Consider the following 115,343-nt stretch of genomic DNA (forward strand, 5'->3'; position numbering starts at 1 on the left):
CTCTTACATTCCTAGCCCAGGTAAGAGCGTTCTAAAAGCATTAAGTGGTGCTCTTAAAGAAGGATTTAAAGGTAAGAGCTTCCTAGAGCGTGGATGTACGCCAATTGAAGAGCGTTACTATGGAAACGCGAAAATCTTCCGTGAAGAAGAGAAAGTTGAATTAATGAAGTATTACAATGAAAGTGTTAACTATATGGATATCACGAAACCATTGTATAACGAGATTAAAGATTATGATGATGTAAGCAAAATGCAGTACATTGACATGTTCACATGGTTACGTGGTGACATTTTATTAAAAGCTGATAAAATGACAATGGCAAACTCATTAGAACTTCGTGTACCGTTCTTAGATAAAGAAGTATTCGATGTTGCATCTAAAATTCCAACTGAATTTAAGATTGCTAACGGAACTACGAAAGCTATTTTACGTGAAGCAGCACGCGGAATCGTTCCAGATCACGTATTAGATCGTAAAAAACTTGGATTCCCAGTACCAATTCGTCACTGGTTAAAAGACGAAATGCATGATTGGGCTATCAATATTATAAACGAGAGTAAAACAGAGCATTTAATCGACAAACAGTATGTATTAAACTTACTGGAAGCACATTGTGCAGATAAAGGCGATTATAGCCGTAAAATTTGGACTGTCCTTGCGTTTATGGTATGGCACCAAATTTATGTTGAGCATAAATACGATACGAATAAGTTCCATGAAGAAACAAAACGTGCGTATAGCTTAGTTTAATTAGAAAAACCTTAAGATCGCATACGGTCTTAAGGTTTTTTTCATAAATAGGAAATATTATTGATACAATAATAGTAAAAGGATGGACGACATATGATTACGTTTGAGAAAGTTACTGTAGAAAATGAAAGCGTTGTTAAAGAAATGTTTAAATCGCATAGTTTAGGTGAGAAAAAGGTACAGTACTGTGTGAAAGTTGATGATACATATATTGGTGTAATAGATTATAGTGTTCAAGAGGAACGAGCTGTTTTATCACAGCTAATTATTCATTTTGATTACCAAGGTTACGGTTATGGTGCAAATACGTATTTTACATTTGAAGAAATGATGAAACAAAGAAATGTGAAAGAAATAAAAGTGCTACAAGAGGAATTAACAGAAAAGGCGAAGTCTTTCATAGAGAGTTTTGGTTTTACTTCAGAAGATGAAGAGTATGTAAAGAAAATATAACGATGATTACTTATGCGATAAAATAAATATAAGGCAGGTGGATGTATGACGATGACTTCTGGTCTTGTATTAATTGGAGGGTGCTTTATAGTAGCAGAATTATGTCATATACTCATTCGGAAAAGAATGAGTAAGAAAAAAAAGCCGTATGAATTACAATACGTCCCTGTCTTTTTCATTATGTTTTGTATGCTTAGTACATTACAAAATCTAATGAACTTTCCACCACTTGTGAATGTTTTTTTAAAGTTCGGTTTACTTTATAGTGGTGCTGGAATAACACTTTTATTTATTTTATTTTGCATACGTTATGTTCACTATCAATCGTATATATTTATTTTAAATTGGTTAAAGCAAGATGATAGAAAACGCCTTACATAAGGCGTTTTTTTTATTTGAAATTGTAACAGAACTTGTACATTTCACATAAAATAGGACGAGTAGCAATGCAAACATATTACAAGAAAGGGGCGGGGCAATAAAATGAAACTTGTTATAGACGCAGGGCACGGTGGATATGATTCTGGTGCTGTTGGTAATGGTTTAGTAGAAAAAAACTTAACACTTCAAATTGCTAGACGCGTTCGAGACATTTTAACGGTAAATTACCCAATTACAATTAAAATGACACGTGATAGTGATGTGTTTATTTCTTTATCGGAACGTGCTAATATTGCCAATGCTTTTGGTGCGGATTATTTTATTTCATTTCATATTAATAGCGGCGGGGGTACAGGTTTTGAAAGCTATATTTATAATGCGTTATCCAACAGCAGCACTGCATATGCAAAGCAACAAAAGATGCATACAGCAGTAAATCCTGTATTAACAAAATACGGTCTTCGTGATCGAGGAGCAAAAAAAGAAAATTATGCGGTATTAAGAGAAACCGCAATGGATGCAATTTTAACTGAGACTGCCTTTATTGATACAACGTTTGATGCAAATTTATTAAAAAATCCACAATTTATTGAAGATCTAAGTCAAGCGTATGCGAATGGAATAGCGGCTATTTTTGGAGTAGCTCCAAATCCACAACCTCCTAACCCACAACCGACACCTCAAACGAAGGGAATCGCTTATATCCTTGGGAAAAATGTAAATTTAAGAAATGGTCCATCAACTTCTTCCTCAGTTATTCGTCAATTAAATTCTCCAGAATCTTACGTTGTATATCAGGAAAGTAACGGATGGTTAGATTTGGGGAATGGACAATGGGTGTATAATGATCCTTCTTACATTAATTTTGTAAAGACAAGTAATAGTGATGGAAGTCCGATTGGGGTTGCATATATACAAGGGATGAATGTAAATTTAAGAAGTGGTCCATCAACTACATCTGCAGTTATCCGCCAATTAAATTCTCCAGAATCTTATTTAGTATATATAAATGAAAATGGTTGGTTAAACCTTGGTGGAAATCAGTGGGTATATAATGATCCATCGTATATTAAGTATACTCAATATTAGCAATTAAAATGATAATGCAATATGGATGCGTATCTTTGTTATGTATAACAAGGGTACGCATTTTAATAACAACATTTATTTTCATACTTATGCACTATGTTTTAAAAAGAAACATTAGAAAAGCGGATAGAATCTAAATAGTATATATTAAAAAAGTTTTCTGATATACATTGACAATGTATGTAGGATACATTAATCTTTAATTGTTAATGATAATCGATTTCATCTAGGGAGGACATATGATACATACTAAAAAACTAATTATGTTCTGCATTATGACACTCATGGTTGTAATTGCAGGATGTAGTAAAGAAGAGAAAAAGGAAAATGATATATCAGCGAAAGCAAAAGATTCATATACGGTAAAGCATGCAATGGGCGAAACGACAGTAAATGGTACACCTAAAAAAGTTGTTGTTTTAACAAATGAAGGTGCAGAGGCTCTTCTAGCTGTGGGCGTAACGCCAGTGGGGACTACGAAACCACGTGCTGGTGATGAATGGTATCCTCATGTAGCGAAAGAGTTAAAAAATACGGAAGTTGTAGGAACTGAACGTGATATTAATTTAGAAGCAGTAATGAAGCTTAAGCCAGATTTAATTATCGGAAATAAAATGCGTCACGAAAAAATATATAATCAGCTAAAAGAAATCGCACCAACTGTTTATGCAGAAACATTACGCGGTGATTGGAAAGAAAACTTTACGCTTTATACAAAAGCTGTAAATAAAGAAAAAGAAGGGCAAAAAGCTCTTGATGATTATAAAAAACGTATTGAAGGAATGAAAGAGAAGTTAGGCGATAAATTGAATTCTAAAGTTTCTATTATTCGTTTCGTGCCAGGTGATGTTCGTATTTATCAAAAAAACTCATTCTCGGGAGTTGTTTTAAATGATATTGGATTTAAACGACCACCATTACAAGATAAAGATGATTTTGCGATAAAAGGAATTACAAAAGAGCAAATTCCAAATATGGACGGAGACTACTTATTCTATTTCACGTCTGATAAAGATGCAGATAAGAATAATGAAGGAAATTCGTTAGCAAAGGAATGGACAGAAGATCCACTCTTTAAGCAACTACAGGCTTCTAAAAATAATAAAGTATTCCAAGTAGATGAGGTAATCTGGAATACAGCAGGCGGTATTAAAGCTGCGAACCTTATGTTAGATGATATTGAAAAATATTTCCTTAAATAAATGATAAAATACATCACTTTTACGAAGTGATGTATTTTTTGTTTGTGAAAATACAGAAAATTCCTTCTTTCGGGGTGACATAAGTTGTACAATAAAATCAATCATGTGATAAAGGAGTGGGGAAGAATGAAAGCTACTCATAAAGATTGGATCTTGTTTAATGGGAGAATGATTAATACGAAGGAAGAACAGCCGATGGTCGCATTAGAAGAGCGCGGTTTCCAATTTGGTGATGGTATTTATGAAGTATTTAGACTATACGATGGCAAGCCTCATTTATTAGATTTACATTTAGAACGATTCTTTAACTCTATGGCAGAAATAAAACTAATTCCACCATTTACGAAGGAAGAATTAGTAGAAGAGTTATATCAAATGATTGAAAAAAATCAATTTCAAGAAGATGGGAATGTATATTTACAAATATCAAGAGGTGCACAACCGCGCAATCATGTATATGAATCAGATTTACAACCGACATATTTTGCAAATCTTGTTTCGTTCCCAAGACCAGTTGCTTCAATGGAGGCAGGGATTAAGGTAACAGTAGAAGAGGACATCAGGTGGAAGTTTTGCCATATAAAATCTTTAAATTTACTTCCTAATATTATGATCAAAAACAAAATAAATGAACAAGGATATCAAGAAGCAATATTAGTACGGGATGGCATTGTGACTGAAGGGTGTCATTCCAATTTCTTTATTGTGAAAAATAATAAGTTAATTACACATCCAGCGGATCATTTCATTTTACATGGTATTACACGTCACTACGTGATTACATTAGCGAAAGAGTTACATATCGAAGTAGAAGAACGAGAGTTTTCGTTACAAGAAGTATATGAAGCTGATGAGTGCTTCTTTACAGCGACGCCACTTGAAATATTCCCAGTCATTCAGATTGGTGATGAACAGTTTGGAGCTGGTGAAAGAGGACCAATTACGAAAAAATTACAAGCTGCATATGAAGAGAGTATTCGTTTGTTTAAAGTGACAAATTAATCATGAAGAAAAAAGCTGGTATTCTTCCGGCTTTTTTTCATGATATAATTCAAGCATAGGACAAGTTTTGAAAACGCTGTAAAAAGGGGATTTAATATATGAATTATGAAGATTTTAAAGAAGTAATTCACGGAAGACGAAGTGTTAGAAAGTTTAAAGATCAAGAAGTATCTACTAATGATATAAAAGAAATAATTGATTGTGCGCGTTACGCACCGAGTGATACGAATTCACAAACGTGGGAATTCTTAGTTATCATGAATCGAGAGAAGATTAAAGAAATTGAACAAATGACATGGGATGCATTACATAAACTTGCGGCAAAAGCAGCAGAAAATGGAGAAGAGAAAGCAGGGAAATTACTTACACGTTCTTTCGGACCATATGCAACAGCTTTCTCGGAGGCACCAGTATTAATCGTATGTTTGGCAACACCATATGAATCAAAGTTCCGTGAAAAGATATTTGATCCAATTGCTTTTGTTCCAGATTCAGTTTGGGAAGAAGAAGGCATTAAGAGTAGCTGTTTAGCGGCACAAAACTTAATGTTAGCTGCACATGCAAAGGGACTTGGTACTTGTCCAATGACAGGGCCAGTATTGCTAGCTCAAGATGAACTGCGCCAATATTTACAAATTGAGCCTGAAAAACAAATAAATATGGTTATTTCACTAGGATTTCCGAAAGATAAGCCAAAAAAACTTCCAAGAAAAGAAGTAGAAGAAATCACAACATTTGTTTTTTAAAGTGCTACATAGAAAAGACATTGGACATATCAATGTCTTTTTATTTTTGAGGGGGTATTATATCGATTTGTTGGGCTAAAATGATAAATAAGAAGGAATTACTATTTATTTCATAAAAAAAATTAATGTTCTATTAAGGAAAGTATGATACATTAATCGTGAGCAAGCTTCTATATGTTCATAAAAGTTTTAAAAGTTGTCTTAAAATTTAAAAGTTATTTTTGTATAATAAATTATAATCAAATGACAGGGGGGATGAATTTTGAAAAAATTCATAATCACTGGATTGTCTGTATTGTTATTAGTAGGTTGCGGTGCTCCACAGGAAAAAGAGGACGCGCAATCAAAACAGGAAGAACAAGTTGTAAACGCAAGTGATGAGAATATGGTTGTATTTCCTGAAGGTGCAATGTCAATTGGAGAAGGGAAAGTAAAAGTTATTACTCCAGATGGTACTTCTGAAAATGGCAATATACCGACTGTATTCATTAAAAAGGATACTTTAATTCAGCAAGTTGAATTAGAACTTTCTAATTTTCAAAGTGATAAAGAAACCTTCATATTTGTAGATCAAATGTATACAGATAGACATCAAGTAACTAGTACAACGCAGACAACAGTACAATTAAAAGAAAAGACGCTTGAAACAGGTAGTCATACGATTACTGCAGTTCAGTATGAAAACAATGACCCGAAAGGAAAGGTTATTAGTTTTAATCAAGCAACATTTGAGACAAAGCCTGCGTCTTAATAAGAATAAAAAGTACATTACTTAAAAAAGTAGTGTGCTTTTTTATTTGGACTAGAGTGTGCAAGAGTAAATAACTTGTTTCGTTTTCTAATACGATTAAATAGGAAGAAATCACTTGCTACTACTATGACAGAGAAAGAGGTTGAAGATGTAAATCGGTGTATTCGTATCGTCTTGATTAGTATAATGATGGCAGTAATTTGGTTTACGATACAAGAGGTGATTCAAATTACGTTTAATTACCAAATTCATGACTTAGTAATAGGAGCTAGTTGTTTTACCATAGTGTATCTATTATATCCCGCATTAATGGGCAGTAAGACCTCGCCTTAAAAATCGGTATATGTGAGGAGATTAGGTGGGAGATCAACTGTCCGATTGGTTTAACTAATAATCATTGGAGATGAACAAACTCTCCAATGATTAAAGTTTCACTTTACGATAAACTCGAATTAAGGTAAGTTTTACAAGAAAAATGTAGGTATTTCATTTGAAATGTCGAATAGTACATACGATGTCGTAATAACAAATTTTCTATTGTTTACTGTGAAACAGAAGAAGGAGAGATAGTAGTTATGAAACGAGCTCTTATTAATATTGATTATACATATGATTTTGTAGCGGAAAAAGGTGCTTTAACTTGCGGAAAACCAGGTCAAGAAATTGAGAAGGAAATTGTACATATAACGACGCAATATATTGAAAATGGAGATTACGTTGTCTTTGCGATTGATAAACATGAAAAAAATGATGTATATCATCCAGAATCAAAATTATTCCCACCCCATAATATAGCTGGTACAAGTGGAAGAGATTTGTTTGGGGAATTACAAGATGTATACGAAACATATAAAAATGCTGAAAATGTATATTACATGGATAAAACACGATATAGTGCATTTGCAGGAACCGACTTAGAAATGAAGTTAAGAGAAAGAGGAATAGAAGAAGTTCATCTTGTAGGTGTTTGTACTGATATTTGTGTTCTTCACACAGCAGTAGACGCTTATAATAAAGGATTTAAAATTGTTGTTTATGAAAAGGCAGTTGCATCTTTTAATGCGCAAGGGCATGAATTTGCACTTGGACATTTTAAATCTTGTTTACATGCAGAAGTGAAATGAAAAAGAGGCCTTTAAAAAGGTCTCTTTTTTGCGTTTAAACTGAGACGACATTTTGTTCAATTAATTTTTTTATGAATGGGCTAATATTTTGTGGTAGCTCATTTAAATTAAAAAATTGTACATGTAATGATTCGACTCCATCAGCTTTTAGCAAGCCACCTGTAATATCTTTGCAAAGGTAAGCAATTGTTATAAGGTAAAATTCATCTCCGTTCGTTAATTTCACAAAAAATTATTTACCTGAAAATACAGTTGCTAGCTGAAGTGTACCAATTTCGATTCCGGTTTCTTCAAGTACTTCTCGTTTTCCAGCTGCTTCTATAGATTCACCAAGTTCTACAAAACCTCCTGGAACGCCCCACATGCCATTTCGCCTTTGTTGTAGTAGTATTTGTCCTTGTTCATTGAAAACAGCTACCGCAACGCCTGCTAAATTAAGCGGTCTTGATCCAACAACGTCTCTTAGTTCTTCAATATATCCCATTGCTTGCAACCTCCGTGAGTAATAATATTTTCAAATGAACTATTCGATATTATGTAAATCTTTTCCTTTTATTTGGATGGGTAGTGTAGTCTTAAAGTAAAGTCATAAAAAAATTCAATTGTCAGCTCCCTTTAGGTTATGAAAAAGGGTATATTTATAGAAGAATGTCTAATGAATTTTAAAAATATAGCAGCTTTGTATAGAATTTTTATTAGTTAAGGAAGTGGATGGATGAGTTTATTAACGTATACTGAAGAATTTTTTAATTATGTAAGGGAGTTTTTACTTTTAAGATTTTTACTATTTGCTTTAGTTTTAATCATTATTTCGTTTGTAATAAACCGTATTATTGATTGGTTTTTTAGGAAATCAAGCTTTTTTGATGAAGAGGTAGAGCAGACGATTCAAAGTGTAATTCGATCTATTTTTAGATATATCATTATCATCAGTCTTATCATATATTTAATTAGCCAATTTGTAGATATAAAAAGTATTATTGCAGGTGCAGGGATAGCTGGAGTTGTCATCGGTTTTGCAGCACAACAGATGCTAAAAGATGTTATATTAGGCTTTGCAAGATTAGCGGACAAAGAGTTTCGAGTTGGTGATTTTGTAACTTTTAACGGAACAAATTCAGGAACTATTGAAGAGATTAGTATTCGTTTTATGCAAATACGTGAATGGTCAGGAAAACTACTTACCATCCCGCACGGAGAGATTAGAACGATACAAAATTTTAATAAAGGATGGATGCGTGTAATTGAACGCATCACGGTAAGTTATCAGGAAGATCCAACAAGAGTGAAGGGATTGTTAGAAGAAGTATGTGTTATATGCAATGAAAAATTGAATCAAACTCTTTATAGAGTAGAGGATGACGCTGTTGAACCATTTAAATACGTCGGTGTTACAGACTTAAATCCTAACTTGAAATATGTTGGCTATGAATTTTGTATTACAGGTTTAATAAAGCCAGAAGATTATTTTGAAACTTCTAGACAGGTAAGATTTGAATTAATGTCTATGTTTCATAAGAATCAAGTGCAAATGCCAGCAGCGAATATGGTTGTTACTACTGAAGGTTTACAGCATATCCATGGTGGAAAATCTTTATCGGACAGCTAAAGTAGAATCGTTTGTTAACAAAAATTCTGATTCCAACATTGGATAGAATAACAATAATAAAATGATTGATATAAAGAAAGGGCTGAAGAGATTCGGTTCTTTTTTTATTTATAGAATTTAGAAATTTCTTAATGTTATAATTGTAGTTGGTGATGAGAATGAACTTTGAAGAAAAAGAGATGCATCGTTTAGAAGCATTAAAAGAAATTGCTGAATTATTAAATGAAGCAACAAACTTACAGGATATGTTAGAAAAAGTGTTGCATACATTGTTACAAGTAATGAATTTACAAACAGGGTGGATATTCTTTATTGATGAAAGTGGAAAGCATAGCATGCTTGTAGACGAAAATTTACCAGAGGCTCTTACGTGGCAAGAGAAGAAGCCGATGTGTGAAGGAAACTGTTGGTGTGTAGAACGTTTTGTGAATGGGAGATTAGAAAAAGCGACTAATATTATTGAATGTAAGCGAATAGAAGATGCAATTGAATGTAATTGGGGAGAGACAGAAGATGTTACACATCATGCGACAATTCCGCTTAGGTCTGGATCAGAAAAATTTGGTCTACTAAATGTGGCTGCGCCTCATAAGACTCATTTTTCAGAGGAAGAGTTAGCATTATTAGAATCAATTGCATTTCAAATTGGAACGACAATACAACGTATTCAGTTAGTTGAGAAAGAACGTAAATATGTAGTGGTAGCGGAAAGAAATCGACTTGCACGTGATTTACATGATTCAGTAAAACAATTGTTATTTTCTATTATGCTAACAGCGAAAGGTACTCTGAATATGACGCAAGATAGAGAATTGCAAGAGATGTTAAGTTATATTGGAGAATTATCACAAGAAGCATTACAAGAGATGACTCTATTAATTTGGCAATTAAGACCTGAAGGATTAGAGAAAGGGTTAGCAGAAGCAATTCAAAATTACGGGAAGTTATTAGGAGTTCAAGTGGAAGTTCGAATTGATGGGATGGTTTCAATTGGGGATGAAATAGAAGAAGTTTTATGGCGTATTAGCCAAGAGGCGCTACATAATTGTAAAAAGCATGCTTCGTGTGAAAAGGTACATGTTCTTTTGAAAATAGAAAATAACCAGTTACATTTTTACATAGAAGATAATGGAATAGGATTTATTCAAGAGCAAGTAAGGGAGTCAGCACCTGGCCTGAAAAGTATGAAGGAACGTATTCAGTTAATGAAGGGGTCGTTTCAAATTATAACAGAGCTGAGAAAGGGTACAAAAATAGAAATTCAATTGCCGATTTGAAGGGGAGAATAAGATTGAAGATTAAATTGCTACTAGTTGAGGATCATCATATCGTTCGAAGAGGACTTGTATTCTTTTTGAAAACGAGAGAAGAATTTGAAATTATTGGGGAAGCAGAAAATGGCGAAGAGGCATTACATTTCGTGCAAAAAGAAAGACCGGATGTCGTACTAATGGATGTATCGATGCCGAAAATGGATGGAATTGAGGCAACAAAACGTCTAAAGCAATACGATGAGACGATAAAGGTACTTATATTAAGTAGTTTTTCAGAGCAAGATTATGTTATACCAGCACTTGAAGCTGGAGCAGATGGTTATCAATTAAAAGAAGTACAACCTGAGCAACTTGTCGCTTCTATTATTGCAGTACATCAAGGAAATGCGAATTTTCACCCGAAAGTAACACCTGCATTAATGGGGCGTACCGCAGTAAAGAAGGAAATAGAAAATCCTTTTTCAATGTTAACGAAAAGAGAGCAAGAGGTACTTCGCGAAATTGCGAAAGGAAGAAGCAACAAGGAGATTGCAGCAGAACTTCATATTACAGAACAAACTGTGAAAACACACGTTTCAAACGTTTTAGCTAAATTGGAAGTGGATGATCGTACGCAAGCCGCATTATACGCAGTGAAACATGGGGAGGATTATTCATAAGCATGAATAATTCTGTTATATCGTATGACAGAATACATAGGAGCAATTAAAATTTATAGTAATCCCTAATATAGGTTTTTCTTCTTTCAATAATTAGGTACAATAAAGTTAAACTAATCGGTTTTTACAGGATAAAGCTACGATAGAAGAGGAGGATATGCTATGCCTGGTACAAGGAGTGGGATTGGAAAGATTCAGGCTTCGTTAAATGGTTTATCACCGAAATTGCGAAGTATTGCCGAACATATTTTGAAACATCCACAAGATGTTGTACATAAATCTATTACAGAATTAGCTGAAGTTACGAGTAGTTCCGAAGCGACGATATTCCGCTTATGTAAACACCTTGGTTTGCAAGGTTTTCAAGATTTAAAGATTACATTAGCTCGTGAAATTGTACATACACCGATGCAAAATATTCATGAAGAGGTATCAGCAGAAGATAGTATGGTAACTGTTGCTAAAAAAGTTTTTCATTCGCATATTACAGGACTGCAAGATACTTTACATTTGCTAAATGAAACAGCACTTGAGCAGGCTGTACGAGCTTTGCAAGAAGCAAGTCGAATTGAGTTTTATGGAAATGGTGGCTCTGGTATTATTGCGATGGATGCGTATCATAAGTTTATGAGAACGGGTATTTCTTGTATCGCTCATACTGATTCGCATTTTCAAATTATGGGAGCAGGTTTACTCTCGGAAAATTCAGTTGTTATTGGCATTTCTCATTCTGGTAGCAATAAAGGATTACTTGAAGCGTTAGAAGTAGCGAAAGCAAGAGGGGCCAAAATTATTGCGATTACGAGCTATAAGAAATCAGCATTAAGTCAACTTGCTGATATTACGTTATATACATCAACACGTGAGACTGAGTTCCGCACAGAAGCAAGTTCATCACGATTAGCACAGTTAAGCTTATTAGATACTTTGTATGTAGGGTTGTCGTTGCAGCGACAAGAGGAAACGCTAAAAAATTTACAAAGTATACGTGAAACGATTTCGATGAAACGAATATAAAAAAAGCTCTTCAAATGAAGAGCTTGTAGACTGTAGACAAACTATTTTTGGAGAGTTCAAATGCTAAAAAAAATAGTTTGTCTCTTGTTTTATTGATAATTTATCCGATTATATTTATATATATTGATTATTATATTGGAATTTACTATAGGCGAGGAAGGTGTCTTATGAAAATATCTGTTTATGTTGCAAGTGCATTTAGCAAGGATCATAAAGGCGGAAATAAAGCAGGAGTGGTATTTATTGAGAATACAAATACATTGACCACTACTCAAAAAATGACAATAGCGAAACAACTGGGTTATGCGGAAACCGCATTTATATCAGAATCTGAAATTGCTGATTATAAATTTGAGTATTTTACTCCAAAAGAAGAAGTTGATTTATGTGGTCATGCCACAATTGGCTCTTTCGCGATACTGATGCATTTAAATAAAATTTTCAAGAATCGCTATACGATTGAAACGAACAGCGGTGTTCTTACTATTACCATAACAGATGACATCATATTCATGGAACAAAATAAGCCGATATTCTATGATGTTGTATCTCCAAATGAGTTCACCGACTGTTTTGACATTAAAGATATAGACAATAAATACCCAATCCAAATTGTCTCTACGGGCTTAAAAGATATTTTAATTCCTATAAAAAGCGAAACACAATTACATGCACTGCAACCTAATTTTGAAAAAATTAAAGAAATCAGCAAGTATTATAATGTTGTCGGGATGCATCTATATACTTTTAATGACAATCGAATTATATGCAGAAATTTTGCTCCACTATACGACATTAATGAAGAAGCAGCGACTGGAACTTCAAACGGTGCATTAGCTTGCTACCTTTATGAACAGCAGTATTTGCAAAAAGAAGTCTATGTATTTGAACAAGGTTATTCTTTATACTCGCCTTCTGAAATATTAGTTAAATTAGCAACCAATAGCAAAAATAAAATAGAAAAAGTTTATGTTGGCGGTAAAGGCTATTACTGTGAAACTAAGTGTTTAAATATAGAAAATATTGAGTGAAGAGCTTTTTATCGATGAGAAGTTTGTTACTTTATTTTCTTTTAGAAATGTATGACTTACTTATAGTCAGTGATAAACTCTCATTTTTAAAAATTTAAAATAAAGACCGATTTGTGTAATGATTCAAATATTGTTCATAATTTCACAATTTGTTTATGAAGTGTCATGTTATGATGAAGATGTAATGATGATTGAACACTTAAATTTGGTACAATAACTAGCCAAAGTAGTGAGGAAAGTAGTTGTGAGATAAACTCATTAAAACGCTAATACACTAAAGGGGAGATCACATATGAAAGCAGTAGTGGTTAATAAAAACAGCAAAGCAAACATCGAAGTGATTGAAAAAGAATTACGTCCGTTACGCTCAGGCGAAGCGTTAGTAGATGTAGAGTATTGTGGAGTTTGCCACACTGATTTACACGTTGCGAATCATGATTTTGGTAACACTGATGGCCGTATTCTTGGTCATGAGGGTGTAGGTATTGTTACGAAAATAGCTGATGATGTTAATTCGCTAAAGATAGGTGACCGTGTAAGTATTGCATGGATGTTCCAATCTTGTGGACGTTGTGAATATTGCGTAACTGGTAGAGAAACATTTTGCCGTGAAGTTAAAAACGCAGGTTATTCAGTAGATGGTGGTATGGCTGAACAATGTATCGTTACAGCTGATTATGCGGTAAAAGTACCAGAAGGATTAGATCCTGCTCAAGCATCATCAATTACATGTGCTGGTGTAACTACATATAAAGCTATTAAAGTATCAGATATTAAACCTGGTCAACCTATTGTAATCTATGGCTGCGGTGGATTAGGTAACTTAGCTATCCAATATGCTAAAAATGTATTTGGTGCAAAGGTAATCGCAGTAGACATTAATGACGACAAATTAGCCTTAGCGAAAGAAGTTGGTGCTGATATGACTATCAATCCAATTTCTCAAGGTCCTGCTGATAAAATTGTTCAAGAGGAGCTTGGTGGCGCTTATGCTGCGGTAGTAACAGCAGTCTCTAAAGTAGCCTTTAACTCAGCAGTTGATGCAGTACGTGCTTGCGGTAAAGTAGTTGCAGTAGGGCTACCAGTAGAAACAATGGACTTAAACATCCCGCGACTTGTACTGGATGGAATTGAAGTAGTTGGTTCTCTAGTGGGTACTCGTAAAGATTTGGAAGAGGCGTTTATGTTTGGGGCAGAAGGAAAAGTAGTGCCGGTTGTTCAAACTTGTTCGCTAGATAAAGTACAAAATGTATTCGAAGAAATGGAACAAGGTAGAATTCAAGGGCGTATGGTAATTGATTTTAAAAAACATAATTGTGATTGCAAATAATTCACTTTAAATATAAAAAGCATGAGTCTAGCAAAGGACATGTAAAAAAGTTAGACAGCATAAGAAGATGATCCCTGTATTTAATAGGGATCATCTTCTTTATTTTCTACTAATATCGATGCCAATTAATACTTGATTAATGAGAAATGATTAAAGGTTTACTTTATTTGCAAACGAAAAGGAATCTTTATGTTTAACAAATTTTTTATGATCTGGAACGTTTTGAATTGCTACAATTTGCGAATCTCTTGCTTTCAGTGCATCTTGAATCCCGATGGTCATAAGCTTAATAAATAGAATCGTAATAAAGAATGAAGCGAGAGTATAAAAAATAATCCACCATGAAAGATTCATTTCATTACGATTTAATCCAATAAGACCTGCCCAATCATTAGATAGAGAAACAGGTTTGAGCACTCCGTCATAGAGTTCACGCATTTGTATGCCGCCAATTACAATGTTAAGCAATGCTAAATGGATAACGAGTATGAGTGTTTGGACGATATGTTCCATAAATAATACAAATAAGCGGTCAAGTAATAAGACTCGTAAGTGTTTTTTAATAATATGAAAACGACTAGCCCCCAGTAATTGTGAACTTAAGATGTAATCTTGTTTCATAAATTCATCAACCTCTGAGGATATGTATAAAGAAAGTGTAGGCAGAGCGACGAAAATAAGTACGAGTACTTGATAAAACGTAAATGAAATATTTGGATCTACCCCATCAGCATTTGATGTGATTATAATATTAACGGGCGTGATGAGTATGAATGCGATAAATAGAGTTGGAATATAATAAAAAACTTCTGAGCATGACTGGAAAAATCTCTTGAGTTTTGGAGCAAATAAACTTAAGAGGATTCCTATACATGTTCCGCATAAAATTCGAAAGAAGCTAATTGCCACGGCTAATAAAATAGTGAATTTTGCTCCTTCTACAATTTGTAAGAAAACAGACTCTCCAAAACGATCAGATCCAAAAGGTGGAATTAACGAAGGCGGAAAGGGGGCCTTTCCAAGTAATTCGTTATTGTCATTGTAAAGTAACTGAGGAGGTTTTGGGATGTTATCTTTAAAGAACCAACTATAAATAAAACTAGCTGAAATAAGTATGAATAGATAAGTAAAGCCGATTAAAAATCGTTTTGATTTCCAAATAGATTTCATAATGATACTCCTTTCAATTGCTTTTTCCATCTATTCATCATGAATGAGACTATGTGGAAAAGGGCATAAAACGGTAAAATAATCATAACAAGTATGATAAATGCAGCGGGAGGTGAAACAAACGCCTTATTAAATAGAAATTGAATAATGCCTTCCATATTAAAAACAAATTCTAAAATGAATAAATTAGAAAGTAAGAAAACAAAAATCGTTTTTAAATGGTGAAAGAAGTGGATAGATATATTTTTGAATAAATGAATGCAGAGTATATAACTTGATGAAAGGCCTTTTCCATATGCAACCTCTACGTAATGTTTTCCTTCTTCTTCTTTTATGTATAACACCATCATCCGAAACATTTGTAATGTAGGTAAGACAGCTAATGATAAAATAGGGAGTAAATAAGCTCGATTTTCATTAAAAGAAATAATAGTGACAGGAGATTCCCCGAATTTTTGAAGTACCCATATGAAGAATATTTGCAAACAAATCATCATCATCATATCAGGGACAGCTTCTAATATGAACACAATTCGGTTTATCCATTTTTTTATATAATCTTTCGCTAAAAAATAAAAAAATGCCATGCTAGATGATAGAAAGAGAGCAAGAAAAAAGGCTAAAAATAATATAGTAAATGAATATAGGTAAGGTTCTAAAACAGTTGGAAATAATGGTGTTTTTTTGAAATGGCCAAACTTCGGGTCTGATCCTATAATCACTAATGATTCAGGGGAGAAGACCTGTTTTAACATGGTAACGATCTGATTAAAAAAATAAATTGGTTGAAAGGTAAACCCTTGTTGAGTGATAAATAAATAAGGTAAATTTAATAATAGTAAGAGTGATAAAAGAATTGATGAAAGCTTAATTGTGAATTGAGATATTTTATTTAACATTAAATCCCTCCGACATCTTTTTACAACATTATACAATAAATTCTATATTATTGTTTTATTTTTCTGAAAAATAAAAATACTATTAAATTTTATAGTATGTAAGATATATTTACAAGATAAAAAAGTGATAGCAGGGGGGCCGCGCTCTATGTTTATCAAGATAAAAGGACTAGTGAATCTAAAACAATAAACAAGAGCAAAATGCACAGAATTCTCATTCTGCGGGTAGTTACTTTTCTTGGCTTGATGGTTATGTAACGTGATCCCTAAAAATGAATATTGCTTTTCAACGCTTTTTCATGCAAATGAGTAGAACGTATGGAGGACTATGTATGTGTTGTTAATGAGAGGAAAGAGTGTATTGCGTAAAGAAGATAACGTAATTTTACCGCACGGAAAAGCTAAATTTAGTATATAAGTGAAATGGAATGAGGGGATTTACTTTTTGTTGTGAAAAAAATTTTCTTTTTATAACTTGATAAATGAAAAAATATTTTATATACTAATTCATGTAAACGGTTTACTAAATCGTATTTTGCTAGAAATGAAGGGAAGATTCGCATGGAAACAAGGGGGAGAGTAATCGGGATTGATATCGGTACCACAAGTACAAAAACGGTTGTGTTCACAGAAAAAGGAAAAGTCATTGCATCACATGCAATCGATTACCCAATTATTCAACCGAATGTAGGATGGGCTGAGCAAGATCCTGATGTAATATGTGCCGCTGTATACAAAAGTGTAAGCGTTGCCATTGAAAAAGGTAATGTATTACCAGAAGATATTTCTTCAATCGGTATTAGTACAGCTATGCACGCATTAATTGCAGTAGATGAAAATGGTGCGCCATTAACGCGTTCTATCATTTGGGCAGATAATCGAAGTACGAAGCAATCAGAAAAATTATTACAACAAATGAATGGGCATGAAATTTATAGACGTACAGGTACACCGATTCATCCGATGTCACCACTTTCTAAATTGTTATGGATGAAAGAAGAGGAACCAGAGTTATATACAAGTGCCTATAAATTTATTTCCATTAAAGAGTATGTGATTTACCAATTATTTTCACGCTACGTAGTTGATTATTCGATTGCTTCTGCTACAGGGTTATTTAATTTAGAAACATTAAACTGGGATGAAGATGTTTTGACTATGTTACATATGTCACCAGAACAATTATCAACCCCTGTACCCACTACATATATTTTATCAGGTATGAAGCCAGAATTAGCACAGAAGATGGGGATAAGTGCAGAAACACCAATTGTCATCGGAGCAAGTGATGGGGTTCTTGCAAATGTAGGAGTTGGTGCGATATCACCGGGTGCGGCTGCAATTACGATTGGAACGAGTGGTGCGGTTCGAACAATCTCATCAAATATAAATACAGATGAGAAAGGGAGAACGTTTTGTTACGCATTAACAGATGAGCACTGGGTAATCGGTGGTCCAACGAATAACGGCGGAATATTACTGAGATGGTTACGTGATGAATTTGGTAGTCCAGAGCAAGAAGTAGCAAGAAAGCTCGGCATTGATCCTTATGATTTATTAATTAAATATGCAGAAAGCGTACCAGCTGGAGCGGATGGGCTATTGTTTTTACCTTTCTTATCTGGAGAACGCGCACCTTACTGGAATGCCAACGCTCGTGGTACATTCTTTGGAATCAATCTTCAACATAAACGAGAACATTTTATACGTGCAGTGATGGAAGGTGTTTGTATGAGTGTATATTCAGTAGCACTCGCAATCAGGGATTGTACAGGGCCACTTACTGAAATACGAGTTTCAGGAGGGTTTGCAAAATCTTCATTTTGGAGACAAATGTTGTCCGATATGATGGGAAAAGAATTGTTTGTACCTGAAAGTCATGAAGCATCTGCGCTTGGGGCAGCGGCAGTTGCTTTATATGCTGTAGGAAAAATTGATTCTCTTGAAGAGGTAAAGGATTGGATTGATATTGTCCATCATCATGTACCGAATAAAGAAAATACGGCTATATATTTAGAAATGTTTTATATGTATGAACGACTTTACAATCGCTTGAAAGAAGAATTTGATTGTATAGCTGCTTTCCAACGTAAACAATAGGGGGATTGGGAGAAATGGTAGTTGGGATCGTACTAGCGGCAGTTGTCATACTACTTTTACTTATTACGGTAGTAAAATGGCATCCATTTGTCGCATTAATTTTAACAGCAATTGGTGTAGGTTTAGCAATGGGAATGCCTTTAATTGGAACTTCACCAAAAGATCCAGGGATTATTGATTCTATTAAACTAGGGCTTGGTAATACGTTAGGCTTTTTAGCGATAGTTTTAGCACTAGGAACGATGCTTGGAAAAATGATGGCCGAATCTGGCGGTGCTGAACGTATCGCTAACACATTAATTAATCGTTTTGGGAAGAAACGAGTTCACTGGGCGATGATGTTCGTTGCATTTTTAGTAGGGATTCCGGTATTTTTCCAAGTTGGATTTGTCCTATTAATTCCGTTAGTATTTACAATTGCGTTAGAAACTGGGGTATCACTTATTACAATCGGTATTCCGCTAGTAGCAGGACTGTCAGTCGTACACGGACTTGTTCCACCGCATCCAGCGGCAATGGCGGCAGTTGGTATTTTTAAAGCAGATGTAGGGAAGACAATTTTATATGCGTTAATTGTCGGACTTCCAACTGCAATTATTTCAGGTCCACTTTACGGGAAATGGATTGGTGCTCGTATACATAAGGAAGTACCATTAGATATAGCGGAGCAATTTGTTGAAAAAGATAAGAAGAAAGAACTTCCTAGCTTCGGAAATACATTGTTTACTATTTTACTTCCAGTATTTCTTATGCTTGGTGCATCCATTGCTGAAGTAGCATTAAATAAAACGAGTCAACTTGCACAAGTGTTACACTTTATTGGAGATCCAATAGTCGCTTTATTAATTGCAACGATTTATTCTTTCTTTAGCCTTGGTTATGCAAAAGGATTTTCTAAAGATAAAGTATTACAATTTACAAATGATTGCCTTGGACCAATTGCAAACATATTGTTAGTAATTGGTGCAGGTGGCGCATTTAATAAAGTATTATTAGATTCTGGAATTGGTACTACAATTGCTGAAATGGCGAAAGAATCACATATTTCACCAATATTACTTGGATGGGGAATTGCTGCACTTATCCGAGTTGCGACAGGATCGGCAACTGTTTCTATGATGACAGCAGCTGGTATTGTTGCGCCGATTGCAGCAAGTACACCAGGTGTAAATGTTGAATTATTAGCACTTGCAACAGGTGCAGGGTCATTAATTTTATCACACGTGAATGATTCAGGATTTTGGATGATTAAAGAGTATTTCGGAATGACTGTGAAAGAAACGTTATTAACATGGACTGCAATGGAGACTATATTATCTGTAGTAGCACTTGGGCTAATTTCGATATTAAATATATTTGTATAGAATAGGAGATTGATTAATATGAAACTAGGATTAATTGGATTAGGAAAAATGGGATTCCCATTAGCTGAACACTTACATGAAGACAAGCATGAAGTAGTTGTATACGATGTAAATAAAGAGCTTGTAGAAAAGGCAGGAAAACTAGGAATTACTGCACGTCATACATTAAAAGAAATGATCGCTGAATTAGAAGCTCCTCGTACGATCTGGGTAATGGTGCCTGCAGGAGAAGTTGTAGAGTCAGTATTAAAAGATGTGTATCCGTTATTAGATGAAGGTGATATCGTTATTGAAGGTGGAAATTCATTCTATAAAGATACGTTACGCCGTGCTGAAGAAGCAAAAAGCTTCGGATTACATTATGTAGATATCGGTACATCTGGCGGTGTAGAAGGAGCTAGATACGGTGCTTGTTTAATGGTTGGTGGAGAAAAAGAAATTTACGACCAATTAGAACCTTTATTTAAAGATTTAGCAGTAGAAAATGGCTATTCTTATGCTGGCCGCGTTGGTAGTGGTCATTTCTTAAAAATGGTTCATAACGGTATTGAATACGGCATGATGCAAGCAATTGCTGAAGGATTTGAAGTACTAGATAAGAGTGACTTTGATTTCAATTATGAAGATGTTGCAAAAGTATGGGCGAACGGATCAGTAATCCGCGGTTGGTTAATGGACTTAACTGAAAAAGCATTTGCAGATGATCCTAAACTTGATGGCATTAAAGGTGTAATGAACTCTTCAGGAGAAGGGAAATGGACTGTTGAAACTGCGCTTGAGTTACAAGCAGCGGCACCAGTAATCGCGATGTCATTATTTATGCGCTATCGTTCTCAGGAAGATGATACATTCCATGGAAAAGTAGTTTCAGCACTACGTAATCAGTTCGGTGGACATGAAGTTGTAAAAAAATAAGGATGTTTTTGAAAAGAAACTTGTGCATAAGCGCAAGTTTCTTTTTTATAGTTTAAGAAATTACTAATTTAAAAATACCAATCAATCATCGTTTTTTTGTCACAAATGACAGCTTCAACATTCATTGATTGAACAATATATTCTATATTTTCTTCTTTAGCTAATAATAAGGTTGTAAAGGAATCGTATATACTCATAAACGCATACTCATTGTCTTCCCCAGTAATAATTAACTCATTATTGCTAATGTCCCAAATATCTAATGGAGTAGTATTATTTACCTGTAATAATCCGTTTGTATCAAGAATTGGTTCAGAGAAATATAGATTTTTTGCACCTTTAGAACCGAGGAGTTTAAGTAATTTGTGTAATAAAAATATAGACGTATAATCTTCTGTTGGATAATAAAGATCTTTTTTTAAGTTTGAATGTAGCTTTTCAGCTAAATCCTCTCTTTTATATTCTTCTGAAAAGGCACTAATGGAAGTCAACATGGCCATTGCTAGGTCTGCGTATGAATGTAATCCACTACAAGACATCATTTCCTTCCAAGAAACGGATTTCCCATTGTGAATGATTTCTTCAGCGCTAGGATAGATGTGCTCATATGGTCTTTTTCTCACAGACTTTTCCCATCCTAAAGGCATTTGGACAAATGGATGTAGCAATATAGCTGCAGATTTAAAATTACTTGGTAGTTGTTCTAAAATTGGTGATTTGTCATCTAGCCAAATGTAATCCAACAAAACATAACCTCCTCTTAGACTTTGAAATGTACGGATTCCCGTATTATGTTTTTTTGTATTGATTGTATCAAATATAAAGCGAAGCATGAAATATGTCCCAACATAAAAGTAAGAATAAATAAAATGAAGTTTTCATAAATAGTAAAAGGGTGCTTATGTCATCAGTATAGCTAAAAAATGTTGTTACATATGAGAAGAGCGTGTTAATAAAATATGAGGTGGTTAAATGGGAAATGAGCAAGTGAAGTCTGTAAAGGAAGAAAAAAAGTTATGTCTTTGTATGATTGTCAAAAATGAGTCTAGAATTATGGAAAGATGTTTAAATGCAACAAAATCAATTGTAGATTATGTTTCTATTTGTGATACTGGATCGACGGATAATACGCCTGAAATTATAGAAAATTGGTGTAAGGAAAATGAGATACCTGGGACAGTTCATCATGAGCCGTTTAAAAACTTTGGTTATAACAGAAGCTTAGCAGTTTCATTAGCGCAAAAAACATATCCAGAAGCGGATTATTTATTAATATTAGATGCGGATATGATTTTAGAGGTTGATCCGAATTTCGATAAAACGAGCTTAACGGAAGATCATTATCTTACATTGCAATATGATGTTCATATTAAATATTGGCTTACACGTCTATTAAAAGCTTCTTTACCATGGAAATCTGTCGGTGTTACTCATGAGTATTGGGATATAGATCGCTCAAAAGTTGGAGCGAATTACAATACGAGGGTAGATCGGTTAGAGACTCTTGTCGTGAATGATCCCGGAGATGGCGGGAGTAAAGCTGATAAATTTGAAAGAGATGAGAGGTTGTTGTTACAAGGAATAAACGACCCAGAAACAACGCCAGATTTGCATATAAGATATTTATTTTATTTAGCCCAAACTTATTTTCATTTAAGTCAATTTGAAGATTCGATTAAATGGTATAAAAAACGAGTGGAAGCAGGGGGGTGGGTTGAAGAGGTATTCTATTCGTTATTGCGAATAGGATTTTGTTATGAGCAGTTAGCAAATCGTTCAGCAAATAAACAAAATGAAGTGACAGATGCTGATGAAAAAGAAACTGTTAAAGGGCAAGAAGAGAAATATTTAGCATTAGCTGTTTTTTATTTTCAAAAAGCGTGGGAATATAGACCAACTCGGGCTGAACCATTATACCAACTTGCAAGGTTGTATCGATTACGATCTCAAAACAATATTGCTTTGATGTATGCTCTGCAAGGCAAGGAAATTCCTTTTCCAAAGGATGATCTTTTATTTGTAGATTATCATGTGTATGATTACTTATTTGACTATGAAATTTCTATTAGTGCTTTCTATATACCTCATAAAAAACATTTAGGGGCCGTGTCGCAAAAGTATTTGGAATCGATTAAAGAAGAGATTCCATTTCATATAGCAAATGTAGTAGAGAATAATGCGAAATTTTATTAAATACATTTTCGGTTAAAGGAGTAGTGGAGTAATCATGGAATTAATGCGATGGGCGATTGAACTAGGAGAATCGGTGCATGGAAATACGTATGAAGAATTGATGCCACTACTAGACTATTATTATGACCGTGATCATTTAAAAGCGTATTGTATCGCAAATCTTCTTTTAAACATGGATGTATTAGATGAACATCGTGAAAGAATCGAATTAAGAAGATGCATCGCTGCTTATTATGCTGGATTATATAAAGTAGCAAGAAAACATGCAAATGAGTTAGTGCTTAAACATCCGGATGTAGATTTATATAAAAATAATTTAAAATTAATGGAAGCTTATTTGAATAAAGAATATGATTATTGTCTTTTTATATGCCCAAAGACATACGGTAGTTTCATAGATGTTGCGCGAGCTTTAAAGTGGCGGTTGGAGCAGGAGGGAAATACAGTAATTATATCAGAAACAATACTAGAAAATGTAAAGAATACAGTTGTTTTTGGAGCACATACATACGCATATAACCCGAATCTTCTTCCGAAAGATGCAATTATTTATAATTTAGAACAGCTATACGAAGGAAGTCCATATGCGCACCCCCTTTATTTAATATTATTAAAAGATAGAGTGATTTGGGATTATAGTAAACAAAATATAGAATGGCTAAAACAAAAAGGGGTAGGAAAAGAAATAAAACATGTAAAAATGAACTATGCTCCAACTTTGGAAATAAAAAAAGATGCATTTGAAGATGACATTACTGAAGATATTGATATTCTGTTTATAGGTGCTCTTAATCCGAGGCGGCAAGCTATTTTTGATCATCTAAAAGCGATTGTCCCAAATTTAAATATAGTTTTTAAAAATAATGCGTGGGGAATTGTTAGAAATGAATTGATTGCTAGAGCTAAAATTATATTAAATATTCATTTTTACTTATCAGGAATTCTTGAAACACCTCGCGTGTCTTATGCAGTCGCAAATAAGAAATTTATTATTTCTGAAAATAGTAATCCAGAAGATGAGGTAGAGTGGCCGGGAATTGTATTTACTCCGTACGAAAAAATAATTGAAAACGTAATGAAATATATAGAATTACCAGAAGAACGGAAAAAATTAGCGGGAAAAGCATATAATCATTTTGAAGCAAATGAAAGTTTAGGTACATTGAGTCTCAGAGATGAAACGAAGTAATTGTGCGAAACTCATACGAAAGTATGAGTTCTTTTTTGTTTATCATACTATTTTATGAAACAAGTTAACTCTTTATATTGTGTTTTGTATAGAAATTTCTGATAATATATAAGTAGAACTTGAAAACAAAGGGGAGAAATAATCATGAAACTAGTCGTTATTAACGGTACACCAAGAAAATTTGGTAGAACTCGCGTGGTGGCAAAATATATTGCGGATCAATTTGAAGGGGAATTATATGATTTAGCAATTGAGGAGTTACCTTTATACAATGGAGAAGAGTCACAACGTGATTTAGAGGCAGTAAAAAAATTGAAAACGTTAGTGAAAGCTGCGGATGGGGTTGTATTATGTACACCAGAATATCATAATGCGATGAGCGGTGCGCTGAAAAACTCTTTAGATTACTTAAGTAGTAGTGAATTTATTCATAAACCAGTTGCGTTGTTAGCGGTTGCTGGTGGAGGTAAAGGTGGAATAAATGCATTAAACAGCATGCGAACGGTCGCTAGAGGTGTTTATGCAAATGCCATTCCAAAACAAGTTGTGCTTGATGGATTACATGTGCAAGATGGTGAACTTGGGGAAGATGCCAAACCATTAATTCATGATGTAGTTAAAGAATTAAAAGCATATATGAGCGTATATAAAGAGGTGAAAAAGCAACTAGGAGTGGAGTGATATGTCCTCACTTTATCATGATTCTCGCTTGTATTACATTCTAGGGGCCAATAGTCTATCTGCTATTGGTTCCGGAATTGTTATGATAACGATTCCGTGGCTGTTAATTAAAGAGAGTGGAGGAGAGACAACATTTGGTTATGTTTCTATCATTGCAACCCTCATTATGTTTTTATTAACACCATTCATTGGGCAAAGTATTGATCGTTTTTCAAGAAAATCTTTATTGCTATGTAACGAAGGAATCGGAATTGCCGTAATTGGAATAATGGTTATATGGGGATTTGCGGGGCAACCTTATCATTCTATTCACTATATTCTTATTTATATAGCCGGATCATTCTACTATTTATTATTTTATCCTACAATATTTGCGTTCAACCAAGAGATATTTCAAGCGGAACATTATAAAAGTTTAAGTGGAACGATGGAAATACAAGGACAGTTAACACAAGTTATTTCTGGAGCGGCCGCGAGCTTCTTAATTGAAATTGTATCTTTGAAGTGGATTTTGTTAGTAGACATGTTAACTTTTGCTGGAGCATTTTTTCTTTTCTTATGTATACCGTACGTAAAGAAAAAAGAAGTGAAAAGAAAAATAACATTTAAGAAGCAATTGTTTGAAGGAATTCACTTTATGAAAAAACGTCCTAAGCTCTTTTGGTTCTTACTGGCTACTTATATGCCGTTTATAGGTGTCATGATGGCAAATTATTTAATACCCGTGTATATTTCGGATATACTCAAAGCCAATGCCTCTGTATACGCAATAGAGGGCACGATGTACGGTGTCGGAGCGGTTGTTGCAGGAATCTGTATTCCACTCATAATGAAATATGTCAAAACAGAAGTTTCAATCGTTATGACGATGTTCATTTATGTAATTTCAATTACCGCAATGAGTATTGAACCTTCCGTAATTTTCTTATATGGACTTGCAATTTTTCATGCAGTTGGAAATGCGGGTACAAGAGTGGCGAGAAATGTATTGATGATGGAGGAAATTCCAAATGAAGTAATGGGACGTGTAGACAGCTTATTTCGCCTAATTGGTACTGGAATACGAATTTTATTATTAATGTTGTTTACAGCGGGTGTATCTAAAGTCGGAGTCATGCTGCCGTTTTACGTATTAAGCTGCATATTGATCTTCTCATTAGGAATCGCTATTTATTATGTACTATCACAACGTAAAGTAGCGGCGCATGTTTCTAATAAATCAATCGTTTGAAAAAACACTTCTGCCTCCCTTTCTTTTTCTATATAATAACAAGAAAGGGAGTGAATACTTATTTATGAACAAATGGATCTTTCTTATGATTTTATTATTACCGCCACTATACATCATTTATATGACGTTTCGAATGAACAAAGTTGCTCGTGAAAAGTTGAGCTATCACTCTCCGTACGTTCTTATACTGGGTGCAAAGTTATTTGGGGATAGACCGTCTTTATCTCTTCAAAATCGTTTGGATGTAGCGTTGGAGTATTTATTTTCCCATCCTGAAGCGAAAGTAATTGTTTCAGGTGGTCAAGGAGAAGATGAAGATATACCGGAAGCTCATAGCATGAGAAATTATTTAATGGTACACGGTATAGATGAGAGTCGTATTTTAATAGAAGATCAATCTACAAATACGTATGAAAACTTAAAATTTAGTATGGATTTATATAATGTGAAACATGCGGTAGTTGTAAGTAATACATATCATTTATATCGAACGAAAATAATTGCAAAGCGTTTAGGTATGAAGATGGAGGCGCTAGCTGCTGAAACACCAATTCGTTCTAAGAGAAAAATGTATGTTCGCGAATATGCTGCTATTATGAAAACAATATTGTTCGACCGTTAGAGCTCAAATGCGAGCTCTTTTTTAATTTAAAAGCGTATCATTTGAAATGAATGCCATCTTCCATCAAAATAAAGGAAACAACAGTAAAGGAGTTGTGTTTGTGATTCAATTTAATCATGTGTCAAAATCGTATGAAGATGGCACGAAAGCAGTGGATTCATTGCATTTAGAAATTAAAAAGGGAGAATTTTTCGTTCTCATCGGTCCGAGTGGTTGCGGGAAAACAACGACAATGAAGATGATTAATCGTTTAATCGAAACGACTGAAGGATCGATTTTAATCGATGGAAAAGATATTCAACAATATAATATAAACGAATTACGTTGGGATATAGGATACGTGTTGCAGCAAATCGCTTTGTTTCCTCATATGACAATCGCTGAAAATATTGCAGTTGTTCCAGAAATGAGGCAATGGAGCAAAAAGGAAATAAAAGCACGCGTCGATGACTTGTTACATATGGTTGGATTAGATCCGGATATATATCGAGATCGTATGCCTGATGAATTGTCAGGAGGACAAAAACAACGTGTCGGTGTCGTGCGAGCATTAGCCGCAAACCCGAAAATCGTTCTTATGGATGAACCATTTAGTGCGTTAGATCCATTAAGTAGGGAACAGCTTCAGAAGGATATTGTACAGTTGCAAAAAAAGATTCAAAAAACAATCGTGTTCGTAACACATGATATGCAAGAAGCATTATCACTTGGAGATCGCATTTGTATTATGAAAGAAGGAAAAGTTGTTCAACTAGATACACCAGAAGGAATTATACATAATCCGAAAAATGAATTTGTAGAGGAGTTCATTGGAAATCGTGGACGAACTTGGTATGAGGAGAAAAGTGTAGCAGATGTATTGCCACTTGATCAAAGTGTGCAATTAGAAGGGCAGGCACTATCATTACATTCTTCTTTACAAGAAGCGTTAGTTCGTGTGCGTGATGAGGAAATCGTTCCAGTTGAAGAAAACGGTCAATATATTGGAGCGTTAACAAGTCGTCATATCGTCAATTACATTGTTGAACAAATGAAGGAAAGAGGCTAAACAGTGACTAATTTTATACAAACGTTCCAAGAACGAAAAATAGAATTACTAACTGCATTAAGTGAGCATTTACAAATATCGCTTATTTCATTATTTTTTGCAGTAATTATAGCGGTGCCACTTGGCATTTTATTAACAAGAAAAGAACGAATGGCTGAATTTATAATAGGAACTTCTGCAGTAATGCAGACAGTGCCATCACTTGCATTACTCGGACTATTAATTCCGTTAGTAGGAATCGGAAAACTTCCAGCGATTATTGCATTAGTTGTGTATGCACTATTACCTATTTTACGAAATACATATACAGGAATAAGGGAATTAGATGAATCACTAATAGAAGCCGCGAGAGCTATGGGGATGAATAGTTGGAGAAGGCTGTGGAAGGTAGAGCTTCCTCTTGCATTGCCTATCATTATGGCAGGTATTCGTACAGCGATGGTATTAATTGTTGGAACGGCTACATTAGCAGCTCTCATTGGTGCTGGTGGGCTCGGTAAGCTTATATTATTAGGCATAGATCGAAATGATCATGCACTTATCATTTTAGGGGCCGTACCAGCCGCGTTACTCGCTTTATTCTTTGATATAGTACTTCGCATACTTGAACGACCGAAACGCTCTTCTAAGCGTGTTATATTGACGATATGTATAGTTGTAGTAATGATTGCTTCTCCATTTCTTTGGAGTACAGAAAAGAAAGATATTGTTATTGCGGGCAAACTTGGATCAGAACCTGAAATTTTAATTCAAATGTATAAGCAGCTTATTGAACAAGATACCGATTTAAACGTACAATTAAAACCAGGTCTTGGAAAAACAGTATTTGTATTTGAAGCGTTGAAATCCGGGGAAGTAGATATATACCCAGAATTTTCAGGAACAGCTTTATCTACTTTCGTGAAAGAAGAACCAAAGAGCACAAATCGTGATGAAGTATATGATCAGGCTCGCATTGGAATGGAAAAGAAATATAATATGGTTATGTTGAAGCCAATGGAGTATAACAATACATATGCACTAGCCATGCCGAAAAAAATAGCAGATCAAAAGAATATAAATACAATTTCTGATTTAGGGAATGTTGCGCAGGAAGCCAAAGTAGGGTTTACATTGGAATTTGCTGATCGTGAAGATGGTTATAAAGGAATGCAAAAATTATATAACTATAAGTTCTCGAATGTTAAAACGATGGAGCCGAAGCTGCGTTATAGCGCAATTCAATCTGGAGATGTTAACGTAATTGATGCATATTCAACAGATAGTGAATTGGAGCAATACGGACTGAAAGTGCTAAAAGATGATAAAGGGTTATTCCCACCTTATCAAGGAGCACCATTATTAAGAAAAGAAACGTTACAGAAATATCCTGAACTTGAAAAGGTATTAAATAAATTATCTGGAAAGATTACAGATGGAGAAATGCGAAAAATGAATTATGAAGTTAACGTAAATGGTAAAAGTAGTGAAGAAGTCGCAAAACAATTTTTAGAAAAAGAGAATTTACTTCGTTAAATTTACAAGAAATATACAAATTTATATGTTTGAAATGACCGTTCATTACAAAATGAGCGGTTTTTTTGTGCATACTTATACATTTTTTCAAAAAAGTATTCCATTTTTGTTCATTTTCTTTTAGAATAAGTAATGTTTTCCTGAAAAAATATAAGAGAAACGTCTATTAGAGAAAAAGGTGACTTTAATAGTTGAACGAACATAACACCTAGAATGACAGATGGGGTGGTACAAATAGAAAAGAAGTTAGGATTTTTTCCGTTAATCGCATTAGTAGTTGGAACAATGGTTGGTGGCGGTGTTTTTAGTTTACCGCATGATTTAGCAGTAGGAGCAAACAGTGGTGCAATAATAATTGGCTGGTGTATTACAGCGATGGGAATGATTCCACTTGCGCTCGTATATCAAACGTTAGCAAGACAAAAACCGGAACTTGAAGGTGGAATTTATAGTTATGCACGTGCTGGTTTCGGTGAATATATTGGATTTAATAGTGCTTGGGGATATTGGCTAGCAGGAATCTTAGGTAATGTCGCAACAATTATGTTACTGTTTAGTACATTAGGTTATTTCTTTCCAATTTTCAAAGGAGGAAATAATGTTGCATCTATCGTTGGGGCATCACTTTTATTATGGACACTTCATTTTCTAATTTTATTTGGAATCCGTGAAGCTTCTATTATGAATGTTATCGCAACAATAGGGAAGTTAGTTCCAATCGTTTTATTTATTGTTGTAATGGTAACAGCCTTTCGCTGGGACACATTTACACATGACTTTTGGGGAGAAGGAACCTTCTCACTTTCCGCTATACTTGGTCAAGTGAAAAATACAATGCTTGTAACACTTTGGGTTTTCATTGGAGTTGAAGGAGCGGTTGTATTATCCGGAAGAGCGAAGAATAGCCGAGATGTTGGTAAGGCAACAGTAATGGGACTTATTTTAGTAATGTCCATATATATTTTAATTTCTGTTCTGTCAATGGGAGCGATGACAAGAAGCGAACTTTCTGTGCTAGAAACTCCGTCAATGGGACATGTATTAGAGCATGTTGTTGGTCCATGGGGTGCAGTTGCGATTAACATTGGGTTAGTTGCTTCACTTGTCGGTACATTAATTGGCTGGTTTTTACTTGTTTCTGAAATTTCTCATGTAGCCGGAAAAGATGGCGTATTTCCGAAAGTCTTTACGAAAACAAATAAAAAGCAAACACCGCACATGGCATTATGGATTTCAAATGGTGTTGCCCAAATTATATTTATCATCGTTCTGTTTTCAGAATCAACATATCAAATTATGTATTTCATTGCATCAACATCAATTTTATTACCATATTTATTATCAGCGTTATTCCAATTTAAATTAGTCATTACAAACGAGCTAAAAGACGCTAAATTAAAAAATGGAGCGTTAGCTTTAATTGCTTCTATTTACTCTGTATGGCTTCTTTATGCAGCTGGTTTAAAGAATTTACTACTCGTTTCAATTGTATATGGAATTGGAATTATTGTTTACACGTTTGCAAGAAAAGAACAAGGGAACCGTTGCTTTGCAGGTGCAGAGAAATATGTGATGTGGGCAATTATTATTGCGGCTATCACATCACTGTATATGTTATTAACTGGAAATATAAAAATGTAAAAAGTCCTTTTCATTTAAAGGGCTTTTTTCTTTGTTTAGAGAATATTTACTACATAAGATATTCAGGAGGGATGAGAATGGAAGAAAAAGAACAGTTGTCTAGAATAATTGATTTAGCTAGTGAGTTAAGGAAAGTATTAGTGCAAGAATCTTTTTTTAATCATCATCCTGAGCTGAGAGGAGTCATTGAGAATTTAGCAAGTTCTGTTGAAAATTTGGCGGAATTGCAAAAAAGTAAAGATGAAAACGCTGAAGATCGATTACGTTACGTACTTGCTAAAATGAAAATTGCTCATAATGCAATTTTACAAGAGAAAAAAGCATTTCCTTCTCATTAATATACGTTTTAATTTTGAACCTGGCGGATAACGTCAGGTTTTTTATTTCTAGTTTTTCGTTTCTTTCATACACTAAGAATAGTATGAAAAAAGAAGGTGACTAAGGTGAAATTACATAAAGCTCTTCAGCCAAGTTTTATAAAACGAATGTACTATATGAGATTTTTAGGGAAATTTACAAAAGCTGAAAAAGAGAAGAGTGGAGAGAATTTCTTTGTACAATGCTTATCGCCAATACCATTCACTTTACAGGAACAATTTGCAAATGAACCATATGTATTTGAGGGGTTATGTAGTAATAAAAAGAATGAAAAAATCTTTTTGGAATTAAAGAAAAGAAAACTAGAAAAGCAATTAGTGATGTTTCGTCTTTATTATGAAAGAGGAAATGTATACGTGGAGTTAATATGTACAGAAGAACCGAAAGAAATAGCAAGCAGCTATAAAATGATTCCGGCACCTAAAGTTACAAATAATAAAAAAAGAGAATCTTTAGAACGAAAACTTAGCAACGGTTATTTATCATTCCTAATGCCTAAATTTCCGAAGGACTTTGAGCCTCCCGAATTATTGTGGCACGATGGAAGACTGTATGGAAACATATCCTTAAAGTCATCAATTAGCTCAATCGCATATTTTGAACAGAAACGTGAATGTAAATATATAAACTGCAGTGACTGGACGAAGTATGTAGAAATAGCGGTAGAAGATCAATTATATTTTGTAAGTGATCATGTGTATGAGCAATTAAAAAAACGAATGCATGAAGAAGGTAAGCTAGTTGAAGTAGAGGATATAAAAGTGCAAAAAGATGAATGGGAATGGGATGAGCGTGAATCGTCCTTTTTACAGTATGTACAAAGTATGGTGCATAATAAAGGGCTATATTTGGATGCAACGGATATTTATAATTTCCATATAAGTGTAAAAACAAATATGTTAACGATTCTTGGTGGTATACCGGGCGTTGGGAAATCACGTTTTGTGCAAACTTATGCAGAAGCATTAGGATTACAGTATGGGGAAGAATTGGTTTGGATTCCAATTTCACCATCGTATCAAGAACCACATGATTTACTTGGTTACCTTCATCCAAATGGTACTTTTATTGAAAGTGAAACGAAGTTAGTTAGGACGTTAATGAAGGCGAAAGAAAATCCCAATCAACTGTATATTATCGTTTTTGATGAAATGAACATGTCACATATTGAGCATTGGTTTACTCCATTTTTATCTGTTCTTCAACTTGAAACAAAAAATCGTATTTTAAACTTGTATGAGGGTGTTCAGGACATTGAGAATTCAATTCCATCAACAATTGAAATTGGAGAAAATATTATATTTGTAGGTACTGTGAATTTTGATGAAACAACGAAAGAGCTCTCCGATCGATTATTAGACCGAACGAACTTAATAACGTTACAAAAAATTCCGTTTTGTGAGATGGGCATGGAACTGGGGAAAGTCGTATTACACCCACCTTTGAAAGTAACAGCGGGAGAATTTCGGATAAATTGGATGAGAAATAAAGCGATGATTGAAGTGTTTTCTGAAGAAGAATTAGAGCTATTAGATAAGTTGCATGTCGTATTGTCATCACATGATGCGTCTAAGGGAATTTCTTTCCGATGTGCAAACGCAATTGCGACTTATTTGCAAAATATACCGTTCCAAAATAACCATACCTATATGATCAGTAGAGAAGAAGGGTTTGATTTACAAATAAAGCAGCGTGTATTGACGAAAATCAGAGGGACCGAAATGATGGTTGGTTCTTTACTTTCTGAAGAAGCAAAAAGGGGAGCGACCTTAGTACCTCTTTTGCAATCTGCACTTGCAAACAGAGTATCTACATTTGAACACTCTTTATCATATATACGAGAAAAACGTAGGGAACTGGAGCTGTATGGATATGCAAAATGAAGGGCGTTACGAAACAAAAATCGTTGATACGAATGAAACGCTCCCTTTTGTATTAAAGTTAATCATTGGAAATGAGGGAAAAGGAGATTATATTTTATTAAATCGTCTTTGTACATCTACTACAGCATTAGTTCAATGCATTTATAAAGTACAAGAATTAAAACCGATTAGATTGCAGTACAATTATGAAATCCCAATGAATATTACTTTTATATGGAATAAAGTATATGAGGGACAGAAAAATATAAAAGAGGCTCAATATGAAATAAATGAAAAAAAACAAAGAGTATTAATATATGAACATGGGAAAACAGAATTCTTTTATCCATGGCGCTGTGGTTTATACCATTTTGAAGTGCGTATAGAAGATACAACGTATTATGGTGCTTTTCAAATCGTACCGAAAAACTTTTTTGATGATCAATTTGAAATGATTCAAGACTATGTGAAGTCAATTTTAAATGAGTTGATTTTGGATAGAGGTTATTATAAAAAGACTTTCTCTGCACTTAGCGATATTGAGGATTCTTCTTATTTAGTGTTGCTTAGAAAGTTACCCCAAAAAATGAAGATGATAAAGCAAATCTTTAAGAAAATAGAATCAAGCTCAAAATTTATAAATGCATATAAATGGGAAGGAAAAGAGAGAAAGCCAACAAGAAAAGGAACCATAGTGGCAGAAAGAAAACCTTATGCAAAACATTATAATCGTAAGTTTATGGAACAAAAAAATAGTAAGGAAAATGCATTTCTTAAATATAAATCGATGCAATTTTATCATTATTTAATTGAAGCTAAAAGTTTTTTACGTCAAACAATTGAAATATTAGAAAGAGAAAAAAAGAAAAAATCAGAAGAGTTTCAAGCCGTAAAAACAATTATACAAACAATTGAGCGTAATGGATCAGTAACCGATAGAGAGAAGCAAAAATATAAAAATATACATTTACTAAAAGAAGCCGATTTACGAAAGAGCTCAATGAAAATACAAGAATATAAAATATTGGCGCACATTGTTCATGAAAATGTACAATACTTTCAAATGTTAATGCACTCCTCGTTTTGGAGGGAAGTTACTGAAACAAGTAACATGAACTTACATGATTTACCGATACCACATCAACAATTACTACATCATTTAGAAGTACTCCCGCAATATACGGATCAATCTCCATCGTTATTATTTGTTTATAAGCCAACGTTTTTAGTGTATGAATATTACGCTTTTTTTATCGTTATTTCAATTTTAGAGCAAATTGGTTTTGAGGCTAGAAATTCCATTCGTGAACAAATACAAGAACATTTTTATGTAGATGGATTACAAGATGGAACGACAGTAGTTTTACGACGAGATGATTTAAAGGTGCATGTCGCATTTAATGACTTAATTGAAACACATCCCCTTATTGCATTAAGTAAAGGGAGTAATTTTTACAATGGTGAGGATACGAAGAAGCCAGATATTCGCTTAGACTGTTTTGTAAAAGAAGATGGGAAATACGTATATAAATCTTCTATTATTATTGAAGTGAAGTATAGTCCAATGTACAATATTTTTCAGCACGTCGGAAATACGAAAGCAACTGAGCAAATGTATAAGTATTGGTCTATAAAGTATGTAGAAGAACAGGATGGAAAGCGAGTCTATTATCGAAGGTCAATTTATGAAGTCATTTGTGTATATCCAGGAAGCCATATGCATAGTAAAAAAATTGAGTCTGGATGCGGTGTTTTCTTGCAGTTATATCCATATAAGACGAAACAAGGGGAAGAGAAATTAGCTGGAAAACATGGGATGGTACAAATTTTTGAAAAGTGGTTAAAAAGCATTGAGAAGTAAAAGAAATCCTTTTTCATAAAGGATTTTTTTAGATTAAGAAGAATTATATGCTGTATGGAAAGAAACATATTGTAAGTTAGATTTGAAAAGTGATACAAATGTGTTATTAAAAGGAATGTGAGCGCGGGATAAAAGTCGATTAAATTGGAATCTAATTCATTTTGCAGAATATAATAAGTAATAAATATTTTTAGTTGCATACGAAGATTTGTTCTTATATGATAGATAGTGAAAGCGTTATCAAAAACAGAGCGACGATGGGAAAGGCGGTTAAATATGTTCCAGCGTGTTCAAACAAAGGAAGAACATTTTGGGTTCGAGCAACTATGGGGAGATTTTTGTGAAGAAAGAAACTTAATGTTCGTAGAACGTAATTTAAATCCATCACGATTTTTATTAATAGAAGATGAACATCCTATTGGTACAGTAGAATGTATTAAGTATACGGTACCTGAACAATCAAATTCTGAGTTTTTCTATCCGTTTTCTAAAAATGATTTAGTAAAAGATTTGAAGAATGTGTATGAAATAGGCAAGTTAAGTATTTCGAAAACGTCTCGTGGGAGAGGACATTTCAAAAGGCTAACAGCTATTTTATTTATACATGCGTTAGAAACAAAAGCTGAATGGTACATTGCAGCAGTAACAAAAAGAATGTATATGTATTTACTTACACTCGGTTTTCCAATTGAACCGATAGATAATCCATTTCAGTTTCATGATACTTTACAAGGTGTACCAGTAAGAATTCATGCTCGAAAAGGGGTTACGCATTTGTATTCTTTAAAAGAATTTCGCGATGTGATTCAAGGGAATGCTCATGCACAGGCATTAATTGCAGAATACAGTAAAAATATTATGTTAACGAAATAAAACGAAGTGAATATGTATAATAAAGAGAATAATATTTTTATAAGATATAACTCTTCATAAAAAAAGACCCTTATTATTTTAATAAGGGTCTAAAAATTATAATCCAAATATACTAAAAATCATTTTGCGGCGCTTCGGTTTCTTTTCTCGTTCGTATGTTGGTTTTGAATCAGGAGTAATATAAATGGGTTCTTCTTTCGTTAGGGCAGCTTCTAACTTTTGAATTCGTTCTAACATTTCCTCCATTTCACGACGGTGTTGTAAAAGTTGGTACGTGACGACATCATTTGCCTTATCTTGCATTTGTTCTTCCATTCGATCGAGTCTTCTCGTAATAGTGTTTAATTGATCAGCTAATTGTTCAAAATCATTCGATGATATGTTTTGAACAATTGTATTGACTTGAGTTTTTAATTCTTCAACCTCATTTGAGGAAGTCTTTTGAGTAGGTTGAGGATTTTGAGACTGCTCTATTTGAAATAGATGGTGTTCTAACATTTGATCGACATCATCTTGTGTAAAAATAAAGTGGCCATATTTGTTTTTTTCTATCGTAAGATTTAATTGTTGCGCGATCCGGACAACAGCCTTTGGGCTAACACCTAATTTTTTTGCGATAAATGGTGTTTTATATTCCAAAATAATCCCTCCTATATATATCCTGTTAAATGATTTCGAGCTATGAAGTAAGTTCCCTTCTAGTGCGACAAAAGAAGTGTGGAATCGGCAAAGAAAGTGTTTTTTCACGAAATTGAGTTGAGAAGAATAGTTAGTTTAAATAAAAATGTTTTATCGTAACATTTAGAATAATTTGACGAGTGTAAATGAATTAGATTATCATAATGATAAATATCTTTTTTATGTATGCATATAATATATAAAAAGGTGGTTGCTAATGTAGAATTTTGTTAGAGTATTAGAATGCTTACTTCACTTGAATAAAATTAAGTAGGAGGTGGCTTCCTTGCTTACAATGTAAGTAAGGAAAAGTATTTGGACATATATAGTATAAGTATAGTGATTGTTTTAATTGCCTTAACGGCATTTTTCGTTGCAGCAGAATTTGCAATTGTTAAGGTGAGAAGTTCACGAATTGACTATTTAATTGCAGAAGGAAATAATCGTGCAACATCGGTCAAAACAGTCATTACAAACTTAGACGAATATTTATCTGCTTGTCAGTTAGGAATTACTGTTACAGCTTTAGGAATTGGGTGGTTTGGTAAACCTGCGTTAAAGCAAATGTTTGATACGCTTTTTGCAAATTGGAATATCTCTACTCAACTAGCAGACATTTTTGCTGTAACTTTAGTATTTTTGTTAATTACTTTTTTACATGTTGTAATAGGGGAATTGGCCCCAAAAACATTTGCAATTCAAAAATCTGAACAAGTGAGTTTGCTTGTTTCTAAGCCGTTAATTTTCTTTTATCGTATTGCATTCCCATTCATTTGGCTATTAAATGGTTCAGCTCGAATCATTACGAAGCTGCTAGGGCTGAAACCGCCGAAGGGGCATGATGAGGTTCATTCAGAAGAAGAATTACGGTTGTTAGTTTCAGAAAGTTATAAAAATGGTGAGATTAATCAATCTGAATATAAATATGTAAATAAAATTTTTGAATTTGATGATCGGATTGCAAAAGAAATAATGGTACCTCGAACTGAAATGAATATTATAAGTAAAGAAATGCCTGCTGAAGAAGCTTTGCAAAAAATGTCTCGCGAAAAATATACAAGGTATCCAGTTGTTGATGGCGACAAAGACCACGTAATAGGTTTTGTGAATTTTAAAGATATTTTTACTGAGTTTGTACAACATAAAGCTGTTAATAAGAAGACAGTAGAGCAATATATGAGACCAATTATTTTAGTTATCGATTCTATTCCAATTCATGATTTGTTTTTAAAAATGCAAAAAGAAAGAACACATATTGCTATATTGATAGATGAATATGGTGGGACATCTGGACTTGTTACTGTTGAAGATATTTTGGAAGAAATTGTTGGAGATATTCAGGATGAGTTTGATACGGATGAGCAGCCAGAAATTCAAAAGGTTAGTGAAACGAAGACGATACTAGAGGGAAAAGTACTTGTTAGTGAAGTGAATACGTTATTTGGTTTAGGGATTGATGATGATGGTGTTGATACAATCGGTGGTTGGATTTTAACGAAGAATATAGAGATTGCTGAAGAGGATTCCGTTGAAATTGAAAATTATAAGTTTTGTGTGAAAGAATTAGATGGACATTATATAAAAAGATTAGAAGTTACAAAGATAGTAGAATCGATTGTTATTTTAGAAGATGAAAAACAAATTTCGTTACAAGAGCAAATTAGCTCGTAAACTCTGCTATATAGCAGAGTTTTTTTGAGCATAATGTTTTTTGAGGGATAAGGGCTATGATACAATGACATAAGTTGAAACCTTCACTAGGTGAAGTATTGTTGTATACATATATTTGGAAGGAGAAGAAGTATGAAAAAGCATTTATATATAAACGGAAATTGGAAATCTGTAAACACGTATAAACCATTATACGCACCATATTCTGAAGAAACATTAGCGGAAATTGCACAAGGAACGGAAGAAGATGTAAAAGAGGCTGTTACTGCTGCAAAAAATGCAATGATAAAAATGAATAAATTATCTGCATATGATCGTGCGACTATTTTAGAGAAAGTTGCACAAAAAATGGATGAAAGAAGAGAAGAATTTGCAGAGATTATTGCAAAAGAAGCTGCAAAACCAATACGTGCTGCAAGGGGAGAAGTAGATCGTACTGTTCAAACGTACAAATTTGCAGCTGAAGAAGCGAAGCGTATATATGGTGAGACATTGCCATTAGACGCCGCACCTGGTGCGGATGGGCGTATTGCATATACAATCCGAAAGCCGATTGGGGTTATAGGGGCTATTACACCATTTAATTTCCCGTTAAATTTAGTAGCGCATAAAGTTGGACCAGCAATTGCTGCTGGAAATACAGTTGTATTAAAGCCAGCTGATCAAACGCCATTATCATCTTATGCATTAGTTGAGTTATTTGAAGAGGCAGGATTGCCAAATGGAGCTTTAAATATCATTTCTGGCCCTGGCGTCACGGTTGGTGAGGCAATCGTCAAAAATGATTACGTTGCTTCTATTACTTTTACTGGAAGTCCAAAAGTTGGAATCGGAATAAAACAAAAGGCTCGGCTAAAACGAGTTACGTTAGAACTAGGCTCAAATGCTGCTGTTATTATTGATGAAGATGTAGAGTTAACAGATGAAATAATTGAACGTGTAAAATGGGGAGCATTTGTTAATAATGGGCAAGTTTGTATTTCCGTACAACGTGTTTTTGTACATGAAACGAAAATGCATGAATTTCTCTCGAAGCTAAAGAAAGCGATGGAATCAGTTGTTGTTGGTGATCCACTGCTTGAGGAAACGGATGTATCAGCTTTAATTTCAAAAAAAGATGTAGAGCGAATTGATATGTGGGTTCAAGAAGCAATTAAGGAAGGAGCAACTGTTTTATGCGGTGGTAAGAAGCGGGATGCAAGAATTTTTGAACCAACTGTATTAACAAATGTTCCAGATCATGTATCTGTGCAGTGCCAAGAAGTATTCGGTCCACTCATGACAGTAAATACATTTAAAGAATTTGATGAAGCGATTGAGCAAGTAAATAATTCGCGTTACGGCTTACAGGCAGGAGTATTTACAAATAATTTATTTAAAGCAATGCGTGCAATTGATGAGCTAGAGGTTGGTGGTGTCATGATTAATGATATTCCAACGTTCAGAGTAGATCATATGCCTTATGGTGGTGTGAAAGAAAGTGGCACGGGGCGCGAAGGAATTAAATATGCAATAGAAGAAATGACAGAAATGAAATTAGTATGTATTAAAAAATAAAATAGAAAACTTAAAATTTGCGCTAAAAAACGAGTAGGGAATGTTTACGATTCCATACTCGTTTTTTTACGCTTTTAGTAACTATTTAATTAAGTGTAACTTTTACTTCATTTCTTGTTTGAAAATAGTATCTTCTACATAAATTTGTTCTTTATCTACAGCAGTAGCATGAGTTAATACTAAACCGATTGATGTTTCTGTATCTTTATTTTGAACAATTGTAAAAGGAACATTTTTTTCGTTTGCTAATTTAATGTATTTTGATAAATGTGGGTAAGCAATGCTACCATTTAGGAGGAGTTGTAATGATTGAGAAGAGCGCATGCTACCTGCCACTTCAGAGTATACATTACTTTGCATTACTTGACCGATCGTTAAAGCGATTTCTACACGCTCACGTAATGTAGTTAAATACATATTACGTTCTTCTGGTTTGTTTTGCTTTTGGCCGTAAATGCCTTCTTGGAGATAATCTTCCACATTTTTATTTACCATATTTTTCACACCTTTCATTTTCTATTGTACGCAAGAATTAAAAATGATGCAAAAAAAAGTCGTTTTGACTACGGAAATAATGAAAATATGTGAAGGAAAAAGGGAATTTGCATACAATTAGTTAAATAAGAAAGAAAAAATAATTTTATCAACAGAAATTAACAAAATGTGACAAAAATCTATTAACGAATCGTATTTTTTGTGTTAATATTCAAAATATAAAGGGTATTCGTCGTATGGAAATGGAGGGAATGGAGGTTTTTCCAATCGATAAGGATATTAAAGAAATATTTTGTTCACACTTGAAAAACAATAGGCACCAATTCGTAGAGAACTGGAAAAACAAAATGATAATTTCCGAAAAAGATCCATTTAAACTAGAAGTAGTTCAAAATGGAGAGGATTTACTAGAGTTAATTATCGAACTTACTATGGAAGATAAAGATATAAATTATCTTCAACCGTTATGCGAGAAAATTGCTATTGAACGTGCTGGAGCAGATGCGAATATTGGAGATTTTGTTTATAACGCAAACGTGGGAAGAAATGAACTTTTCGAAGCGATGTGTGAATTAGATGTTAGCGCTCGTGAATTGAAACCAATTATGGCAAAAATACATACTTGTTTTGACAAATTAATTTATTATACTGTTTTAAAATACTCGGAAATTATATCGAAGAATTTAGAGGAAAAACAGCAATATATTAACGAAACACATAAAGAAAGGCTGACGATTTTAGGACAAATGTCAGCTAGTTTTGTACATGAATTTCGTAATCCGCTTACTTCCATTATGGGGTTTGTCAAATTATTAAAGGCAGATCATCCGAGTTTATCGTATTTAGATATTATTTCGCATGAATTAGATCAATTAAATTTTCGCATTTCGCAATTTTTACTCGTATCGAAAAAAGAAATGTGGAATGAATCGGAACGGTTTTGGCTTAATGACTTGTTTCAAGACATTATACAATTCTTATATCCGAGTTTGGTCAATGCGAATGTTTTGATTGAAAAGAATTTACCGTATCCAATTCCGCTTGTTGGTTATCGAAGTGAAGTGAGACAAGTATTTTTAAACATATTAATGAATTCAATTGATGCTCTTGAATCAATGAAAGAAGAACGAAAAATTATCATTGATGTATTTGAAGAAGATCAAGCTATTCGAATTGTGATAAAAAATAATGGACCAATGATTCCAGCTGAAAATGTAGAAACGATTTTTGAACCATTTGTAACTACTAAAAAGTTAGGAACTGGTATTGGATTATTTGTATGTAAACAAATTGTGGAAAAACATAATGGATCCATTATGTGTCGATCAGATAACGATTGGACAGAATTTCAAATTGCATTTCAAAAATAAACAGTCTACACCAAATGAATGGTGTAGACTGTTTTAATTTGTAAGTATAACGGCTTCTAATTTAGGATCTTTAGTTGAATAACCTACTATTGAAATTGTATAAATAACATTTGGTTCAACATTGAATTTCGGAATAGTCAATAAAACGTTTTTATTATCTGCGAGTGAAATTTCAATATCTGCTGTACCAGGGCTAACTTGTAAAAAATCTGTTATTTGTTTAAAGAGTACATTTTCAAATAAATGATCTCCATCTTTTAAATCTACATTTACAACAGGGGTATCTGGAGAGAAATGTGCAAAGCGTATTTTAGCTTGACCAGCTGGTAAATGTGTATTATCAAGTATAGGTTGTAATTGTAGGTGATTATCACTATTTATTGCAGCAAGAGTATAAGTATGATTTCCCATTATTGGTACCAATGCTGAAAAGATTGGAGTTTCATTTCCGACAGGGACAATATCTATACGGTATTTACCTTGCACTAATGATAAATAAGGGCTGAATTGCTTAAATGAAATACTTTTAATAACCTTTTGTCCGTTTACTAAAATATCAACCGCTGATATATTTGGATCGGCATGAAAAATTCTTATATGTGACGGTAAAGCAGCTTCTTGTGAATCCCTTTTCTCATGCGCCTGTACAAGTTTTGAAAGTGCATCGCAATATTTCATATATAATTCTATATATTTTTTAGGATTACGAAACTGATAGTAACGTGCGAGCTGTTCGTATTGCGTAACTTCTTGTCCATATTTTTCAATTTCAGATTGAGACATGAACATTCCTCCTTTGTCATCATTAAAACTATATGCGAAGCAAGAAAGCGGTTATGCGAAAAAAATAATTTTATAAAGGGAAAATTAAAAATTGACAACAAATATGTTTTCATAAAGAGGTGCTGGTGCTTACGAGTATTTGGCAGAGTAAAGCAGTACATATGACTGCACGAAAGTAAAATAAATGCCAAATTGAAACTGCATTTCAATTAACATATTGAATACATGTCCAGCAATCGCTAGAAAACTAGAGTTTTTTTTAATTATAGGCAAATACACATACAAAGTGATAATTGTCCTACATAAATTATAAAGGAAAGGTAGTTTGAATCTGAGGAAAGGGGTGCCACTTCGGGATAGGGATATCCCGATAGTAATTGTGAATGAAGTTATGAAAAGGTTTTGTCTTATAGGCTGTAGGATGAATTTGTAAACATGATTTTTCTATTTATTTTAGCAATTGACAGTATTAACCCATAAGAGAGCGTCATGACGAACTGATTAGTGTGGTTAATCGGTTCTTTTTTTATAGTTTAAAAATGAAAAGTTTACATATTAAATATGAATCTGAATTGGTTAGTAAGGTGGGGTGTCGAAATTTGTTTTAAAATATGCAATTTAAAGTAGGATATTAGGAAGGAGTTTAACGGGAGTTCCGTCGAAGTGTACAGAATGTCGGCATTTAAGGGCAGCTGGCATTATGCTATAAAAACATTTGGTGATGTAGTCATTTCATATAAAAGGGAGGGTTATTTGGGCGTATAGAAAAGGATTGGTCTTCACTTTGAGTTCTGAATTTTCTGTTTTATAAATATTTTTAAGCACTCATTTGTATATTTTATAATAGTTTTTTGATAAATTCACTGCTTTTGCAGAGGATTCTTTTTTATGAAAGAAACGTCAATTTTCTTCATATATATATACAAATTGGAGAAATGGGGGAGCGCTATGCGCGATTACTTAATTAAACCACTTGTTGGTCAGCCGTATCCAATGATTTCACATGGAAAAGGTGTTTATTTGTATGATCAAAATGGTAATAAATATTTTGATGGTTCGTCAGGAGCAATTACGGCAGGTATTGGGCATGGCGTAAAGGAGATTGCAGACGTTATTAAAAAGCAAGCTGAGGAGATTGCTTTTGTTTATAGATCACAGTTTACGAGTGAACCAGCTGAAAAATTAGCAAAGAAGTTAAGTGATTTAAGTGTAGGAGATTTGAACTGGAGTTTCTTTGTAAATAGTGGTACGGAAGCAAATGAAACAGCTATGAAAATTGCAATTCAGCATTTTCAAGAGCGAGGTATTCAAGGGAAACATAAAATATTATCAAGATGGATGAGTTATCACGGTATTACGATGGGTGCGTTATCGATGTCTGGCCACCCACTACGTAGACAACGTTTCGTATCTATTTTGGAAGATTATCCGACTATACCAGCTCCATATTGTTTCAGATGCCCTGTTCAAAAGGTATATCCAACTTGTCAGCTGGCATGTGCGACTGAACTAGAAAGATCAATTGAAAGAATTGGTGCAGAGCATATTGCTGCTTTTATTGCTGAGCCGATTATCGGAGCAGCTGGAGGCGCGGTTGTTCCGCCGAAAGACTATTATAAAGTCATTAAAGATATTTGCGACCATTACGATATTTTATTTATTGCGGATGAAGTGATGACTGGGCTTGGTCGTACTGGAGCATGGTTTGCAATGGAGCATTGGGGTGTAGAACCGGATATCATGACACTTGGTAAAGGGTTAGGAGCGGGATATACACCGATGGCAGCGACAGTTGTAAGTGATCGTGTTATGGAACCAATATTACGTGGGTCACGTTCAGTAATGAGCGGTCATACGTTAAGTGCCAATCCATTGTCTGCAGCAACGGCTTTAGCTGTTATTGAATATATGGAGAAACATAATCTCCCTGAAAAAACAGCAGAAAAGGGAGAGTATTTAATAAAAGGCTTACAGAAAGTTCAGCAACAATCGACAATCATTGCTGATGTGCGCGGAAAAGGGTTGCTAATCGGAGTAGAATTGCAACCGTTTACAAAAGCGTCGGAGCTTATTTCAGTTGCAGCTAAAAATGGTCTACTTTTATACCAAGCAGTTTCAGGGCAAGCAGGAAAAGAAGATAGTGCACTGCTTGTAGCACCGCCAATGACAACTACATATTCCGAGTTAGATGAATTACTTTCAATTTTCTCTAAAAGTGTGGAAGAGATGATGCAAAAAGGAGGGCATAGTATCGCATGACAACTATTACAAATACATTCGGTAAATTAAAAGAAATTGAGGAAGTAATTTCTTTGTTCCATGATGATATGACATTAATGTTTGGGGGATTTGGAGGGATTGGATCCCCTCCATCTTTAATACAGGCAATTTTAGAAAAAGGCGTTACAAATTTAAATTTGATTGGAAATGACACTGGATTCCCTGATGTAGGTATCGGTCGTCTTGTTACAAATGAAAGAGTTAAATCACTAATTACTTCTCATATTGGCTCCAACCCAAATGCAGGAAGGCAACTAAACGAGGGAAGATTACAAATTGAGTTTTCTCCGCAGGGAACATTAGCAGAGCGCATTCGCGCTGGTGGCGTTGGTCTTGGTGGTGTTTTAGTTGATGTTGGTGTTGATACGATTGTGGAAGAGGGAAAACGAACAGTTGAAATGAATGGTAAGACCTACTTAGTTGAAACAGCATTAACTGCTGAAGTTTCAATTGTATATGCGAAAAAGGCAGATCCGTTTGGTAACCTTGTATTTGACAAAAGTGCACGAAATATGAATCCTCATGTAGCGATGGCTGGGGATATAACAATTGTAGAAGCAGAAGAAATAGTCCCGCTTGGAAGTTTAGATCCAGAGGAAATTGTCGTTCCAGGTGTTTTCGTAAATTATATTGTACCGTCGGAAGGAGTGAACTGGAAATGGGTATGGGCGTAGAAGTGAGGGATAAGATTGCTAGGCGTGCGGCGAAAGAAATACAAAATGGTATGATTGTAAATTTAGGTATTGGCATACCATCGCTTGTACCAAATCATTTGCCTGACGATATAAATGTTATGTTTCATGCGGAAAATGGAATCGTCGGCATGGGACCAACGCCAAGTAAAGGGAATGAAGACGAAAATTTGTGTAATGCAGCAGGTTTACCAACTTCTCTTATAACAGGAGCGAGTTATTTCGATAGTTGCACAGCGTTTGGTATGATTCGAAAAGGTTTGCTAGATATAACGATTCTTGGTTCATTACAAGTAAGTGAAAATGGTGATTTAGCAAACTGGATTGTACCTGGAAAACGTGTTCCAGGTATTGGTGGAGCAATGGATTTAGCACAAAAAGCGAAGCGGGTCGTTGTTGTGATGAATCATGTTGATAAGTACGGAAATGCAAAAATTGTTTCAGAGTGTACATTGCCATTAACTTCAAAGAAATGTGTAGATTTAATTATTACTGATATGGCAGTCATGGAGGTAACTCCGAGTGGACTTATATTACAAGAATTAATGAGCCCATACACAGTAGAAGATATAAAACGACATACAGAAGCTGATTTTCAAATTAATTCTAACTTACTAGTAATTGAATGAAGGGAGATGTAATATATGGAGCAATTAAAAAAGCAAGTTTGTGATTATATTGAGAGCCATGAAGAGGAAAGTGTGAAATTTTTAAAACGATTAATTCAAGAAAAGAGCGTATCTGGTGATGAAAGCGGTGCGCAGGCGATTGTGATTGAAAAATTACGTGAATTAGGTTTAGACCTCGATATATGGGAGCCTTCTTTTTCTAAAATGAAAGATCATCCTTATTTTGTATCACCCCGTACAAGTTTTTCAGATAGCCCAAATATTGTAGCAACTTTAAAAGGAAGTGGCGACGGGAAATCTATGATATTAAATGGGCATATTGATGTAGTTCCAGAAGGGGATGTGAATCAGTGGGAACATCATCCTTATAGCGGTGAGAAAATAGGAAATCGTATATATGGCCGTGGAACGACGGATATGAAAGGTGGAAATGTCGCACTCATGCTTGCAATGGAAGCGATTATTGAATCTAGCATTGAATTAAAAGGAGACATCTATTTTCAAAGTGTAATAGAAGAGGAAAGTGGCGGAGCAGGGACATTAGCAACTATATTACGAGGATATAAGGCAGATGGTGTCATTATTCCAGAGCCTACTAATATGAAGTTTTTCCCGAAACAACAAGGTTCCATGTGGTTTCGTTTACGTGTAAAAGGGAAAGCTGCACACGGTGGAACGCGTTATGAAGGGGTTAGTGCAATTGAAAAAAGTATGTTTGTTATAGAACATGTAAGAAAGCTAGAGAAGAAAAGAAATAGTCGAATTACAGATCCGTTATTTAAAGGGATTCCGATTCCAATTCCAATTAACATTGGGAAAATTGAAGGAGGGAGTTGGCCAAGTTCTGTTCCAGATGAATTAATTTTAGAAGGAAGATGCGGTGTTGCGCCGAATGAGACTATAGAGGCGGCAAAAGAAGAGTTTGAGAATTGGATTGTTGAATTAAATGATGTGGACAATTGGTTTGTTGAAAATCCAGTAGAAGTAGAGTGGTTTGGAGCGAGATGGGTTCCTGGTGAATTAGAAGAGAATCATGAACTCATTACAACACTTCATCACAACTTTGTTGAAATCGAAGAGAACGAACCAATTATTGAAGCATCTCCGTGGGGGACTGATGGAGGTTTATTTACACAAATTGCAAACGTACCAACAATAGTATTTGGTCCAGGAGAGACGAAAGTAGCACACTATCCAAACGAATATATAGAAGTTGATAAAATGATAGCTGCCGCAAAAATTATTGCATGTACATTACTAGATTGGTGTGAGGTGAAAAAATGAAATACTATGAATCTTTTAGAGAACAGACGAATTGTTATACAGTAGAAGGCGTTTTAGATTATTTTAATAAGCGTATTCGGGTAGATCACTATACAGGAAATGTTGAAAGTATTATACAGACAATTGACGAACTAGCAGAGGAACATTCTTTCACTAAATGTATTATTAAAGGAAAGGGAGAGCATGTTTCAACATGGCTCTCTTTCGGTTTTTTGTTGGAAGCAACGATACCTCATTATTTTCAAGGACACGATGCATACTTTTTGGTGAAATATAATAATGATGAAAGACGAAATAGTATGCATTGGACTGAGGAAGATACTATATTAAGCGGTGTAAAAGGAAAAGAAATAAAAGAAAAAGTAGTTCCAGAGAAATTTTTGCTGAGAAAAGCGACTGAAGAAGATGCAGAAGAATTAGCAACTGTATTCGGAAAAGTATTTGAAGTGTATCCGACACCTTTAAATGAAGCGAGTTATGTATTACAGACGATGAAAGAAGACGATACAATTTACTACGTATATGAATATGAGGGAAAAATTATTAGTACAGCATCTGCAGAAATGAATATAAAAGAAGGGAATGCAGAATTAACGAATTGTGCTACTTTACCTGAATATCGTAAACATGGATTTATGAAAAGTTTACTAATTAAATTAGAGGAAGAGCTTCGAGAAAGATCTATTTTCTGCTCCTATACAATTGCTCGATCGCTTTCTTTCGGAATGAATGCTGCCTTTCATCAATTAGGTTATACGTATACAGGAAGACTGGCGAATAATTGCTACATTTTCGATAAGTTGGAAGATATGAATATATGGGTGAAAGATCTTTCTAGCTATTCGAAAGCAGTAAAACTTCCGCCTCAAAATTCGGCTGTAAAGCAAAACAGTTAGGTGGAGCTGGGTGTTCGAAAAGCTGTACTAATTAGAGTTTCGAGTTATCTAATGAAAATATAAAATTGGTCAAAATTATAGAACGGAATCGTCATGCTTACAATCGCACATAGGTGTGCCGAAAATTCGGCATGTAATTGCTGGATTTTCGGCAAGAGGGGGGATGACATTGCTAGCAGTTTCGACACAAGAAGTCATTGAAGCGATTTTGGGCAGTATTGATGAGGCTATACACGCTGTAGATGAGAATGGAATTACAATATTTTATAATTCTGTAGCTGCAAAACACGATGGATCGAAGATTGAAAAAGTGTTAGGGAAACATCTGTTAGAAGCGTTCCCGTCTTTATCAAGGGAAACGAGTACATTGATGAAAGTACTAGATACAAAAAAACCTATCGTACATCAAGCACAGCATTATCAAAATTTAAATGGTGAAGATGTTTGTACAGTAAATACGACGTTACCTATTTTTATAGATGGGAATATTGCTGGGGCTGTTGAAATTGCAAAGGATTACTCTACAATTCAAAAACTTACTGACACAATTGTTGACTTACAGTCGAAAATAAAGCGATCATCTAGAAAAAAAGTGATTAAAAAGCATGCTGCATTTGAGACGATAGTGACAAATGATACGCGGTTTAAACAGACGAAAGAGTTAGCACAAAAAGTAGCACCAACAGACGCAAATGTTTTAATATATGGTGAAACAGGAACAGGAAAAGAACTGTTCGTACAAGCAATTCATGAAGCTTCTAAAAGAAAAAACAAGCCATTTATTGCACAAAACTGTGCAGCTTTACCAGAGTCGCTATTAGAAAGTTTATTGTTTGGAACGACAAAAGGAAGCTATACAGGAGCGATTGAAAGAGCTGGGCTATTTGAACTTGTTGATGGTGGTACATTATTTTTAGATGAACTGAATTCAATGCCTCTTGATTTGCAGGCAAAAATGTTACGAGTGTTAGAAGATGGAGTCATTAGAAGAATTGGTGATAATAAGACGAGAAAAGTAGATGTTCGTGTTATTACCGCAATGAACCAGCCTCCAGAAATATGTTTACGAGAGAATAAAATTCGCACTGATTTATATTATCGCTTAAACGTATTTTCATTATATATCCCACCGCTTCGTGAAAGAACTGAGGATGTACTATTATTAGCATCTTATTTTTTGAAAGAATATAATAAAAGTTATAAAAAAGGTGTACTTCAAATTGATGAGGAAGCGAAAGATAGACTGCAAGCTTATCAGTGGCCTGGAAATGTCCGAGAGTTAAAACATACGATTGAACATGCTGTTATTATTGCAGAAGGGAATACATTAACAGCCAATTGTTTACCACGTACATTTCGGAAAGAGAATTTTTCGAAGAAGAAGGGTATAATGCCACTTAGAGAAGCACTTCATCAAACAGAAAAAGAATTAATAGATCAAGCGTTGATTGAAACGGAAGGGAATATATTACAAGCCGCAAAAATGTTAGGTATCCCTCGTCAAACGCTTCAATATAAACTGAGCAAGTACGACAAAACCGCCGAATAATCGGCGGTTTTTGTGTGTTTGCACGAATAAAAGAGCGTTTACATATATAAAAAGTAATGAATATGATGTTAAGTATTGATTTCATACAACGCTTAAAAATATTTTTTCGCTTATGTAATAGGGTTCTCCGCACATTTACTTATCAACAATGTAAAGTTGGCATAACTATTGCTTATATAAAGGATGAGCGTATAAAAAGGGGGAATAGCAATGTTACATGATGTATACAAACCAAATCGTCACTGGAAGGATATCGAATTATGGAAAGATGTTACTGAAGAGCAATGGAATGATTGGGTTTGGCAATTAACGAATACGATCAAAACGTTAGATGACTTAAGAAAAGTAATTAACTTAACACCTGAAGAAGAAGAGGGCGTTAAAATTTCAACGAAAACGATCCCGTTAAACATTACACCGTACTATGCTTGGCTAATGAATCCTGATGATCCACGCTGTCCGATTCGGATGCAATCAGTACCGATTTCGGAAGAGTTATATAAAACAAAATATGATTTAGAAGATCCGCTTCACGAAGATGAAGATTCACCAGTTCCAGGGCTAACACATCGTTATCCGGACCGTGTACTATTCTTAGTAACAAATCAATGTTCTATGTATTGTCGTTACTGTACACGCCGTCGTTTTAGTGGACAAATTGGAATGGGTGTACCGAAGAAACAATTAGATGATGCGATTGCTTATATTAGTGAAACACCACAAGTACGAGATGTATTAATCTCCGGTGGTGATGGACTTCTAATTAACGATAAAATTTTAGAATATGTATTAAAAAATTTACGTGAGATTCCGCATGTTGAGATTATTCGTATCGGAACGAGAGCACCAGTAGTATTCCCACAACGTATTACAGAAAATTTATGTAACATTATTAAAAAATACCATCCAGTATGGTTAAATACACATTTCAATACATCTATTGAAATTACTGAAGAATCGAAAAAGGCATGTGAAATGTTAGCGAATGCTGGTGTTCCAGTCGGAAACCAAGCAGTAATTTTAGCTGGTATTAACGACAGCGTTCCAATTATGAAAAAACTTATGCATGACTTAGTAAAAATCCGTGTACGTCCATATTACATTTATCAATGTGATTTATCTGAAGGTATCGGTCACTTCCGTGCACCAGTATCTAAAGGTCTTGAAATTATTGAAGGTTTACGTGGACACACATCTGGTTATGCTGTTCCGACATTCGTTGTTGATGCGCCAGGTGGAGGCGGTAAAATTGCACTTCAACCAAACTATTTAATCTCACAAAGTGCAGATAAAGTTGTACTTCGTAACTTTGAAGGTGTTATTACGACGTATCCAGAGCCAGAGAGCTATATTCCAGGAAGAGCGGAAGGATACTTTAAAGAGATTTATCCGAACTACGAAGAAAAACGTTCAGATGTTGGTATCGCAGGTCTTATGAGCGATAAGAAATTTAACCTCGTTCCAGACGACTTACAGCGTATGAACCGTCGTAAAGACTATGAAGATAATGATACGCATGCATCTTTAAAAGATAAACGTGATAAGCGTGATCAATTAAAAGATAAAAAATATCAAGCACAAATGGCTAAATTAGAAGAAAACGACAAAAAAACTGAGGGTGATGCAGTATGAATTGTATGTGGTGTGACAGTACAGAAGCGAAAGAAAGCTTGAATACTGTATATTGGGAATTACCAGATGGTACGAAAGCCATTGAAATCCAAAAGACACCATGTATTTCTTGTTCCTCGTGCGGGATGGACTATCAATCAGACCATACAGTAAAAGAAATTGAAGATCAATTATTTTTAATTTACACGAAAGATTTACCAAAACAACTAACGTATGAAGAATTAATGGGAAGACCGCGTCTATTAAAAAGAAATTATTTCGACTTTTAACCAGCTTTTATGCTGGTTTTTTTCTTTTTCGCCTTGTATAATGTACCCAAGTTAGAAAGGTAGGGAATATTTTTGAAAAAAACATTTTACCATTATATGATGAAGCATCGTGCAGCTTTATTTAGAAATGAAATTTCAGATTTAGCAGAGGCGATGTATGATGATTTAAGTTTTCCGAAGCAATCTGAAGACTATGATGAAATTAGTTCATACTTAGAGTTGAGCGGAATGCTAGAAAGTATGTCTATATTTGATGAAGCCTGGGATTTATACATACAAGATAGATAAAAACTATTTGAAAACATACAGAATACATTACTTTGTTTAAAGTGAAGTATTCTGTATGTTTTTTTATACGAAATTTGTTGATTTGAAGCTAGTCTAGTTACTAGCTTTTTTTTGAGTGTAACGTAAATTTTATAAGATTATAATTTTTATTGAAAAAATTTATGAATATAAGCTTCTGTGATAAGCGTTTTTATGTAGGTTGCATATACTGATATCAAAATCACGACGTCAAAAAAAGGAGAGATAGAGATGGCAAGAAAAAAACAACCTAAATACAACGTAGGGGACATAGTCGTGATTACGCTATATGGAACCGTTGGGAAAATCACAAATATGAAGGTTTTAGATGGAGTTTATGTATACGAAGTCAATAATCATGATGGATTTTACGTAGAGCAAACATTGCAGCACGTTACAGAGCAAGATATGAAAAAGGGCGATACGGAGTGGATTGAATTAAATTATAATTTCACGTTTGGTGATCTTGTGCAAGTAACTGGATATGATAAAGATGTTTTCCGTATTGTTGGTTTTCGTACAGAAGTATGGAGATATAAGAATGACGCATGGGAAGATACAATTTATGAATTGTCACGGATTACGGATGGTGAATGGTTAGAAGCGGATGAGTCAGATTTAACGTTACTTGCAAATGCTCAAACGGCAAATGCAATTTTGAAGAAACTGAAACAAGATAAAGCAGGTATGAATAAATTGGATTTAGGAAAGTTAAAGTCAATTAACAACTCGAAAAAAGTGAGTGTTAAGACGAATCGTCAAGAAATCATTGATGGATTACTTGATATTTATAACGATTATCAATTATTGTTCGATACATTTAAAGATGAAGAATATAAAATTGTAATGGATGTTGTTCATAATTATTTAGTTAAATTGACAGAGAAAAAATAGTTAACTAGAAAGAGAGAATAAATTGAACAACAACATATGCAGTATAAGGTATGCCTACAACTATTAAAAAAATAAAAAGCCACTTTATAAGAGAGTCTGCCCATTGATCTTCATGCATGAACTCTTCTTTTGTTTGTCCTACTTCATATTGATTTTCCATTATTATTTCCCCCTTTGAATAGCTTGTACTACAATCGTATGCATCTCGTCCAAAGCTTATGACCTATAAAAAAATAAAATCTATTTTTCTAATCTCATATACATAATTTTGAGATTTTTTCATAAAACAGAAATAAAGGAGTGATGCTCATGAAGGAAATTGAAGTCGTGATTGATACGGAAGAGATTGCGGAGTTTTTTTATGAGCAACTAATTGAAAGAGGGTACGTCCCAAAACGAGAAGAAATTGAAGATCTCGCAGATATTACATTTGAGTATTTATTAGAGAAATGCATGATTGATGAAGTTTTTGATGAAGAGGATGAATGAAAGTAACGACGGGCATAACTCGTCGTTTTTTACTCTTTACAAACCTGTCACAAATATAGTCAATAATTATTGGTATAATGAAAAGGAAATTTTACTCAAGAGGTGAAGTAATGTTCAAAAAAATTATTGATTCTTTATTAGGAAAGAAAAAATATCATTCGTATTCAAGTAGTGATTATCGTCGTAGAGGGCGCTCGTATTCAAGTAGCGATTATAAACGACGTTCATCTGGTTATGGACATCAACATTATAAAAGAAAACGTAAAAGCCGTAGCTTCTTTTCAAGTAGCTGATGAAATGGCGTCGTGTACTAGCATTATTTGATAGACCACTGCGAAAAAATACAATTGTTGCAGAGCGTTATAAAATTGAATCAGTAATTGGAATGGGCAGTTATGGGGTTACATATGTTGTTAATGATTTGCAAATAAATAGATATAAAGTCTTAAAACAATTAAGACAAAGTAAACAAAGATATGAGTCTGGTAGAAAATCATTTGAACAAGAGAAAATGATTTTACAAACATTAAATTATCATGCAATTCCTAGTCTATATGATCATTTCATATGGGAGAAAAAGAGCTTCTTTGTGATGGAGTACATGCCTGGTAAAAATTTTGAAGATTATATTTTCATAGATGAGTATGTATATACAGAACGTGAAGTTTTTGAGATTTTATATGAAATATTAGAAATTGTATCGGTGTTTCATAGTGAAGGCATTATTCACCGAGATTTACGCATTCCAAACATATTAATGAAAGAAAATCAAATTAGTATTATTGATTTTGGATTAGCTAAATGGAAAGGTGAGGATGATGAGCGAGCTACAACTTACGAAGGTGAACAAGCTTTGATGCGAGAAGTTCAATTTCGTAGCGACTTTTATGCGCTCGGTCATTTCTCATTATTTTTATTATATGCAGGATATGAATCTAATGAAAAACAGGAAAAACCATGGTACGAAGAATTAACTTTGGAAAATTATAATCGCGAAATGCTTATGCGAATGTTACAAATAAAAACGCCGTACTATGAGAATGTACAAGATTTAAAACAAGATGTAGCTTCTGCTTTAGAAAGGATGGAGACTCCATGTTTCAAAAGTTTTTAGCAAGCGTTGGTATTGGAAGTGCAAAGGTAGATACTGTTCTTGAAAAAGATGAGTATATTGTTGGGGAAGAAATAGTTGGAAAGGTTCATATAACTGGAGGTTCAGTTAGCCAACAAATTGAAAGCATTTACTTAACATTATCGACGTCGTATGTACGAGAAGTGGATGATAAAAAAGTAACAGCAACATATGATTTAGAGCGAGTACGCTTAACAGAACCTTTTTCTGTAGAACCGAATGAAAAAGTTGAAATTCCATTTTCTTTTCCAATGCCAATTGAAGCACCACTTACACTTGGTATGAAAACGGTTTGGATTCATACAGGTCTTGATATTAAACGTAGTATAGACCCAAGTGACCGCGACTACGTTCAAGTGTTACCCAATGCATTATTAAGTAGTGTTTTAGATAGTGTAAATGAATTAGGGTTTAAAGCACGTCATATAGAATGTGAAGAATTACCGCATCGATTACGTAAGCAAGTTCCATTCGCACAAGAATTTGAGTTTATTCCGGTTTCTGGAGAGCATTATGGGAAATTAGATGAATTAGAATTATTAATCTTGCCACGTGCATACGACCGACTAGAAATTATTATGGAAGTAGATAGAAAATCCCGTGGTTTAGCTGGATTATTCGCTGAGGCGCTTGATCTTGATGAGAAGGTGATTCGTTTTACCGTAACAAGAGAAGATATCCCTGAGATGAAGCAAAAAATTAATAATTATATTTTTTAATAAACTATGCATAAAAAAGAAATGGAGAGGAAAACTAAAACAACCGCTCCATTTTTTTGCATAGTGAGGTTATGTATGTGAAACGATATCGACATTTATACTTGCTAAGTTTTACGTTACTCATTTGTTTTGTCGTATTATCACTTTCGTATCATACCGCTTGTATTGAGAATTTTGACAATATAGTCGCACATTTTATTCAAAGCTTTCGAAACGATTATTTGACGACCTATTTTACTTGGGTGTCTTTTATCGGTTCAAAAAGAATATATTTTCCATTACTCATTATTCTTGTAATGTATTTTCTCGTTAGAAAAAAGTTGCTTAGTGCGTTACTTCTAACAATTAATTACTACGGATCTCGTTATTTAAACAGTATGCTTAAACTATGGTACGAACGAGCAAGACCTGATGTCACGCAGCTTGTTACTGCAACTGGATATAGTTTTCCGAGCGGTCATACGATGAATGCTACTGCTTTTTTAGGATTTATTGCATACGTCACAATTACTGAAGATCGTATTTCATTGCATAAAAAATTATTAATTATTCTTATAGCAAGCTTTGTTGTATTATCTATTTCAGTTAGCCGAATATATCTTGGCGTGCACTATCCATCTGACGTATTAGCAGGATGGGCAGCTGGCGGTAGCTGGCTCGTTTTATGTGTTATATTTCATAAAACGTTCATAAAAAAAGAACCTATGTCATAATAGGTTCTTTTTTCATTGGCTCAACATGAATGTGTGCATGGTAAATTCCAAACTTTTTGCGAAGCATAGCCTCGATATTGTCAGTAATACAGTGACTTTCTCCAACATCCATACGAGCATCTACTTCAATTGTAATATCAACGTACGTTTGATTCCCGTACATACGAGCTCGAATATCTACAATGTTTTCCACACCGCCAATATGTTCAATAGCATCAGCGTATTCCTCCATTTTATCAGGATCAATTCCATCTGTTAGCATATGAGAAGATTCTACGAAAATCTCCCATGCAGTTTTACAAATAATAAGACCGACAATTAAAGCGGCAATAGGGTCTAAAATAGGCATTTGGAACTGAGAACCGACAATACCTACTACAGTACCAATACTTACGAGTGCATCTGATAAATTATCCTTTGCAGCGGCTTCTAATGATTTACTTTTTGTTCGTGCTGCAATTTTTTTCGTATACAAATACACGCAGTACATAACGACAGCAGAAAATAGAGCAACCCATGCAGCGAGTACATTAGGTGCTGCTTGTTTCGGATTTAAGAAAGATTGAATGGCACTAATAACAACTTCTAATCCGACTGTTGCCATAATGAAGGACGCAACAAGTGATGCGATTTGTTCGGCCCGCGAATGCCCATACGGATGATCTGGGTCACGAGGTTTACGAGATATTTTTAGACCAATTAATATCGCTAAAGAAGCACCGATATCCGTTAAGTTATTTAAACCGTCAGCACGTAATGCACTAGAGAGGGTAATATAACTGATGATGATTTTCATAGAGGATAAAAATATGTAGGCCATAATGCTGACAATAGCACCTTTATCAGCTTCTTTATGAGAAAGAGTATCCATTTTAATCACTCACCTTTCTTTAAAGGAATTCTTTCTATAAATAGAGTATCAAACGAAAGTCGTGTGGGTCTATACAAACATTGTTGACGTTTTATAGCTTTTTAAGAAGGGGATAACAAAGTTTCGTGAAGGAAAAATATGTTGAAAAGTACAAAGTCAGGGTGTAAACCGAATTGGAGTTTATTTACTAAAGAGATAGGAGGGGAGATGGATGAGGAAACGAATACTTTTCTTACTATGTATTATTCTTATAATGACAAGGTGTAATTCATTAAACGATGAAAAACGTCAAAAGGTAAGTGTGAAAATAGATGAAAGCCCTCTGAAAAATATTTTCCAGAGGGCTTTTATTTTAGTATGCTTCTAAAAACTCAGTAACTTGCTCTTCAGTTTTTGCGTTAGCACTATGTAAGTGGCCTAACTTCTCACCATTTTGGTATACAAGTAAACTTGGAATACCCATTACTTGATACTCTTCAGCGATACTTGGAAACTCATCTTTATTAATAGAATACCATTCAAATTTATTGAACTCTTCCATTACATCTCCGATAAAGTTGTCCATACGTACGCAATCTGGGCACCATGTAGTAAAGAACTTAACAACTACAGGCTCCTCGCTTGCGATGATGTCTTTGAATTCTTGTTCTGTTTTAATTTCTTTCATAAGTAAAACTCCTTTCAATATCACACGAATTTATATGCAAAATTCGTATTTGCAAACATGTTGCAAACTTATTATTTGTTTTTTAGTTTTGTAGTTCGTTCACACTTATAAAATTGTATGTAACATGACTGCGCTACTAAGTGTGAAAATAACGAAACCTCACTTTTCTTTATAAGCTTTTTCCAGGATTGTGTCAAACTTTTGAATTTTATACAAAAATTAAAGAAGCCCACACTTTGATTGAGTATGGGCAGAGGGACTAAAATTAATCGCTTATTAATTTCGAATAGATATTTAAATCGATAAGCTTTCCAGCTGATTTTTCGCTCTTTCTCAGAGTACCTTCAAAAGTAAAGTTTAATTTTTCTAATACTTTTATGGAATTTACATTTGCAGGTTCAACTTTTGCTTCAACACGATTTAGTTTTAGATGTGTAAAAGCATAATCTAATAAAGAGGATATTGCTTCAGGTGCATATCCTTTACCCCAAAATGTTTTTGAAATATCATAGCCAATCTCAGTCTTTGAGTTTTCAAAATCTAAGGAATTATAGCCACATGAACCGATAATGTGATTAGATTCTTTTTCAATAATAGTAAAACGTATAGCTTTATTATTTTTAGCGAGTTCGTTAAGGAATTGAATCATATCTTTTGCCTGGTTCTCATCAGTGAAATTACTTATATTCATGAATTTAGTAACATCAGGATCAGACCATATTTTAAACATACTTAGTGAATCAGATGCTTTCATTTTCCTTAAATATAATCTCTGTGAGTGTAGTTCTGTAATCAATACTTTTACCTCCGTTATGTTGTAATGATAGGTAGATTAAAAATATTGATATCTGCGCATAATTCAGTCCCTTCTAGATTAATTAACTTTTATTATACAAGAAAATTACTACATTGAACAAAGGCGTTAATTGGAGGTAACGAAATGACAAACTCATCAATTGAATATTGCGTTCAGTGTGATTAAGAAAGTGGTGTATAAAGATGGGACGAGATGAGAGTTACTTCCAAACTAAAAAAAGAGTAGATAATTTAAAAACATTTTACATTCATTTAACCATCTACATACTAGTCAATCTGATGCTTTTTTTACTTTTTAAGTAGTGAATTAGCTATTTTTTATTTTAATTACAAAAATTGAATAAGGTTAGAAATTATATGGTTGTAACGGGAATTAAGGGATATGAATAAAAAAATTTATCTCGCATTAACGGGCAGTAAGATCCTCACCTCAAAATTCAGCGGAAGCAAAGAAGTTAGGTGGAGTCGGGATGCCCGTAAAAGCCCGATTGGTGAGGGCTGATTAAAGTTTCACTTTATTAGGGATTTGCCTTAAACATTTATTGCAGTTAAGAATATTTATAATAATATGAACTAAAAAAGGTCCGATTTTTGTAATGTTGGAGGGGATTATTGTGGACATAACTCAAAGCGTATCAAGAATAGTGGTTAATGGAAAAGACCTTTCTTTCACTTCAGTTCAAACCTCTGCATGGAATCATGGACCTGTAAATGATTTAATCATTACGACGAATCAGAGGGTGAATGAGCTTTTTCAATTCATGTGGTCACAAGTACCGGTTACGATGTCGATATATTTTCTGCAAGGGGCGGATTTACTTAGGTTCGTCAGGGTTGCGGGAATTAATGAGCGTGTAACAGGAGAATATGTATATCATTTCATTTGGTAATAAGAAGGAGTCAAAGTAGTCTAGCAGCTACTTTTTTATTTTGTTATTTGAATATAAGCGAGTGGACTACCTTTATAGTACCCACTGAAATAAAGAATCATAATATAATTTGTAATAACTTATACGGGAAGGGAGCTGAAAATCATGTTTTATTCATATTTTAATTCTGAAACTGGTATGCGACCAGCGTATGGTACATCTATAACGTATAGTGGAGCACAAAGTACAGTCCAAGCTATTCAACAAGCATTGCAAATGCAACAACAATTGCAAATGCAGCAGCAAGGTGTACAACCGTATTATTCATCCGTAGAGTATTTTTACCCAGTACATCATGTTACACCGTACGGAAGTTCTTTTCTTACTATTCCATATGGAACTGTATACAACTTATAACTAGTAAGGAATGAAGTGGTGTATATAAATAAGGGTGCAGGTTAATAGCGCCCTTATGAATAATAAAAATAGCTAGTCCAAACCTTATAAATCAATCTTACATAATATGTAGTAATAAGTTTGAAAGGGGAATTAGTATGTCTTGTTATTACTACTGTAAGTATTGTAAGGAGTATAAAAAGAAGCATCATGATTGTTGTAAGAACACTAGTAAGTGCCATGATAACAAGGACAATCTTGTTAGAGCATCCGCATTTAGAGCTAGAAATACAGTAAATCAAAATGTTCCTGCTAATACTTTTGTGAAAGTGTTATTTCAAAATGAACAATTTGATTTAGCGAATGAGTATAATCCAGCAACATCTATTTTTATGCCGAAGACTAAAGGAGTATATTCTATTATTGGAACGATTGGTTTCTTTCCAAACGATCCAACTTTAAATTATAGAGCGCGTGTAGAAATTCGTGTGAATGGAAACGCAGCGATAGCTATAGATAATGACTTTTTTGGTCCAATAAGTTTTGGAAATGTAGTAAGTGTTTCGACGATTGTTCAATTGAATGCAGGGGATGAAGTTGAGATTTATGCACAAAGTAGTATAGATGGAGTTTTAAGTCCTTTAGAAGATGGTGCACATTTTGAAGCAGCTAGATTTCCTTCTCCAATTAAATAAAGTCATTAAACAATGAGTTTACAGAAGCTTAAAGGTAAACCCTCACCGAAATGGTGAGGGTTTTTTACTCTATTAAAAATAGTAACAGGTCGTCCAAGCTATTCTAATCTATATAGCATACTATGTAAAAATAAGTGTAAAGGGGGACTAACTATGTCTTATTATTACTGTAAGTATTGTAAAGATTACAAAAAGGAAAGTCATGATTGTTATAGGAAAAGTAGTAAATGTGATAGGAAGTATGTAAAGGTGAAGTGTTGTGATGATAAGAAAGAGGAGCTTGTAAGGGCATCGGCATTTAGAGCTGTGAATACAGTTAATCAACCTGTTCTAGCAAATACTCCTGTTAAAGTATTATTTCAAAATGAACAATTTGATCTAGCGAATGAATATAATCCAGTAACATCCATTTTCACTCCGAAAACTAGAGGGGTATATAGTGTATTAGGAAATATAACATTTTCTCCAAATGATTTTAATGTGAATTACAGAGCTAGAGTAGAAATTCGTGTGAATGGAAATCCAGCAATAGCGATAGATAATGATTTCTTTGGAACAGGAGTATTTTTTAATAATGATGTTTCCGTAACTACTATTCTTCAATTAGAAGCAGGAGATGTAGTTGAAATTTTTGCAGAAAGTAGTATTGCTGGCGTAATTGTACAAAATGTTAATGGTGTAAATACGGTTCACTTTGAAGTGGCAAGATTTCCTTCTCCAATTAAATAAAACAGATCATTAAATGTTTTTTAGTAGGTTTAGTTAATCCCCTTACCAAATGGTGGGGGATTATTATTGTTTTTCTAAAATATATAAGTAAACAGGTTAAGTATAGTTTAATTTGTAAGGGTTTCAATCTTCTTCAGATAATAAACAGAATAATAAGTAACATGCTTGTACAAACTCATTGTTAGTAAGTTTACTAGTTTTCTTATAGAACAAGAAAGAAGGAATACATAAAAGATCGTATCGTTACGTTTTTTCTTTACTATATAGAAATTATATATTGAACATAGATTTGTGAAGGTAATACTAATACACTGAAAAGAATAACATAAAGGCGATTACACTATATAAAAACAAAATCAATCCTAAGATGAGTAGTATTGGATGCAGCTTGAACATATTTGACCTCCTTGAGTATATAAAGAATTTTAATATATTATTGGTCAATTTAGAAGGGGGACGGTTGCATAAAAAAAGAGCATACATAATAAGTACGCTCTAAAGAAAGATAGGTTTTATGAGTGGATAATCTCCATACGATAATATATGTTCTTTTAATAAAAACGTGTAAAAAATCAATGAATTATCAATGGAATATCATAAAATGTGTAATTTTAGTTTAGGAATGCATTTATTTTCTTTCTCAGTTATTTTAGGTAACAAATTTGTGAAAATCGTACATTATGCGGACTAACAACGGGATAGCGATCGTACTTCAGTCACATATTTCTTAAAGTCTGGATATTGCGTGATAGTTTGACATTTAGGGGTGCATAGTTGATTAATTATAGACACATTTGTAATTACTTCGTTACAAGGACCGAAAAATGTAACTTTTAGTTTTGAATTTGGTGGGATTTTGAACACGATAGGTTTTTTTTCCATGAAATCAGCTCCTAATATTGAGTATTATAAGTTAAAGGATGTAGAGTCGTATTAGTATAATATGAAACTTCAGTGGATTTGCTTATAATAAAGAATTTCATAGTAGTAAAATTGCTTAAAGATGTAAAGGGGAAATTGAGAATGCGAAATAAAACGTTTAATTAATATAATCAATAAATACGCAAATGGTTAATATAACTAATGCATTTTTTTATTTTCTACATATTATGTTAGTAAGAATTGTATAAGGAGGTAGTATAAAATAGTGGAAGAAAATGTACAAGCTCAGCTTTCGCCACCGTGGATCACATATTTTAATGAATTAAAAAATTCAATAGGTGCTGATCCAACTGTTACAGTTGGGCCGCTTATTCCTGTTGGTGGTAATTATATTATTTTAGTGCATGCGTTAAGTTTGGAAGTTTTAATTTAATAATGTAGGGGGATGTTTTCTAATATCCGTAAAAATGATTGATACCTGGATTGATAGGACGAGATTACATAACAAATGAATAGTAGGGTATATTTCAAATATGAGAATGTTTTATATGGTATATATGTTAAAGTTAATAGAAATATTTCTGAAAGAGAATATATTTTTTAAAACAGTAACGATTCTTTTTATTTATATTATAGATAGCTAGTTTTAGAGAGATAAGGCTTACAATAAAACAAGCTATGAATAAGACATTAAAAAGGAGCTGGAATGTATGGGTTATATTGTAGATATTTCAAAATGGAATGGAACTATCAATTGGGATATTGCAGCATCTCAGCTAGATTTAGTGATTGCTAGAGTTCAAGATGGCTCTAATACGGTGGATTTTATGTATCAAAATTATGTTAGTGAAATGAAAAAGTATAGTATCCCATTCGGTAATTATGCTTTTTGCCGTTTTATATCTATTGCTGATGCAAAGAAAGAGGCACAAGATTTTTGGAATCGTGGTGATCAATCAGCTAAGTTTTGGGTGGCGGACGTAGAAGTTCAAACGATGGCAGATATGCAAGGCGGGACACAGGCATTTATTGATGAATTACGCCGTTTAGGTGCGGAAAAAGTAGGATTATATGTAGGGCATCACATGTATTTATCATTTGGAGCACGTAATATTGAAGCTGATTTCGTATGGATCCCTCGTTATGGAGGGAATAAGCCAGCATATCCATGTGATATTTGGCAATATACGGATTCAGGGAATGTTCCTGGGATTGGGAAATGTGATCTGAATCGATTAGTAGGAAATAAGTCACTTTCTTGGTTTATAGATTCGAACAAAGCAAATCAATCTAACATAGTGTATAAACAGCAACCGAATGGCATTGGTATTGCAGTTTCGAAATATCCTGATGGATACGGAATAAATTTATATGAGAACCCCATGAATCCTCAATTTACAGGTGCACTCACTCAGAAAATTCCATATTTAATCTTAACAGGTTATTGGGGAGGCGGTGAGCAAGATATGATTTGTTTAGGGAACGATAAGCAGTGGGCATATTTAAAACATTTTAAGGTGAAATGGTTTTATGCAACTTCGAAATATCCTGTCGGCTACAGAGTAAATTATTATGAAGAGCCTGAATGTATGAATTATAAAGGAAATATAGATGGATCGACATCTTTTCGAGTGTGGGGTAGAGTGGGAAATGCGGTAGATATCGGGCAGAATAGTTGGATACCTGAAGAACATGTAAGTATTAAGTAACTATAGCAGCCGTATTGTTTTTGAGGTGTATGTAAAGAGTCTTCTTACTATACATAATAGTAAGAAGACTCTTTATGTTTAAAAATGGAAATGCATGATACATAGTCAACTCATATGAAATGAATTACATGCAGAAAACACACTGTTTTCACAATGCCTGTGTATAGTTAATTTGCATAATGATAAAAGTGAGGTATTTGAATTGAAAAAGAAAAAAATATTTATTGGAACAATTATTTCATGCGTGATGCTAGCATTATCTGCATGTGGTTCTTCAGACAACGTAGTAACATCAAAAGTAGGAAATGTTACAGAGAAAGAATTAAGTAAAGAATTAAGACAACAATATGGAGAAAGTACTTTATATCAAATGATGTTAAGTAAGGCATTGTTAGATAAATATAAAGTTTCGGATGAGGAAGCAAAAAAGAAAGTAGAAGAAGCAAAAGATAAAATGGGTGAGAACTTTAAATCAACTTTAGAACAACTTGGATTGAAAAATGAAGATGAATTAAAAGAAAAAATGAAGCCAGAAATTGCATTTGAGAAAGCGATTAAAGCAACAGTCACAGAAAAAGATGTGAAAAATAACTATAAACCAGAAATGAAAGTAAGTCACATTTTAGTGAAAGATGAAAAGACAGCTAAAGAAGTAAAGGAGAAAGTAAATAATGGTGAAGATTTTGCTGCCTTAGCAAAACAGTATTCAGAAGATACTGGTTCAAAGGAACAGGGCGGGGAAATATCTGGTTTTGCTCCTGGACAAACTGTGAAAGAATTTGAGGAAGCTGCGTATAAATTAGATGCAGGCCAAGTAAGTGATCCAGTTAAAACAACTTACGGTTACCATATTATTAAAGTGACGGATAAAAAAGAATTGAAGCCATTTGATGAAGTAAAGGAAAAAATTCGTAAAGATTTAGAACAACAAAGACTACAAGATACGACAGGTAAATGGAAACAACAAGTAGTCAATGATTTATTGAAAGATGCTGATATTAAAGTGAATAATAAAGAATTTAAAGATACATTTAAATTTCTAGAAAAGAAATAATGATTGTAATCATAATTAGAAAAGGGAACTCATATAGAGTTCCCTTTTCTAATTAGTGTGTGAGTTATAAATAGATAGTAAGACAATACAATATTACATTTAAATATTAAGAATTACAATGGGAAATAATGGATATCGAACATAATTTAAAAAATAATACATATAATGTTTTTGAATAAATATTTAATATGGATAATTAGTAAAAAGCTGAGCATTCGAATGGAAAGGATGTTCTTTTTGGTGTGAAAATTTTAGGATAAATAATGAATCGTATTAAACGCGTCATTTACCACATCAATAAATTAAGGTGGGGAGAATATATGAAAGTAATCTTTCAAGGAGAGGGCGGCGCGAAAATTTTTGAGTCATATGATGAAAATGTAAGTGATTTATTAGCTATATTAAAAGAAACGAAAGGGATTAAAATCGGGATTGTTGAGTATAAAGTGTTAAAGTACGAACTTAATTATTTTCGTCATCCGAAAAAAGCGGATACAGAGAGAGAGTTACATATAATAGTACAACCTAAGTATATGTAATGAAATATAATAATAAAAATCACTGATTCAGTTTTGTAAAGTTTCATAGAGTATGTAAGAAAAGAGAGTGTTGTAAATGCTCTCTTTTCTTATGCTTTGTGAGTTCGTTCATCATAGTATATGTGTTCAGTTATAGATGGTTAATAAACGAAAAAATTTAAAACTTTTTTGTTTAGGCAGGGATTTTATATTTAAGTAAATAAATATACTATGAAGTATTTTTTATACGAATATTGGAGGAGTATAAAATGAGTTTAGCAAGTTACATAGGCTGTAATGTAGAAATTCCGTTAACGGAGCCCGATTCTAATGATGTAATTGTTTTTGGATCATGTTTTGCAGAGGAAAGTATGCTTGAAATGGTACAAGAGTATCAATTCCAAAAAAATTACATATATGAGGTTTCAACTAGTTGGGGAATTGAACTTGTCGAGTGGCAAAACGTAAAGGAAAAAAAAGAAGCGAAAGAAAAACTTTTAACTTTATGCAAGATTATGGAAGGTTATTTGGAAGATGGAGACTATTTCGAATTATTCAGTTGTTGGGTTGGTGATGAAGATAAGGAACGAGTAGGGGAATTGAAATTAAAAATAAATCATTTTAATATAGATGAATTATGTATTCCAGAAAGAACATTAGTTAGGATAGAAAAATAAACATTGAAATATTTTTTAAGAAAAGGCGATTTCACTTTGTGTGAAGTCGCCTTTTAGTTGTTATATGCATTTTACATAAGAAATGAGAAGTTTATTTGATAAAGGAAAAAAGTATGGAGATAAATAAAATTATGTTTTTTGTTAAAAAATAATAAGTATGGCTCTTCTCAAAAGAACGTAAGTTCGTGTATAATAAGAACGAATGTTCTTTTGAGAGGTAACCTAATTATAGTTTAGAAGTAAATCCGAGTTTAGTGCGTATTAAAAATAACTAAGGGATAGTATGGCTAAATAAATGTATAAATGATCAAGGAGATAAAAATGAACGATGTAAAGATACAAAAGGAAGAAAGAGAGTGGGTTCCGTTTACAGTAATATCCGAACAACTTTTAAATATGAGAAAGAGTATTGGAGAGAAATTAAAAGTACAAAAACCGCTTTTAACAAACGAAGCAAAAGAGAGAATTTCTGATAAATTATTAACGTCATTACTGTCTGAGAAAGAAATATTGGTAACATATTTTGAAGATGGTTACATACTAACAAACTACATGACTGTTGTACATATCAATCCGGTAAAACAAATTGTAATTTGTACAGACGCCTTTTATAAAACTTACGTATTTAACGCTATGGATATTATTGAAATAACGTAAAAGAAGCTGAATATTAAATGGCAGCTTCTTTTATTTCTGATTTATGAGACAAATAATACAAGAAAAAGCAGCTAGCTTCGTGCTAGCTGCTGAGCCCCAGGGAAAGGGAGAAAAAGATAGGGTACTCCAAAATCAACAAGAGCTGTCAAACAGCCTGATTATAGTATAGACAAATTAAGATTTTCTATACTAAAAGTTGAACATAAGATTAGGCTGTACCCACTTGGTTTTGATCTGCAAGGTCAGAATCAAATGTATTGGTCGCGCTAACACCGCTAAAAGTATTAACAACAAAACCAACGTTTGATGCGCCAGAGCCATTATAAGCTTTCGTATTTTCTTTTGGAGAAACGTTGTAGAAATCACCTAAGTTAAATGAACCATTACTATTTTGTACAACTAAATTCCCTACAACTGATGGCATAATTTTCACCTGCTTTATAATAAGTTGTTAACATTACTATATGGAGTTATAGTCCAGATGGTTCATATAATAAAAATTGTGGAATAGTAAAACGTTTGGAGCATGGATTTCAATAAAAGTGTGTTAAAATTAATATAATAAAGTTGAGTAATTTTTTTAAAAAATTTGTATAATTGATATATACGAAAATAAAGGAGGCAAAATGTAATGAAAGATATTATGAAAAAAGTTGATTTAACAGATGCCAAATCAAGTAATCTTGTTGCACTAATTTATAGTAATGAAGTTATATTAGTTGAAGACGCATTTTGTCCAAATGAAATAAAATTAAAGTTTAATGAAATTGCAATTTTATCTGCAATTAAAACAGCTCATATTGCGAAAGTGTCTATTAGGAAAGAACTTGAAGCGCTTTTTCATGATACGGGTGTTATATTAGTGAAACAAAATGTTGATTATGGTAGTAGCCAATCTATTACCATGCATTTTGAGCAATTTAAAAAATTGCAATATGAGATTGAATATTTAAATAAAAGTATGTAATAAGGCAGCTAAATAAAGGTTCTATCATAAAGGTGGAATGTGTTGTGTTGAAAAAGTGGTTTGAAAATTATTTGGGTGAATCGCATTGTAAACATAAATATATTTTTATTAAGATGCAGGATAATGAGGATTTTAAAAAAGATACATTAGGTGTAGTTTATATTTACCAGTGTGAAAAATGTGGAAAAGAGAAGTTGAAATGTAAAAACGATAATGAAATAAACAATGAATTTTTAGATATATAGCAAAAAGTAACCATGATGGTTACTTTTTTTATTTATGTATGCAATATCAAAACCATTACTAAAGTATGAGTTGAGTTGATACTATAGTAAATGGCTGAATAAAAATGAAGAGAGTAAGATATAGGGAAGGAGGATGAGAGAAATGCAGAGAAAAGAAATTGGTAAATCTGTAATTATTACAGGTGTGACACAAGGGTTAGGACGTGCGATGGTTGACCGATTTGATGAATTAGGGTGGAACATATATGGTTGTGGACGTTCAAAAGATAAAATTGAAGAACTAAAAAAACAGTACAGTAAAATACATGATTTTCAAGTAATTGATGTTTCAGATTCTCAGCAAGTTAACAACTGGGCAAATTATATACTTAATAGACATACGGCTCCCGATATGATAATAAATAATGCATCGATTGTAAATCAAAATGCACAACTTTGGAAAATTACGGCTCAAGAATTCGAAAATGTAATGAATGTAAACGTGAATGGTGTAGTAAATGTAATAAGAGCGTTTGTTCCCGCAATGGTAGCTAGGAAAGAAGGAATTATCATTAATATGAGTTCTAGTTGGGGGAGAGAAGGTGAAGCTGAGCTTGCGCCATATTGTGCCTCAAAATTTGCAATTGAAGGTATCACTAAATCTATGGCACTGGAATTACCTCATGGCATGGCTGTAGTTGCTTTAGATCCTGGAGGGAGTATTAGTACTCCAATGCTGAAGTCATGTGCGCCACAATATATAAATGAATCACCTACACCTGAAACTTGGTCACATAAAGCAACTCAATATATATTGAATATAACAATAGATAAAAATGGAGATTCACTGACATGCCCAGCATGCATATAAAAAGCACCTTTAAGGTGCTTTTTATATTAGTAGCACATTATATCATTCACAAAATTACATTTAAAAAATAAAATAAAAGATTAAGGGTGGAATTTATTTATTCCGCTATTTGCCGATTAGTAAGACCCCTACCTCAAAATTCAGCGAAAGCAAAGAATTTAGGAGGGGGATGAAGAAAACCCCACTGATTAAAGTTTCACTTTATTTTGAAAGGTTTAGAAAATATTTAAATAGGTGATAAAAATGAATCCAAGCGGTTTAAAAGTTACAGGGGCATGGTTTCAAGTAGGTGGGAACCTTACAGCTGCAATTGGAACGACAAGAGGATTTATTGGAGAAGAGAAAGTTGAATCGGATCTCGTTATTGTAGGAAGCTCATTACAAGCCCTCGGGTATATATTACAAATCATTGCGAGCAATTATGATGATGGGGAAGAAAAAAGAGAAAATCAAAATATAGGCTTAGAGAATCAAAGTAAATTACTTGATCAAATAGGAATTGAGCTATTAGCATTAGGGAATATATCAAATGTAATAGGAACATATTTTAATATAAATGAACAATCGAAAGAAAATGATTATCTTATTATTACAGGGAACAATTTACAATCGATCGGTGCTTTTTTAGGAGTAGAAGCAGCTTTGATGGATATAAATGTACTACAGAAAATTATTATATTAGGTAACTCCATGCAAAGTTTAGGTGCTGGATTACAAGCGTATCAAGGTGTTTCAAATGTATTGAAAGATGAGAGAGAAAATGAAGATAGTATTTTTGATAAGAAGGATGAGAGAATAATTGCACTCATTGGTATTTGGATACAAGCGATAGGAACGTTAATTTCTGCAATTGGAGTAACTGCAATAGAGGAAGAAAATAGGCTAGAAAACAATGAAAAGGTTGAAATACTTATATAAATAGAAGGAGATACATGAATTTTATAGGTACGTTAAGATTAAAATAGTAGTAGGTTTTTTTGCCTATAGATAGAATATATAAAGTAAGAGATGTTATATATACTTAATGAAAATTTATGTAACAACAACATCATAAGGTTTCTTTACGTATGTTTTGAAAAGGGATATATAAAATACAAAATAAGGAGTTTTCAAGGGATGATGTATTTATTAGCAATTTTTCTTCCACCTGTTGCTGTACTATTTTGTGGAAAACCAATTCAGGCAATAATAAATTTCATATTAACATTAATATTTTGGGTGCCAGGAGTTATACATGCAATTCTTGTAGTGCATGATAAAAAAGCTGATCGGCGTTTGAAAAAACAAATTCAAGCATATGATGAAATTAATAAGAGGAATCGAAGATAATTCATCTGTGAAATGTTTTTAAAAGAAAGGAGGATTAACCTCCTTTTTTTAGTGGGTGTTAAGTTTAAATTTTTGTGTGGCGGAAAGAATTTTTAATATAAGTTTTATGATAATAACTTTTAGATTGTGCATGTAATAGGCCAGTATAAATACTTTCTGGTACATTAAAGAAATCGTACATACCATTCTTTAATTGGATTCGCAAAATCATAGAAAAAGGATTATAGCCAACAGCAACTATATTTTTTGAAATCACGGGAGATAGCTTCATCATTACGCAACTCCTCACTTTTCATTTTTAATAATTTCTTGTAGATATTGAGGTTGTGAAGTTGAAATCCTTATAAATTAAGAGGTATTATACTTATATGCAATATATTAAATGTTTGTTATACGTAATTATAAGGAAGTTCACACGAAGTACATATCGTTGTGCTATTTTTATTTCACCTTTGATTTATAAATAAGAAAATATTGACCATTTGAAAAAAAGGTATATTATTTATACGAGGTATTAAAAATTCACTTTTTACATTCTATGCTTAAAGGGGCAGCGTTATTAGGAAAAATAGAAGTGAAAATAGTTTGTATAAGAAGTATTCTAAAATTTATAATCTGTGAATTGGGAAAATATTGAATGCTCCAGGTCAATATACTTTCTTAATCAAATGCATTTTAGAAAGTGACCTCAATATTTTTAAGTAAATCAACGGGAGAATTGAAAGGCAGGAGAAAGTAACATGTCAGAAAATTATCGTTCTCGAGAGGAACGACGACAAGTTAAAAAGAAAAAACAACCAGCTTCTAAAACACAAAAACCAAAAGGTAAAACATCATTCTTTCGCAAGTTTTTAATTACTTGTTTATTACTTGGTATTGTTGGTTTAGTGGCGGGGGTTGCTACCTTTTTCGTAATGATTAAGGATGCACCAAAACTTGAGAAAGCAAAACTTGTTAATCCGTTATCCTCAAAAATTTATGATAAAAACGGGGATTTGGTATATGAATATGGAAAAGAAAAAAGGACGAATGTTACGTATGAGCAAATACCTAAATTAGTAGAAAATGCATTTTTAGCGACAGAAGATTCACGTTTTTATGAGCATAGCGGAGTAGATTTTAAAGGTACTGCGCGTGCTGTTCTAGTAAGTCTTAAAGGAGATTACGGTTCTCAAGGTGGAAGTACGATAACACAGCAAGTTATTAAAAACTACTTCTTATCAATGGACAAAACACCAAAGCGTAAGGCGCAAGAAATATATTTAGCTTATAAGCTAGAACAACAGTATTCAAAACATGAAATATTAGAGATGTACTTAAATAAAATTAACTTAGGAAACCGTTCATATGGGATCGCAACAGCAGCACAAAACTACTATGGTAAAGAATTGAAGGACTTAACATTACCAGAAGTTGCGATGTTGGCAGGTTTACCGAAAGCACCGAATAACTATGATCCAACGAAAAAAGAAAATGTTCAAAAAGCAACAGAAAGAAGAAATGTTGTTCTAAACTTAATGAATCGACATGGATATATAACAAAACAGGAAATGGAAGAAGCATTAAAAGTTGACGTAGAAAAGGGACTCAAGCCTGCAACTCAACTACAAACAATGCCATACCCTGCATTTATGGATGCAGTTGTGAAAGAAGTAGAAAAAGAATTGCCAGATGCTAATATTGGTTCTGATGGTTTAGAAATTTATACAACGTTAGATCCGAAAGCACAGAAACTCGCTGATAATATTTTAAATAATAATATCATTGATTATCCGAACGATAAATTCCAAGGTGCATTTACATTTATGGATACGAAAACAGGAGAAGTTCGTGCTATAGGTAGTGGCCGTGGAGAAAATAAAGCTGTATTTAAAGGGCATAATATGGCAATTGAATTAGATCGTGCAGCTGGTTCAACGATGAAGCCGATTTTCGACTACGCTCCTGCAATTGAATATTTAAAATGGGCCACGTACCATCAAATTGATGACTCTCCATTTAAGTATTCAACGGGACAAGAAGTACGAAATTCAGATAGAAGTCATATGGGACCTATTACAATGCGTGTAGCATTAGAAAAGTCACGAAATATCCCAGCAATTAAGACTGCGAAAGAAGTTGGAATTAATAAATCAAAAGACTTCTCTGAGAAATTAGGCATTACATTTAATGCGGCACCGACTGAATCAACAGCGATTGGTACAAATGAAGTATCACCAACTGAAATAGCGGGCGCTTATGCGGCATTTGGTAATGATGGTAAATATACGAAACCGCATTTTGTTAAGAAAGTTGTTTATCCAGATGGTAAGTCACAAAGTTTTGGACAAAAGCCAAAACAAGTTATGACAGATTCTACGGCATATATGATTACAGATATGCTTCGTTCTGTAGTTACATCAGGTACTGGTACATCTGCAAATATAGCATCTTTAGATGTAGCTGGTAAAACGGGTACGACAAACTACTCATCAAAACAATTAGCTCAATATAAAATTCCAGAAAGTGCAACTCGTGATAGTTGGTTTGCTGGATATACACCGCAATATACGATGGCAGTATGGACGGGGTATATGAAAGATGGTAAAGACGAGTATATTAGTAGTAAAAATACGAAAATTGCACAGTTGATCTTTAAAGAAATGATGAGTGAAATGGCTACAGATAAATCACGCTTTAAAATGCCAAGTAGCGTTATTCAAGAAGGTAGTGAGCTACGTATAAAAGGTGAAAAACGTGATTCATCGCCAAATACTAGCGTACCGGATACAACGGAGCAACCAAAACAAGATCAACAGCAAAAAACTGAAGAAGAGAAAAAGCAAGAAGAATTAAAGAAACAAGAAGAACTGAAAAAACAAGAAGAGCAAAAGAAACAAGAGGAACTTAAGAAGCAAGAAGAACAAAAGAAACTAGAAGAGCAAAAGAAACAAGAAGAAGAAAAGAAACAAAATGAACAAAATAACGGAAATGGTCAAGGAACGACACCTCCAGCGAATAACGGAGGAGGCCAAGGAACGACACCTCCAGCAAATAACGGAGGAGGTCAAGGAACGACACCTCCAGCGAATAATGGAGGAGGCCAAGGAACGACACCTCCAGCAAATAACGGAGGAGGTCAAGGAACGACACCTCCAGCGAATAATAATGGAGGTCAAGGAACTCCAACCCCACCTGCAACAGTACAACCAAATAATGGTGGAAATGCAGGAGAGGTTCCTGCCAATAATGGACAATAAGAAAAATTTATAGAAAAGTTTTCAAAAGAGCACTTAAGATTTGTAGGAATTTACAATCTTAAGTGCTCTTTTCATTTTGCTACAGAAAATGTAATGTTAAGGGCCGGATAGAAAAAGAGTGAATGTAGTTTATGTGAAATATAACGTAAAGAGAGAAATGATTGTACGTGCGGGTTATCCCGGAAAGGGACTAACTGTGATGGATTACATAAACCATTAAATGAGTGGGAATTATATTCAAATCTTTAATAAATGTCTTTCTTTAACGGTTACTTTAGTTTGGAAAACAATTAAAAAGTCGAATTTCTTATTTAAGGAATTCGACTTTTTATGTTGAAACTGGATTAAAGGTTCGCCTTATTAAAATGTAGGGGTAATACAGTGATAGCTATTAAATGTTAAACGTACCATAAAAATTTTGAAAAAAAATTGAAGGGAAATGATAAAAGACTTGAGTCGGAGGTAGTGGAGGATAACTATGGCTATGAATGGGAGTACTACTGGGGTGTGTACCATGATGCCAAAATGATGGGGTAACTTGACCGGGAATTTGATATTGCTGCCAAGTTGCGGGAAGTTCAATTCCTACATCGGAGCTAGCTGTATGAACTGCAGGAACATGTATTCCAGGAGTCGAAGGAACTACGGCAGTTACTCTTAATAATACCCACATGAAATATTCACTCCTAAGTTGTGATAATAAATTAGTATATTCTTTTCACACATATAAAGGCACATATATAGGACTTTCGTTTAAAACATGCGTACAAAGTCTTAAGACTAATGTAAGCTGATGGTGGACTATTTAATATGAAAAGATACGTCTATTTGCGGAGGGAAAAGAGATAAAAAAAATGTACAATGAGGGTGTTAATCGTAATATTTTACGAGTGTATGGAGGTATTTTTATGGAACGATTATGGACGAAATCATTTATTCAAATGACTTTCGCAATGTTATTTTTATTTACAGGATTTTATTTACTTGTTCCAACGCTCCCGCTCTTTATTAAAGAGATAGGTGGCAATGAATCGCAAGTTGGACTCATGATGGGAATGTTTACAATAGCTGCTGTTGTAATACGACCGATTATTGGAGGAATGTTAGATCAATATGGTAGAAGATCCTTTATTATTTTCGGACTCATCTTTTTTGGATTAACGATGTATTCCTATAATATAGCATCGACTATTGTCCTTTTAGCTGTTTTACGTGTTATTCACGGAGTAACATGGGCTGTTTCTACAACAGCTGTTGGAACAGCAATAACGGATATTATTCCAGATTCACGCCGTGGTGAAGGTATGGGCTGGTACGGGATGGCGATGACAATTGCAATGGCGATCGGACCAATGATTGGACTATGGGTTGTACAAAATTATTCATTTCATGGTCTATTTTTATTAGCGACGTTGTTATCTTTTATGGCAGTCGTATTATCACTAATAACGAAGATGCCATTTACGCCACAAAAAGAAAAAGGGAAAATTCAGCTATTTGAGAAATCTGTATTAACAATCACGATTGTAGTATTCTTTTTATCGTTTGCATATGGAGGAATAACAACCTTTTTACCGTTATTTGCATCATCAATTCATGTGAATCCAGGAACTTTCTTTCTTGTATATGCAATTGCATTAACAATTGTAAGACCAATTTCAGGGAAACTATTAGATAAGTATGGAGAAGTATTCATCATACTCCCAGCATTATGTATTACTATTTTAGCTATAGTTGTTTTAACTATTTCAAATGGTTTGTTAGGTGTAATTATCGCAGCAACATTATACGGTATTGGATTTGGTTCAGCGCAGCCAGCTTTGCAAGCGGCAATGCTTACAATTGTCGATCCGAGTAAAAGAGGAGTTGCAAATGCTTCATTTTTTACAGCGTTTGATTTAGGAATCGGGTTAGGTGCTATTTTACTTGGAGTTGTTTCACAAATGTTTGGTTATCGTATTTTATTTTCAGGGAGTGCAATTTCGGCATTAATAGCCTTAATCATTTTCGTCTTCTTTGTAAAACAACGATTAGGAAAAAAAGAGTTTGCGTAAACTGGAGGAATAAAGATGAGAATTTCAATTGATCGTAAAGCTCTGCAATGGTTCCAGGAAGAATTACGTATAAAGCACGGTGAATCTGTACGTTTTACTGTAAGGTACGGAGGGGATAGTTCAATTCAGCCCGGATATTCTTTAGGGGTTGTTGCTGAGAAACCAGATGGGGAAATAGTGTCAGTTGAGAAGGAAGGTATTATATTTTTTGTAGATTCTGATGATCTTTGGTATTTTCAAAACTATGATTTATTTGTAAGTTATCATGAGGAAATGGAAGAAATTCAATTTAATTATGTAAAATAATAACTTTATTAAAAATGAATAAGTTTTATATAAAAATTATATTTAAGAGATAGTGAAATAAATATCATATAGTAACGAGCTGTATTTATGTACAGCTCGTTTTTTTTATTTCTCAAATAAAATTAGAATAATTGTATATTTGGCGGTGTTATATGAAAAATCTTTATATCTTGTTTTTGAAAATACGCAAAAAAGTCTATTCTTTCTTTATAAAATATAAGAATTATTTTTAAAAAATTGTATTGTTACAGTAAGAAAAGTGTAGGAAACTTATCATTATAAAATAAATTGAAATCTTCTAAAAACTCTGATACATTGAAATAGAAATGTAGTTTCACAATATTGTAAAGGCTTACAGTTATGTGCACGAAGATCTATTAGGATTGGAGGAAATAATGATGAAAGCTGAAGAAAAATTTTCCCCGGGATTAGATGGTATAGTGGCAGCGGAGACGAAAATCTCGTTTCTTGACACAGTAAAAGGTGAAATTGTAATTCAAGGGTATGACTTAATCGAACTCTCAAAAACAAAAGAGTATTTAGACATTGTGCACCTTTTATTGGAGGAACATCTACCGAATGAAGATGAAAAAGCAACACTTGAAAAGAAATTAAAAGAAGAATATGCAGTACCAGAAGGTGTATTCAACGTACTAAAGGCATTGCCTAAAGAGACGCATCCCATGGATGGATTACGTACAGGTGTGTCAGCGTTAGCTGGTTACGATAATGATATCGAAAACCGCTCGTTAGAAGTGAATAAAAGCCGAGGGTACAAGCTGTTAAGTAAAGTGCCAAACATTGTAGCGAATAGCTATCATATTTTAAATAATGAGGAGCCAATTGAACCTCTTAAAGAATTATCTTATAGTGCGAATTTCTTCTATATGTTAACTGGTAAAAAACCAACTGAACTTGAGGAAAAGATCTTTGATCGTTCCCTTGTTTTATATAGTGAGCATGAAATGCCAAACTCTACATTTACAGCGCGCGTTATTGCATCAACACAATCAGATTTATACGGTGCTTTAACAGGTGCAGTTGCATCTTTAAAAGGAAGTTTACATGGCGGTGCAAATGAAGCGGTTATGTACATGCTTTTAGAAGCTGGTAATGTTGAGAAATTTGAAGAGTTATTACAGAAGAAACTATATAACAAAGAAAAAATTATGGGCTTTGGACACCGTGTTTATATGAAGAAGATGGATCCAAGAGCACTTATGATGAAGGAAGCTTTAAAACAGTTATGTGATGTAAAAGGTGATTATACACTATATGAAATGTGTGAAGCTGGAGAAAAGATTATGGAAAAGGAAAAAGGAATTTATCCAAATCTTGATTATTATGCAGCTCCAGTATATTGGATGCTAGGTATTCCAATTCAACTTTACACACCTATCTTCTTTAGCTCTAGAACAGTGGGATTATGTGCGCACGTTATTGAGCAACATGCAAATAATCGTTTGTTCCGTCCGCGTGTAAATTATATTGGCGAGCGACATGTACTTAGTAAATAAGAACAACTGGGGAGTTGTTAGCACCGCCCGCCAGATGGGTGTTTGACCGACACCCATCATTAATAATAACGAATTTTCGACAGAAAGGGAAGGATAGCATGATTAAAACAAATGAAATTAAGCAAAAAGATGCATTATTAGAAGAGATTACGGATTATGTATTAAATAAAGAGGTTACTAGTGCAGAAGCATTCAGTACAGCTCGTTACGTATTACTTGATACACTTGGATGTGGAATTTTAGCACTACAATATCCAGAATGTACGAAATTACTAGGACCAGTTGTGCCAGGAACAGTCGTGCCAAATGGTACACGTGTACCAGGTACGTCTTATGTACTAGATCCAGTAAAAGGTGCATTTAATATCGGATGTATGATCCGTTGGTTAGACTATAACGATACTTGGCTTGCAGCAGAGTGGGGACATCCATCTGATAACCTAGGCGGAATTTTAGCGGTCGCAGATTATATTAGCCGTGTTCGCATTTCAGAAGGAAAAGAAGCTTTAAAAGTACGTGAAGTATTAGAAATGATGATTAAAGCACATGAAATTCAAGGCGTGCTTGCTTTAGAAAACAGCTTAAACAGAGTTGGTCTTGACCATGTATTATATGTAAAAGTAGCAACAACTGCAGTAGTTGCGAAAATGCTTGGCGGAACACGTGAAGAAATCTTTAATGCATTATCACATGCGTGGATTGATAATTCTAGTCTTCGTACATATCGTCATGCTCCAAATACGGGCTCACGTAAATCATGGGCTGCAGGTGACGCAACGAGCCGCGGTGTTCATCTTGCAATGACTGCTCTAAAAGGTGAAATGGGTTATCCAACAGCATTATCTGCGCCAGGATGGGGATTCCAAGATGTATTATTCAATAAACAAGAATTAAAATTAGCAAGACCACTAGAGTCATATGTAATGGAAAATGTATTATTTAAAGTGTCATATCCAGCAGAATTCCATGCACAAACAGCTGCAGAATGTGCAGTGAAGTTGCATCCGGAAATTAAAGAGAGATTGGATGAAATTGACCGTATTACAATTACGACTCATGAATCAGCAATTCGTATTATTGATAAAGAAGGCCCATTAAATAACCCAGCTGATCGTGATCATTGCTTACAATACATTACGGCAATTGGTTTATTAAAAGGAGATATCGTTGCAGACGATTATGAAGATGCAGTAGCAAACGATCCACGTGTAGACGAATTACGTAATAAGATGGTTGTTGTTGAAAACAAACAGTACAGTTTAGATTACCTTGACCCGAACAAGCGCTCAATCGCCAACGCTGTTCAAGTTCACTTTAAAGATGGCACAGTAACAGAAAATGTGGAATGTGAATATCCACTTGGTCACCGTTTCCGTAGAGACGAAGCAATTCCAAAAGTTGTTCAAAAATTCACTGCAAATATGGCAGGTCATTATTCTAGTAAGCAACAAGAACAAATTCATGAAGTTTGTTTAAATGAAGAAAAGCTAGAAAATATGAATGTAAATGAATTTGTAGATCTATTCTTAATTTAATAATAGGGGGAATTTAGAATGGCTTGGGTTGTGAAAAAGCAGTCAACACAAGAGGAGCTTGCGAATCGATTCCGAGCTTTAGTAGAAGCAAATGAAATTTTGCAAATTCCAGGTGCTCATGATGCAATGGCGGCTTTAGTTGCAAAAAATACAGGTTTTTCAGCTCTTTATTTATCAGGAGCTGCTTATACTGCAAGTAAAGGCTTACCAGATTTAGGTATCGTGACGTCTACTGAAGTGGCTGAGAGAGCAAGAGATTTAGTAAGAGCTACAGACTTACCTGTTCTTGTTGACATTGATACAGGATTTGGTGGTGTACTAAATGTAGCGAGAACAGCTGTAGAAATGGTGGAAGCGAAAGTAGCAGCTGTCCAAATTGAAGATCAGCAATTACCAAAAAAATGTGGGCATTTAAATGGTAAGAAACTTGTTACTACAGAAGAATTGGTTCAAAAAATTAAAGCGATTAAAGAAGTTGCACCGAGCTTATACATTGTAGCACGTACTGATGCTCGTGGCGTTGAAGGATTAGATGAAGCAATTGAAAGAGCAAATGCATATGTAAAAGCAGGTGCAGACGCAATTTTCCCTGAAGCGCTTCAATCAGAGGAAGAATTCCGTCTATTTAATAGTAAGGTAAATGCACCTTTACTTGCGAATATGACTGAATTCGGAAAAACTCCATATTATAGTGCAGAGGAATTTGCAAATATGGGCTTCCAAATGGTTATTTATCCTGTAACTTCACTTCGCGTTGCAGCGAAAGCGTATGAAAATGTGTTTACTTTAATTAAAGAAACAGGTTCTCAAAAAGATGCACTTTCTAATATGCAAACGAGAAGTGAATTATACGAAACAATTTCATATCATGACTTTGAAGAGTTAGATACTGGTATTGCAAAAACAGTATTATCAGAAGATCAATAGATAAAGCAGCGAAGGCGATGAAAATACATCTTTGGCAAAATAAAATGCTTGATGTGAAAAATCATCGCCTTCTATTTTCAAAAAAGATATTCCACTCATCGTAGACGAGCATAAGCAAAAAGCTATGAAAGCCGAATGATAGGGGGATACATATGGAGAAAACGAAGTTACCATGGGATGAATTTTTTTCACTCAATAAAGATATAAATCATACTTACTTTACACCAGAAGATTTTTCAGGTGATGAAGATTTAATCGCAAAAACGACAGAACAATTCGTTAAACAAGAAATTGTTCCACAAATGGAGAATATTGAACAACATAACTATAAAGTTTCTCGTCAATTATTTGAGAAAGCTGGGGAACTTGGATTATTAGGCATTGAGGTACCAGAAGATTATGGCGGGTTCGAGTTAGGAAAGGCTGTCTCAGGTCTTGTAGCAGAGAAAATGGGTTACGCTGGTGCGTTTAGCGTTTCTTTTAATATACACGCTGGTGTTGGTACATTGCCTTACATATATTACGGAACGAAAGAACAGAAAGAAAAATATTTACCGAAAATCGCATCGGGAGAATGGATTGGGGCTTATGCTTTAACTGAGCCAAATGCTGGTTCGGATGCATTAAGTGCAAAAACAAGCGCCGTATTGAATGAAGAGGGAACAGCTTGGAAGTTAAATGGTGAGAAGCAATGGATTACAAATGCTCATATGGCAGATGTATACGTTGTTTTTGCGAAGACAAATAAAGGAATGACAGCATTTATTGTCGAAAGAACATGTGAAGGTGTATCTATTGGATTAGAAGAAAAGAAAATGGGGATTAAAGGTTCTTCAACAGCGACTCTTATTTTAGAAGATGTTGTCATCCCTGCTGAAAATGTTTTAGGGGAAGTTGGGAAAGGGCATCACGTAGCCCTTAATATTCTTAACTTTGCTAGACTTAAACTTGCTTTTGGAAATATTGGAACAGCAAAACAAGCAATTGGTTTGTCGGTTCAATATGGAAAAGAGCGAAAACAGTTCCAAACGGAATTAGTAGACTTTACGATGATTCAAGAGAAAATTGCAAATATGATCATTGCTACATATGGAGCAGAAAGTGCAGCTTATCGTACAGCAGGTGTAATCGATGAAGCAATTCATGAGAGCGATGAAGATCTTATGAAGAAAATGTCCCAATTTGCAATTGAATGTGCACTTAATAAAGTGAACGCTTCTGAAACACTTGCTTATATCGTAGATGAAGCTGTACAAATTCATGGTGGTTACGGTTATATGCAAGAGTATGAGGTAGAACGATTATATCGTGATGCTAGAATTAGTCGTATTTTTGAAGGAACGAATGAAATTAATAGATTAACAGTTGCCAAAATGTTAATGAAGCAAATCGAACAATTAGAAGATACTGCAGTAGAAAGTGATGTAGCAAATGTAGAAAGAAACCATCGTTACATTTTATTAGCGAAAAAATTGTTGAAACAATCTTTGAAAACGCTCTCTAAAACTCCAGCCCTAAAAATTGACCAAGAACAAGAATATTCACGTGTAATTTCAAATATGTTGACGGACGTGTACGTCATGGAATCAGCGTTTTTACGTACGAGAAAAGCGGTAAGTAAAAATGGTGAGGAAAAAGAACATACGAAGCAACTCATAACAGATGTTATTTGTGAAGAAGGATACCGTAAAGTAGAAGAAGCAGCGATTTCTGTACTTTCGGCGGCTGTCACAGAAGAACAAGATAGACATGTGATTTTAGCTGAAATCCGTCAATTATTAGTACCTTTATACACGAACGTATTTACGAAGAAGAGAGAAATTGCGAAAGCTATTATAAATCGTGGGAAATATATTGTGTAAATAGGAGGAAAGCGATATGAAAAAGATTGGTTTTATCGGTTTAGGTAACATGGGTCTTCCGATGTCAAAAAATCTAGCTAAATCAGGTTACACAGTATATGGCGTGGACTTAAATAAAGAGGCAGAAGCGTCCTTTGAAAAAGAAGGCGGAATTATCGGTCTATCAATCTCAAAACTAGCAGAAACATGTGATGTAGTTTTTACAAGTTTACCTTCACCTCGCGCTGTTGAAGCGGTATATTTTGGAGCAGAAGGATTATTTGAAAATGGTCACTCGAATGTAGTTTTCATTGATACAAGTACGGTATCGCCGCAGTTAAACAAACAATTAGAGGAAGCTGCAAAGGAAAAGAAAGTAAACTTTTTAGCAGCACCTGTGAGCGGCGGTGTAATTGGAGCCGAAAATCGTACATTAACGTTTATGGTTGGTGGATCAAAAGAGGTATATGAGAAAACGGAATCTATCATGGGCGTTCTAGGCGCGAACATTTTCCATGTTAGTGAGCAGATTGATAGTGGTACAACTGTTAAGTTAATTAATAACTTATTAATTGGTTTTTATACAGCTGGTGTAAGTGAAGCTTTAACATTAGCGAAAAAGAACAATATGGATTTAGATAAAATGTTTGATATTTTAAATGTAAGTTACGGCCAAAGCAGAATTTATGAACGTAATTTTAAAAGTTTTATAGCACCTGAAAACTACGAGCCAGGATTTACTGTGAACTTATTGAAGAAAGATTTAGGGTTTGCAGTTGACTTAGCTAAGGAAAGCGAACTCCATTTACCGGTAAGCGAAATGTTATTAAATGTATATGACGAAGCGAGTCAAGCTGGATATGGTGAAAACGATATGGCTGCTTTATATAAGAAAGTTAGCGAGCAATTAATTTCTAATCAAAAATAAATTATACAAAGGAGAGAATACAATGATTACAACTGAAATTAAACGAGTGAAAAATCACATTAACGGTGAGTGGGTTGAATCGACAGGTACGGAAGTAGAAGCAGTTCCAAATCCAGCGACTGGAAAAATTATCGCTTACGTTCCACTATCTCCAAAAGAGGATGTTGAAAAAGCTGTTGAAGCGGCAAAAGCAGCATTCGAAACATGGTCTAAAGTACCAGTTCCGAATCGTTCAAGAAATTTATATAAATATTTACAGCTATTACAAGAAAACAAAGATGAGCTTGCAAAAATTATTACGCTAGAAAATGGTAAGACGCTAACAGATGCAACAGGTGAAGTACAGCGTGGTATTGAAGCGGTAGAACTTGCAACATCTACGCCAAATTTAATGATGGGTCAAGCACTTCCGAATATCGCTAGCGGAATTGATGGATCAATTTGGCGCTACCCAATCGGAGTTGTTGCTGGTATTACACCGTTCAACTTCCCAATGATGATTCCATTATGGATGTTCCCACTTGCAATTGCTTGCGGTAATACATTCGTATTAAAAACATCGGAAAGAACGCCACTTTTAGCGGAGCGACTTGTAGAATTATTCTATGAAGCAGGTTTCCCAAAAGGCGTATTAAATTTAGTACAAGGCGGAAAAGATGTTGTAAATAGCATTTTAGAAAATAAAGATATTCAAGCTGTTTCGTTCGTTGGCTCTGAGCCGGTAGCTCGTTACGTATATGAAACAGGTACAAAACACGGAAAACGTGTACAAGCGTTAGCAGGTGCGAAAAACCATGCGATTGTAATGCCAGATTGCAATCTTGAGAAAACAGTACAAGGTGTAATTGGATCTGCATTTGCAAGTAGTGGAGAGCGCTGTATGGCATGCTCAGTAGTAGCAGTAGTGGATGAAATTGCTGATGAATTCATTGATGTATTAGTAGCAGAAACGAAAAAATTAAAAGTAGGCGATGGCTTTAACGAAGATAACTATGTTGGACCATTAATCCGTGAATCTCATAAAGAGCGCGTTTTAGGCTATATTAATAGCGGTGTAGCAGATGGGGCAACTTTATTAGTAGATGGCCGTAAAATTAATGAAGAAGTTGGAGAAGGTTACTTTGTAGGTGCGACAATCTTTGATGGCGTGAATCAAGAAATGAAAATTTGGCAAGATGAAATTTTTGCTCCAGTATTAAGCATTGTACGTGTTAAAGATTTAGAAGAAGGTATTAAACTAACAAATCAATCTAAATTTGCAAACGGTGCGGTTATTTATACGTCAAATGGTAAACATGCACAAACATTCCGTGATAACATCGATGCTGGTATGATCGGTGTAAATGTAAATGTTCCAGCACCAATGGCATTCTTCGCATTTGCAGGAAATAAAGCTTCATTCTTTGGTGATTTAGGTACAAATGGTACAGATGGCGTTCAATTCTATACACGTAAAAAAGTTGTAACTGAGCGCTGGTTTTAATATAGAGTAAACAGCCAAATCAGCTATTAAATGAAAACCACCACCACTATTAATAGTGGTGGTGGTTTTCATCTTGTTAATTATTTTTTTCAAAAGCTAGTTTAATACCAAATCCAATTAGGACGACTCCTGTTAGCCCTTGAATATAACGTTGCGTCTTTGGTTTTTTCATAAAAGCACTAATTTTATCAATTAAAAATATATAAAATGCAAACCAAATGACTGTTAAAACGAGGTAAGTAAGGCCCATTACAAGAAGTTGAATAAATGTATTATGATTTGGATTTAAAAATTGCGGTAAAAAAGTTAAAAAGAAGACTGCAACTTTAGGATTTAATAAATTTGTAAGAAATCCTTGGCGAAAGCAAGAAGTATGTTCGTTTTCATTATTCAAAGATAGATCATTTGTATCTAAGTTTTCTTTGTTTCTTACTGCTAAAAGGGCTTTAATACCGATATATATTAAATAGAGAGCCCCAACGTACTTGAAAATAGAAAATAAAAGAGCTGACTTTACAATAAGTGCAGAAAGACCAATTACAGCAGCTAAAGTATGAATTAATAGTGCAATACATGTACCAAACACTGTTTTCACTCCACCGATTTTACCAGCAACCAATGTGTTTTTCGTAGCCATTGCTGTATCTGGACCAGGTAAAATGATAAGGCAAATAGACATAATGATGAAAAGAAGATAATTTTCTATCATAGCCGCCCCTCCTTTTTATTTTTAGAATATTTGATTAAAATCAGTGTAGCACAAAAATGGATTTAATAAAATTAAATTTTATTAAAAATTATTAAATAAAAAAGGCTATATAGTAGCTGTAATTACACTACTATATAGCCTCGATTTTATCCCGCTATTTGCGAGTAGTAAGATTTCCACCGCACAAGATTTAGCTGGAGCAAAGAAGTTAGGTGGGGGATGAACAAAACACCCACTCATTACAGTTTCATTTTATGCATTAAGTAAATTAAAGAAACGATTCACATCTTCTTCTGAAACGTCACTTAACTGTTTATATTTATAATTCGGATTTTGATCTTTATCAACGACAACGGAGCGTACTCCTTCGAAGAAATCTTCATGTCTCATGAAGTTTTTAGCAAGTATAAGGTCCGTAGCGAAACATTCTTCAACGGATTTATCTTGTCCATCAATAAACTGTTTTAATGTTACTTTTAGTGAAATAGGTGATTTTGATAACAGTGTTTCTTTCGTTTTTAGAGCAAAGGAGCTTTCATCTTTCTCCAATGAATGGATGATTTCTTCAATTGTATCGTAAGCAAAATGTGAATTAATTACTTCTAATGAAGGAGTCAGCTCGCTTTCTAAGTTTGGAGCAGTTGCGAATGTACGAATAACTTCTTTTAAATTAGTATGTACATCATCTTCTTTATGCCAATTTACACTTTCAAGTTCAGTAAGAAACTCTGGTAATGAATCAGATGTCATAAAGTAATCAGCAGCATTAATAAATAATACGTCAGAAGCTTTTAAAATAGATGCTGTTAAAGCAACGAAGCGACCTGTATATCCAGGTGCTTTATTTAAGAAATATGCAGCTCCGACGTCTGGGAAGAAGCCGATATTCATCTCTGGCATTGCCCATTTCGTACGTTCAGTTACAATGCGATACTTCGCACCATTTGTAAGACCGACACCACCGCCCATTACAATTCCATCTAAACAAGCAATAATCGGTTTTGTATATTGATAAATATATGTATCAATTTCATACTCTTCTTCAAAAAAACGTTCTGCATGTTGCAATGCCACTTCATTGGAACGCGCTTCATAAAGAGTTTTAATGTCGCCACCTGCACAAAAACCTTTTGTGCCAGCTCCTTTTAACACGATAAGTGCAATACGCTCATCGTGTTCCCACTCTTTAAGTTTTTGTCCGATAGGTTGTAACATGTCATAAGATAAAGAATTAAGTGCTTTTGGACGGTTTAAAGTAATTGTTGCAACGCCGTTTTCACTAACAGAAAATAAAACGTGTTCAGTCATAATGCATCCTCCCTTACATATCTTCTTATTCTTAATTCTTGATATGTACTGAAATGTCCTTTATAAATTTTGTCAAAAGTTGACGGTAAATATTAATTTGGTCACCGCATATTTTGACGAGTTATCTTTGCAGGATTTCAGAGACTGAGGGGGAATATTACAACATTACTGTAAGTGTAATTATTTGAAGTTATAATGATAAAAGCGCTATTATATAGGTGTGAATTGTTCATTATCAATTCTAAAAAGAGTGTTTGAAGAAAAAATGAATCGTACAATTGTAATAAAAAATTTTACACTGAATTAGAAATAGAGAAAGGAGAAATCGGAATGCCAGGACCTTTACTATTGTCGGTTATTATTTTGTCTTCTTTAATGATAGGGATAACGCAGTATTTTCATCATACAGATACGACAGAAGAAGTGAAGGATAAAGTACGTCTCGTATTTCCGATTTTTATAATATCTATTTCATTCTGTATTTTATTAAATAAAGATGGGTACATTGTCGCAGTGTTCTCATTTTTCGTCGCAATCGTTTTAATTACCGTTTTATATTATGTAATGAAAGACTTTATACAAAAATAAAGATGTCACAATAGGCATTTTTATTTTGGAGAAAATATAAAATTTCACATACCGTATTTTATATAAAATACATAAAACATATAACAATAGAAAAGTGTGTACTTTGCTGTGTATGTACTTGTCAATCTTGCATAGCCACTATACTATTAAAATGTAGAGATTATAAAAAGGGGTTGTATCTATCATGAAATTTGAGATGCACACAAAAATTATTTCAAATGAAAAAGAAGTAAGATTACATATTGAAGAAAATATATTTCAATTAATATTGGATGGTTATCACTTATTTACAATTCAAGAAATATTGCCTTTATATAAATCAAATGAAGAAAGAATTGGAAGTGCAACGATATTGAAGCTAGAGTGGGAGAACGGAAAAACTACAATAAACTATCAACTCGTTTCACTAAAATCAGTAAATTAAAAGGAGTAGAAAAATATGAAGTTATTTCATACAGCGGATTGGCATTTAGGTAAGCTTGTTCATGGCGTGTATATGACTGAAGACCAAAAGATTGTATTAGATCAGTTTGTACAGGCTGTTGAAGAAGAAAAACCAGATGCTGTAATTATTGCAGGGGATTTATATGACCGAGCAATTCCACCTACAGAAGCAGTAGACTTATTAAATGATGTGCTGCAAAAAATAGTTATTGATTTACAAACACCAGTTATTGCAGTAGCTGGTAATCATGATAGTCCGGATCGTATCCATTTTGGGAGTAGTTTAATGAAAAAACAGGGATTACATATTGCAGGCCAATTTCAATTCCCGTATGAACCTGTTGTACTAAATGATGAATATGGAGAGGTTCACTTCCATCTAATACCGTATGCAGACCCAAGCATAGTTAGACACGTGTTGAAAAATGAAGACGTACGTTCTCATGATGATGCGATGCGCATTTTTATGAATGAGCTCTCTGAAACAATGGATAAAGAAGCTAGACATGTATTTGTTGGACATGCATTTGTAACTTCTTCAGGAGAAGTGGAGGAGAATACAAGTGATGCAGAACGACCACTTTCAATTGGTGGTGCTGAATATGTAAATAGTCATTATTTTGATAAGTTTCATTACACTGCGCTTGGACATTTACATCAAGCGCATTTCGTACGTAATGAGACCATTAGATATTCAGGTTCACCACTTGCCTATTCAATTTCTGAAGAGAAACATAAAAAAGGTTATTACATTGTAGAACTGAATGAAACTGGTGAAGTAGCAATTGAAAAAAGGTTACTTTCACCACGTCGTAAAATGCGAACAGTAGAAGCGAAAATAGATGAATTATTACAGCACCCAGTAAGTGAAGATTACGTATTTGTAAAATTATTAGATGAAAACCCTGTCTTACAGCCAATGGAGAAAATACGATCTGTATATCCAAATGCAATGCACGTTGAAAGAGCGATGCAAAGGCGAGAACTCACAGATACAAATGAAGTAACGGTTTCAAGACATAAAACGGATGATTTATCTCTTTTAAAGGCTTTCTATAAAGAAATGAAAGGGTTAGATTTATCAGAAGAGAAAGAACGCCTATTTATAGATGTATTACAAACAGTGCAAGAACGGGAAGGTGAACGAGGATGAGACCGATTCAGCTTATTATGACAGCATTCGGGCCATATAAACAGAAAGAAGTAATCGATTTTGAAGATCTTGGAGAACATCGTATTTTCGCTATTTCTGGGAATACGGGAGCTGGAAAAACAACGATTTTTGATGCGATTTGTTATGTGTTATATGGTGAGGCTAGTGGAGAAGAACGTAGTGATACGAGCATGCTTCGAAGTCAATTTGCTGATGATGATGTTTATACAAGTGTAGAATTAACCTTTCAATTAAAAGGGAAACGCTATGAAATAAAAAGACAACTTGGACATAAAAAACAAGGGAATAAGACCATTACAGGACATGCAGTAGAATTATATGAAGTTATTGATGGAGAAAACGTTCCAGCCGTCGATCGTTTTCATGTAACAGACGTAAACAAAAAAGTGGAAGATTTAATTGGTTTAAGTAAACATCAATTTAGTCAAATTGTTATGTTACCACAAGGTGAATTCCGAAAACTATTAACATCTGAGACGGAAAACAAAGAAGAGATTTTACGTCGTATTTTTAAAACGGATCGTTATAAATTAATGCGTGAGTTACTTGATCAAAAGAGAAAACAATGGAAAGATGTTTTACAAGAAAAACAAAAAGAGAGAGAGCTCTATTTCCGTAATGTTTTTAAATTACCAATCCGTGATGGAGCATTATTAGAGACATTAGCGGCACAAGAACATGTAAATACGCATCAAGTAGTAGAAGCGTTAGAACAAGAAACAACAGTGTATAAGGCAGAGGTTGAGCAATTACAAGTAGAACAAGATGTTCAAACGAAGCAATTAAAGGATGCAGAAACACGTTTTCATGCAGCAAAATCTGTAAATGAGAAATTTATAGATTTACAACAAAAGAATGAGAAATATAACACTTTACAAGAGAACCGTGCAGCAATTGAAAGGAAAGAAAAATCCTTTAAACGTGCGGAACAAGCAAAGCGCTTATTACCATTTGAACAATGGTATGAAGAAGCGATGCAAAATGAGCAGAAAGCTGAAAGTTTGTTAAAACAGATAATCGTCAAACAAGAACAGATAATGAACAGCTTTGAACTTGCTCAGGAGAAGTATGAAGTAGTAAAGAATAAAGAAGCTGAACGAGAAGAGGCTAAAAAACTTGTTCAAAGATTAGAAGAGTTACAAGCAATCATTGAATCATTAGCTGAGAGAAAGCTGAATTTACAAAATGCCGAAATTCAAATAGGGAAATTAAAAGAAAGTATGCAAAAGTTGGATCAACAACTAGAAGAGCATACAAGCCAAAAACAGAGAATGTCTGATGAATTGCATCAATTAGAACAAGCACTTGAGCAATATGTAGCTAAAGTAGAAGAACTAACGAATATGCGAGAAGATGCAAAAATTTTAAAGCAAGCATATGATGTTTGGCAAGAAAAACAAAAATTCGAGCAAGAAAAAGAAGTGGCAAATAATAAAATGCACGTGGCAGTTCGTGCATATGAAAACATGGAGCGCCGCTGGTTAAGTGAACAGGCTGGTATATTAGCTCTTCATTTACATGACGGTGCATCTTGTCCGGTATGTGGTAGTACGAATCATCCGCAAAAAGCTACAGAGCAAAGTAATGCGATCGATGAAAAAGAGTTAAACGATTTAAGAGATAAGAAGAACATTGCTGAAAAATTACATGTGCAAGTAGAGGAGAAATGGAATTTTTATCGACTACAATATGAACAAGTGATAGAAGAAGTTGTGAAGCGTGGCTATAACTCCGAAAAATTAGTTGAAACATATAGTGCACTTGTTCAAAAAGGAAAACAATTAGCAGCAGACGTTAATACGTTAAAAGCAAGTGAAGAAACACGTAAGCAGATTGCTGCGAACATGAAAAGCGTAGAAGAAAAAATAGAAGAACTTCAGAAACAAAAACGGGAAGTAGAAAGAATGCAGCACCGTACAGAAATAGAGTGCATGCAACTTCGTACGTCATATGAACATGATAAACGAAATATTCCAGAAAACTTGCAAACAGTACAAGCTTGGAAATCACAGTTTGACCAAGCTATGCACGAACTTAGGTTAATGGAGGACGAATGGAAGAAAGTGCAGGAAGCGTATCAACATTGGCAAAATGAAAATATACGTATTCAAGCAGAACAGAAAGGTGCTTCTAATCAATTTGAAAGTGCAAAATTGAAGAAAGAAGAGACTTTCGCACGCTTTATGAAAGAGCTAGAACAAAGCGGATTTACAGATCAATTCACGTATAAAGAAGCCAAATTAAGCGACGCCGAGATGGAGATGTTACAGAAAGAAATTCAAGGTTATTATTCATCTCTTGAAGTGCTTGCAAAACAAATTGAAGAGCTAAACTCAGAATTAAAAGATAAAGAGTATATGGATATTACATCTTTAGGTGAACACATAAAAGAACTAGAAATTAATCTCGATATCATTAAAGAAAAACGTCAACGTGCGCAAAATGCGGTAACATATATTTCTGATTTACATGAAAACATTAGACGTATTGACGAACAAATTCACGAGGAAGAAAAAGCCTTCCAAGAACTTGTTGATTTATATGAAGTAATGAAAGGTGATAACGAAAGTCGTATATCATTTGAACGTTACATTTTAATTGAGTATTTAGAACAAATCGTTCAAATCGCAAACGAACGACTACGTAAATTATCAAATGGACAATTTTATTTAAAACGAAGTGAACGAGTTGAAAAAAGAAACCGTCAAAGTGGATTAGGCTTAGATGTGTACGATGCATACACTGGCCAAACGCGCGATGTAAAAACATTATCCGGCGGAGAGAAATTTAACGCATCACTTTGCTTAGCGCTAGGAATGGCAGATGTCATTCAAGCATATGAAGGTGGTATTTCCATCGAAACGATGTTCATCGATGAAGGGTTCGGTTCATTAGATGAAGAATCATTAACGAAAGCAGTAGATGCCTTAATTGACCTACAAAAATCAGGCCGATTTATCGGTGTCATTTCACACGTACAAGAACTGAAAAACGCAATGCCAGCTGTATTAGAAGTAACGAAGCAGAAGGATGGATGTAGTCAGACTAGGTTTGTGGTGAAGTAAGCTTAGAAAATGGAGTAGGGAATCTACCGATACTTTTAGTGTCATATGTACGAATCATAAAACGTCGTCTCTTCATATTGGAGGCGACGTTTTATTTTATAAAATATCTATGAATTATCTGTAGAAGGCGGCGTATTCTCCAAACGATTATAAGTTTTAAAGGCTGAAATTGCTGAGATAACCCCGCCTACTAAAAATAAAGCGGATCCTCCAACTAAGATGATACGACTGACATATGTTTCCCGTGCTTCTTCGACTTCTTCTTGTAACGCTGTAGGCATATGAATTCCCCTTTATAAAAGTTGTTTTATAAATAGTATATACAAACGCCTAAAATGTGTTAAAATAACTGATGATTTTATGCAGTGGGTAATTAGATGAGTAGGATGCGAGTGGCTAAATAAATCTTCATCACAAATTTATGCGAACTTCACATAGAGCACATATTAACATTGTATTATGTATATGTACCAAATAAATAAAGTGAATGTAAGTTCTGTTTTCAAAAATTTAAAATCCTTTTATTTCTATATGAAAGTTTTAATCGAGGGTTTTAAAAATTTTGGAAATAGATCTTATAAAAATGGAATTCATATAAAAGGGGAATGTCTTATGACAACATATACAAGTGAAATGAAAAAAACTTTAGTTTCAGAAGAAGATGTAGATATTTTAAAAATTATGGCGCATCCAATCCGACTGCAAATTGTAAATGAATTAAGTACGAGAAAAACTTGTAATGTAACACAATTAACAGAGTTACTGAATATTCCGCAATCTACTGTTTCACAACATTTATCAAAAATGAAGGGTAAAGTGTTACGAGCAGAGAGAAGAGGTTTAGAAATTTATTATCATATTAACAATTTAAAAGCGAGTAAGATTGTTAATGTTTTAGGGTATATAAACTAGTGAAATATTTTTATATAAAATAGCCCCTGCTGTTGAGCAGGGGCTATTTTGTGTTGTTTTATGTATTTGTATTTAAAACTTTATAGTTTTTATGATTTACAATTGTTCGATCAAATTCAAAAGTACCACCGCTTACATTTGTAATTTCAACTAAGACCGATTCAGTATAAAGTTTTAGTACAGATCCTGTAATCTTTAAATTGTTTCGTTGAAAAAGTATAGTATCCCCTACGTTTGCTTTCATAGTACCTCCTCATTAAAGACAGAAATATTTTTTTATTATATATATTAAACCACGGATAGATATATTAGTGAATATTTAGTTTTATTTATTGGGAAAAAATTTGTGATTTTATAAAAAATAAGGTGAATCGAAGTATAAAAAATTTTTCTAGTGTATTTAATCAGTAGTTTTTTGTATTTCATCCTTCGTTTTTTGTAACTGATTCCATGTTTTTGACGCTCTGTATTGTAAGTGCTTACATAAACAGAAACATCTTATACAATGAAGGTGTCAAATCAAAAGAGGTGACCAAAATGAACATAAAAAAAGTAAATTTAGCGAATAGCATTGAAATAGAAAGAGGAGGCGGAAAGATATGAAAAAATCAACTGTTAATCCATGGTTTGTTGTCCTTGGCACAGTTATAGTACAAATGGGGCTTGGAACGATATATACATGGAGTTTATTCAATCAGCCTTTAGTTAGTAAATACGGTTGGAGTCTTAACGCTGTTGCGATAACTTTCTCAATTACTAGTCTTTCTTTAGCATTTTCAACTTTATTTGCGAGTAAATTGCAAGAAAAATGGGGACTTCGTAAACTTATTATGATAGCTGGAGTAGCATTAGGACTAGGGTTAATACTTAGTTCACAAGCGTCTTCATTAATATTGCTTTATGCACTAGCAGGAGTTGTTGTAGGTTATGCAGATGGTACAGCATATATCACTTCACTATCAAATTTAATAAAGTGGTTTCCAGAGCGTAAAGGTCTAATTGCTGGTATTTCTGTCTCTGCATATGGTTCAGGTAGCTTAATCTTTAAATACGTTAACGCACAGTTGATTGAATCAGTTGGTGTATCGCAAGCATTTATATACTGGGGTTTAATTGTTACAGCTATGATTGTAATTGGTGCTTGTTTAATCCATCAAGCTGCAGATCAAGGAGCAGTTCATGAAACAAAAACTAAGGAATACACAACGAAAGAAATGTTAGGCACAAAACAAGTATACTTATTATTTATCATGTTATTTACATCATGTATGAGTGGCTTATACTTAATTGGTATGGTAAAAGACATTGGTGTTCAACTTGTAGGACTTAGCGCAGCAACAGCAGCTAATGCGGTGGCTATGGTTGCAATCTTCAATACATTAGGTCGTATCATTTTAGGACCGTTATCGGATAAAATTGGGCGTTTAAAAATCGTTACTGGTACTTTTGTTGTTATGGCGAGTTCAGTATTAGTTCTAAGTTTTGTAGATTTAAATTACGGTATATACTTCGTATGTGTAGCAAGTGTAGCGTTTTGCTTTGGTGGAAATATCACTATTTTCCCAGCTATTGTTGGTGATTTCTTCGGTATGAAAAACCATAGTAAGAACTACGGAATTGTGTATCAAGGATTTGGATTCGGGGCGCTTGCAGGTTCCTTTATCGGTGCACTTCTAGGTGGATTCAAACCAACGTTCATGGTGATCGGTGTATTATGTGTCGTGTCATTCATTATCGCAATTTTAATTCAAGCACCTAAACAGAAAAAAGAACACGAAGAAGAGTATCGCAGCGTAGCGTAAGTATACAAATCTTCTATAACGCTATGATTACGAAAAAGCATCCTATTCTATTAATTAGGATGCTTTTTTTATGAGTTATTTTAACAAGGTTAAATTACTTTTGGGAGTTTTATAGATGTAAAAGTGAGTGGGATATATTGGAATATAATGAATTGATACATCGCATTTGAAATATATATTAAATCTTAAATGATAAAGAAGACATTCGTTAGTATTTGTAAGATATATTTTCAGAAAAATATTGAGAAAATATATACTTGAGTTTTTCATAAAGCATTGTAAATGAACGTATCTCTAGTTTGTCTTCTTCAATTTTAAAAAGAGGATTTGGAATTTTATTTATAATATAAGTACATTTAATACGTTTACATATGATTTTATTAAGAAGCATTAAAATACTTTGTCTGAAAAATAAAAAAAGATTGACAAGTTTATTGAGAAACATTATCATTTCGGTGTAAGATAGTAAATGAAAAACATTATCAATAAAATGGATTTTAAAGTAATGCGCACTTGACCAATTAGTTTAGTAAGTGTATTATTTTTTACAACACCACTGATAATGAAAATCAATATCAGTGGTGTTACTTAATGAAATTAATGTTTATGTGAAAGGATAGAGAAAATGAACTTAGGGGAATTTGATGGGAAAACAGTTTTAGTAACAGGTGCAGCACAAGGCATAGGCAGTGTTGTTGCCAAAATGTTTTTAGAAAGAGGAGCCACAGTTATTGCGGTTGATCAAAATGAAGAGGGGTTAAATGTACTCTTAAATCAAAATGAATTAAATAATACACGTATGAAAACGTTTCGTTTAGATGTGAGTGATAGCGCTGCTGTTGAAGACATGGTAAATCATATTGCAAATGAAATAGCGCCAATAGATATTTTAATAAATGTTGCAGGGGTTTTACGTATGGGACCAATTCATTCGTTAAGTGATGAAGATTGGAATAAAACATTCTCTGTAAATACTACAGGGGTTTTCAATATGTCCCGAGCGGTAAGTAAAAATATGATGTTAAGAAAATCAGGGGCAATTGTTACAGTCGGTTCAAATGCGGCAAATACGCCGAGAATGGAGATGGCTGCGTATGCTGCGTCAAAGGCTGCAACGACAATGTTTATGAAATGTTTAGGACTAGAGCTTGCGGCATACAATATACGCTGCAACTTAGTTTCTCCAGGTTCTACTGAAACTGAGATGCAAAGATTACTATGGGCTGATGAGAATGGAGCTAAAAATATAATTACTGGTTCTCAAAATACATATAGACTCGGAATTCCATTACAAAAAATTGCACAACCTTCAGAAGTTGCTGAAGCAGTGTTATTTTTAGCCTCAGATAGAGCAAGTCATATTACAATGCACAATTTATGTGTCGATGGCGGTGCTACGTTAGGAGTTTAATAAAAATTCAGGAGGTTATTATATTATGAATGAACATATAGCTGTAAAGGAATTGTCAGAAAAACTTTTAGAAGATTATAAGACTGAATCTTCATTCTTTTTCGCTTCACCAACTCGAACTATATTAGCAGAAGGAGAGTTTACTACAGTAAAGCATCGTGAAATTGAAAATTTCCCAGAGCTTGTGCAAGCGACATTAAGTAATGCGAAACAAGCTGGAAATCCAAATCCTATCGTTGTGGGTGCTTTGCCATTCGATCGTAGAAAAGAAGTCCAACTTATCGTACCAGAATATAGTAGGATTTCTGAGCGTTTACAATTGGATACAACAAATCAGCTTGAAACAAATGAGAACGTAACATTTGAAATGACGCCAGTACCAGACCCTGAAGTTTATATGAATGGTGTGAAGCAAGGAATTAAAAAAATACAGGACGGTGATTTAAAGAAAATCGTTCTATCTAGATCGTTAGATGTTAAATCTTCGGAAAAGATTGATAAGCAAAAACTTCTGCGAGAATTAGCAGAACATAATAAGCATGGTTATACATTTGCTGTGAATTTACCGAAAGATGAAAAAGAGAACAGTAAGACGCTAATTGGAGCAAGTCCTGAATTACTTGTTTCACGTAATGGTATGCAAGTTATTTCTAATCCGTTAGCTGGTTCAAGGCCACGTAGTGAGGACCCAGTAGAAGATAAAAGAAGAGCAGAGGAATTACTTTCTTCTCCAAAAGATTTACATGAACATGCGGTAGTAGTTGAAGCGGTTGCCGCTGCACTTCGTCCGTATTGTCATACATTACATGTTCCAGAAAAGCCATCAGTTATTCATAGTGAAGCGATGTGGCATTTGTCTACAGAAGTGAAAGGTGAACTGAAGGATCCAAATACTTCTTCTTTACAATTAGCAATTGCCCTTCATCCTACGCCAGCAGTTTGCGGAACTCCGATGGAAAAAGCAAGAGAGGCTATACAGCATATTGAGCCATTTGACCGCGAGTTCTTTACAGGAATGCTAGGATGGAGCGATTTAAATGGAGATGGAGAATGGATTGTTACAATTCGTTGTGCTGAAGTACAAGAAAATACACTGCGTTTATATGCAGGAGCTGGAGTTGTTGCTGAGTCAAAACCAGAAGATGAGTTAGCAGAAACATCAGCTAAGTTCCAAACAATGCTAAAAGCTTTAGGGTTAAGAGATAGTTCACTTAATGAAAAATAGGGGGAAGAAAGAATGCTAGTAGGTTATACAGAATGGCCAAAAGAATTTGCCGATCATTATCGAGATGAAGGATGTTGGCTTGGTGAAACATTTGGAGGAGTGTTAAGAGAGCGGGCTGAGAAATATGGAGATCGAATCGCGGTTGTAAGTGGTAAGAAGCATATAACATATAGTGAACTTGATAAAAATGCAGATCGTTTAGCAGCAGGTTTACTGAATTTAGGAATAAAGAAAGAGGACAGAGTTGTAATCCAGTTACCTAACATTATCGAGTTTTTCGAAATATGTTTTGCACTATTTCGAATTGGAGCGCTTCCTGTCTTTGCACTACCTTCACATCGAAGCAGTGAAATTAGTTATTTTTGTGAGTTTGGCGAGGCGAGCGCTTACGTTATTTCAGATAAGGTTCTCGGTTTTGATTATCGAAAACTAGCAAGAGAAGTGAAAGAGAAAGTGCCAACTTTACAACGTGTAATTGTAGTGGGGGAAGAAGAAGAGTTTGTGAACATAAATGATCTGTATATGGATCCCGTCTCATTACCAGAAGTTCAGCCAAGTGATGTTGCATTTCTCCAATTATCAGGAGGGACAACAGGTCTTTCTAAATTAATTCCTAGAACACATGATGACTATATTTATAGTTTACGTGTAAGCGCTGAAATTTGTAATTTGAATGCAGAAAGCGTCTATATGGCAGTTCTTCCAGTAGCACACAATTACCCAATGAGTTCTCCAGGGACATTTGGAACTTTCTATGCGGGTGGAAAAGTGGTATTGGCAACTGGTGGTAGTCCAGATGAGGCATTTGCTCTTATTGAAAAAGAAAAAGTTACAATTACAGCGCTCGTTCCGCCATTAGCAATGATTTGGCTTGATGCTGCATCTTCTCGTAATACCGATTTATCGAGCCTAGTGGTTATTCAAGTAGGTGGTGCTAAGTTTAGCGCTGAGGTTGCAAGACGTATACGCCCTACATTTGGATGTACGTTACAGCAAGTATTCGGTATGGCAGAAGGATTAGTGAACTATACAAGATTAGACGATCCGGAAGAAATTATTATTCATACACAAGGTAGACCAATGTCTGCACTCGATGAAGTACGAGTTGTTGATGAAAATGACAACGATGTACAACCTGGCGAAGTAGGTAGTTTATTAACAAGAGGTCCATATACAATTCGTGGTTACTATAAAGCTGAAGAGCATAATGCACGATCATTTACAAAGGATGGATTTTATCGCACAGGTGATCTTGTAAAAGTAAATGAACAAGGATACATCATTGTAGAAGGAAGAGATAAAGATCAAATTAACCGTGGTGGTGAGAAAGTTGCTGCGGAAGAAGTTGAAAATCATTTATTAGCACACGATGCGGTCCATGACGTAGCAATTGTATCTATGCCTGACGATTATTTAGGTGAACGCACCTGTGCTTTTGTTATAACTCGCGGACAAGTTCCGGCAGTAAGTGAATTAAAAATGTTTTTAAGAGAACGTGGTATAGCGGCTTATAAAATTCCAGATCGAATTGAATTTATTGAATCATTCCCGCAAACAGGAGTCGGAAAAGTCAGCAAAAAAGAACTACGTAAAGTCATTGCTGAAAAACTTATTACAGTAAAACAATAATAAAAACCGGAAGGAAGTGATTAGATGGCTATCCCATCTATTTCAGTATATAAAATGCCAATTGAATCAGAACTACCAAAAAATAAAGTGAATTGGACACCAGACCCGAAACGTGCAGTACTTTTAATTCATGACATGCAAGAATATTTTCTTGATGCATATAGCGATAAAGAATCACCAAAAGTAGAACTTATTTCAAATATTAAAATGATAAGAGAAAAATGTAAACAACTTGGTATACCAGTTGTTTATACAGCGCAACCTGGTGGACAAACGTTAGAACAAAGAGGTTTATTACAAGACTTTTGGGGTGACGGTATTCCTGCTGGACCAGATAAAAAGAAAATTGTTGATGAACTTACTCCTGATGAGGATGATATATTCCTAACAAAATGGAGATATAGTGCATTTAAAAAGACAAATCTATTAGAAATTTTAAATGAACAAGGAAGAGATCAACTCATTATTTGCGGTATTTATGCGCATATTGGATGCCTTTTAACAGCTTGTGAAGCATTTATGGATGGTATAGAGCCGTTCTTTGTAGCAGATGCAGTTGCTGATTTTTCACTAGAGCATCATAAACAAGCATTGGAGTATGCATCTAATAGATGCGCAGTAACGACATCAACAAACCTACTGTTAAAAGATTTACAAAGTGTAAAAGGTGATGAGAGTGAAGGAATCACTATACAGCAAGTACATGAACTAGTTGCACAACTACTTCGTGAGTCAGTAGAGAGTATTGATATTGATGAGGACTTATTAAATAGAGGGCTTGATTCGGTCAGAATTATGAGTTTAGTAGAGAAGTGGCGTCGTGAAGGGAAAGAAATCACGTTTGCAGATTTAGCAGAACGTCCAACTGTTGCAGGTTGGTACAGCTTACTATCTTCACAAACAGCACAGGTGCTGTAACAAATAGACTACATAATAAAGGGGTAGTAAAGAATGCCTAACAGTCAAAAGATTCGTCATTCGTTATCATCTGCGCAGTCTGGTATGTGGTTTGCGCAACAATTAGATCCGCTTAATCCGATATATAATACTGGGGAATATGTAGAAATAAACGGGAATATTCATCAAGACATTTTTGAATTAGCTGTACGTAAAGTTGTAATGGAAGCAGAAGCACTTCACGTTCGCTTCGAAGAGGATGAAATTGGCCCATGGCAAGTTATTGAAGAATCACAGTTTCATATGCATTTTATTGACGCTCGGAAAGAAGAAAACCCTGAAGAAGCTGCTAAAGTATGGATGAAAAATGATTTATCTATACCAGTCAATTTGAAAAAAGATACATTATTTACTGAAGCACTTATTCAAGTTGAAAATAATCGTTTCTTTTGGTATCAGCGCATCCATCACATTGTGATGGATGGCTATGGATTTTCACTTCTTAGCCAAAAGGTAGCGAATGAGTATACATCACTTATAGAAGAAACAAACAAGAGTGAAAAGCCATTTGGTTCTCTTGCAAAAGTCGTGCAAGAAGATATCGAGTATCGTGAGTCTAAACAATTTCAGGAAAATCGTACTTTTTGGTTAGAAAAGTTTGCAGATGCCCCAGAAGTTGTAAGTTTGGCAGAACGAGCACCGAGAACATCAAATGGATTTTCACGAGAAACAGCTTATTTATCTAGTTCTAGCACGAAAACTTTACTAGAAGATATCAATATTTCGTTAACAAGTTGGCCGGAATTCATTGTGGCTGTAACAAGTATTTATATGCATAAATTAACAGGTGAAAATGATATTGTTTTAGGTTTACCGATGATGGGACGTCTAGGTTCTGTATCTATTCATACACCAAGTATGGTAATGAATTTAGTTCCACTTCGTATTACAGTAACTCCAAATATAACTCTTGTGGAATTATTGCAGCAAGTTTCTAAAGAAATCCGAGATGTACGTCGCCATTATAAATACCGTCATGAGGAATTAAGAAGAGACTTAAAGTTACTAGGTGAAAATCAAAGGTTGTTTGGACCGTTAGTGAATGTTATGCCTTTTGATTACGGGCTTAATTTTGCTGGAAATCGTGGTATTACGCATAACTTATCAGCAGGACCTGTAGATGATTTATCGATAAATGTATATAAACGTTTTGATCAAAATGAGCTAATGATTCATTTTGATGCGAATCCCGAAGTATATAATGGCGCAGAGCTAGCATTGCATAAAGAAAGATTTATGAATCTATTTGAATTAGTAATAAATAATTATGAGAAAAACGAGCCGATTGGAAAAATAAACATTACTCTGCCTGAAGAAAATCATAAAGTTTTATTGGAATGGAATGAAACGAAGGAAGACGATGAGTTAATCAGTTTACCTATATCATTTGAAAAACAAGTGCAAAAAAATCCAAATAAACTAGCGATTACTTGTGACGGTGTAATCCTTACGTATAAAGAGCTAAATGAACGAGCGAATGAACTAGCACATTATTTAGTAGAAGAAGGAATACGACCAAATCAGTTTGTAGCTTTAGTATTCCCTAGATCAATAGAAATGGTAGTTAGTATGCTAGCAGTCTTAAAGGCTGGTGCAGCGTATTTACCAATAGATCCAGAATACCCAGCAGAAAGAGTTAATTATATAGTAAATGATGCAAAACCAGTTTGTATCATAACACATTCATCTGTTTCATCTAAGTTAGTTATAGAAAAGGATATGAAAAAAATTGTATTAGATGACGAAGAAACGAAACTAGCGTTACATACATATTCTCGTATGAATATAGCATGTAAGAATGATGTATCACTTTTAAACCCAGCCTATACAATATATACTTCAGGCTCAACAGGAAACCCAAAAGGTGTAATTGTTCCTATGAGAGGTTTAAGTAACTTTTTAATGGCAATGCAGCAAAAGTTTTCATTAAATGAAAATGATCATTTATTAGCAGTTACAACGTTTGCGTTTGATATTTCTGCTCTAGAAATTTATTTACCTCTTATTAGTGGTGCAAGTTTAACAATTGCGCAAAAAGAAGACATACAAGAGCCATCAGCATTAACGACACTTTTACAAGAAGAAAGAGTGAAAATTATGCAGGCTACACCGACGCTTTGGCAGGCGTTAGTAACTGATTATCCAGAGAAGCTACAAGGGCTAAATATACTTGTTGGTGGTGAAGCTCTCCCAGCGCATTTAGCAAATAAATTAAAAGAATTAGGTTGTTCAATAACTAATTTATATGGACCAACTGAAACGACGATTTGGTCTACTTTCATGAACATTGATGAAGGTGAAAAGGGTATACCACCTATTGGAAAGCCAATTTGCAATACAGAAGTGTATGTATTGGATGCAGGGCTACAACCAGTTCCACCTGGAATTATTGGTGAATTATATATTGCAGGGGAAGGACTTGCAAGCGGATATTTAGGAAAACCTGAGTTAACAGCTGAACGGTTTGTTGCAAATCCTTATGGAGAATCAGGGAAGCGCATGTACCGTACAGGAGATCTTGTGAAATGGCGTAGTGATGGTGCGTTAGAGTACATTAGTCGCGCAGATCATCAAATTAAAATTCGTGGATTCCGAATTGAATTAGCTGAAATTGAAACGGTATTACAACGACATGAAAATATTCAACAAGCGGTAGTAATGGTACGAGAAGATCGTGCAAATGATAAACGCATCATTGCGTATATCGTTGCAGAAGAAAAGGAACCGATTAATCTTTCAGAAATTCGTTCTTATGTTTCAGAAAGTTTAGCGAATTATATGATACCATCGGCATTTGTTGTGCTAGAAGAATTACCATTAACGCCAAATGGTAAGGTTGACAGAAAGAAATTACCTGCTCCTGATTTTAATGGAATGAACAACGAGAGAGTTGCTAGAAATCCGAAAGAAGAAATATTATGTGATTTATTTGCAGAAGTACTTGGTGTTTCTCGAATTAGCATTGATGATAATTTCTTTGAAATGGGTGGACATTCACTTCTCGCATCTCGTTTAATGGCAAGAATTCGTGAAACGTTAAGTGTGGAATTAGGAATTGGGAAACTATTTGAATCACCAACTGTTGCCGAACTGGCGAAACAATTAAACCATGCAAAAAGCGCAAGACCAGCTATTCAGAAAGCAAGTAGGCCAAATGAAGTTCCACTTTCATTTGCACAGCGCAGGTTATGGTTCTTAAATTGTTTAGAAGGTCCAAGTCCTACTTATAATATTCCGCTAGTCATTCGTATGAATGGAATATTGAATCGGGAAGCATTACAAGGTGCTTTTTATGATGTAGTTGAGAAACATGAAACACTTAGAACAATTTTCCCTAACGTATTAGGTAGTTCCTATCAGAAAATTTTAGATATGGAAAATTTAAATCTAGAAATGGTTATAACTAATACATGTAAAGATGAATTAGAAAGTGTACTTTCAGAGGCGGTAAGATATAGCTTTAACCTCGATATTGAGCCGGCAGTTCGTTTGCAACTTTTTACAGTGAGTGAAAACGAACATGTATTATTAATTTTATTACATCATATTGTAGGTGATGGCTGGTCATTACAGCCGTTAACGAGAGATTTTACAGCGGCGTATAAAGCACGATGTCAAGGTGACAGAGTTCAGCTGGAGACACTACCAGTTCAATACGCAGATTATGCACTTTGGCAACAGCAATTGCTAGGTGATGAAACGACACCAGAGAGTCTTATTTCAACACAATTAGATTTTTGGAAAGAAGAACTTAAAGGTTTACCAGACCAAATGGAGTTACCTACAGATTTCCAGCGTCCAATTGAGACGAGTTACCGCGGGGAAACAATTCATTTTCATATAGATGAAGGTATGCATAGTAGGTTAGTAGAGCTTGCACGTAAAAATGGAGTTAGTTTGTTTATGGTATTGCAAGCAGGGCTTAGTGCACTATTTACAAGATTAGGTGCAGGCACTGATATACCAATTGGAAGTCCGATTGCTGGAAGAAATGATGATGTACTTTCAGATATCGTTGGTTTATTTGTAAATACATTAGTGTTACGTACAAATACGTCAGGAGATCCAAGTTTTAAAGAATTATTAAATAGAGTGAAGCAGGTAAATCTTGCAGCTTATGAAAATCAAGATGTTCCATTTGAAAGGCTTGTTGAAGTGTTAAATCCAGTACGTACTCGAAACAGCCACCCGTTGTTTCAAGTTATGTTAGCTTTTCAAAATACACCAGAAGCAACGTTTCATGCACCAGATTTAGAAGCGAGCCTTGAAATTCAAAGCGTTGGTTCTGCAAAATTTGATTTAACATTTGAAATTAGTGAGAGTAACGAGGTTGATGGTACTCCGAACGGTTTATATGGATTACTAGAGTTTAGTACCGATTTATATAAACGTGAAACGGTTCAAAAACTAATAGAACGATTCATTTTGTTATTAGATGATGCAGCTACAAATCCGGATCAATCAATTGGCAGATTAGAAATATTAACTGTAGCAGAGAAAAATACAGTGTTAGAAAAGTGGAATGGTGGTTTTCAAATTGCACCAGAAATGACATTGCCACAATTGTTTGAAAAGCAGGCTCATATAAATCCAAATTCTATAGCTGTTGTCTTTGAAAATAAGAAATTAACTTATGAAGAGTTAAATAGAAAAGCAAATAAAATAGCTCGATTCCTAATAGCAAAAGGGATTGGTCCTGATCAACTCGTTGCTTTAGCGATGCCAAGATCATTAAACATGGTTGTAAGCTTATTAGCTGTTCTTAAAGCTGGTGCCGGATACCTTCCGTTAGATCCAGATTACCCAGCAGACCGCATTTCATTTATGCTACACGATGCGAAACCATCATGTGTTTTAACGAATTCAGAAGTGGAAATTGAATGTGATGAGGCACTAAAAGTTTTAGTTGATGATGTGAAAGTAATAGCAGAAGTTGAGAAATATAGTGATGACAATATTGATGAAGTGGAACGAATTAAGCCATTATCTCCATCACATATTGCTTACGTTATTTATACGTCAGGCTCAACGGGTAGACCGAAAGGCGTTATGATACCTCATCAAAATGTAGTAAGACTTTTAGGAGCAACTGATCATTGGTTCCAGTTTGACGGAAACGATGTTTGGACGATGTTCCATTCATACGCTTTTGATTTCTCGGTTTGGGAAATTTGGGGATCTTTATTATACGGAGGGCGTTTAGTTGTAGTGCCACATACTGTAAGTCGCTCACCGAAAGAATTTTTACAGCTTCTTGTTAAAGAAAAGGTTACGGTTTTAAACCAAACTCCATCAGCGTTCTATCAATTGATGCAAGCAGATCGTGAAAATGAAGAGATTGGCCAAAAATTATCTTTACGATATGTTGTTTTTGGAGGAGAAGCACTTGAGCTAAGTCGCTTAGAAGATTGGTATAGTCGACATCCTCATAACGCACCAAAGCTTATTAATATGTACGGTATTACGGAGACGACAGTACATGTTAGTTATATTGAATTAGATGAAACTATCGTCTCTTTACGAGCAAATAGTTTAATTGGGTGCAGTATACCTGACCTTAAAGTGTATGTGTTAGACAACTATTTACAACCAGTGCCACCTGGAGTAGTTGGAGAAATGTATGTTGCAGGTGCAGGGCTTGCGCGTGGATATTTAGGAAGAGCAGGATTAACGGCTGAACGCTTTATCGCAGATCCATTTGGAAAGCCAGGTACAAGAATGTATCGTACAGGAGACTTAGCTCGCTGGCGTAAAGATGGGACGCTAGATTATATAGGACGTGCAGATCATCAAATAAAAATTCGTGGATTCCGAATTGAATTAGGAGAAATAGAAGCAGTCATAATGAAGCACCCTAAAGTTGAGCAAGTAGCCGTTATTGTACGGGAAGATCAACCAGGGGATAAACGGTTAGTTTCTTATATCGTTGCATCAAATAATGAAGCGATTGATACGAATGAAATGCGTCAGTTTGCTAGTGGTAGTTTACCAGATTATATGGTTCCATACGCTTTTGTAGTAGTAAATGAGTTACCTTTAACTCCAAACGGTAAGTTAGATAGAAAGGCATTGCCAGCTCCAGAATTTATCGCATCATCTTCTAGTCGTGGTCCAAGAACACCGCAAGAAGAAATGTTATGTGACTTGTTTACAGAAGTGCTAAGTGTACCTCAAATTGGAATTGATGACGGATTCTTTGATCTTGGTGGCCATTCACTCCTTGCAGTGCAGCTTATGAGCCGCATTAAAGAGGCGCTTGGAGTGGAACTAAACATTGGTACTTTATTTGCAGCACCGACTGTTGCAGGGTTAGCTGAAAGACTTGAGATGGGGAATGGTCAAAGTGCACTTGATGTGTTGCTTCCATTACGAGCAAGCGGGGAGCAATTACCACTATTTTGTGTACATCCAGCAGGTGGATTAAGTTGGTGCTATGCAGGACTTATGAAATCTTTAGGAACAGATTATCCAATCTATGGTGTACAAGCACGTGGTATCGCTAAAAATGAAGAACTTCCAAAAAGTTTAGAGGAGATGGCGGCGGATTACTTGAAACACGTTCGCGAAGTACAGCCTCATGGACCATATCGTTTATTAGGTTGGTCGCTTGGAGGAAATGTTGTGCATGCAATGGCGGCGCAACTACAAAATGAAGGGGAAGAAGTAGAATTACTCGTTATGCTTGATTCTTATCCTGGACACTTCTTACCGAATACGGAAGCGCCTACTGAAGAGGAAGCGTTAATCGCATTACTCGCTTTAGGCGGATATGACCCAGATAACATGGATGGTAAACCACTTACAATGGAAAGTGCAGTTGAAATCCTTCGTAAAGATGGAAGTGCATTAGCAAGTCTTGAAGAAGAGACTATATTGAACTTGAAAGAAACATATGTAAATTCAGTAGGGTTGTTAGGGAAATATGTACCGAAAGTTTATAACGGAGACATCTTATTCTTTAGATCTACTGTTATACCAGACTGGTTTGATCCTATTTCTCCAAATACGTGGCTAAATTATTTAGATGGGCAAATTGTGCAGCATGATATTGACTGTAGACATAAAGATTTATGTCAGCCAGGTCCACTTACGGAAATTGGACAAGTATTAGCGAAATATTTGCAGAATAAGAAAGGGGTAAGTAGAGTATGACGAATCCATTTGAAAATGATAATTACACATATAAAGTATTAATAAATGAGGAGGGCCAGTATTCTCTCTGGCCTGCTTTTCTCGATGTACCTATTGGCTGGAGTGTCGTATATGAAGAAGCTAGTAGGCAGAGTTGCTTAGAATATGTTGAATATAACTGGAAAGATTTGAATCCAAAAAGTAATCAAGTTCGTGAAAAAACATTAGCAGGAAAACGATAATGAAAGCAAAACTAAATCCAAAAGTAGTCGTAAGTATCGTTTATATAACTGCGATGTTTATGGCTGCGATGGATGCAACGATTGTAAATGTAGCACTACAAACGATAAGTAAAGAACTACAAGTACCTCCATCTGCAATGGGGACGGTTAATGTTGGGTATTTAGTTAGTTTAGCTGTTTTCCTTCCGATTTCTGGTTGGTTAGGAGATCGATTTGGTACGAAAAGAGTATTTTTAATTGCTCTTTTCGTATTTACAATTGCCTCTGCTTTATGCGGAATGGCTAACGATATTACTTCATTGAATATTTTCCGTATTATTCAAGGTGCTGGTGGAGGGCTTTTAACACCGGTCGGAATGGCGATGTTATTTCGAACATTTTCACCAGAGGAAAGACCGAAGATTTCTCGGTTCATTGTACTTCCAATTGCTGTAGCACCAGCAATTGGTCCTATCATCGGTGGTTTCTTTGTAGATCAAATGTCTTGGCGTTGGGCATTTTATATTAATCTACCGTTTGGAATCGTTGCATTGCTCTTTGGACTTCTATTTTTAGCAGAGCATGTTGAAAAATCAGCTGGTCGCTTTGATTCTCTCGGCTTTATTTTATCAGCACCAGGATTTGCGATGCTCATATATGCACTCAGCCAGGGACCATCAAAAGGGTGGATTTCTCCAGAAATTATGAGTACTGGGATAGCTGGGGTTGTATTCATTACATTGTTTATAATCGTAGAACTGAAAGTAAAGCAACCAATGTTAGATTTACGCTTATTAAAAGAACCAGTCTTTAGAAAGATGAGCCTTATATCATTATTTTCATCAGCTGGTTTACTAGGAATGTTATTTATTTTTCCACTTATGTATCAAAATGTGATAGGAGTTTCCGCGCTAGAATCAGGACTTACGACATTTCCAGAGGCGATTGGATTAATGATTTCTTCACAAATTGTGCCATGGTCATATAAGAAATTAGGAGCTCGAAAGGTAATTTCTATAGGATTAATTTGTACGGCGATTATCTTTGTTTTATTAAGTTTTGTAAATCACGATACGAATCCGTGGCAAATTCGGGCATTATTGTTTGGTATCGGTATTTTCTTAGGTCAATCTGTCGGTGCGGTTCAATTTTCTGCCTTTAACAATATCACGCCGCCTTCCATGGGGAGAGCGACTACTATATTCAATGTGCAAAATCGATTAGGTTCAGCGATAGGAGTAGCTGTTTTAGCTAGTATACTAGCTGGTTTTGGAAGTAATAACGTTCAATCCGATTTTTTACCATATCAAGCAGCATTAATTGGATCAGCAATATTTTTGCTCATAGCACTACTATTTTCTTTACGTATTTCCGATAAAGAGGTAATGTCAAATAAGAAAGAAAAAACATTATCTGTATCAAAAAAAGAGAAAGCACTCGTCAATGAATAACAATATACGTATGCTTTTTTATGAAAATTGATATTCGTTGAATAAAGGAGAGTTTACATGATAGAAAGTAAAGTTGCAGATTCTGTTCCAACTTTGAATGAGAATGATTGTCAAATATGGTGGGCAAGAATTTCAGATTTACAATCATGGCATTACAATTTACTAAATGATATAGAGCGAGAGAAAGCAAATTCGTATCATCATTCGGCAGATCGAGCTCGTTTTATAATAGGTTGCGTAATTAGTAGATTAGTTCTCGGCAAAATACTTTCTATGTCACCAGTCCAAGTACCAATTGATCGAATGTGCTCAGTATGTAAATTGCAACATGGTAGACCACAATTACCAGAAGGTATGCCGCAATTATCTGTTTCGCATTCAGGTGAGTGGGTTGTCGTTGCATTTACAAAATCTGCACCTGTTGGCATAGATGTAGAACAAATGAATCCAAATGTAGATGTTATGAAAATGGCAGAAGGTGTATTAACAGACATTGAAATAGTGCAAGTTATGAAACTACCAAATGAACAGAAAATAGAAGGTTTTTTAACATATTGGACTCGAAAAGAAGCGGTGCTGAAAGCGACAGGCGAAGGACTATTGATTCCACCAGTACATATTACAGTATCAGCTCCAAATACTCCTCCAAAATTGTTAGTTTTTAAAGATAAGCAAGAGTTGGCAGATAATACAATGATGGAAGATGTAAGGCCTAGTTTAGATTATATGGCTTCTGTTGCAGTATTCAGTAAGGAAGTGACTGAAATTACGCAATTAGACGCGGTAGCACTTTTAAATCTTAAATAAAAAAATTATAGAAGAGGTGTTCCTCATGTTAGTGGCGGAAAATAGAAAGAATGAATTCACTTATAACATACAAGCAATTAAAAATATTTTATTTTCTGGAGATACATCATCCATTCATGCTTTAGAAAAGCTTTTAAATGATACAGTTCAGTTTGATGTTCTTGAACAAGAGGCACTTGGTAGACAGTACATTCCGAAAGAAGCAAAGAATTTCTTTGATAAAGATGGAACATTTCTTTACCGTGTATCTAATGTTAGTTATAAAGGCAAGGTGTTATCTGAAAATCTAATTTTTGCAGACACTTCGTTTTTACCGGACGCAATAAAGAGTGAATTAGAGAGTGGAAATATTCCTGTTGAAAAGCTTATAGAGAAGATGGAAGTAAGAAGAAACGTATTATATGAAGGATATCAGCCATCTGGAAATATTATCGAATTGTTTGATGGATGTTCTGTTACAGCGAATGTGTATCCAACTAGAAAGTATCAAATTGTCAGTAACTGCAAATGTGTATTTTATATTTGTGAAGTGTATCATGCAGAGAATATAAAGCAATTGCTTAAATAAAAACAAGAAACCAGCCTATAAAATGGCTGGTTTCTTGTTTATTTAACAGCTTCTTTTAATTCTTTACCTGCTTTGAATGCAGGAACTTTACCAGCTGCGATTTGAATTTCTTCGCCAGTTTGCGGATTACGTCCTGTACGAGCAGATCTTTCGCGCACTTCAAAAGTTCCAAATCCGATTAATTGAACTTTATCGCCAGATTGTAATGCATTAGCAATTGTGTCAAATACGGATTGTACAGCTGCAGAAGCGTCCTTTTGAGAAATATCAGCTGATTGTGCTACGTTTTTAATTAATTCTGTTTTGTTCATGTTTTCACCTCATAAAAAAATTTTTGGAATGAATGTTTTAGTATAATAGATAGTAAAGATAAAGCTATCACTATGATTAGAAAGAATACTATATAATTATGTTAATTTCGTTGCAAGAGACTGAATCCCTTCTATTATTTGGGGATTAATTAAGAATCGATGCATATAAAAAGCTTTAGTATGAGGATGAGGGGGAGTATACGAATGATTTTTCGTGAAAAAAATGAGAAGGAAAGTATATTAATTCGTCAACATGATCATGGTTTTTTAGCTGGAGAGATTGCAAAGCATATAAAAGAACACTTTTTTGAAGGTAAAACATATTTAAAAGAAACAGTTGATGCAATATATGAGCATGACAGAGGATGGATAGAGCTTGATAAAGTACCAATTTTAAATGATGCTAAAAATATTCCATATACATTTATGGATTGTCCAAGCCCATTACGTTTTGTTTTTTATACGATTGGTTTGAATGAAATTGAAAATTCTAATCCATACGGGGCATTGCTTTGTAGTAAACATTTTTTATCATTTCCACTAAACGAGGAAGATGAAGAGATGATGTCATTTTATAAACATGAATTAGAACGACAAAAAAGAATCTTGAAAACGTTAACAAAGGAACAGTTTGCGATGTTCGATAAACATTATAGATTATTAAAGTTTTGTGATGAACTTTCTTTATACGTATGTATGAATAAGCCTGGTGTCAAAAAGAAAGATGAAATTGATTTATTTAAAGATGGTTTTGAAGGAACAGAAATGTTTAATAGTAAAGAGGAGAAACTTATTCAAGCTGAATGGGTGGATGAGGAAACAATTCGGATTACACCATTTCCATTTCAAACGGAATTTTATACGTATGTAAAATATAAAACGATAAATAAGCATGAAATGAAAGAAAAAGGGATTGCAAAGGCTGATAGAGAATCAGAAATGAAGAAACAAACCATTCGTTTCATACAATAAGGAGGTAATATAAATTGAAAGATTATATATTAAAACAGTGTGATTATCATGCTTGGGCTAATACAAGATTATTCAATCGATTAAAAGAGTTACCAAACTATGAGACCATTTTTAAGGAGCAGATACAGAGTGTATTTCCATCCATTAAGGATACTTTTGTGCATATTTATATTACAGATCAAGTGTGGTTACATATATTGCATGGTAAAAGTATGAATGAAGCAATACAAGACCGAGAAGATTTACGAAAACAAATTGAAACTAAATCGTTACATGAATTAGAAAAAATGTTTGAAAACATGGCAAATCAATATAAAGATTTTTTAATTACAATACAAGATGTGAATGCTGTATTTGTTATTGAGAATCCATATGTAGGGAAATTAGAAACTTCGATTTTAGAATTAGTGCAACATGTCGTAAATCATGGTACATATCATAGAGGAAATATAACAGCGATGATCCGTCAACTTGGTCATTCGTCGACAATGATGGATTTTGTACTGTATTTACATATGGTTAAAAAGCAGGGAGAGTAATATAGTTTGTAAGAAGGAGAGGCTTTAATTATAGAAGTCTCTCCTTCTATTTTATTCCGCATTCATGGTAGATCGACTGATTAAAGTTTTCTTAAGAAGCTTTATTTTCTTGTAATTGCTTAGCGTATTGTACAGCCTTATATGCATTGACTCTACCGTTTTTCCAGTACGTACCTGTACCACTAATTTTATCAGAAGTTGACTCAATAATTTGGCGAATTTGTGTATTACTATATCCTTGATTTGCTAAAAGAGCAGCGACTCCTGCAACATGAGGTGTTGCCATAGATGTACCACTTAATGATTGATACGTGCTTCCTTTATATGTTGAATATATATTTGAACCTGGTGCTGCAACATCTACCCAGCTACCATAAGTAGAAAATGAAGATTTTCTATCTGATTGATCTGTAGAACCAACTGCAATTACTTCGCTGTAATAAGCAGGGTAATTAGCTTTTGTATTTCCAGCATTTCCAGCAGCTGCAACTATAACAGAGCCTTTATTCCATGCATATTGAACGGCTTGTTGTAATGCAGTACCACCATTTGGAGCTCCTAAACTTAAACTAATTACTTTTGCACCCGAATCAGCAGCTTCTCGAATACCTTGCGCTACAGCATCAAGAGTACCACTTCCTTGATTATCTAATACGCGGACAGCATAAATTGAAGTTTGTGGGGCAACACCAGCAATTCCGACACTGTTATTCGTAAGTGCTCCAGTAATTCCAGCGCAATGTGTACCATGACCATTACCATCATCAGATGTATTGTCGTTATCAACATAATCATGCCCGTAAATTACTTTCGAAGCCAAATCAGGATGTGAACCTTGAACTCCTGTATCAATAATAGCTACTTTTACACCAGGATCACTTCGTTGGCTATCCCAAGCTTGTGGAGCTTGAATCTTTTGTAATCCATATTGATTTTTAAAATATGGGTCGTTTGGAGTCCAAAAGGCGTGAACGTAATAATTCGGTTCTGCATATTCTACATCTGGATTATTTTTATAACTCTTTATTTTTTCTTTTACAGTACCCTTTGAAAATTGTACGACTTCAAAACCTAACTTATCATCTTTAGATAAGACATTAGCTCCGACAGATTTATGAAAAGATTGCACATTACTTAAAGATGCATTTTGCTTGAACTTAACGATTAATTGGTTAGGAACGTAATCAGTAGATGATGTTTCAGCGCTTGAAGTATTTGTGTTAAAGAAGAAACCACCAATAATAAATGATAAAACAGATAGGAAAACAATGATTTTGTTTTTCAAAAGATTTTTCCTCCCTTTTCTTGGATGAGTTTTTCAGCGACACTTTAATGTCGCATTCCTTTTCAACTATATAGTTAGACCATACGATTTATGACATTTATGTGAAAAACTTTTGGAGGAATAAAAAGGAGTAAACATTGATATAAATATATTTTTAATGATAGTAATTAAGTAAAAGAGGGGATGAAAAAAGGAATGCTCATCGTGTATGAGTCATTCCTTTTTTCATAGATTAACTTGCCTGTTTTTTATTATTTTCTTTCAATTTCTCTGCTTGTAAAAAGCGATTCGTTTCAGCAACAACAATACTACTTAATCCAATTAGACCAATTAAGTTTGGAATGGCCATAAGTCCATTTGCAATATCAGCAAATGTCCATACGATTCCTAGCTTTAAATTAGCACCAATTGCAATCATGACGATAAAGATTGCTTTATAATATTTAACAGCACTTTCTCCGAATAAATAAGCTACACATTTTTCTCCATAATACGACCAGCCTAAAATAGTAGAGTAGGCAAATAAAATAATTGCGATACCGAGAATCATACTACCAGCAGTACCAAATACAGATTGGAATGCAAGTGTTGTAGCTTCAACGCCAGTTTTACCAGATTTCCAAGCACCTGTAGTAATTAATACTAGTCCTGTAATTGTACATACAATAAACGTATCTAGAAAAGTACCAGTCATTGAAACTAAAGCTTGTTTTGCAGGTGAATCAGTTTTTGCAGCCGCAGCAGCAATTGGTGCACTCCCTAAACCAGCTTCGTTCGCAAATACACCACGCGCCATTCCAATTTGAATAGCTGATGCAACTGTTGACCCAATAAAACCACCAGCAGCTGCTGTACCATTAAATGCACCAGAAAAAATAAGTGAAAATGCTTCAGGAATTTGGTCGTAGTGATAGAAAATAATTATAAGACCAGCAATTATATAAAAGAAAGCTTTAATAGGAACGACATAACCCGTCACTTTCCCGATTTTTTTTACACCGCCTAAAATAACAATTGCGATTAAAAATGCCATTAGTATACCAGTTAAAGCAGGAGGGAAAGAGAAATTAATTCGCATTGCCTCTGCAACTGAATTAGATTGCACCATATTACCAATACCGAAAGAAGCAGTTGTACCGAATATAGCGAATAATACTGCTAGCCATTTCTTACCCAAACCACGTTCTAAATAATACATTGGCCCACCTGAATATTCACCATTTTCATTACTAACACGGTATTTCACTGCAAGTATTGCTTCAGCATACTTTGTTGCCATACCGAACAATGCGGTAATCCACATCCAAAATATTGCACCAGGTCCACCTATAGTGACAGCTGTTGCAACACCGGCTATATTTCCCATACCAATCGTTGCGGCCATAGCTGTCATGAGTGCTTGGAAGTGACTAATATCTCCAGAAGAAGAAGTATCTTCTGATTTTTTAAACGCTAGTTTGTGAGCGTATAATAGTTTACTAAACTGTAAACCTTTCAAACGCATTGTGAGAATGACACCAGTTCCAACGAGTAGCAACAAAGTTGGTAATCCCCACACGTATTGATTTAGTTGTTCTAATACTTTACTTACTGTCTCCATCTTTATTCTCCTTTTTTAGAAAAAATAAAAACCACTTCAAGTAAATGAAATGGTCTCTGGAGAAACAAGGGATAGAAAAATAAACCGATACAATCGGCTTTTTCTTTCGCTTGTCTCTGTCCTTTTACCTGAGAGATTATCCGCTAAAGTAGCGGATTTGCTCCTTCGGTGCTCGTTTTCCTCCGCGCTCTATAAAAGCGAGAGGGAGTCTCTCCAGAGATTCGTCCCCATGCAGTTCTACTTGTAACCAAGACCTGAGAGTTTCAAAGTTGGTATAACAACTTTTTGCCCCGTCGGTAGATCAATAGACCTTCTCCTGAATGGTTCATCCGAATTATAAAATTTATAAACACATTGATTGTAAATCAATAAAAATATTATAGACATACAAATTGTGAATTGCAATCATTTTTTATTTTAAAATAGTAAATAGTTTTATTTTTTTGTAAGTCCTAATTTATCTTCAACTTCATTTAAAGTAGATAAAGCGATGACAATATGTTGATCCGCAAGTCCTAAAGCTTGTTTTGTTTTTTCAATAGTTTCATTGGTTGGAATAGAGTTATTTGTTCCGTCTATAATCAAATTTGCTGCATTTTTCATGAAATTTGATGCGGATTTAAACTGAGTTGTGAATTGAATTAGTTGTTTTTGTATATCTATATCTGTGATGTTTTCTTCAATTTTAAGTGTGTCTATTTCGTTCATAATTGTTTCATACTGCTTGGAAACGGCATTCATTGTAACTAATAGTTTATTTCGATCTACTGAATCTCCATTCGTGTTAATCTCTTCCCAGGCAGGCAACCAATCTTTTTCAATGATTTCATTATAATTAGTAGTCAATTCATTAATTTTAGGTTGTAATTTCGTTTTGAAAGTTTTTGTATCCGCTGTTTCTACAGGTGCTTTTTCGTTGTTATTTTTAACATTAGTAACGTAGAAAATTGTACCGAAAATGATGAAAATAGAAATAATAACTGTCCATTTAGTAAAAAGTAATTTCTGCAATATGTAACGCCTCCAAAATTTAAAAACTTATAATTATAATATATAACAATAATGTTGTTTGGAGTAGAGAAAATAGGTTGGAAATGATTTAAATTATATCTTTTCTATACATAAATAATTAAAGTTAGTAAAATGATGAAAGTTATATGTGAGAAAAGAGGGTTTTTAGTGAAAATGAATAGAAGAAAATTAGTTTCAAGTATTTCAATGGCTATGTTATTAGTTGGTGTAATTGCATTCATATTTATGAATAAAGAATCTAAAATTAAAGGTTTTCCAGTACCAATGTCAGCAATTCATATTAACGATGATAAGGAAGAGGATTATCAATATATAAGTGTAATGCCAATTACAAAGGCGAGTGGATGGGAGAACTTAGGGGAAAACGGGCATACTGTTAGTTTTAAAAAGGGGGAGCGGAAGGTAACTGTATTACATTATCCAGGAGAAATTACGTATTATT

113 protein-coding genes, 2 pseudogenes and 1 riboswitch (2 of these 116 only partly in view) are annotated in these 115,343 nt (G+C 34.3%); of the genes and pseudogenes, 92 read left to right on the plus strand and 23 right to left on the minus strand.

Features of this window, described 5'->3' with window-relative positions; genetic code table 11:
• The 10 genes from asnB to ATL10_RS05180 form a co-directional block, all read left to right on the plus strand.
• Window positions 1–751 carry the end of an asparagine synthase (glutamine-hydrolyzing) gene (asnB, locus tag ATL10_RS05135; protein ID WP_000333826.1) on the plus strand. 1,151 nt of this gene lie to the left of the window's left edge, so the window shows 751 of its 1,902 coding nt (coding positions 1,152–1,902); its start codon lies off the left edge, out of view; the stop codon is at window positions 749–751.
• Between the two features lie 93 nt (window positions 752–844).
• The gene (locus ATL10_RS05140; protein WP_000627519.1) at window positions 845–1,204 is read left to right on the plus strand and encodes a GNAT family N-acetyltransferase; all 360 of its coding nucleotides are present in this window, start codon (window positions 845–847) and stop codon (window positions 1,202–1,204) included.
• Window positions 1,205–1,255: 51 nt separating this feature from the next.
• Entirely contained in the window at window positions 1,256–1,585 is a 330-nt protein-coding gene (locus ATL10_RS05145) for a hypothetical protein (RefSeq protein ID WP_000200465.1), read from the plus strand.
• Between the two features lie 102 nt (window positions 1,586–1,687).
• The gene (locus tag ATL10_RS05150) at window positions 1,688–2,674 is read left to right on the plus strand and encodes an N-acetylmuramoyl-L-alanine amidase (RefSeq protein ID WP_000779885.1); all 987 of its coding nucleotides are present in this window, start codon (window positions 1,688–1,690) and stop codon (window positions 2,672–2,674) included.
• Between the two features lie 239 nt (window positions 2,675–2,913).
• On the plus strand, window positions 2,914–3,876 hold the full coding sequence (locus tag ATL10_RS05155) for an ABC transporter substrate-binding protein (protein ID WP_090976457.1): 963 nt from the start codon (window positions 2,914–2,916) through the stop codon (window positions 3,874–3,876).
• Window positions 3,877–4,002: 126 nt separating this feature from the next.
• Window positions 4,003–4,878: a D-amino-acid transaminase gene (dat, locus tag ATL10_RS05160; RefSeq protein ID WP_000648384.1), complete on the plus strand. Its 876-nt coding sequence runs from the start codon at window positions 4,003–4,005 to the stop codon at window positions 4,876–4,878.
• 98 nt (window positions 4,879–4,976) lie between these two features.
• On the plus strand, window positions 4,977–5,624 hold the full coding sequence (locus ATL10_RS05165) for a nitroreductase family protein (RefSeq protein ID WP_001105280.1): 648 nt from the start codon (window positions 4,977–4,979) through the stop codon (window positions 5,622–5,624).
• Between the two features lie 262 nt (window positions 5,625–5,886).
• On the plus strand, window positions 5,887–6,375 hold the full coding sequence (locus tag ATL10_RS05170; protein WP_000713495.1) for a putative periplasmic lipoprotein: 489 nt from the start codon (window positions 5,887–5,889) through the stop codon (window positions 6,373–6,375).
• A gap of 126 nt (window positions 6,376–6,501) precedes the next feature.
• The gene (locus ATL10_RS05175) at window positions 6,502–6,708 is read left to right on the plus strand and encodes a hypothetical protein (protein ID WP_015406474.1); all 207 of its coding nucleotides are present in this window, start codon (window positions 6,502–6,504) and stop codon (window positions 6,706–6,708) included.
• A 242-nt stretch (window positions 6,709–6,950) separates the two neighbouring features.
• Entirely contained in the window at window positions 6,951–7,499 is a 549-nt protein-coding gene (locus ATL10_RS05180; protein ID WP_000816771.1) for a cysteine hydrolase family protein, read from the plus strand.
• A 34-nt stretch (window positions 7,500–7,533) separates the two neighbouring features.
• Here the strand turns inward: ATL10_RS05180 and ATL10_RS05185 are convergent.
• Window positions 7,534–7,983, minus strand: a pseudogene (locus ATL10_RS05185) (NUDIX hydrolase).
• 231 nt (window positions 7,984–8,214) lie between these two features.
• Between ATL10_RS05185 and ATL10_RS05190 the strand changes: the two are divergent.
• The 6 genes from ATL10_RS05190 to adhP all read left to right on the plus strand — a co-directional run bounded on the left by ATL10_RS05190 (window position 8,215) and on the right by adhP (window position 14,419).
• The gene (locus ATL10_RS05190; RefSeq protein ID WP_053564600.1) at window positions 8,215–9,108 is read left to right on the plus strand and encodes a mechanosensitive ion channel family protein; all 894 of its coding nucleotides are present in this window, start codon (window positions 8,215–8,217) and stop codon (window positions 9,106–9,108) included.
• A gap of 158 nt (window positions 9,109–9,266) precedes the next feature.
• Window positions 9,267–10,385 (plus strand): two-component system sensor histidine kinase CasK, encoded by a 1,119-nt coding sequence (casK, locus tag ATL10_RS05195; protein ID WP_110496545.1) that lies wholly within the window; start codon window positions 9,267–9,269, stop codon window positions 10,383–10,385.
• Between the two features lie 14 nt (window positions 10,386–10,399).
• Complete coding sequence (casR, locus tag ATL10_RS05200; protein ID WP_000694630.1) at window positions 10,400–11,041, plus strand: two-component system response regulator CasR; 642 nt, start codon at window positions 10,400–10,402, stop codon at window positions 11,039–11,041.
• A gap of 162 nt (window positions 11,042–11,203) precedes the next feature.
• Window positions 11,204–12,058 (plus strand): MurR/RpiR family transcriptional regulator, encoded by an 855-nt coding sequence (locus tag ATL10_RS05205; protein WP_001119652.1) that lies wholly within the window; start codon window positions 11,204–11,206, stop codon window positions 12,056–12,058.
• A gap of 167 nt (window positions 12,059–12,225) precedes the next feature.
• On the plus strand, window positions 12,226–13,089 hold the full coding sequence (locus ATL10_RS05210; RefSeq protein WP_090976461.1) for a PhzF family phenazine biosynthesis protein: 864 nt from the start codon (window positions 12,226–12,228) through the stop codon (window positions 13,087–13,089).
• 292 nt (window positions 13,090–13,381) lie between these two features.
• Window positions 13,382–14,419, plus strand: a complete 1,038-nt coding sequence (gene adhP / locus ATL10_RS05215; protein WP_000649129.1) for an alcohol dehydrogenase AdhP — start codon at window positions 13,382–13,384, stop codon at window positions 14,417–14,419.
• A gap of 150 nt (window positions 14,420–14,569) precedes the next feature.
• Here the strand turns inward: adhP and ATL10_RS05220 are convergent, their stop codons facing one another.
• The gene (locus tag ATL10_RS05220) at window positions 14,570–15,589 is read right to left on the minus strand and encodes an ABC transporter permease (protein WP_000836567.1); all 1,020 of its coding nucleotides are present in this window, start codon (window positions 15,587–15,589) and stop codon (window positions 14,570–14,572) included.
• On the minus strand, window positions 15,586–16,488 hold the full coding sequence (locus ATL10_RS05225; protein ID WP_090976463.1) for an ABC transporter permease subunit: 903 nt from the start codon (window positions 16,486–16,488) through the stop codon (window positions 15,586–15,588). The genes ATL10_RS05220 and ATL10_RS05225 overlap by 4 nt, the downstream gene beginning before the upstream one ends.
• A 561-nt stretch (window positions 16,489–17,049) precedes the next feature.
• Between ATL10_RS05225 and gntK the strand changes: the two genes are divergently transcribed.
• The 3 genes from gntK to gnd are packed head-to-tail and all read left to right on the plus strand — an operon-like array spanning window position 17,050 to window position 20,867.
• Window positions 17,050–18,588, plus strand: coding sequence for a gluconokinase (gntK, locus tag ATL10_RS05230; RefSeq protein ID WP_097821713.1), 1,539 nt, complete (start codon window positions 17,050–17,052; stop codon window positions 18,586–18,588).
• A 14-nt stretch (window positions 18,589–18,602) separates the two neighbouring features.
• On the plus strand, window positions 18,603–19,952 hold the full coding sequence (locus ATL10_RS05235; RefSeq protein ID WP_139213224.1) for a GntP family permease: 1,350 nt from the start codon (window positions 18,603–18,605) through the stop codon (window positions 19,950–19,952).
• 18 nt (window positions 19,953–19,970) lie between these two features.
• Window positions 19,971–20,867, plus strand: coding sequence for a phosphogluconate dehydrogenase (NAD(+)-dependent, decarboxylating) (gene gnd / locus ATL10_RS05240; RefSeq protein WP_000765981.1), 897 nt, complete (start codon window positions 19,971–19,973; stop codon window positions 20,865–20,867).
• 68 nt (window positions 20,868–20,935) lie between these two features.
• Here the strand turns inward: gnd and ATL10_RS05245 are convergent, their stop codons facing one another.
• A complete protein-coding gene (locus ATL10_RS05245; RefSeq protein ID WP_100910296.1) occupies window positions 20,936–21,700 on the minus strand; it encodes a DUF2711 domain-containing protein in 765 nt (254 codons plus the stop codon).
• A 139-nt stretch (window positions 21,701–21,839) separates the two neighbouring features.
• On the opposite strand from ATL10_RS05245, the gene ATL10_RS05250 reads away from it, so the two are divergent.
• From ATL10_RS05250 to ATL10_RS05305, 12 genes are all read left to right on the plus strand, one after another.
• On the plus strand, window positions 21,840–23,060 hold the full coding sequence (locus ATL10_RS05250; protein WP_065228786.1) for a glycosyltransferase: 1,221 nt from the start codon (window positions 21,840–21,842) through the stop codon (window positions 23,058–23,060).
• A 34-nt stretch (window positions 23,061–23,094) separates the two neighbouring features.
• The gene (locus ATL10_RS05255; protein WP_110496547.1) at window positions 23,095–24,249 is read left to right on the plus strand and encodes a CgeB family protein; all 1,155 of its coding nucleotides are present in this window, start codon (window positions 23,095–23,097) and stop codon (window positions 24,247–24,249) included.
• Between the two features lie 144 nt (window positions 24,250–24,393).
• A complete protein-coding gene (locus tag ATL10_RS05260; RefSeq protein ID WP_000780355.1) occupies window positions 24,394–24,930 on the plus strand; it encodes an NADPH-dependent FMN reductase in 537 nt (178 codons plus the stop codon).
• Between the two features lies 1 nt (window position 24,931).
• A complete protein-coding gene (locus tag ATL10_RS05265; RefSeq protein ID WP_053564593.1) occupies window positions 24,932–26,161 on the plus strand; it encodes an MFS transporter in 1,230 nt (409 codons plus the stop codon).
• Between the two features lie 64 nt (window positions 26,162–26,225).
• Window positions 26,226–26,783, plus strand: a complete 558-nt coding sequence (locus tag ATL10_RS05270; protein ID WP_001045718.1) for a YdcF family protein — start codon at window positions 26,226–26,228, stop codon at window positions 26,781–26,783.
• A 100-nt stretch (window positions 26,784–26,883) separates the two neighbouring features.
• Window positions 26,884–27,831 carry an ABC transporter ATP-binding protein gene (locus ATL10_RS05275; protein WP_000614076.1) on the plus strand — a complete coding sequence of 316 codons (948 nt, stop codon included), beginning with the start codon at window positions 26,884–26,886 and terminating at the stop codon, window positions 27,829–27,831.
• A 3-nt stretch (window positions 27,832–27,834) separates the two neighbouring features.
• Entirely contained in the window at window positions 27,835–29,346 is a 1,512-nt protein-coding gene (locus ATL10_RS05280) for an ABC transporter permease/substrate-binding protein (RefSeq protein ID WP_100910294.1), read from the plus strand.
• Between the two features lie 213 nt (window positions 29,347–29,559).
• A complete protein-coding gene (locus ATL10_RS05285; protein WP_000129441.1) occupies window positions 29,560–30,987 on the plus strand; it encodes a basic amino acid/polyamine antiporter in 1,428 nt (475 codons plus the stop codon).
• Between the two features lie 77 nt (window positions 30,988–31,064).
• Window positions 31,065–31,325, plus strand: coding sequence for a hypothetical protein (locus ATL10_RS05290; protein ID WP_000391447.1), 261 nt, complete (start codon window positions 31,065–31,067; stop codon window positions 31,323–31,325).
• A 105-nt stretch (window positions 31,326–31,430) separates the two neighbouring features.
• Window positions 31,431–33,248, plus strand: a complete 1,818-nt coding sequence (locus ATL10_RS05295) for an AAA family ATPase (protein WP_142669934.1) — start codon at window positions 31,431–31,433, stop codon at window positions 33,246–33,248.
• Complete coding sequence (locus ATL10_RS05300; RefSeq protein WP_100910583.1) at window positions 33,238–35,088, plus strand: hypothetical protein; 1,851 nt, start codon at window positions 33,238–33,240, stop codon at window positions 35,086–35,088. The genes ATL10_RS05295 and ATL10_RS05300 overlap by 11 nt, the downstream gene beginning before the upstream one ends.
• Window positions 35,089–35,364: 276 nt before the next feature.
• Complete coding sequence (locus ATL10_RS05305; protein WP_000487795.1) at window positions 35,365–35,961, plus strand: hypothetical protein; 597 nt, start codon at window positions 35,365–35,367, stop codon at window positions 35,959–35,961.
• A 96-nt stretch (window positions 35,962–36,057) separates the two neighbouring features.
• On the opposite strand, the gene racA is transcribed toward ATL10_RS05305, so the two are convergent.
• The gene (racA, locus tag ATL10_RS05310; RefSeq protein ID WP_000456013.1) at window positions 36,058–36,600 is read right to left on the minus strand and encodes a chromosome-anchoring protein RacA; all 543 of its coding nucleotides are present in this window, start codon (window positions 36,598–36,600) and stop codon (window positions 36,058–36,060) included.
• Between the two features lie 354 nt (window positions 36,601–36,954).
• On the opposite strand from racA, the gene ATL10_RS05315 reads away from it, so the two are divergent.
• Together ATL10_RS05315 and ATL10_RS05320 are read left to right on the plus strand one after the other, a co-directional pair.
• Window positions 36,955–38,310 (plus strand): hemolysin family protein, encoded by a 1,356-nt coding sequence (locus tag ATL10_RS05315; protein ID WP_000356253.1) that lies wholly within the window; start codon window positions 36,955–36,957, stop codon window positions 38,308–38,310.
• A gap of 132 nt (window positions 38,311–38,442) precedes the next feature.
• On the plus strand, window positions 38,443–39,867 hold the full coding sequence (locus ATL10_RS05320; protein WP_000716481.1) for an aldehyde dehydrogenase family protein: 1,425 nt from the start codon (window positions 38,443–38,445) through the stop codon (window positions 39,865–39,867).
• A gap of 102 nt (window positions 39,868–39,969) precedes the next feature.
• On the opposite strand, the gene ATL10_RS05325 is transcribed toward ATL10_RS05320, so the two are convergent.
• Window positions 39,970–40,362 carry a YueI family protein gene (locus ATL10_RS05325; protein WP_110496549.1) on the minus strand — a complete coding sequence of 131 codons (393 nt, stop codon included), beginning with the start codon at window positions 40,360–40,362 and terminating at the stop codon, window positions 39,970–39,972.
• Window positions 40,363–40,598: 236 nt separating this feature from the next.
• Here ATL10_RS05325 and ATL10_RS05330 point away from each other — a divergent pair, with 236 nt between their 5' ends.
• Window positions 40,599–41,732: a BA2291 family sporulation histidine kinase gene (locus tag ATL10_RS05330; protein ID WP_000425086.1), complete on the plus strand. Its 1,134-nt coding sequence runs from the start codon at window positions 40,599–40,601 to the stop codon at window positions 41,730–41,732.
• Between the two features lie 33 nt (window positions 41,733–41,765).
• Here ATL10_RS05330 and ATL10_RS05335 read toward each other — a convergent pair whose 3' ends face one another.
• Window positions 41,766–42,515 carry a DUF4397 domain-containing protein gene (locus ATL10_RS05335; RefSeq protein WP_000083276.1) on the minus strand — a complete coding sequence of 250 codons (750 nt, stop codon included), beginning with the start codon at window positions 42,513–42,515 and terminating at the stop codon, window positions 41,766–41,768.
• Between the two features lie 948 nt (window positions 42,516–43,463).
• On the opposite strand from ATL10_RS05335, the gene ATL10_RS05340 reads away from it, so the two are divergent.
• From ATL10_RS05340 to ATL10_RS05385, 10 genes are all read left to right on the plus strand, one after another.
• The gene (locus tag ATL10_RS05340) at window positions 43,464–44,774 is read left to right on the plus strand and encodes an aspartate aminotransferase family protein (protein WP_001205877.1); all 1,311 of its coding nucleotides are present in this window, start codon (window positions 43,464–43,466) and stop codon (window positions 44,772–44,774) included.
• Window positions 44,771–45,469: an acetate CoA-transferase subunit alpha gene (gene atoD / locus ATL10_RS05345; RefSeq protein WP_000208107.1), complete on the plus strand. Its 699-nt coding sequence runs from the start codon at window positions 44,771–44,773 to the stop codon at window positions 45,467–45,469. Before ATL10_RS05340 ends, atoD begins: the two co-directional genes overlap by 4 nt.
• Complete coding sequence (locus ATL10_RS05350; RefSeq protein WP_000525276.1) at window positions 45,454–46,116, plus strand: CoA transferase subunit B; 663 nt, start codon at window positions 45,454–45,456, stop codon at window positions 46,114–46,116. Before atoD ends, ATL10_RS05350 begins: the two co-directional genes overlap by 16 nt.
• Before the next feature lie 15 nt (window positions 46,117–46,131).
• Complete coding sequence (locus ATL10_RS05355; protein WP_097925457.1) at window positions 46,132–47,400, plus strand: peptidase; 1,269 nt, start codon at window positions 46,132–46,134, stop codon at window positions 47,398–47,400.
• A complete protein-coding gene (ablB, locus tag ATL10_RS05360) occupies window positions 47,397–48,296 on the plus strand; it encodes a putative beta-lysine N-acetyltransferase (RefSeq protein WP_000878591.1) in 900 nt (299 codons plus the stop codon). Before ATL10_RS05355 ends, ablB begins: the two co-directional genes overlap by 4 nt.
• 163 nt (window positions 48,297–48,459) lie before the next feature.
• Complete coding sequence (gene rocR, locus ATL10_RS05365) at window positions 48,460–49,845, plus strand: arginine utilization transcriptional regulator RocR (protein WP_023521852.1); 1,386 nt, start codon at window positions 48,460–48,462, stop codon at window positions 49,843–49,845.
• A gap of 210 nt (window positions 49,846–50,055) precedes the next feature.
• The gene (gene kamA, locus ATL10_RS05370) at window positions 50,056–51,477 is read left to right on the plus strand and encodes a lysine 2,3-aminomutase (RefSeq protein ID WP_000902145.1); all 1,422 of its coding nucleotides are present in this window, start codon (window positions 50,056–50,058) and stop codon (window positions 51,475–51,477) included.
• Entirely contained in the window at window positions 51,474–51,746 is a 273-nt protein-coding gene (locus ATL10_RS05375) for a YokU family protein (protein ID WP_000995766.1), read from the plus strand. Before kamA ends, ATL10_RS05375 begins: the two co-directional genes overlap by 4 nt.
• 72 nt (window positions 51,747–51,818) lie before the next feature.
• Entirely contained in the window at window positions 51,819–52,034 is a 216-nt protein-coding gene (locus ATL10_RS05380) for a YozE family protein (RefSeq protein ID WP_000750717.1), read from the plus strand.
• Window positions 52,035–52,283: 249 nt separating this feature from the next.
• The gene (locus ATL10_RS05385; RefSeq protein WP_000101498.1) at window positions 52,284–52,946 is read left to right on the plus strand and encodes a hypothetical protein; all 663 of its coding nucleotides are present in this window, start codon (window positions 52,284–52,286) and stop codon (window positions 52,944–52,946) included.
• A gap of 4 nt (window positions 52,947–52,950) precedes the next feature.
• Here ATL10_RS05385 and ATL10_RS05390 read toward each other — a convergent pair whose 3' ends face one another.
• Window positions 52,951–53,106 carry a DUF3930 family protein gene (locus ATL10_RS05390; protein WP_000431486.1) on the minus strand — a complete coding sequence of 52 codons (156 nt, stop codon included), beginning with the start codon at window positions 53,104–53,106 and terminating at the stop codon, window positions 52,951–52,953.
• A gap of 149 nt (window positions 53,107–53,255) precedes the next feature.
• Between ATL10_RS05390 and ATL10_RS05395 the strand changes: the two genes are divergently transcribed.
• The 5 genes from ATL10_RS05395 (at window position 53,256) to ATL10_RS05415 (ending at window position 55,999) form a co-directional block, all read left to right on the plus strand.
• Window positions 53,256–53,435, plus strand: coding sequence for a YozD family protein (locus tag ATL10_RS05395; RefSeq protein ID WP_000658451.1), 180 nt, complete (start codon window positions 53,256–53,258; stop codon window positions 53,433–53,435).
• 110 nt (window positions 53,436–53,545) lie between these two features.
• Entirely contained in the window at window positions 53,546–53,728 is a 183-nt protein-coding gene (locus ATL10_RS05400; RefSeq protein WP_071714344.1) for a hypothetical protein, read from the plus strand.
• Window positions 53,728–54,549: a serine/threonine protein kinase gene (locus ATL10_RS05405; RefSeq protein WP_086392386.1), complete on the plus strand. Its 822-nt coding sequence runs from the start codon at window positions 53,728–53,730 to the stop codon at window positions 54,547–54,549. The genes ATL10_RS05400 and ATL10_RS05405 overlap by 1 nt, the downstream gene beginning before the upstream one ends.
• Window positions 54,531–55,286 carry a sporulation protein gene (locus tag ATL10_RS05410; protein ID WP_000486625.1) on the plus strand — a complete coding sequence of 252 codons (756 nt, stop codon included), beginning with the start codon at window positions 54,531–54,533 and terminating at the stop codon, window positions 55,284–55,286. The genes ATL10_RS05405 and ATL10_RS05410 overlap by 19 nt, the downstream gene beginning before the upstream one ends.
• 77 nt (window positions 55,287–55,363) lie before the next feature.
• Entirely contained in the window at window positions 55,364–55,999 is a 636-nt protein-coding gene (locus tag ATL10_RS05415; protein ID WP_000833369.1) for a phosphatase PAP2 family protein, read from the plus strand.
• Here the strand turns inward: ATL10_RS05415 and ATL10_RS05420 are convergent.
• From ATL10_RS05420 to ATL10_RS05430, 3 genes are all read right to left on the minus strand, one after another.
• Window positions 55,989–56,870, minus strand: a complete 882-nt coding sequence (locus ATL10_RS05420) for a cation diffusion facilitator family transporter (protein ID WP_000380385.1) — start codon at window positions 56,868–56,870, stop codon at window positions 55,989–55,991. The genes ATL10_RS05415 and ATL10_RS05420 overlap by 11 nt on opposite strands.
• Before the next feature lie 352 nt (window positions 56,871–57,222).
• Window positions 57,223–57,537, minus strand: a complete 315-nt coding sequence (locus ATL10_RS05425; RefSeq protein ID WP_000658787.1) for a thioredoxin family protein — start codon at window positions 57,535–57,537, stop codon at window positions 57,223–57,225.
• 265 nt (window positions 57,538–57,802) lie between these two features.
• A complete protein-coding gene (locus tag ATL10_RS05430) occupies window positions 57,803–58,333 on the minus strand; it encodes a GNAT family N-acetyltransferase (RefSeq protein ID WP_046392668.1) in 531 nt (176 codons plus the stop codon).
• Between the two features lie 203 nt (window positions 58,334–58,536).
• Here ATL10_RS05430 and ATL10_RS05435 point away from each other — a divergent pair.
• From ATL10_RS05435 to ATL10_RS05455, 5 genes and pseudogenes are all read left to right on the plus strand, one after another.
• Window positions 58,537–58,647, plus strand: a pseudogene (locus tag ATL10_RS05435) (2TM domain-containing protein); the annotation flags it as partial.
• A 320-nt stretch (window positions 58,648–58,967) separates the two neighbouring features.
• A complete protein-coding gene (locus tag ATL10_RS05440) occupies window positions 58,968–59,243 on the plus strand; it encodes a hypothetical protein (protein ID WP_130813707.1) in 276 nt (91 codons plus the stop codon).
• A 144-nt stretch (window positions 59,244–59,387) separates the two neighbouring features.
• The gene (locus tag ATL10_RS05445) at window positions 59,388–59,639 is read left to right on the plus strand and encodes a DUF3947 family protein (protein ID WP_000500095.1); all 252 of its coding nucleotides are present in this window, start codon (window positions 59,388–59,390) and stop codon (window positions 59,637–59,639) included.
• A gap of 137 nt (window positions 59,640–59,776) precedes the next feature.
• Window positions 59,777–60,313 (plus strand): C1q-like domain-containing protein, encoded by a 537-nt coding sequence (locus tag ATL10_RS05450; protein WP_001278088.1) that lies wholly within the window; start codon window positions 59,777–59,779, stop codon window positions 60,311–60,313.
• A gap of 153 nt (window positions 60,314–60,466) precedes the next feature.
• Window positions 60,467–61,042, plus strand: coding sequence for a complement C1q domain-containing protein (locus ATL10_RS05455; protein WP_000122945.1), 576 nt, complete (start codon window positions 60,467–60,469; stop codon window positions 61,040–61,042).
• Window positions 61,043–61,729: 687 nt separating this feature from the next.
• Here the strand turns inward: ATL10_RS05455 and ATL10_RS05465 are convergent.
• Window positions 61,730–61,924, minus strand: a complete 195-nt coding sequence (locus ATL10_RS05465; protein WP_000412557.1) for a hypothetical protein — start codon at window positions 61,922–61,924, stop codon at window positions 61,730–61,732.
• Between the two features lie 265 nt (window positions 61,925–62,189).
• Between ATL10_RS05465 and ATL10_RS31105 the strand changes: the two genes are divergently transcribed.
• The 6 genes from ATL10_RS31105 to ATL10_RS05490 all read left to right on the plus strand — a co-directional run bounded on the left by ATL10_RS31105 (window position 62,190) and on the right by ATL10_RS05490 (window position 66,539).
• Window positions 62,190–62,357, plus strand: coding sequence for a hypothetical protein (locus ATL10_RS31105; protein ID WP_000392277.1), 168 nt, complete (start codon window positions 62,190–62,192; stop codon window positions 62,355–62,357).
• Window positions 62,358–62,634: 277 nt separating this feature from the next.
• Window positions 62,635–63,633, plus strand: coding sequence for a glycoside hydrolase family 25 protein (locus ATL10_RS05470; RefSeq protein ID WP_000540668.1), 999 nt, complete (start codon window positions 62,635–62,637; stop codon window positions 63,631–63,633).
• Between the two features lie 202 nt (window positions 63,634–63,835).
• A complete protein-coding gene (locus ATL10_RS05475; protein ID WP_000727353.1) occupies window positions 63,836–64,687 on the plus strand; it encodes a peptidylprolyl isomerase PrsA in 852 nt (283 codons plus the stop codon).
• Between the two features lie 320 nt (window positions 64,688–65,007).
• Window positions 65,008–65,226, plus strand: coding sequence for a hypothetical protein (locus tag ATL10_RS05480; protein ID WP_000864277.1), 219 nt, complete (start codon window positions 65,008–65,010; stop codon window positions 65,224–65,226).
• Window positions 65,227–65,474: 248 nt separating this feature from the next.
• The gene (locus ATL10_RS05485) at window positions 65,475–65,882 is read left to right on the plus strand and encodes a hypothetical protein (RefSeq protein ID WP_061660149.1); all 408 of its coding nucleotides are present in this window, start codon (window positions 65,475–65,477) and stop codon (window positions 65,880–65,882) included.
• 321 nt (window positions 65,883–66,203) lie between these two features.
• Window positions 66,204–66,539 (plus strand): YolD-like family protein, encoded by a 336-nt coding sequence (locus ATL10_RS05490; protein WP_110496551.1) that lies wholly within the window; start codon window positions 66,204–66,206, stop codon window positions 66,537–66,539.
• Window positions 66,540–66,747: 208 nt separating this feature from the next.
• Here ATL10_RS05490 and gerPF read toward each other — a convergent pair whose 3' ends face one another.
• The gene (gerPF, locus tag ATL10_RS05495) at window positions 66,748–66,963 is read right to left on the minus strand and encodes a spore germination protein GerPF (protein WP_001141569.1); all 216 of its coding nucleotides are present in this window, start codon (window positions 66,961–66,963) and stop codon (window positions 66,748–66,750) included.
• A gap of 207 nt (window positions 66,964–67,170) precedes the next feature.
• Here gerPF and ATL10_RS05500 point away from each other — a divergent pair, with 207 nt between their 5' ends.
• The 5 genes from ATL10_RS05500 (at window position 67,171) to ATL10_RS05520 (ending at window position 69,930) form a co-directional block, all read left to right on the plus strand.
• Window positions 67,171–67,506, plus strand: coding sequence for a hypothetical protein (locus ATL10_RS05500; protein WP_000651909.1), 336 nt, complete (start codon window positions 67,171–67,173; stop codon window positions 67,504–67,506).
• 44 nt (window positions 67,507–67,550) lie between these two features.
• Window positions 67,551–67,751 (plus strand): hypothetical protein, encoded by a 201-nt coding sequence (locus tag ATL10_RS05505; RefSeq protein WP_000915134.1) that lies wholly within the window; start codon window positions 67,551–67,553, stop codon window positions 67,749–67,751.
• Between the two features lie 142 nt (window positions 67,752–67,893).
• Window positions 67,894–68,601, plus strand: a complete 708-nt coding sequence (locus ATL10_RS05510) for an SDR family oxidoreductase (RefSeq protein ID WP_001189038.1) — start codon at window positions 67,894–67,896, stop codon at window positions 68,599–68,601.
• A 243-nt stretch (window positions 68,602–68,844) separates the two neighbouring features.
• Window positions 68,845–69,519, plus strand: a complete 675-nt coding sequence (locus tag ATL10_RS05515) for a DUF6944 family repetitive protein (protein ID WP_098235643.1) — start codon at window positions 68,845–68,847, stop codon at window positions 69,517–69,519.
• A gap of 198 nt (window positions 69,520–69,717) precedes the next feature.
• Window positions 69,718–69,930 carry a YqaE/Pmp3 family membrane protein gene (locus tag ATL10_RS05520; RefSeq protein WP_000990219.1) on the plus strand — a complete coding sequence of 71 codons (213 nt, stop codon included), beginning with the start codon at window positions 69,718–69,720 and terminating at the stop codon, window positions 69,928–69,930.
• Between the two features lie 64 nt (window positions 69,931–69,994).
• On the opposite strand, the gene ATL10_RS05525 is transcribed toward ATL10_RS05520, so the two are convergent.
• A complete protein-coding gene (locus ATL10_RS05525) occupies window positions 69,995–70,204 on the minus strand; it encodes a KTSC domain-containing protein (protein WP_000977080.1) in 210 nt (69 codons plus the stop codon).
• A gap of 466 nt (window positions 70,205–70,670) precedes the next feature.
• On the opposite strand from ATL10_RS05525, the gene ATL10_RS05530 reads away from it, so the two are divergent.
• Entirely contained in the window at window positions 70,671–73,169 is a 2,499-nt protein-coding gene (locus ATL10_RS05530) for a transglycosylase domain-containing protein (protein ID WP_025118549.1), read from the plus strand.
• 391 nt (window positions 73,170–73,560) lie between these two features.
• Here ATL10_RS05530 and ATL10_RS05535 read toward each other — a convergent pair whose 3' ends face one another.
• On the minus strand, window positions 73,561–73,842 hold the full coding sequence (locus ATL10_RS05535) for a hypothetical protein (protein WP_000270089.1): 282 nt from the start codon (window positions 73,840–73,842) through the stop codon (window positions 73,561–73,563).
• A gap of 235 nt (window positions 73,843–74,077) precedes the next feature.
• On the opposite strand from ATL10_RS05535, the gene ATL10_RS05540 reads away from it, so the two are divergent.
• The 8 genes from ATL10_RS05540 to ATL10_RS05575 all read left to right on the plus strand — a co-directional run bounded on the left by ATL10_RS05540 (window position 74,078) and on the right by ATL10_RS05575 (window position 83,760).
• A complete protein-coding gene (locus ATL10_RS05540) occupies window positions 74,078–75,223 on the plus strand; it encodes an MFS transporter (RefSeq protein ID WP_014482022.1) in 1,146 nt (381 codons plus the stop codon).
• A gap of 15 nt (window positions 75,224–75,238) precedes the next feature.
• Window positions 75,239–75,529, plus strand: coding sequence for a HesB/YadR/YfhF family protein (locus tag ATL10_RS05545; protein ID WP_001222842.1), 291 nt, complete (start codon window positions 75,239–75,241; stop codon window positions 75,527–75,529).
• 395 nt (window positions 75,530–75,924) lie between these two features.
• Entirely contained in the window at window positions 75,925–77,046 is a 1,122-nt protein-coding gene (mmgD, locus tag ATL10_RS05550; protein WP_001987369.1) for a citrate synthase, read from the plus strand.
• 98 nt (window positions 77,047–77,144) lie between these two features.
• Window positions 77,145–78,581, plus strand: coding sequence for a 2-methylcitrate dehydratase (gene prpD / locus ATL10_RS05555; protein WP_000598139.1), 1,437 nt, complete (start codon window positions 77,145–77,147; stop codon window positions 78,579–78,581).
• An 18-nt stretch (window positions 78,582–78,599) separates the two neighbouring features.
• Window positions 78,600–79,508 carry a methylisocitrate lyase gene (gene prpB / locus ATL10_RS05560; RefSeq protein WP_000312640.1) on the plus strand — a complete coding sequence of 303 codons (909 nt, stop codon included), beginning with the start codon at window positions 78,600–78,602 and terminating at the stop codon, window positions 79,506–79,508.
• Window positions 79,509–79,660: 152 nt separating this feature from the next.
• The gene (locus ATL10_RS05565; RefSeq protein ID WP_098834788.1) at window positions 79,661–81,370 is read left to right on the plus strand and encodes an acyl-CoA dehydrogenase family protein; all 1,710 of its coding nucleotides are present in this window, start codon (window positions 79,661–79,663) and stop codon (window positions 81,368–81,370) included.
• A gap of 16 nt (window positions 81,371–81,386) precedes the next feature.
• Window positions 81,387–82,277, plus strand: a complete 891-nt coding sequence (locus tag ATL10_RS05570) for an NAD(P)-dependent oxidoreductase (RefSeq protein ID WP_000719400.1) — start codon at window positions 81,387–81,389, stop codon at window positions 82,275–82,277.
• Window positions 82,278–82,299: 22 nt separating this feature from the next.
• Window positions 82,300–83,760, plus strand: a complete 1,461-nt coding sequence (locus ATL10_RS05575; protein WP_000633344.1) for a CoA-acylating methylmalonate-semialdehyde dehydrogenase — start codon at window positions 82,300–82,302, stop codon at window positions 83,758–83,760.
• Between the two features lie 76 nt (window positions 83,761–83,836).
• Here the strand turns inward: ATL10_RS05575 and ATL10_RS05580 are convergent, their stop codons facing one another.
• Both ATL10_RS05580 and ATL10_RS05585 read right to left on the minus strand, forming a co-directional pair.
• A complete protein-coding gene (locus tag ATL10_RS05580) occupies window positions 83,837–84,469 on the minus strand; it encodes a LysE family translocator (RefSeq protein ID WP_000572348.1) in 633 nt (210 codons plus the stop codon).
• A gap of 252 nt (window positions 84,470–84,721) precedes the next feature.
• Window positions 84,722–85,777: an enoyl-CoA hydratase/isomerase family protein gene (locus ATL10_RS05585; RefSeq protein ID WP_074047299.1), complete on the minus strand. Its 1,056-nt coding sequence runs from the start codon at window positions 85,775–85,777 to the stop codon at window positions 84,722–84,724.
• Window positions 85,778–86,107: 330 nt separating this feature from the next.
• Between ATL10_RS05585 and ATL10_RS05590 the strand changes: the two genes are divergently transcribed.
• From ATL10_RS05590 to ATL10_RS05605, 4 genes are all read left to right on the plus strand, one after another.
• Window positions 86,108–86,365: a hypothetical protein gene (locus tag ATL10_RS05590; RefSeq protein ID WP_001119409.1), complete on the plus strand. Its 258-nt coding sequence runs from the start codon at window positions 86,108–86,110 to the stop codon at window positions 86,363–86,365.
• 184 nt (window positions 86,366–86,549) lie between these two features.
• Complete coding sequence (locus tag ATL10_RS05595; RefSeq protein WP_000667344.1) at window positions 86,550–86,789, plus strand: DUF2584 family protein; 240 nt, start codon at window positions 86,550–86,552, stop codon at window positions 86,787–86,789.
• 15 nt (window positions 86,790–86,804) lie between these two features.
• Window positions 86,805–87,962, plus strand: coding sequence for an exonuclease SbcCD subunit D (locus ATL10_RS05600; protein WP_110496553.1), 1,158 nt, complete (start codon window positions 86,805–86,807; stop codon window positions 87,960–87,962).
• Window positions 87,959–91,048 (plus strand): AAA family ATPase, encoded by a 3,090-nt coding sequence (locus ATL10_RS05605; protein ID WP_100910290.1) that lies wholly within the window; start codon window positions 87,959–87,961, stop codon window positions 91,046–91,048. Before ATL10_RS05600 ends, ATL10_RS05605 begins: the two co-directional genes overlap by 4 nt.
• A 107-nt stretch (window positions 91,049–91,155) precedes the next feature.
• Here ATL10_RS05605 and ATL10_RS31110 read toward each other — a convergent pair whose 3' ends face one another.
• Window positions 91,156–91,329, minus strand: coding sequence for a hypothetical protein (locus ATL10_RS31110; RefSeq protein ID WP_001141667.1), 174 nt, complete (start codon window positions 91,327–91,329; stop codon window positions 91,156–91,158).
• Between the two features lie 331 nt (window positions 91,330–91,660).
• Between ATL10_RS31110 and ATL10_RS05615 the strand changes: the two genes are divergently transcribed.
• Window positions 91,661–91,960: an ArsR/SmtB family transcription factor gene (locus ATL10_RS05615; RefSeq protein ID WP_000214794.1), complete on the plus strand. Its 300-nt coding sequence runs from the start codon at window positions 91,661–91,663 to the stop codon at window positions 91,958–91,960.
• Between the two features lie 58 nt (window positions 91,961–92,018).
• Here ATL10_RS05615 and ATL10_RS05620 read toward each other — a convergent pair whose 3' ends face one another.
• A complete protein-coding gene (locus ATL10_RS05620) occupies window positions 92,019–92,204 on the minus strand; it encodes a YkvS family protein (protein WP_000646793.1) in 186 nt (61 codons plus the stop codon).
• A 355-nt stretch (window positions 92,205–92,559) separates the two neighbouring features.
• Here ATL10_RS05620 and ATL10_RS05630 point away from each other — a divergent pair, with 355 nt between their 5' ends.
• The 10 genes from ATL10_RS05630 to ATL10_RS05680 all read left to right on the plus strand — a co-directional run bounded on the left by ATL10_RS05630 (window position 92,560) and on the right by ATL10_RS05680 (window position 109,162).
• Window positions 92,560–93,762 carry an L-lactate MFS transporter gene (locus ATL10_RS05630; protein WP_110496555.1) on the plus strand — a complete coding sequence of 401 codons (1,203 nt, stop codon included), beginning with the start codon at window positions 92,560–92,562 and terminating at the stop codon, window positions 93,760–93,762.
• A gap of 625 nt (window positions 93,763–94,387) precedes the next feature.
• Window positions 94,388–95,173, plus strand: coding sequence for a 2,3-dihydro-2,3-dihydroxybenzoate dehydrogenase (gene dhbA / locus ATL10_RS05640; protein WP_001048431.1), 786 nt, complete (start codon window positions 94,388–94,390; stop codon window positions 95,171–95,173).
• A gap of 25 nt (window positions 95,174–95,198) precedes the next feature.
• Window positions 95,199–96,398 carry an isochorismate synthase DhbC gene (dhbC, locus tag ATL10_RS05645; RefSeq protein WP_001002071.1) on the plus strand — a complete coding sequence of 400 codons (1,200 nt, stop codon included), beginning with the start codon at window positions 95,199–95,201 and terminating at the stop codon, window positions 96,396–96,398.
• Between the two features lie 12 nt (window positions 96,399–96,410).
• Window positions 96,411–98,027, plus strand: a complete 1,617-nt coding sequence (locus ATL10_RS05650) for a (2,3-dihydroxybenzoyl)adenylate synthase (RefSeq protein ID WP_061661090.1) — start codon at window positions 96,411–96,413, stop codon at window positions 98,025–98,027.
• Window positions 98,028–98,051: 24 nt separating this feature from the next.
• Window positions 98,052–98,945 (plus strand): isochorismatase family protein, encoded by an 894-nt coding sequence (locus ATL10_RS05655; RefSeq protein ID WP_016512869.1) that lies wholly within the window; start codon window positions 98,052–98,054, stop codon window positions 98,943–98,945.
• 33 nt (window positions 98,946–98,978) lie between these two features.
• The gene (locus ATL10_RS05660; RefSeq protein ID WP_110496557.1) at window positions 98,979–106,136 is read left to right on the plus strand and encodes an amino acid adenylation domain-containing protein; all 7,158 of its coding nucleotides are present in this window, start codon (window positions 98,979–98,981) and stop codon (window positions 106,134–106,136) included.
• On the plus strand, window positions 106,133–106,357 hold the full coding sequence (locus tag ATL10_RS05665; RefSeq protein WP_000184060.1) for an MbtH family protein: 225 nt from the start codon (window positions 106,133–106,135) through the stop codon (window positions 106,355–106,357). The genes ATL10_RS05660 and ATL10_RS05665 overlap by 4 nt, the downstream gene beginning before the upstream one ends.
• Window positions 106,357–107,787, plus strand: coding sequence for an MDR family MFS transporter (locus ATL10_RS05670; protein WP_097925202.1), 1,431 nt, complete (start codon window positions 106,357–106,359; stop codon window positions 107,785–107,787). The genes ATL10_RS05665 and ATL10_RS05670 overlap by 1 nt, the downstream gene beginning before the upstream one ends.
• Window positions 107,788–107,844: 57 nt before the next feature.
• Window positions 107,845–108,594 carry a 4'-phosphopantetheinyl transferase Sfp gene (gene sfp, locus ATL10_RS05675; protein WP_000572987.1) on the plus strand — a complete coding sequence of 250 codons (750 nt, stop codon included), beginning with the start codon at window positions 107,845–107,847 and terminating at the stop codon, window positions 108,592–108,594.
• Between the two features lie 25 nt (window positions 108,595–108,619).
• The gene (locus tag ATL10_RS05680) at window positions 108,620–109,162 is read left to right on the plus strand and encodes a hypothetical protein (protein ID WP_000959120.1); all 543 of its coding nucleotides are present in this window, start codon (window positions 108,620–108,622) and stop codon (window positions 109,160–109,162) included.
• A gap of 38 nt (window positions 109,163–109,200) precedes the next feature.
• On the opposite strand, the gene ATL10_RS05685 is transcribed toward ATL10_RS05680, so the two are convergent.
• Window positions 109,201–109,473 (minus strand): HU family DNA-binding protein, encoded by a 273-nt coding sequence (locus tag ATL10_RS05685; protein WP_001043905.1) that lies wholly within the window; start codon window positions 109,471–109,473, stop codon window positions 109,201–109,203.
• Between the two features lie 204 nt (window positions 109,474–109,677).
• Here ATL10_RS05685 and ATL10_RS05690 point away from each other — a divergent pair, with 204 nt between their 5' ends.
• Together ATL10_RS05690 and ATL10_RS05695 are read left to right on the plus strand one after the other, a co-directional pair.
• Window positions 109,678–110,445: a DUF3891 family protein gene (locus ATL10_RS05690; RefSeq protein WP_000577301.1), complete on the plus strand. Its 768-nt coding sequence runs from the start codon at window positions 109,678–109,680 to the stop codon at window positions 110,443–110,445.
• Window positions 110,446–110,459: 14 nt separating this feature from the next.
• Complete coding sequence (locus ATL10_RS05695; protein WP_000656263.1) at window positions 110,460–110,984, plus strand: DinB family protein; 525 nt, start codon at window positions 110,460–110,462, stop codon at window positions 110,982–110,984.
• A gap of 91 nt (window positions 110,985–111,075) precedes the next feature.
• Here ATL10_RS05695 and ATL10_RS05700 read toward each other — a convergent pair whose 3' ends face one another.
• The 3 genes from ATL10_RS05700 to ATL10_RS05710 all read right to left on the minus strand — a co-directional run bounded on the left by ATL10_RS05700 (window position 111,076) and on the right by ATL10_RS05710 (window position 114,880).
• The gene (locus ATL10_RS05700) at window positions 111,076–112,269 is read right to left on the minus strand and encodes a S8 family peptidase (RefSeq protein ID WP_000790932.1); all 1,194 of its coding nucleotides are present in this window, start codon (window positions 112,267–112,269) and stop codon (window positions 111,076–111,078) included.
• Between the two features lie 232 nt (window positions 112,270–112,501).
• The gene (locus tag ATL10_RS05705) at window positions 112,502–113,869 is read right to left on the minus strand and encodes an alanine/glycine:cation symporter family protein (protein ID WP_016512868.1); all 1,368 of its coding nucleotides are present in this window, start codon (window positions 113,867–113,869) and stop codon (window positions 112,502–112,504) included.
• A 106-nt stretch (window positions 113,870–113,975) separates the two neighbouring features.
• Window positions 113,976–114,096, minus strand: a riboswitch (glycine riboswitch).
• 208 nt (window positions 114,097–114,304) lie between these two features.
• Complete coding sequence (locus tag ATL10_RS05710) at window positions 114,305–114,880, minus strand: hypothetical protein (protein ID WP_001170865.1); 576 nt, start codon at window positions 114,878–114,880, stop codon at window positions 114,305–114,307.
• A 132-nt stretch (window positions 114,881–115,012) separates the two neighbouring features.
• Here ATL10_RS05710 and ATL10_RS05715 point away from each other — a divergent pair, with 132 nt between their 5' ends.
• A protein-coding gene (locus ATL10_RS05715; RefSeq protein ID WP_003278183.1) for a hypothetical protein crosses the window boundary here: on the plus strand, window positions 115,013–115,343 show its 5' portion. 14 nt of this gene lie beyond the right edge of the window; only the first 331 of its 345 coding nucleotides appear in the window; its start codon is at window positions 115,013–115,015; its stop codon lies beyond the right edge, outside the window.

Origin of the sequence: Bacillus sp. 196mf (assembly GCF_003217275.1) — a bacterium.
GTDB lineage: Bacteria > Bacillota > Bacilli > Bacillales > Bacillaceae_G > Bacillus_A > Bacillus_A thuringiensis_S.

Coding starts and splice junctions, on each gene's coding strand:
- ATL10_RS05490 (WP_110496551.1), top strand. CDS start 66,204: ATGAACGATGTAAAGATACAAAAGGAAGAAAGAGAGTGGGTTCCGTTT.
- casK (WP_110496545.1), top strand. CDS start 9,267: ATGAACTTTGAAGAAAAAGAGATGCATCGTTTAGAAGCATTAAAAGAA.
- ATL10_RS05285 (WP_000129441.1), top strand. CDS start 29,560: ATGACAGATGGGGTGGTACAAATAGAAAAGAAGTTAGGATTTTTTCCG.
- ATL10_RS05290 (WP_000391447.1), top strand. CDS start 31,065: ATGGAAGAAAAAGAACAGTTGTCTAGAATAATTGATTTAGCTAGTGAG.
- ATL10_RS05220 (WP_000836567.1), bottom strand. CDS start 15,589: ATGAAATCTATTTGGAAATCAAAACGATTTTTAATCGGCTTTACTTAT.
- ATL10_RS05355 (WP_097925457.1), top strand. CDS start 46,132: ATGGAGCAATTAAAAAAGCAAGTTTGTGATTATATTGAGAGCCATGAA.
- ATL10_RS05400 (WP_071714344.1), top strand. CDS start 53,546: ATGTTCAAAAAAATTATTGATTCTTTATTAGGAAAGAAAAAATATCAT.
- ATL10_RS05150 (WP_000779885.1), top strand. CDS start 1,688: ATGAAACTTGTTATAGACGCAGGGCACGGTGGATATGATTCTGGTGCT.
- ATL10_RS05405 (WP_086392386.1), top strand. CDS start 53,728: ATGAAATGGCGTCGTGTACTAGCATTATTTGATAGACCACTGCGAAAA.
- ATL10_RS05655 (WP_016512869.1), top strand. CDS start 98,052: ATGGCTATCCCATCTATTTCAGTATATAAAATGCCAATTGAATCAGAA.
- ATL10_RS05340 (WP_001205877.1), top strand. CDS start 43,464: ATGCGCGATTACTTAATTAAACCACTTGTTGGTCAGCCGTATCCAATG.
- ATL10_RS05705 (WP_016512868.1), bottom strand. CDS start 113,869: ATGGAGACAGTAAGTAAAGTATTAGAACAACTAAATCAATACGTGTGG.
- ATL10_RS05330 (WP_000425086.1), top strand. CDS start 40,599: ATGGAAATGGAGGGAATGGAGGTTTTTCCAATCGATAAGGATATTAAA.
- ATL10_RS05180 (WP_000816771.1), top strand. CDS start 6,951: ATGAAACGAGCTCTTATTAATATTGATTATACATATGATTTTGTAGCG.
- ATL10_RS05350 (WP_000525276.1), top strand. CDS start 45,454: ATGGGTATGGGCGTAGAAGTGAGGGATAAGATTGCTAGGCGTGCGGCG.
- ATL10_RS31110 (WP_001141667.1), bottom strand. CDS start 91,329: ATGCCTACAGCGTTACAAGAAGAAGTCGAAGAAGCACGGGAAACATAT.
- ATL10_RS05225 (WP_090976463.1), bottom strand. CDS start 16,488: ATGTTAAATAAAATATCTCAATTCACAATTAAGCTTTCATCAATTCTT.
- ATL10_RS05565 (WP_098834788.1), top strand. CDS start 79,661: ATGGAGAAAACGAAGTTACCATGGGATGAATTTTTTTCACTCAATAAA.
- ATL10_RS05410 (WP_000486625.1), top strand. CDS start 54,531: ATGTTTCAAAAGTTTTTAGCAAGCGTTGGTATTGGAAGTGCAAAGGTA.
- gntK (WP_097821713.1), top strand. CDS start 17,050: ATGGAAACAAGGGGGAGAGTAATCGGGATTGATATCGGTACCACAAGT.
- ATL10_RS05235 (WP_139213224.1), top strand. CDS start 18,603: ATGGTAGTTGGGATCGTACTAGCGGCAGTTGTCATACTACTTTTACTT.
- ATL10_RS05600 (WP_110496553.1), top strand. CDS start 86,805: ATGAAGTTATTTCATACAGCGGATTGGCATTTAGGTAAGCTTGTTCAT.
- ATL10_RS05470 (WP_000540668.1), top strand. CDS start 62,635: ATGGGTTATATTGTAGATATTTCAAAATGGAATGGAACTATCAATTGG.
- adhP (WP_000649129.1), top strand. CDS start 13,382: ATGAAAGCAGTAGTGGTTAATAAAAACAGCAAAGCAAACATCGAAGTG.
- dhbC (WP_001002071.1), top strand. CDS start 95,199: ATGAATGAACATATAGCTGTAAAGGAATTGTCAGAAAAACTTTTAGAA.
- ATL10_RS05575 (WP_000633344.1), top strand. CDS start 82,300: ATGATTACAACTGAAATTAAACGAGTGAAAAATCACATTAACGGTGAG.
- ATL10_RS05385 (WP_000101498.1), top strand. CDS start 52,284: ATGGCAAGAAAAAAACAACCTAAATACAACGTAGGGGACATAGTCGTG.
- ATL10_RS05270 (WP_001045718.1), top strand. CDS start 26,226: ATGAACAAATGGATCTTTCTTATGATTTTATTATTACCGCCACTATAC.
- ATL10_RS05485 (WP_061660149.1), top strand. CDS start 65,475: ATGAGTTTAGCAAGTTACATAGGCTGTAATGTAGAAATTCCGTTAACG.
- ATL10_RS05305 (WP_000487795.1), top strand. CDS start 35,365: ATGTTCCAGCGTGTTCAAACAAAGGAAGAACATTTTGGGTTCGAGCAA.
- ATL10_RS05480 (WP_000864277.1), top strand. CDS start 65,008: ATGAAAGTAATCTTTCAAGGAGAGGGCGGCGCGAAAATTTTTGAGTCA.
- ATL10_RS05525 (WP_000977080.1), bottom strand. CDS start 70,204: ATGATGAAGCTATCTCCCGTGATTTCAAAAAATATAGTTGCTGTTGGC.
- ATL10_RS05685 (WP_001043905.1), bottom strand. CDS start 109,473: ATGAACAAAACAGAATTAATTAAAAACGTAGCACAATCAGCTGATATT.
- ablB (WP_000878591.1), top strand. CDS start 47,397: ATGAAATACTATGAATCTTTTAGAGAACAGACGAATTGTTATACAGTA.
- ATL10_RS05510 (WP_001189038.1), top strand. CDS start 67,894: ATGCAGAGAAAAGAAATTGGTAAATCTGTAATTATTACAGGTGTGACA.
- ATL10_RS05375 (WP_000995766.1), top strand. CDS start 51,474: ATGAATTGTATGTGGTGTGACAGTACAGAAGCGAAAGAAAGCTTGAAT.
- gerPF (WP_001141569.1), bottom strand. CDS start 66,963: ATGCCATCAGTTGTAGGGAATTTAGTTGTACAAAATAGTAATGGTTCA.
- ATL10_RS05620 (WP_000646793.1), bottom strand. CDS start 92,204: ATGAAAGCAAACGTAGGGGATACTATACTTTTTCAACGAAACAATTTA.
- ATL10_RS05390 (WP_000431486.1), bottom strand. CDS start 53,106: ATGGAAAATCAATATGAAGTAGGACAAACAAAAGAAGAGTTCATGCAT.
- ATL10_RS05455 (WP_000122945.1), top strand. CDS start 60,467: ATGTCTTATTATTACTGTAAGTATTGTAAAGATTACAAAAAGGAAAGT.
- ATL10_RS05335 (WP_000083276.1), bottom strand. CDS start 42,515: ATGTCTCAATCTGAAATTGAAAAATATGGACAAGAAGTTACGCAATAC.
- ATL10_RS05535 (WP_000270089.1), bottom strand. CDS start 73,842: ATGTGGGTATTATTAAGAGTAACTGCCGTAGTTCCTTCGACTCCTGGA.
- ATL10_RS05530 (WP_025118549.1), top strand. CDS start 70,671: ATGTCAGAAAATTATCGTTCTCGAGAGGAACGACGACAAGTTAAAAAG.
- ATL10_RS05465 (WP_000412557.1), bottom strand. CDS start 61,924: ATGGAAAAAAAACCTATCGTGTTCAAAATCCCACCAAATTCAAAACTA.
- ATL10_RS05500 (WP_000651909.1), top strand. CDS start 67,171: ATGAAAGATATTATGAAAAAAGTTGATTTAACAGATGCCAAATCAAGT.
- ATL10_RS05425 (WP_000658787.1), bottom strand. CDS start 57,537: ATGAAAGAAATTAAAACAGAACAAGAATTCAAAGACATCATCGCAAGC.
- ATL10_RS05175 (WP_015406474.1), top strand. CDS start 6,502: ATGACAGAGAAAGAGGTTGAAGATGTAAATCGGTGTATTCGTATCGTC.
- ATL10_RS05670 (WP_097925202.1), top strand. CDS start 106,357: ATGAAAGCAAAACTAAATCCAAAAGTAGTCGTAAGTATCGTTTATATA.
- ATL10_RS05155 (WP_090976457.1), top strand. CDS start 2,914: ATGATACATACTAAAAAACTAATTATGTTCTGCATTATGACACTCATG.
- ATL10_RS05660 (WP_110496557.1), top strand. CDS start 98,979: ATGCCTAACAGTCAAAAGATTCGTCATTCGTTATCATCTGCGCAGTCT.
- ATL10_RS05445 (WP_000500095.1), top strand. CDS start 59,388: ATGTTTTATTCATATTTTAATTCTGAAACTGGTATGCGACCAGCGTAT.
- ATL10_RS05145 (WP_000200465.1), top strand. CDS start 1,256: ATGACTTCTGGTCTTGTATTAATTGGAGGGTGCTTTATAGTAGCAGAA.
- ATL10_RS05630 (WP_110496555.1), top strand. CDS start 92,560: ATGAAAAAATCAACTGTTAATCCATGGTTTGTTGTCCTTGGCACAGTT.
- prpD (WP_000598139.1), top strand. CDS start 77,145: ATGATTAAAACAAATGAAATTAAGCAAAAAGATGCATTATTAGAAGAG.
- ATL10_RS05450 (WP_001278088.1), top strand. CDS start 59,777: ATGTCTTGTTATTACTACTGTAAGTATTGTAAGGAGTATAAAAAGAAG.
- ATL10_RS05545 (WP_001222842.1), top strand. CDS start 75,239: ATGAGAATTTCAATTGATCGTAAAGCTCTGCAATGGTTCCAGGAAGAA.
- ATL10_RS05680 (WP_000959120.1), top strand. CDS start 108,620: ATGTTAGTGGCGGAAAATAGAAAGAATGAATTCACTTATAACATACAA.
- dhbA (WP_001048431.1), top strand. CDS start 94,388: ATGAACTTAGGGGAATTTGATGGGAAAACAGTTTTAGTAACAGGTGCA.
- kamA (WP_000902145.1), top strand. CDS start 50,056: ATGTTACATGATGTATACAAACCAAATCGTCACTGGAAGGATATCGAA.
- ATL10_RS05585 (WP_074047299.1), bottom strand. CDS start 85,777: ATGACTGAACACGTTTTATTTTCTGTTAGTGAAAACGGCGTTGCAACA.
- ATL10_RS05615 (WP_000214794.1), top strand. CDS start 91,661: ATGACAACATATACAAGTGAAATGAAAAAAACTTTAGTTTCAGAAGAA.
- ATL10_RS05245 (WP_100910296.1), bottom strand. CDS start 21,700: ATGCTTCGCTTTATATTTGATACAATCAATACAAAAAAACATAATACG.
- ATL10_RS05210 (WP_090976461.1), top strand. CDS start 12,226: ATGAAAATATCTGTTTATGTTGCAAGTGCATTTAGCAAGGATCATAAA.
- ATL10_RS05205 (WP_001119652.1), top strand. CDS start 11,204: ATGCCTGGTACAAGGAGTGGGATTGGAAAGATTCAGGCTTCGTTAAAT.
- ATL10_RS05570 (WP_000719400.1), top strand. CDS start 81,387: ATGAAAAAGATTGGTTTTATCGGTTTAGGTAACATGGGTCTTCCGATG.
- ATL10_RS05255 (WP_110496547.1), top strand. CDS start 23,095: ATGGAATTAATGCGATGGGCGATTGAACTAGGAGAATCGGTGCATGGA.
- ATL10_RS05595 (WP_000667344.1), top strand. CDS start 86,550: ATGAAATTTGAGATGCACACAAAAATTATTTCAAATGAAAAAGAAGTA.
- ATL10_RS05165 (WP_001105280.1), top strand. CDS start 4,977: ATGAATTATGAAGATTTTAAAGAAGTAATTCACGGAAGACGAAGTGTT.
- gnd (WP_000765981.1), top strand. CDS start 19,971: ATGAAACTAGGATTAATTGGATTAGGAAAAATGGGATTCCCATTAGCT.
- dat (WP_000648384.1), top strand. CDS start 4,003: ATGAAAGCTACTCATAAAGATTGGATCTTGTTTAATGGGAGAATGATT.
- ATL10_RS05690 (WP_000577301.1), top strand. CDS start 109,678: ATGATTTTTCGTGAAAAAAATGAGAAGGAAAGTATATTAATTCGTCAA.
- prpB (WP_000312640.1), top strand. CDS start 78,600: ATGGCTTGGGTTGTGAAAAAGCAGTCAACACAAGAGGAGCTTGCGAAT.
- sfp (WP_000572987.1), top strand. CDS start 107,845: ATGATAGAAAGTAAAGTTGCAGATTCTGTTCCAACTTTGAATGAGAAT.
- ATL10_RS05260 (WP_000780355.1), top strand. CDS start 24,394: ATGAAACTAGTCGTTATTAACGGTACACCAAGAAAATTTGGTAGAACT.
- ATL10_RS05190 (WP_053564600.1), top strand. CDS start 8,215: ATGAGTTTATTAACGTATACTGAAGAATTTTTTAATTATGTAAGGGAG.
- ATL10_RS05580 (WP_000572348.1), bottom strand. CDS start 84,469: ATGATAGAAAATTATCTTCTTTTCATCATTATGTCTATTTGCCTTATC.
- ATL10_RS05395 (WP_000658451.1), top strand. CDS start 53,256: ATGAAGGAAATTGAAGTCGTGATTGATACGGAAGAGATTGCGGAGTTT.
- ATL10_RS05265 (WP_053564593.1), top strand. CDS start 24,932: ATGTCCTCACTTTATCATGATTCTCGCTTGTATTACATTCTAGGGGCC.
- ATL10_RS05515 (WP_098235643.1), top strand. CDS start 68,845: ATGAATCCAAGCGGTTTAAAAGTTACAGGGGCATGGTTTCAAGTAGGT.
- rocR (WP_023521852.1), top strand. CDS start 48,460: ATGACATTGCTAGCAGTTTCGACACAAGAAGTCATTGAAGCGATTTTG.
- ATL10_RS05320 (WP_000716481.1), top strand. CDS start 38,443: ATGAAAAAGCATTTATATATAAACGGAAATTGGAAATCTGTAAACACG.
- ATL10_RS05665 (WP_000184060.1), top strand. CDS start 106,133: ATGACGAATCCATTTGAAAATGATAATTACACATATAAAGTATTAATA.
- ATL10_RS05140 (WP_000627519.1), top strand. CDS start 845: ATGATTACGTTTGAGAAAGTTACTGTAGAAAATGAAAGCGTTGTTAAA.
- ATL10_RS05590 (WP_001119409.1), top strand. CDS start 86,108: ATGCCAGGACCTTTACTATTGTCGGTTATTATTTTGTCTTCTTTAATG.
- ATL10_RS05250 (WP_065228786.1), top strand. CDS start 21,840: ATGGGAAATGAGCAAGTGAAGTCTGTAAAGGAAGAAAAAAAGTTATGT.
- ATL10_RS05540 (WP_014482022.1), top strand. CDS start 74,078: ATGGAACGATTATGGACGAAATCATTTATTCAAATGACTTTCGCAATG.
- atoD (WP_000208107.1), top strand. CDS start 44,771: ATGACAACTATTACAAATACATTCGGTAAATTAAAAGAAATTGAGGAA.
- ATL10_RS05650 (WP_061661090.1), top strand. CDS start 96,411: ATGCTAGTAGGTTATACAGAATGGCCAAAAGAATTTGCCGATCATTAT.
- ATL10_RS05605 (WP_100910290.1), top strand. CDS start 87,959: ATGAGACCGATTCAGCTTATTATGACAGCATTCGGGCCATATAAACAG.
- mmgD (WP_001987369.1), top strand. CDS start 75,925: ATGATGAAAGCTGAAGAAAAATTTTCCCCGGGATTAGATGGTATAGTG.
- ATL10_RS05300 (WP_100910583.1), top strand. CDS start 33,238: ATGCAAAATGAAGGGCGTTACGAAACAAAAATCGTTGATACGAATGAA.
- ATL10_RS05420 (WP_000380385.1), bottom strand. CDS start 56,870: ATGGATACTCTTTCTCATAAAGAAGCTGATAAAGGTGCTATTGTCAGC.
- ATL10_RS05520 (WP_000990219.1), top strand. CDS start 69,718: ATGATGTATTTATTAGCAATTTTTCTTCCACCTGTTGCTGTACTATTT.
- ATL10_RS05325 (WP_110496549.1), bottom strand. CDS start 40,362: ATGGTAAATAAAAATGTGGAAGATTATCTCCAAGAAGGCATTTACGGC.